92 protein-coding genes, 1 tRNA gene and 12 pseudogenes (1 of these 105 running past the window's edge) are annotated in these 115343 nt (G+C 58.9%); 46 read left to right on the top strand and 59 right to left on the bottom strand.

Translation table 11 applies throughout. The annotated features are described in order from the left end of the window. The 5 genes in view from AC25BC_RS34930 to AC25BC_RS34910 are tightly spaced (at most 9 nt apart) and all read left to right on the top strand, a layout consistent with a single transcriptional unit that may run on beyond the window. Window positions 1-461 carry the 3' portion of an NAD-dependent epimerase/dehydratase family protein gene (locus AC25BC_RS34930; RefSeq protein WP_128438980.1) on the top strand. 481 nt of this gene lie to the left of the window's left edge, so the window shows 461 of its 942 coding nt (coding positions 482-942); its start codon lies off the left edge, out of view; its stop codon occupies window positions 459-461. After that, on the top strand, window positions 451-2400 hold the full coding sequence (locus AC25BC_RS34925) for an HAD-IIIA family hydrolase (RefSeq protein ID WP_003555639.1): 1950 nt from the start codon (window positions 451-453) through the stop codon (window positions 2398-2400). Before AC25BC_RS34930 ends, AC25BC_RS34925 begins: the two co-directional genes overlap by 11 nt. Beyond that, the gene (locus tag AC25BC_RS34920; RefSeq protein WP_128407741.1) at window positions 2397-3377 is read left to right on the top strand and encodes a GHMP family kinase ATP-binding protein; all 981 of its coding nucleotides are present in this window, start codon (window positions 2397-2399) and stop codon (window positions 3375-3377) included. The genes AC25BC_RS34925 and AC25BC_RS34920 overlap by 4 nt, the downstream gene beginning before the upstream one ends. 9 nt (window positions 3378-3386) lie before the next feature. Next, window positions 3387-4604: an NAD-dependent epimerase/dehydratase family protein gene (locus AC25BC_RS34915; RefSeq protein ID WP_128438981.1), complete on the top strand. Its 1218-nt coding sequence runs from the start codon at window positions 3387-3389 to the stop codon at window positions 4602-4604. Continuing rightward, window positions 4601-6130 (top strand): FAD-dependent oxidoreductase, encoded by a 1530-nt coding sequence (locus AC25BC_RS34910; protein ID WP_128438982.1) that lies wholly within the window; start codon window positions 4601-4603, stop codon window positions 6128-6130. The genes AC25BC_RS34915 and AC25BC_RS34910 overlap by 4 nt, the downstream gene beginning before the upstream one ends. Before the next feature lie 15 nt (window positions 6131-6145). On the opposite strand, the gene AC25BC_RS34905 is transcribed toward AC25BC_RS34910, so the two are convergent. The 22 genes from AC25BC_RS34905 to AC25BC_RS34800 form a co-directional block, all read right to left on the bottom strand. Then, complete coding sequence (locus AC25BC_RS34905; protein WP_128438983.1) at window positions 6146-6946, bottom strand: phosphate/phosphite/phosphonate ABC transporter substrate-binding protein; 801 nt, start codon at window positions 6944-6946, stop codon at window positions 6146-6148. 21 nt (window positions 6947-6967) lie between these two features. After that, on the bottom strand, window positions 6968-8443 hold the full coding sequence (locus tag AC25BC_RS34900; protein ID WP_003555645.1) for an HAL/PAL/TAL family ammonia-lyase: 1476 nt from the start codon (window positions 8441-8443) through the stop codon (window positions 6968-6970). Beyond that, a complete protein-coding gene (locus AC25BC_RS34895; protein WP_128438984.1) occupies window positions 8440-9441 on the bottom strand; it encodes an ornithine cyclodeaminase family protein in 1002 nt (333 codons plus the stop codon). Before AC25BC_RS34895 ends, AC25BC_RS34900 begins: the two co-directional genes overlap by 4 nt. Before the next feature lie 12 nt (window positions 9442-9453). After that, entirely contained in the window at window positions 9454-10773 is a 1320-nt protein-coding gene (locus tag AC25BC_RS34890) for an LLM class flavin-dependent oxidoreductase (RefSeq protein WP_003555647.1), read from the bottom strand. Next, window positions 10770-11849, bottom strand: coding sequence for an LLM class flavin-dependent oxidoreductase (locus AC25BC_RS34885; protein ID WP_128438985.1), 1080 nt, complete (start codon window positions 11847-11849; stop codon window positions 10770-10772). The genes AC25BC_RS34890 and AC25BC_RS34885 overlap by 4 nt, the downstream gene beginning before the upstream one ends. Window positions 11850-11863: 14 nt before the next feature. Beyond that, window positions 11864-12796, bottom strand: a complete 933-nt coding sequence (locus tag AC25BC_RS34880; RefSeq protein WP_003555649.1) for an ABC transporter ATP-binding protein — start codon at window positions 12794-12796, stop codon at window positions 11864-11866. After that, the gene (locus tag AC25BC_RS34875) at window positions 12793-13434 is read right to left on the bottom strand and encodes an ABC transporter permease (RefSeq protein WP_128438986.1); all 642 of its coding nucleotides are present in this window, start codon (window positions 13432-13434) and stop codon (window positions 12793-12795) included. Before AC25BC_RS34875 ends, AC25BC_RS34880 begins: the two co-directional genes overlap by 4 nt. A 10-nt stretch (window positions 13435-13444) precedes the next feature. Continuing rightward, complete coding sequence (locus tag AC25BC_RS34870; RefSeq protein ID WP_003555652.1) at window positions 13445-14062, bottom strand: ABC transporter permease; 618 nt, start codon at window positions 14060-14062, stop codon at window positions 13445-13447. A 100-nt stretch (window positions 14063-14162) separates the two neighbouring features. Continuing rightward, complete coding sequence (locus AC25BC_RS34865) at window positions 14163-15044, bottom strand: glycine betaine ABC transporter substrate-binding protein (RefSeq protein WP_128438987.1); 882 nt, start codon at window positions 15042-15044, stop codon at window positions 14163-14165. A gap of 216 nt (window positions 15045-15260) precedes the next feature. Further along, window positions 15261-16715 (bottom strand): NAD-dependent succinate-semialdehyde dehydrogenase, encoded by a 1455-nt coding sequence (locus AC25BC_RS34860; RefSeq protein ID WP_128407482.1) that lies wholly within the window; start codon window positions 16713-16715, stop codon window positions 15261-15263. Window positions 16716-16725: 10 nt separating this feature from the next. After that, window positions 16726-17805, bottom strand: a complete 1080-nt coding sequence (locus AC25BC_RS34855) for an ABC transporter ATP-binding protein (RefSeq protein ID WP_128438988.1) — start codon at window positions 17803-17805, stop codon at window positions 16726-16728. Further along, window positions 17802-18602, bottom strand: coding sequence for an ABC transporter permease (locus AC25BC_RS34850; RefSeq protein WP_003555656.1), 801 nt, complete (start codon window positions 18600-18602; stop codon window positions 17802-17804). Before AC25BC_RS34850 ends, AC25BC_RS34855 begins: the two co-directional genes overlap by 4 nt. A gap of 1 nt (window position 18603) precedes the next feature. Further along, entirely contained in the window at window positions 18604-19476 is an 873-nt protein-coding gene (locus AC25BC_RS34845; RefSeq protein ID WP_017997692.1) for an ABC transporter permease, read from the bottom strand. A gap of 112 nt (window positions 19477-19588) precedes the next feature. Further along, window positions 19589-20599: an ABC transporter substrate-binding protein gene (locus AC25BC_RS34840; RefSeq protein ID WP_003555659.1), complete on the bottom strand. Its 1011-nt coding sequence runs from the start codon at window positions 20597-20599 to the stop codon at window positions 19589-19591. Between the two features lie 48 nt (window positions 20600-20647). Then, a complete protein-coding gene (locus AC25BC_RS34835) occupies window positions 20648-20971 on the bottom strand; it encodes an NIPSNAP family protein (protein WP_128438989.1) in 324 nt (107 codons plus the stop codon). A gap of 5 nt (window positions 20972-20976) precedes the next feature. Beyond that, complete coding sequence (locus tag AC25BC_RS34830; RefSeq protein WP_128438990.1) at window positions 20977-22440, bottom strand: aldehyde dehydrogenase; 1464 nt, start codon at window positions 22438-22440, stop codon at window positions 20977-20979. A 4-nt stretch (window positions 22441-22444) separates the two neighbouring features. Next, a complete protein-coding gene (locus AC25BC_RS34825; RefSeq protein WP_012760774.1) occupies window positions 22445-23485 on the bottom strand; it encodes an LLM class flavin-dependent oxidoreductase in 1041 nt (346 codons plus the stop codon). Continuing rightward, complete coding sequence (locus AC25BC_RS34820) at window positions 23482-24417, bottom strand: flavin reductase family protein (protein ID WP_128438991.1); 936 nt, start codon at window positions 24415-24417, stop codon at window positions 23482-23484. The genes AC25BC_RS34825 and AC25BC_RS34820 overlap by 4 nt, the downstream gene beginning before the upstream one ends. Next, entirely contained in the window at window positions 24414-25259 is an 846-nt protein-coding gene (locus AC25BC_RS34815) for an alpha/beta fold hydrolase (RefSeq protein WP_128438992.1), read from the bottom strand. Before AC25BC_RS34815 ends, AC25BC_RS34820 begins: the two co-directional genes overlap by 4 nt. A gap of 14 nt (window positions 25260-25273) precedes the next feature. Then, entirely contained in the window at window positions 25274-25876 is a 603-nt protein-coding gene (locus AC25BC_RS34810; RefSeq protein WP_128438993.1) for an amino acid synthesis family protein, read from the bottom strand. A 410-nt stretch (window positions 25877-26286) separates the two neighbouring features. Continuing rightward, a complete protein-coding gene (locus AC25BC_RS34805; protein ID WP_128438994.1) occupies window positions 26287-26979 on the bottom strand; it encodes a GntR family transcriptional regulator in 693 nt (230 codons plus the stop codon). Between the two features lie 202 nt (window positions 26980-27181). Continuing rightward, window positions 27182-28543, bottom strand: a complete 1362-nt coding sequence (locus tag AC25BC_RS34800) for an FAD/NAD(P)-binding protein (protein ID WP_128438995.1) — start codon at window positions 28541-28543, stop codon at window positions 27182-27184. A 216-nt stretch (window positions 28544-28759) separates the two neighbouring features. Here AC25BC_RS34800 and tauA point away from each other — a divergent pair, with 216 nt between their 5' ends. From tauA to AC25BC_RS34785, 3 genes are read left to right on the top strand one after another with little or no spacing between them, the layout of a single operon-like run. Beyond that, window positions 28760-29773, top strand: a complete 1014-nt coding sequence (gene tauA, locus AC25BC_RS34795; protein WP_003555667.1) for a taurine ABC transporter substrate-binding protein — start codon at window positions 28760-28762, stop codon at window positions 29771-29773. A 56-nt stretch (window positions 29774-29829) separates the two neighbouring features. Further along, complete coding sequence (locus tag AC25BC_RS34790; protein WP_003555669.1) at window positions 29830-30618, top strand: taurine ABC transporter ATP-binding protein; 789 nt, start codon at window positions 29830-29832, stop codon at window positions 30616-30618. Further along, window positions 30615-31469: an ABC transporter permease subunit gene (locus tag AC25BC_RS34785; protein ID WP_128438996.1), complete on the top strand. Its 855-nt coding sequence runs from the start codon at window positions 30615-30617 to the stop codon at window positions 31467-31469. Before AC25BC_RS34790 ends, AC25BC_RS34785 begins: the two co-directional genes overlap by 4 nt. A gap of 24 nt (window positions 31470-31493) precedes the next feature. Here AC25BC_RS34785 and AC25BC_RS34780 read toward each other — a convergent pair. The 7 genes and pseudogenes from AC25BC_RS34780 to msuE all read right to left on the bottom strand — a co-directional run bounded on the left by AC25BC_RS34780 (window position 31494) and on the right by msuE (window position 34478). Next, window positions 31494-32260: pseudogene (locus AC25BC_RS34780) on the bottom strand (gamma-glutamylcyclotransferase). 3 nt (window positions 32261-32263) lie between these two features. Continuing rightward, window positions 32264-32572, bottom strand: coding sequence for a hypothetical protein (locus AC25BC_RS34775; RefSeq protein WP_003555672.1), 309 nt, complete (start codon window positions 32570-32572; stop codon window positions 32264-32266). Between the two features lie 11 nt (window positions 32573-32583). Next, window positions 32584-33165, bottom strand: a complete 582-nt coding sequence (locus AC25BC_RS34770; RefSeq protein WP_128438998.1) for an RBBP9/YdeN family alpha/beta hydrolase — start codon at window positions 33163-33165, stop codon at window positions 32584-32586. A 70-nt stretch (window positions 33166-33235) separates the two neighbouring features. Beyond that, window positions 33236-33385: a hypothetical protein gene (locus tag AC25BC_RS34765; protein WP_017997703.1), complete on the bottom strand. Its 150-nt coding sequence runs from the start codon at window positions 33383-33385 to the stop codon at window positions 33236-33238. Between the two features lie 13 nt (window positions 33386-33398). After that, a complete protein-coding gene (locus tag AC25BC_RS34760; protein WP_017997704.1) occupies window positions 33399-33575 on the bottom strand; it encodes a hypothetical protein in 177 nt (58 codons plus the stop codon). Between the two features lie 134 nt (window positions 33576-33709). After that, the gene (locus tag AC25BC_RS34755) at window positions 33710-33907 is read right to left on the bottom strand and encodes a hypothetical protein (protein WP_128438999.1); all 198 of its coding nucleotides are present in this window, start codon (window positions 33905-33907) and stop codon (window positions 33710-33712) included. Between the two features lie 10 nt (window positions 33908-33917). Beyond that, window positions 33918-34478, bottom strand: a complete 561-nt coding sequence (msuE, locus tag AC25BC_RS34750; protein WP_128439000.1) for an FMN reductase — start codon at window positions 34476-34478, stop codon at window positions 33918-33920. 428 nt (window positions 34479-34906) lie between these two features. On the opposite strand from msuE, the gene AC25BC_RS34745 reads away from it, so the two are divergent. Genes AC25BC_RS34745 through AC25BC_RS34735 form a run of 3 tightly spaced genes read left to right on the top strand, consistent with a single transcriptional unit; the run spans window position 34907 to window position 36135 of the window. Beyond that, window positions 34907-35092 carry a hypothetical protein gene (locus tag AC25BC_RS34745; RefSeq protein WP_128439002.1) on the top strand — a complete coding sequence of 62 codons (186 nt, stop codon included), beginning with the start codon at window positions 34907-34909 and terminating at the stop codon, window positions 35090-35092. Next, on the top strand, window positions 35082-35702 hold the full coding sequence (locus AC25BC_RS34740; protein WP_128439003.1) for a helix-turn-helix domain-containing protein: 621 nt from the start codon (window positions 35082-35084) through the stop codon (window positions 35700-35702). Before AC25BC_RS34745 ends, AC25BC_RS34740 begins: the two co-directional genes overlap by 11 nt. Window positions 35703-35757: 55 nt before the next feature. Beyond that, window positions 35758-36135: a hypothetical protein gene (locus tag AC25BC_RS34735; protein WP_128439004.1), complete on the top strand. Its 378-nt coding sequence runs from the start codon at window positions 35758-35760 to the stop codon at window positions 36133-36135. Between the two features lie 292 nt (window positions 36136-36427). Here AC25BC_RS34735 and AC25BC_RS34730 read toward each other — a convergent pair whose 3' ends face one another. From AC25BC_RS34730 to AC25BC_RS34685, 10 genes are all read right to left on the bottom strand, one after another. Then, entirely contained in the window at window positions 36428-37342 is a 915-nt protein-coding gene (locus AC25BC_RS34730) for a fatty acid desaturase (RefSeq protein ID WP_128439005.1), read from the bottom strand. Between the two features lie 48 nt (window positions 37343-37390). Continuing rightward, on the bottom strand, window positions 37391-37987 hold the full coding sequence (locus tag AC25BC_RS34725) for a 2-hydroxychromene-2-carboxylate isomerase (protein WP_128439006.1): 597 nt from the start codon (window positions 37985-37987) through the stop codon (window positions 37391-37393). 55 nt (window positions 37988-38042) lie between these two features. Beyond that, window positions 38043-39080, bottom strand: coding sequence for an LLM class flavin-dependent oxidoreductase (locus AC25BC_RS34720; RefSeq protein ID WP_128439007.1), 1038 nt, complete (start codon window positions 39078-39080; stop codon window positions 38043-38045). Window positions 39081-39087: 7 nt separating this feature from the next. Beyond that, window positions 39088-40023 carry an ABC transporter substrate-binding protein gene (locus tag AC25BC_RS34715; protein WP_128439008.1) on the bottom strand — a complete coding sequence of 312 codons (936 nt, stop codon included), beginning with the start codon at window positions 40021-40023 and terminating at the stop codon, window positions 39088-39090. A gap of 68 nt (window positions 40024-40091) precedes the next feature. Then, window positions 40092-41036 (bottom strand): ABC transporter substrate-binding protein, encoded by a 945-nt coding sequence (locus AC25BC_RS34710; protein WP_128439009.1) that lies wholly within the window; start codon window positions 41034-41036, stop codon window positions 40092-40094. 92 nt (window positions 41037-41128) lie between these two features. Continuing rightward, complete coding sequence (locus tag AC25BC_RS34705; RefSeq protein ID WP_128439010.1) at window positions 41129-42904, bottom strand: amino acid ABC transporter permease/ATP-binding protein; 1776 nt, start codon at window positions 42902-42904, stop codon at window positions 41129-41131. Between the two features lie 37 nt (window positions 42905-42941). Continuing rightward, window positions 42942-43499 (bottom strand): GNAT family N-acetyltransferase, encoded by a 558-nt coding sequence (locus tag AC25BC_RS34700; protein ID WP_128439011.1) that lies wholly within the window; start codon window positions 43497-43499, stop codon window positions 42942-42944. After that, complete coding sequence (locus AC25BC_RS34695) at window positions 43496-44695, bottom strand: M20 aminoacylase family protein (protein ID WP_128439012.1); 1200 nt, start codon at window positions 44693-44695, stop codon at window positions 43496-43498. The genes AC25BC_RS34700 and AC25BC_RS34695 overlap by 4 nt, the downstream gene beginning before the upstream one ends. 17 nt (window positions 44696-44712) lie before the next feature. After that, entirely contained in the window at window positions 44713-46062 is a 1350-nt protein-coding gene (locus AC25BC_RS34690; protein ID WP_128439013.1) for an LLM class flavin-dependent oxidoreductase, read from the bottom strand. A gap of 24 nt (window positions 46063-46086) precedes the next feature. Next, a complete protein-coding gene (locus tag AC25BC_RS34685) occupies window positions 46087-47079 on the bottom strand; it encodes an LLM class flavin-dependent oxidoreductase (RefSeq protein WP_128439014.1) in 993 nt (330 codons plus the stop codon). A gap of 221 nt (window positions 47080-47300) precedes the next feature. On the opposite strand from AC25BC_RS34685, the gene AC25BC_RS34680 reads away from it, so the two are divergent. Next, complete coding sequence (locus AC25BC_RS34680) at window positions 47301-47582, top strand: type II toxin-antitoxin system Phd/YefM family antitoxin (protein ID WP_128439015.1); 282 nt, start codon at window positions 47301-47303, stop codon at window positions 47580-47582. Beyond that, window positions 47582-47878: pseudogene (locus tag AC25BC_RS34675) on the top strand (type II toxin-antitoxin system RelE/ParE family toxin). Before AC25BC_RS34680 ends, AC25BC_RS34675 begins: the two are co-directional and overlap by 1 nt. A gap of 223 nt (window positions 47879-48101) precedes the next feature. Here AC25BC_RS34675 and AC25BC_RS34670 read toward each other — a convergent pair. Then, window positions 48102-48722, bottom strand: a complete 621-nt coding sequence (locus AC25BC_RS34670) for a type IV toxin-antitoxin system AbiEi family antitoxin domain-containing protein (RefSeq protein ID WP_003555692.1) — start codon at window positions 48720-48722, stop codon at window positions 48102-48104. 61 nt (window positions 48723-48783) lie between these two features. Between AC25BC_RS34670 and AC25BC_RS34665 the strand changes: the two are divergent. Beyond that, a pseudogene (locus AC25BC_RS34665) lies at window positions 48784-49058 on the top strand (chromosome partitioning protein ParB); the annotation flags it as partial. A gap of 28 nt (window positions 49059-49086) precedes the next feature. On the opposite strand, the gene traA reads toward AC25BC_RS34665, so the two are convergent. After that, window positions 49087-52383, bottom strand: a complete 3297-nt coding sequence (gene traA, locus AC25BC_RS34660; RefSeq protein ID WP_487778603.1) for a Ti-type conjugative transfer relaxase TraA — start codon at window positions 52381-52383, stop codon at window positions 49087-49089. A gap of 278 nt (window positions 52384-52661) precedes the next feature. Here traA and AC25BC_RS34655 point away from each other — a divergent pair, with 278 nt between their 5' ends. The 3 genes from AC25BC_RS34655 (at window position 52662) to AC25BC_RS34645 (ending at window position 55032) form a co-directional block, all read left to right on the top strand. Continuing rightward, window positions 52662-52985 (top strand): mobilization protein, encoded by a 324-nt coding sequence (locus AC25BC_RS34655; protein ID WP_128439749.1) that lies wholly within the window; start codon window positions 52662-52664, stop codon window positions 52983-52985. Further along, window positions 52985-54667, top strand: a complete 1683-nt coding sequence (locus AC25BC_RS34650) for a type IV secretory system conjugative DNA transfer family protein (RefSeq protein WP_487778604.1) — start codon at window positions 52985-52987, stop codon at window positions 54665-54667. Before AC25BC_RS34655 ends, AC25BC_RS34650 begins: the two co-directional genes overlap by 1 nt. Window positions 54668-54786: 119 nt before the next feature. Further along, window positions 54787-55032 (top strand): WGR domain-containing protein, encoded by a 246-nt coding sequence (locus AC25BC_RS34645; protein WP_017996418.1) that lies wholly within the window; start codon window positions 54787-54789, stop codon window positions 55030-55032. Between the two features lie 62 nt (window positions 55033-55094). Here the strand turns inward: AC25BC_RS34645 and AC25BC_RS34640 are convergent, their stop codons facing one another. Further along, complete coding sequence (locus AC25BC_RS34640) at window positions 55095-56015, bottom strand: ArdC family protein (protein WP_128438864.1); 921 nt, start codon at window positions 56013-56015, stop codon at window positions 55095-55097. Window positions 56016-56299: 284 nt separating this feature from the next. Continuing rightward, entirely contained in the window at window positions 56300-57190 is an 891-nt protein-coding gene (locus AC25BC_RS34635; RefSeq protein WP_128438865.1) for a LysR family transcriptional regulator, read from the bottom strand. A gap of 123 nt (window positions 57191-57313) precedes the next feature. Between AC25BC_RS34635 and AC25BC_RS34630 the strand changes: the two genes are divergently transcribed. Then, entirely contained in the window at window positions 57314-57577 is a 264-nt protein-coding gene (locus AC25BC_RS34630) for a helix-turn-helix domain-containing protein (RefSeq protein ID WP_003562110.1), read from the top strand. Between the two features lie 449 nt (window positions 57578-58026). Here AC25BC_RS34630 and AC25BC_RS34625 read toward each other — a convergent pair whose 3' ends face one another. Continuing rightward, window positions 58027-59199 carry a glycosyltransferase gene (locus AC25BC_RS34625; RefSeq protein ID WP_128438866.1) on the bottom strand — a complete coding sequence of 391 codons (1173 nt, stop codon included), beginning with the start codon at window positions 59197-59199 and terminating at the stop codon, window positions 58027-58029. A gap of 950 nt (window positions 59200-60149) precedes the next feature. Between AC25BC_RS34625 and AC25BC_RS34620 the strand changes: the two genes are divergently transcribed. From AC25BC_RS34620 to AC25BC_RS34605, 4 genes are all read left to right on the top strand, one after another. Beyond that, window positions 60150-60830, top strand: coding sequence for a hypothetical protein (locus AC25BC_RS34620; RefSeq protein WP_128438867.1), 681 nt, complete (start codon window positions 60150-60152; stop codon window positions 60828-60830). Next, entirely contained in the window at window positions 60827-63454 is a 2628-nt protein-coding gene (locus AC25BC_RS34615) for a Tle-like phospholipase domain-containing protein (RefSeq protein ID WP_128438868.1), read from the top strand. Before AC25BC_RS34620 ends, AC25BC_RS34615 begins: the two co-directional genes overlap by 4 nt. Window positions 63455-63523: 69 nt before the next feature. Beyond that, window positions 63524-65701, top strand: a complete 2178-nt coding sequence (locus tag AC25BC_RS34610) for a peptidase domain-containing ABC transporter (RefSeq protein ID WP_128438869.1) — start codon at window positions 63524-63526, stop codon at window positions 65699-65701. After that, the gene (locus tag AC25BC_RS34605; protein WP_245459813.1) at window positions 65698-67155 is read left to right on the top strand and encodes an HlyD family type I secretion periplasmic adaptor subunit; all 1458 of its coding nucleotides are present in this window, start codon (window positions 65698-65700) and stop codon (window positions 67153-67155) included. The genes AC25BC_RS34610 and AC25BC_RS34605 overlap by 4 nt, the downstream gene beginning before the upstream one ends. On the opposite strand, the pseudogene AC25BC_RS34600 reads toward AC25BC_RS34605, so the two are convergent. Continuing rightward, a pseudogene (locus AC25BC_RS34600) lies at window positions 67155-67262 on the bottom strand (IS5/IS1182 family transposase); the annotation flags it as partial. The gene AC25BC_RS34605 and the pseudogene AC25BC_RS34600 overlap by 1 nt on opposite strands. On the opposite strand from AC25BC_RS34600, the pseudogene AC25BC_RS34595 reads away from it, so the two are divergent. After that, window positions 67241-67636: pseudogene (locus AC25BC_RS34595) on the top strand (Y-family DNA polymerase); the annotation flags it as partial. The pseudogenes AC25BC_RS34600 and AC25BC_RS34595 sit on opposite strands and share 22 nt — an antisense overlap. A 3-nt stretch (window positions 67637-67639) precedes the next feature. Here AC25BC_RS34595 and AC25BC_RS34590 read toward each other — a convergent pair. Both AC25BC_RS34590 and AC25BC_RS34585 read right to left on the bottom strand, forming a co-directional pair. Beyond that, the gene (locus AC25BC_RS34590; protein WP_128438870.1) at window positions 67640-68563 is read right to left on the bottom strand and encodes an SGNH/GDSL hydrolase family protein; all 924 of its coding nucleotides are present in this window, start codon (window positions 68561-68563) and stop codon (window positions 67640-67642) included. A gap of 135 nt (window positions 68564-68698) precedes the next feature. Beyond that, complete coding sequence (locus tag AC25BC_RS34585; RefSeq protein WP_128438871.1) at window positions 68699-69925, bottom strand: glycoside hydrolase domain-containing protein; 1227 nt, start codon at window positions 69923-69925, stop codon at window positions 68699-68701. Between the two features lie 735 nt (window positions 69926-70660). On the opposite strand from AC25BC_RS34585, the pseudogene AC25BC_RS34580 reads away from it, so the two are divergent. Continuing rightward, window positions 70661-71214, top strand: a pseudogene (locus tag AC25BC_RS34580) (DDE-type integrase/transposase/recombinase); the annotation flags it as partial. 1865 nt (window positions 71215-73079) lie between these two features. Here the strand turns inward: AC25BC_RS34580 and AC25BC_RS34575 are convergent. Together AC25BC_RS34575 and AC25BC_RS34570 are read right to left on the bottom strand one after the other, a co-directional pair. Further along, entirely contained in the window at window positions 73080-73925 is an 846-nt protein-coding gene (locus tag AC25BC_RS34575) for a L,D-transpeptidase (RefSeq protein ID WP_164902998.1), read from the bottom strand. A gap of 1289 nt (window positions 73926-75214) precedes the next feature. Continuing rightward, window positions 75215-76360, bottom strand: a complete 1146-nt coding sequence (locus AC25BC_RS34570) for a C1 family peptidase (RefSeq protein ID WP_128438873.1) — start codon at window positions 76358-76360, stop codon at window positions 75215-75217. A gap of 547 nt (window positions 76361-76907) precedes the next feature. Between AC25BC_RS34570 and AC25BC_RS34565 the strand changes: the two genes are divergently transcribed. Beyond that, window positions 76908-77336 carry a hypothetical protein gene (locus AC25BC_RS34565; RefSeq protein WP_128438874.1) on the top strand — a complete coding sequence of 143 codons (429 nt, stop codon included), beginning with the start codon at window positions 76908-76910 and terminating at the stop codon, window positions 77334-77336. Window positions 77337-77460: 124 nt separating this feature from the next. Here AC25BC_RS34565 and AC25BC_RS34560 read toward each other — a convergent pair whose 3' ends face one another. Both AC25BC_RS34560 and AC25BC_RS34555 read right to left on the bottom strand, forming a co-directional pair. Beyond that, window positions 77461-78774, bottom strand: a complete 1314-nt coding sequence (locus AC25BC_RS34560) for an SIR2 family protein (RefSeq protein WP_128438875.1) — start codon at window positions 78772-78774, stop codon at window positions 77461-77463. A gap of 20 nt (window positions 78775-78794) precedes the next feature. After that, window positions 78795-78867: transfer RNA gene (locus AC25BC_RS34555), tRNA-Val, on the bottom strand. A 249-nt stretch (window positions 78868-79116) separates the two neighbouring features. On the opposite strand from AC25BC_RS34555, the gene AC25BC_RS34550 reads away from it, so the two are divergent. After that, window positions 79117-80121, top strand: a complete 1005-nt coding sequence (locus tag AC25BC_RS34550; protein WP_128438876.1) for a hypothetical protein — start codon at window positions 79117-79119, stop codon at window positions 80119-80121. A 2-nt stretch (window positions 80122-80123) separates the two neighbouring features. Further along, window positions 80124-81143, top strand: a complete 1020-nt coding sequence (locus tag AC25BC_RS34545) for a hypothetical protein (RefSeq protein WP_128438877.1) — start codon at window positions 80124-80126, stop codon at window positions 81141-81143. Here AC25BC_RS34545 and AC25BC_RS34540 read toward each other — a convergent pair. Then, the gene (locus AC25BC_RS34540; protein WP_128438878.1) at window positions 81140-83176 is read right to left on the bottom strand and encodes a S1 family peptidase; all 2037 of its coding nucleotides are present in this window, start codon (window positions 83174-83176) and stop codon (window positions 81140-81142) included. The two genes, AC25BC_RS34545 and AC25BC_RS34540, sit on opposite strands and share 4 nt — an antisense overlap. A gap of 164 nt (window positions 83177-83340) precedes the next feature. Between AC25BC_RS34540 and AC25BC_RS34535 the strand changes: the two are divergent. The 3 genes and pseudogenes from AC25BC_RS34535 to AC25BC_RS34525 form a co-directional block, all read left to right on the top strand. Further along, a pseudogene (locus tag AC25BC_RS34535) lies at window positions 83341-83673 on the top strand (DDE-type integrase/transposase/recombinase); the annotation flags it as partial. Between the two features lie 158 nt (window positions 83674-83831). After that, entirely contained in the window at window positions 83832-84110 is a 279-nt protein-coding gene (locus tag AC25BC_RS34530) for a 3-hydroxyacyl-CoA dehydrogenase NAD-binding domain-containing protein (RefSeq protein ID WP_128438879.1), read from the top strand. Window positions 84111-84568: 458 nt separating this feature from the next. Further along, a pseudogene (locus AC25BC_RS34525) lies at window positions 84569-84727 on the top strand (tyrosine-type recombinase/integrase); the annotation flags it as partial. Between the two features lie 11 nt (window positions 84728-84738). Here AC25BC_RS34525 and AC25BC_RS34520 read toward each other — a convergent pair. Continuing rightward, window positions 84739-86952, bottom strand: coding sequence for a KAP family P-loop NTPase fold protein (locus AC25BC_RS34520; protein WP_128438880.1), 2214 nt, complete (start codon window positions 86950-86952; stop codon window positions 84739-84741). A gap of 324 nt (window positions 86953-87276) precedes the next feature. Here AC25BC_RS34520 and AC25BC_RS34515 point away from each other — a divergent pair, with 324 nt between their 5' ends. The 8 genes and pseudogenes from AC25BC_RS34515 to AC25BC_RS34480 all read left to right on the top strand — a co-directional run bounded on the left by AC25BC_RS34515 (window position 87277) and on the right by AC25BC_RS34480 (window position 98080). Then, window positions 87277-88908, top strand: a complete 1632-nt coding sequence (locus tag AC25BC_RS34515) for an ATP-dependent nuclease (RefSeq protein ID WP_128438881.1) — start codon at window positions 87277-87279, stop codon at window positions 88906-88908. Beyond that, window positions 88833-90044, top strand: a complete 1212-nt coding sequence (locus AC25BC_RS34510; RefSeq protein ID WP_245459814.1) for a UvrD-helicase domain-containing protein — start codon at window positions 88833-88835, stop codon at window positions 90042-90044. The genes AC25BC_RS34515 and AC25BC_RS34510 overlap by 76 nt, the downstream gene beginning before the upstream one ends. Window positions 90045-90184: 140 nt before the next feature. After that, window positions 90185-90772, top strand: a complete 588-nt coding sequence (locus tag AC25BC_RS34505; protein WP_128438882.1) for a DUF6088 family protein — start codon at window positions 90185-90187, stop codon at window positions 90770-90772. Then, window positions 90762-91706, top strand: coding sequence for a nucleotidyl transferase AbiEii/AbiGii toxin family protein (locus AC25BC_RS34500; RefSeq protein WP_128438883.1), 945 nt, complete (start codon window positions 90762-90764; stop codon window positions 91704-91706). Before AC25BC_RS34505 ends, AC25BC_RS34500 begins: the two co-directional genes overlap by 11 nt. A 392-nt stretch (window positions 91707-92098) precedes the next feature. Beyond that, window positions 92099-92443: pseudogene (locus AC25BC_RS34495) on the top strand (phage integrase N-terminal SAM-like domain-containing protein); the annotation flags it as partial. A gap of 2 nt (window positions 92444-92445) precedes the next feature. After that, window positions 92446-92838 (top strand): annotated as a pseudogene (locus AC25BC_RS34490) (IS91 family transposase); the annotation flags it as partial. Beyond that, on the top strand, window positions 92760-92954 hold the full coding sequence (locus AC25BC_RS34485; RefSeq protein WP_432431576.1) for a transposase: 195 nt from the start codon (window positions 92760-92762) through the stop codon (window positions 92952-92954). The pseudogene AC25BC_RS34490 and the gene AC25BC_RS34485, both read left to right, overlap by 79 nt. Window positions 92955-93541: 587 nt before the next feature. Then, window positions 93542-98080 carry an NACHT domain-containing protein gene (locus AC25BC_RS34480; protein WP_128438884.1) on the top strand — a complete coding sequence of 1513 codons (4539 nt, stop codon included), beginning with the start codon at window positions 93542-93544 and terminating at the stop codon, window positions 98078-98080. A 322-nt stretch (window positions 98081-98402) separates the two neighbouring features. Here the strand turns inward: AC25BC_RS34480 and AC25BC_RS34475 are convergent, their stop codons facing one another. Further along, window positions 98403-102500, bottom strand: a complete 4098-nt coding sequence (locus AC25BC_RS34475; protein ID WP_128438885.1) for a HigA family addiction module antitoxin — start codon at window positions 102498-102500, stop codon at window positions 98403-98405. Between the two features lie 546 nt (window positions 102501-103046). Between AC25BC_RS34475 and AC25BC_RS34470 the strand changes: the two genes are divergently transcribed. Beyond that, complete coding sequence (locus AC25BC_RS34470) at window positions 103047-105884, top strand: type I restriction enzyme HsdR N-terminal domain-containing protein (protein WP_128438886.1); 2838 nt, start codon at window positions 103047-103049, stop codon at window positions 105882-105884. Between the two features lie 312 nt (window positions 105885-106196). Here AC25BC_RS34470 and AC25BC_RS34465 read toward each other — a convergent pair whose 3' ends face one another. Both AC25BC_RS34465 and AC25BC_RS34460 read right to left on the bottom strand, forming a co-directional pair. Beyond that, window positions 106197-106607 (bottom strand): hypothetical protein, encoded by a 411-nt coding sequence (locus AC25BC_RS34465; protein ID WP_128438887.1) that lies wholly within the window; start codon window positions 106605-106607, stop codon window positions 106197-106199. 153 nt (window positions 106608-106760) lie between these two features. Further along, window positions 106761-107888: an RHE_PE00001 family protein gene (locus AC25BC_RS34460; protein ID WP_164902999.1), complete on the bottom strand. Its 1128-nt coding sequence runs from the start codon at window positions 107886-107888 to the stop codon at window positions 106761-106763. Between the two features lie 180 nt (window positions 107889-108068). Here AC25BC_RS34460 and AC25BC_RS34455 point away from each other — a divergent pair, with 180 nt between their 5' ends. The 7 genes and pseudogenes from AC25BC_RS34455 to AC25BC_RS34425 all read left to right on the top strand — a co-directional run. Next, window positions 108069-108359, top strand: coding sequence for a type II toxin-antitoxin system Phd/YefM family antitoxin (locus AC25BC_RS34455; RefSeq protein ID WP_128438889.1), 291 nt, complete (start codon window positions 108069-108071; stop codon window positions 108357-108359). After that, window positions 108356-108733 (top strand): type II toxin-antitoxin system VapC family toxin, encoded by a 378-nt coding sequence (locus AC25BC_RS34450; protein WP_003555245.1) that lies wholly within the window; start codon window positions 108356-108358, stop codon window positions 108731-108733. The genes AC25BC_RS34455 and AC25BC_RS34450 overlap by 4 nt, the downstream gene beginning before the upstream one ends. An 11-nt stretch (window positions 108734-108744) precedes the next feature. Continuing rightward, window positions 108745-109074 carry a type II toxin-antitoxin system Phd/YefM family antitoxin gene (locus AC25BC_RS34445; RefSeq protein WP_128438890.1) on the top strand — a complete coding sequence of 110 codons (330 nt, stop codon included), beginning with the start codon at window positions 108745-108747 and terminating at the stop codon, window positions 109072-109074. Continuing rightward, window positions 109071-110212 (top strand): annotated as a pseudogene (locus AC25BC_RS34440) (site-specific integrase). The gene AC25BC_RS34445 and the pseudogene AC25BC_RS34440 overlap by 4 nt, the downstream one beginning before the upstream one ends. Window positions 110213-110330: 118 nt before the next feature. Continuing rightward, complete coding sequence (locus AC25BC_RS34435) at window positions 110331-110579, top strand: type II toxin-antitoxin system VapB family antitoxin (RefSeq protein ID WP_003555240.1); 249 nt, start codon at window positions 110331-110333, stop codon at window positions 110577-110579. Continuing rightward, window positions 110576-110962, top strand: a complete 387-nt coding sequence (locus AC25BC_RS34430; RefSeq protein WP_128406754.1) for a type II toxin-antitoxin system VapC family toxin — start codon at window positions 110576-110578, stop codon at window positions 110960-110962. Before AC25BC_RS34435 ends, AC25BC_RS34430 begins: the two co-directional genes overlap by 4 nt. Window positions 110963-111150: 188 nt before the next feature. Further along, window positions 111151-111565, top strand: a pseudogene (locus AC25BC_RS34425) (transposase); the annotation flags it as partial. A gap of 67 nt (window positions 111566-111632) precedes the next feature. On the opposite strand, the gene repC reads toward AC25BC_RS34425, so the two are convergent. The 3 genes from repC to repA all read right to left on the bottom strand — a co-directional run bounded on the left by repC (window position 111633) and on the right by repA (window position 115343). Next, window positions 111633-112940, bottom strand: a complete 1308-nt coding sequence (gene repC / locus AC25BC_RS34420; RefSeq protein WP_128438891.1) for a plasmid replication protein RepC — start codon at window positions 112938-112940, stop codon at window positions 111633-111635. 199 nt (window positions 112941-113139) lie between these two features. Further along, entirely contained in the window at window positions 113140-114129 is a 990-nt protein-coding gene (repB, locus tag AC25BC_RS34415; RefSeq protein WP_003555234.1) for a plasmid partitioning protein RepB, read from the bottom strand. Next, entirely contained in the window at window positions 114126-115343 is a 1218-nt protein-coding gene (repA, locus tag AC25BC_RS34410) for a plasmid partitioning protein RepA (protein WP_003555232.1), read from the bottom strand. The genes repB and repA overlap by 4 nt, the downstream gene beginning before the upstream one ends.

The following is a 115343-nucleotide window of genomic DNA, read 5'->3' as shown; positions in this document are numbered from 1 at the left end:
CGCTGTCATTCGGCATCAAGACACTGGTGCTGCGTTTTCCGAATGTAGTTGGGGAGCGCTCGACGCATGGAGCGATCTACGACTTCATCAACAGGTTGAAGGCTGATCCGACGAGACTCCAGGTGCTCGGCAACGGAATGCAGACAAAGCCATATCTCTATGTCGGCGATCTGGTGGATGCGATTCTCCTCGCATGGGACAAGGCACCCGGCGCTTATGAAGTATTTCATGCCAGCGGCATCGGCGAAACCTCCGTCCGCGATATCGCCGAGATCGTGGTCTCGAAGGTCGCAGCCGGAGCCGCTATCGAATACGGAAGCGAGGATCGCGGCTGGCTGGGCGACGTGCCGCGCTTCAGCTACGACATAAGCCGGCTCGTCGCGCTGGGCTGGTCACCGAAGCGAAAGTCCACCGACGCCGTTGAACTTGCCGTGGAGCGGATCCTGGCAAATGGGTTCTGAAAACGCTATCCGCCAGGCGATCATTATTGCCGGGGGTCTTGGAACGCGTGCTCGCAGCATGACAGGCGATGCCATTCCGAAGGCCCTGTTGCCGCTTGGCGGTGTCCCGATCATCCTCCGGCAGATTCGTGTGCTGGCCCGCGAAGGTGTTCAGCATGTGCGCGTGCTTGGTGGTCACCTCGGCAGCCAGCTGGAACCTGCTCTTGTCCCGGAAGCTGAAAAGCTCGGCATTACGATCGACGTCTTCGTAGAGACGTTCCCGCTCGGCACGGCAGGCTGCCTGACGACTTTGGATACAATCGCCGGTGACGTTCTGATCGTCTACGGCGACATGCTTTTCGACCTCGATCTGGCGGCACTGGCGCGTCACCGTCATCAATTTCCGGCGGCGCTGACCATCATCGCTCACCCCAACGATCATCCCCGCACATCCGATCTCGTCGTCCAGAAGAGCGGCTATCTCCAACGCCTGTTGCCCCGCAAAACGCCCCGGGATGCGGATTGGCGCAATCTCGTGCCGGCCGGTTTGTACGTAGCCTCAGACCAATTTTTTGAGGCGCTGGTGCCGGGCCTTACGGCCGACATGATTCACGACGTTATTCCCGATCTCCTCGAGCGTTCCATCCCGGTCGCAATCTATGACACGCCGGAATACATCAGGGATACCGGCTCGCCCAACCGCCATGCTGCCGCGGAGGAGGACCTCCGGCAGGACCGGGTTCATGCGGTCCATCTATCCGTTAGAAGACCCGCGGTCTTTTTCGATTGCGACGGCGTCCTCAACGAAGATGTGGGCGGCCATGGCGTCATACATCCCGACCAGTTGAAACTGATCGGACGAGCCGGCGAAGCGGTGCGGCTCGCCCGTGAGGCGGGCTTCCTGACGATTGCCGTCACCAACAGGCCGCAGGTCGCCAAAGGCCTGCTCGATGAACCCGGCCTGGATCATGTTCTTGGTCGCCTGGAGGCCGAGCTTGCCGAAGATGGCGGCGTCCTCGACCGTATCTATTTTTGTCCGCACCATCCGGACAAGGGATTTCCCAATGAGGTCCCGGAACTCAAGATTGATTGTGCATGCCGCAAACCGGGCGATCTGATGATCCGCCAGGCAATGACGGAATTGCCTGTCGAAAAATCGAAATCCATCATCATCGGAGACAGCCTGCGCGACATAGGTGCGGCCCGCAAGGCGGGCATCTGGGCCTATGGGGTCCGGACGGGTTATGGCCTGCGAGACGAGAAGAGCTATCCTGCTGCCGAAACAGATATTCCCCGTGCCGATCTTGTCTTCGACACGGTCTATGACGCCGTTCGCTTTCAATGCGGTTATCAAGATATCGGGCAAGGGCTGTCCGGAGCAATTCATCAACGTCTTCCAAGGAAGGCAGCTCCGCTGCTCGTCGGCATCTGTGGCCGTTCCCGCTCCGGGAAAAGCACGTTTGCGCATGCGGTCGAGCGTATGCTCTCGGAATCAGGGTGCCGTGTGCTGAGGCTGGAATTCGATCGCTGGATACTGCCGCTCAATTTTCGCCGCCCTGATATGACCGCGGAAGAACGCAACAGGGTCGAAGTCTATCCTGAGATCGTCAGCACACTGCGCCGATCCGGACAGGTCGAGGCGCCCAGCTACGAATCGGCAAGCCGTGGTCAGCGCAAGGGTACGACCACCTATGATGCGCGTGATGCCGACGTCATTCTGCTGGACGGCATCTTTGCTGGCCACAGGTCGATCCGCGAAGATGTCGATATGGCTGTGTTTGTCGAAGCGTCACAACAGACCTTGCTCAGCCGCTTTCACAATTTTTACGCCTGGAAAGGCCTCACAACAGCAGCGACAGACGTGCTTTGGACGTCGCGAATTCAAGACGAGTGGCCGAAAATCGATCTGCAGCGGGCAGCGGCCGATATCGTCATCAATCTTGAGGAGGCAATCCTTTGATCGTTTCATCCGCACCTTTTCGGGTCAGCTTCGCCGGAGGCGGCTCTGACATAGCGTCCTACTACCGCCGTCAAGCCGGCGCGGTATTGTCCTGCGCGATCGCCAAGTACAGCTTCGTGATCGTGCATAGCTATTTCAACGAAAATAAGTACCATCTAAAATATACGCGCACGGAGCTCGCAGATACGCTTGACGAGATCGCGCATCCGCTGCTGCGCGAGGCCCTGCGAATGCACCGGGTCGAGCCTGGCATCGAAGTTGCTTCGGTCGCCGACATTCCTTCGGGAACCGGGTTAGGATCATCCAGCTCCTTTTCCGTGGCGCTGATCAATGCGCTCTACGCCCACAGGTCGCGCTTTGCTTCCAAGGATCAGCTGGCGGAAGAAGCCTGCAAGCTCGAAATCGACATCCTGAAGGAGCCGATCGGCAAACAGGACCAATATGCGGCCGCCCATGGCGGACTGAACTTCATCGAATTCAATTCCAACGGCAGCGTCAACGTCCAGCCCGTCGTTCTCAGCTCGGAAAAGATGGCTGAACTCGAGAGCAACATCCTGTTGTTTTTCACCGGAAGCCAGCGCGATACGCGCTCGGTACTGTCGACGCAGGTGCAAGCCATGGAGGCGGACGAAGAAAAATTCCGGACCGTCGAGCGCATGGTCCAGTTGAGCTACGAAATGCGCGACATCCTGATGGCTGGAGATCTCAGTGCGTTCGGCGAAGCGCTGCACCGCGGATGGATGATGAAAAGATCGCTAACGTCCAAGATTACCAACAGTTCGATCGACGAATTTTACGAGGCAGCCCGTGCTGCCGGTGCTATCGGCGGTAAGCTTGCGGGTGCAGGCGGAGGGGGCTTCCTCGTCCTTTATTGCCCGAAAGACCGTCAGCAAAACGTGCGGCGAGCGCTGTCGCAGCTCAAGGAAATCGAGTTTCGTTTTGACTGGAGCGGCGCGCGCATCGCCTTTGCGCAGTAGAGAGGGTGAATGGCACCACGTCTCATCATCACCGGATCAACCGGCTATATCGGCGCAAGACTTGTCGCAATAGCGCGTGAGCGCGGCTTCGACGTGGTTGAGCTCGGTCGGCGGCCCGGCGCGGCGTGGCGCATTGGCGACGAGCCTGCCGCGTCCGATTTGGAGGGGGCGGTTGGGCTCGTCCATCTCGCGCATTCCTGGGCTGCCCCGTCGGAGGCGGCCGAAGAAGAAAACGTCAATATATCAGGCACCTTGAAGCTGGCGGAAGCGGCAAAGGCAGCCGGCGTGCCGCGCTTCGTTTTTGCCTCGTCCACCTCGTCCAGAAAAGAAGCGCTCAACGTCTACGGCCGGACTAAGTTCAGGATCGAAGAGCATTTGGCTGCCAGCAAGGCGGCACCAATCGTCCGAATTGCGCGAATAGGCCTCGTTTATGGCGGCCCGCGCACTGCGATGTACGGCCTGATGACGAAATTGGCGGCGCTCAGTCCAATCTTGCCGATGATAGGGCTCAGCCGAAAAGTTCAGCCCATTCATCTCGACGAAGTCGCCGCAGGCCTGCTGGCGCTGGCGATCGGAGAGAACCAACCGCTGCAGACATTTGTGCTGGCGCAGGAAAAGCCCATGAGCTTTGCCGCCTGGCTCAGAATTCTCCGCCGAGCCCAAGATAAGGGCAACCTTCTTTTCATTCCGGTGCCCCTGACTGCCGCACTCCTCGCCTGCCGCATGACGAAGCTTCTGCCGTTGATTCCTACAGTCGATCCGGAGCGTGTCCTGGGGCTTGCAGGCGCCGCACCGATGGAGAGCAGCGAGAGCCTCAGGCTCTTGAAGTTGAACCTGTCTGACCCGGCGACTGCGCTTACCGGGGAATTCGGCCAGACACACGAGGAGCAATCGCGACGTGAGGCACAGGCCCTGCTGCGATATCTAGGCATCGCGCCCACCGAAATACCGCTGCAGCGACTCTGCGAAGGGCTGCGGCGTGAGGGATTGTCGCCGCTCGGCCTTACCCCGGCGATGATCCGGCATCCTGCCCTGCTGGCCCTCTTTGAACCGCCGGCCAATCGAACACGGCATCGCCTCGCGCAGGCCCTTTATTTGGCCGACCTCGCGAGCGAACCAGAAAGGCACCCCGGCAAAAAAGCCGGATTTTTCGGCGCTATACTGGCGATTTCCAGCGATGTTCTGCTCTTTCCGCTCCGCGCGCTTTTAGCCGGGAGATATCGATGAATGGGGCGGACGCCGACTTCATCATCATCGGCAGCGGGCCTGCAGGTGTCTCCGCTGCATTTCCCCTGATAGCGGCCGGACGCCGCGTTCTGATGCTGGATGGCGGGCATGATAACGGATCGCAGGAGGAAAGCCGCAGCGTCCGCGTCCTCGGAAGCAATCTGGAATCGCTGCGAACGGACGACGGAAGTTCGCCGAAATTGCAGACCCCTGCTGCACGCGGGATTCTTGAACCTTTTCGACGGCAATCCGGCATAACCGGCGACGGTTTCATCCCAATCGGCAGCCTTGCCCGCGGCGGTCTCTCCAACATCTGGGGAGCGCAAATCAGCTATCTCGATGCCGACGACATCGCGGATTGGCCAATCGACATCGCCTCTCTGCAGAGATCCTACGAGAATGTCGCCAATCGCATCGGCATCAGCAGGAATACGGATGTTACGACAGACGCTGGCGGCGAGCTCGTCTTGCCGCTTGGAGCGACAGCTGCCCATGTTCTTCATCGGCACCAAGCCGCGAAGCCGGCTGATGGGTCGTTCCGGCTTTTTCGCGCCGTCAATGCCATACTTTCGGAGGCAAGGTTCGGGCGCGCAGCATGCGATCTGCGCGGCGACTGTCTCTATGGCTGCCCGAGCGGCGCGATCTATAACAGCAGGCAGGATCTGCTTCTCTTGCGAAAGTCTCCGCATTTTCGTTTGCTCGATAGCATGCCGGCCGTCTCGTTGACACGAGGCTCAGGCTGGACAGTCAGAACGGCAGACGGATCGTCATTTTCCGCACCGCGGATCATTCTGGCCGCAGGGGTCCTTGGAACGGCCGCCCTGCTGGCCGATCTCCTGCCGTTTGACGAGCAAGGACTGCGTCTGTTCAACAGTCCGACGCTGGCCGTCCCTCTGCTCTGCCTCCCACGTTTGTTGCGTTCTCCGACGCCGACGCACAGTCTTGCGCAGCTTGGCTTATCTCTGCGCTACGGCAGCGGCGCATCCGATTACGTGACGGGAGCGATCTATGAGGTTGGTGCTCTGCCGGCGCAGAGCTTCGTCAACAGGATGCCGCTTGGTCGAAAAGCCGGGCGCGCGGCGTTCGAGCTTATCGGCGACAGTCTCCTCGTCGCAACGATCTATTATCCCGGCGATCAAAGCCACAGCTACATCCGTCGCGATGCAACGGCAAGAAAGGGTCTGACCGTCCGCGGCGGCTTCGCAGAGGGATTTAGCCTTCGCGCCGAGACTTTGAAAAAAATGCTGCGCCGTGAATGGAAACGGTTGGGACTGATACAGCTCCCGGGCACATCGCTGGCGGAGCCTGGCATCGATGCACATTTCGCCGGCACTCTGCCTATGGGCGCAGCCGGCCCGTTCGGTACTTCTTCGGATGGCGAAATGAATCTCCATCCCGGTCTTTACGTCGTCGATGGTTCAATTCTTCCCGATCTTTCCTCGAAATACGTCACGATGACGATCATGGCCAATGCCGATCGCATCGCTCACCGTCTCGCCGAGACGGAAGCAAACTCGGCGCTCTGAAGTCCGTTGCCTCTTTCAAGCCCTTAATTGGGGCAATGCTTCGCCGGCCAATGATAAAAGCGGCTGATAATCTCTTTCTGAAAGCACTGAAAAATCAACAAGGCCGAGCGTGGCGCGCATGGCGGAGAGCGACGGCTCCTTGATCGCGGCGCCAAGCGCATTTCGCAGGAGAAGGACTCTATCGTCCGACGCATCGCCTGAGGTGATAAAAGGCAGACCCGGACCTTTGGGCGTTTCGGCGATGATGCGGACCGCTTGGATATGGCCGGGATCGAAGCGCCGAATATTTGCATAGGTCACGCAATCGATGGCCGCACTGTCGGCCCTGCCTTCGACAACGGCGGCGATGCTGCCGCCGTGGCTGCCGGTTTCGATAATTCGGCCGAAAAAGTGGCCGTCGCGGGCAAGCGGAGCGACCGCTGCGCGAAAGAAATTGCTGCCGGAATTGCTGTCAGGGCCGTTGATCGCAGCCGTGGTGCCGCGCAAGTCCTCCAGCGAATGAAGGGCAGAATCCTTGGCGACGATGATGAAGCTACGCATCAGCGGGCCGTCGCAGCCGGGATGGTGATATATCGGCGTCGCCACCAGGCGGACCCTGCCCCGCAGACTCTTTGCAAAGGGATAGCCGCATGCCTGCGAGAGAAGAAGATCCGGCCTCAGCCAAGCTTCATCATAGCGAACCGCCTGATCGAGCTTTTCAGGCAGGTCCTTGAGGCCGGCTTCCAAAAGATAGTGCCGCAGGAACGACCATAACTCAGCGGTCGCCTCCGCGAGCGGCTGGGATGTGACATACATGGCGATGCTGACGAGATGCATTCTTGTCTTCCGTGCCTTGAGCTACTCGTCGCGCCGGAGGTAAGATGCAAGCGCCGACGCATCCTCCCCGAGCGGGCGATCGTCCACCATCGCCGGCGCGATCTGGCGGACAAGATCGAAGGTTTCCCGGGTGCCTTGCCCGCAATGATGCTGCGGACGCTGGTCCACCGCCTGGGCGGCGGCCAGCATTTCGCAGGCGATCACCTGGCGCCAGAGCTCGAGCATTTCGGCCAATTTCTGGACGACAAGCGATGACTGCGTTGCATGGTCCTCGACGCCTTCCGAGACTGCGAGGAAATCGAGCATAACCGGGTTCGCCTTGTGTCGGATCGCTGCCGTCAGCGCCGCGACCACCTTCTGCATGGGCACGAAGCCGGCCGAAGCGCCGCCGACCGGCGACAGGTAGCGCGGCAGCCCGTTCCGGCCCGAGCCGGTCAACTGGACAAACCGCGCAGCGCTTGCCGATGCCACTTGGGCGATGGCAAGCCCCAGCGTCTCGAACGCGAGTGACAGCGACGGCGTGTGAAAATTGCCGGTCGAGAGCACCCGCTCCTCGTCGGGGATGACAAGCGGATTGTCCGCCGCCGCATTGAGTTCGATTTCGATGGTTTGCTCGGCCCGGCGCAGAGCCTCGGCCAGGACGCCATGGATCGGTGCGACGCACCTTAGGCTCAGCGGATCCTGAATGGCGGCTTTGGTTTTGAAGAGGGTCGAGCCGGTGAGCGCTTCGAGAAGCCTGGCTGCTTCTTCCGCCTGGCCGATGGACGGTCTTGCCTTTTGAATAGCCGGCGAGAGAATGAGCGGGTTGCCGCCAAGGCCTTCGAAACTAAGGGCTGCCGCCTGCCGCTGCCGACCGAGGAGTTGCCTTGCATCATGCAGGGCGAGAGCGCCCTGACCGACGGAAACGGCAGAGGCATTCAGCAGCGAAATGCCGTCCTTCGGCCGCAAGGTCACCGGTGTCAGGCCGGCAAGCCTCAGTGCTTCATGCGCGGGATGGATCGCGCCCGCATATTCGGCTTCACCCTCCCCGATGAGACACCGGGCGATGGAGGAGAGAAGTACGAGATCGCCAGCACCGATCGAGCCGATGGATGGAATGAGCGGATGGACGCCGGCATTGAGCAATGCGAGAAGCGCCTCGAAGACCGGCGGCGAGATGCCGGAACCACCGACCGCAAGCATGGCGAGGCGCGCCGCCATGACCGCACGCGTCACGTCGCGCGGCAAGGCTGGCCCAACGCCCATGGCGCGGCCGCGCACGAGCTGCAGCTGGAATGCCTCGAAATCGGCGGTCACCTCAGTCCCCAGATTGGCGCCGAGGCCGGTATTCATCCCATAGATCTGCTGGCCCGATGCCGCCGCAGTTTCCAGGATGTGCCGCGCGCGCGCCAGCCGCGGCGCGACATCTGCGCCTTGTTCGACAACGACGTTACGCCGGGCGATCGCAACAATGTCGGCGATCATAATGCCGGAGCCTGTCAAGAGGAGCGGCGTCATGCGAAACGCAGCCTCTGGCCGATATTGACGGCGTGCGCCTTGGTCAGCAGCGCATGGCCGAGCGCGATGTCGCTCAGCGACAATCCTCGGTGCCAGAGCAGGATCGTCTCGTCATCGCTCTGTCGTCCCGGCTTTAGACCGGCAACGATCTGGCCGAGTTCGGCATGCAGGGTTTCTGCGGACAGCTTGCCGGCGTCGACATGCGCCCGCAGCGAGCCGAACTTGCCGCCTTTGCATTGGCCCCAATCGTCGACGACGAGCTTGTCCATGATGTCGGTCAGCGACAGTTCGACAGCACTCATCGTGCCGTAGGGAACGACGAAGGCACCCTTCTTGATCCACTCGGTCCGAAGCATCGGCTCGGGCTCGGAAAGGCGCGAGGCCTCGACGATGATATCGGCGCCTTCGACGCAGTCGCGCCAATTGTCGGTCACAGTAATCTTCTTGCCGAGATCCTGCTCCAGCTTGGCGCCGAAGGCATCGCGGCTTTCGGGACGGCGGGAGTGGACGCGGATTTCGTCGAAGTCGAACAGGTGATTGAGCAGCCGGACATTCCAATAGGCCGTGCCGCGGGCACCGATATGGCCGAGCACTTTTGAGCGCTTGCGGGCCAGATGTTTGGCGCCGAGCGCGGTGACGGCGCCGGTGCGCATATCGGTGATGACGGTGGCGTCGAGGATGGCTTTCGGGACGCCGGTGCGCGGATCGAAGAGGTTGAGCACGCCGAATTCCGAGGGGTAGCCGAGCTTATAATTATCGACGAAATCGCCAACGATCTTGACGCCGGCAAGGTTCAGCGGTGCCACATAGCCGCGCAAGACGTTGAAATGGCCGTGGAAGCTTGGATCGGGCTCGAGATGGACGCGCGGTTCGATCACCGTCTCGCCCTTGCCCTGGGCGCCAAGCGAGGTCTCGATCGCGGCGAGGATCTCGTCATTGCTAAGATTGAGTGCCTCGATATCGAAGGCGTTGAGATAGTCGATATAGATCGGGTTCATGGTCGTCTCACATTATCGTTTGGCCGGCGCGCCGACACCGAGATTTTGGCGCAGGGTCCGGCCTTCATAGTCTTCACGGAAAAGTCCGCGACGGCGAAGCTCCGGCACCACAAGCGTGACGAAATCATCGAGCCCCGAGGGGAAGATAGGCGCCATAACGTTGAAGCCGTCAGCAGCACCCTGGCTGAACCGTTCTTCCATCGCATCGGCGATCTGGGCAGGCGTACCGGCGACCTGCCAGTGGCCGCGCGCGCCGGCGAAATGGCGGGCAAGCTCGCGGATCGAGAGATTGTCGCGCCTGCCGAGATCAATGATCAGTTGCTGGCGGCTCTGGATGAGATTGGTCTCCGGCATGTCAGGCAGTGGTCCGTCGAGCGGATAGGCGGAAAGGTCCTGGATGCTCAGATAACTTGCGAGCAGCGCCACGCCGACAGCATCCGGGATCAGCTCCTGCAGCGCGCGAAATTTTGCCTTGGCTTCCGCTTCGGTGGCGCCGACGATCGGCGAGATGCCTGGCATAATCTTGACGTCGCCGCTCCGGCGACCGTACTTAGCAAGCCGCGATTTCACATCCACATAGTATGCCTGGGCCTCGCCGATCGTCTGTGAAGCGGCAAAGACGACATCGGCGGTGCGAGCGGCAAGCTCCTTGCCGACGTCGGAAGCGCCGGCCTGCACCATGATCGGCCGTCCCTGCGGCGAGCGCGGGCTTTCGAGCAGGCCCTCGACAAAAAAATGCTTGCCGTGATGATTCAGCGGATGGAGCTTGGCGCGATCGGCGAATTTCGTGCCGCCCTGTGGCAGATAGGCTCCGTCTTCCACGCCGTCCCAGATCGCAAGAGCCGCATCGGCAAACTCCTCGGCGCGCTCGTAACGCTCCGAATGCGGGCGAAGGCCGCTGCTGGCGAAATTCTCCGCTTCGAGTTCGCTTGCCGAGGTGACGAGGTTCCACCCTGCCCTGCCGCCGCTCAGCTGGTCGAGCGAGGCGAAGGTGCGGGCAAGGCCGTAGGGTTCGTTGTAGGTTGTCGACGCCGTGGCGACGAGACCGATATGGGAGGTGTTGACCGCAAGGGCCGCGAGCAGGCTCAAGGGCTCGAAGGCGGTCGAGCGGGCAGCCTGGCTTGCCATATCAGGGTTGCGCTCGCGTATCGCGGCGGCGTCCTCGACGAAGATCATGTCGAACTTGCCGCGCTCGGCGATCCGAGCAAGCGCGATGAAATGGTCGATGTCGACGCCGGCCTCAGCATGCGCGAGCGGGTGACGCCACGCTGCGATATGATGGCCGCCGGCCATCAGGAAGGCGCCCAGTCTCATCTTGCGATCGCCGCTCATGATGCACGCTCCACTGCATTAGGATGGGCGGGACGCGGCAGGCCGAGATATTCGCGTAGCGTCGAACCAGCTTTAATTTTGCCGGTCAAGCTGCGCCGCTGCAATTCGGGAGCGACTTCGGCAAGGAAGAGATCGGCCGTTCCCAATGTCGGCAGCAGGATAGTGAAACCGTCCAGGTTGCCGGTTTCGAACCACCGCTGAAGCGTATCGGCAATCTCGGCTGGCGTGCCGACCAGACGTGACGCGGAAAGTGGTTGGCTCGCCCGCTCCGCCTCCCCAAATCGAAGCGCATCGCTTGCCGCGTGCGCCGCTTCAGACGTCTCGGCAATGATCGGCACTATATTTGCCAGTATCCGGACGTCCCGCCGCTGTCGCCCAGTCGCTTCGAGCACGCGCACGAAGTCGGCCGCCGTGTCGTTTGCACTTTCCAATGTCCTATCTTGAAGCAGGACGATTTCAGCGCTGTGCGCGGCCAGCGTTTTGCTTCCTCCGCTCAAGAACTGAGCGATAACCGGTTTGCCCTGCGGTGAGCGGTTGACGTTGAGCGGTCCGCGCACCGTGAAATGCTTGCCCCTGTGATTGAGCACATGCATTTTACTTGGCTCGAAGAAGCGGCCCTGCTGCTTGTCGTAGATGAAGGCGTCGTCTTCCCAACTGTCCCACAGCGCGCCGACAAGCCTTAGATATTCCTGGTCGCGCTCGAAATCGCCTGACGCGGGAAGTGCGACCCAGCCCGTTCGCCCGCCGCTGATCTGGTCGAGCGTGGCAAAGCGCCGGGCGAGATTATAGGGCTCGTGCTGACTGGTTGCGGCAGCTGCCAGGAAGCCTATCCGGCGCGCCTTCGTCGCAAGAGCCGCTACCAGCGTCGTCGGCTCGAAGGGTGTGGCAATCGGCGAGAGATCATCGACCGGTCGAGCACCAAGTCGGTCGGAGAGCAGGACAAAATCGAAACCCGCCTCCTCGGCCTTTGCAATCTGGCAAAGCAGCGAGTCGAAACCGAGATGCCCAGGCGTTCCGGCGTTGCGCCAGGCTGCCGGATGATGACCGAAGGGTGTGAGGGAAAAGCCGAGATGCATCGTGTTTCCTGCCTTCAGATCGAGAAGATGGTGTCACGCGTCAGATGCCCGGTGACCGTACCATTGCCATCGACGACGGCGAGCACGTCGCTGTTGGCAGCGACCATCAGCGACAGCGCATCGCGCAGATTGACATTTGCCGCCACCGTGGCAGCCGGAGCCGACGGCGCTCCTGTCAGGGCCGCGTCGGCGACCGAAAACAGGCTGAGCCTCTTGATCGCACGGTCGATTCCAACGAAATTCGCGACGAATTCATCGACCGGACCGGAGAGGATCGCGTCCGGCGTATCATATTGCACGATCTTGCCGGCGCGCATGATGGCAATGCGGTCGCCGAGCCGGATCGCCTCGTCGAGATCGTGGGTGACCAGAACCACGGTCTTTCTGACACGCTTCAGGATCTGCCTGAACTCGTCCTGCAGGCGCGCTCTGGCGATCGGGTCGATGGCGCCGAAAGGCTCGTCCATCAAAAGCACGGCAGGGTCTGCCGCAAGCGCACGGGCAACGCCGATGCGCTGGCGCTGACCGCCAGAAAGCTGGCGCGGATAGCGCTTCAGCATCTCCTGCGGATCGAGACCGACGAGGTCGAGCAGCTCCTTGGTGCGCGCCGCGATCCGTTTCTGCTCCCAGCCGAGCAGGTTCGGCACGGCGGCGATATTCTCGGCGATCGTCATATGCGGGAAGAGGCCGACATTCTGGATCACATAGCCGATGTGGCGGCGAAGCTGCACGGGATCGGCCTTGGTGACGTCCTCGCCGTTGACGAGGATGCGGCCTTCAGTCGGCTCGATCAGCCGGTTGATCATGCGCATCGTCGTCGTCTTGCCGCAGCCGGATGGGCCGATCAGCGCCACCGTCGAGCCCTCTGGCACATCGAGCGTCAGCCTGTCGACCGAGGGCGCCGCACCTTCGCCGTAACGCTTGGTGACATTTTCCATCCGGATCATGCGGCGGCTCTTTCTGCAAACAGGATTTTCTCGGCACGGCCGAGAATGAATTCGGTGGCGAGCGCCAGGATCGCGATCGGCACGGCGCCGACCAGCAGCCGCGACATGTCCATCATGCCGATACCGGTCGCGATGAAATCGCCGAGCCCGCCGCCGCCGATGAAGGGCGCAAGTGTTGCCCCGGCAAGGACCTGCACGGCGGCGGTGCGCGTGCCGGCAAACATGGCCGGTGCGGCAAGCGGGATACGGATCTTGCGCAGCACCTGGCCACGATCCATTCCCATACCGATTGCCGCTTCCACCGCATCGGGATCAACGTCGCGAAGGCCGACATAGGCATTGAGCAAGATCGGCGGCAAGGCAAGCACAGTCAGCGCCACGATCGAGGGCATGATGCCGATCCCAAGTAGCGGCATCATGATGGCGAGGATCGCAAGACTCGGAACGGTTCTCAGACCATTGATCGTATTGATGACGCCGAAGGCGAAACGGCCGTGATTGACGATGAGGATTGCCAGCGGCAGCGCGATGAGAAGCGCGATCGCCAGCGACACGCCCGACATCAACAGGTGCTGGCCGAGCGCACGATAGAATTCGTTTTGATGATCGACGATCCAGAAGAAGGCGGTGCTCAGCATCGAATGGTCCTCATTGCCAGCGCACCAGGGCCTTTTCGGCCTGGGTCAAGATGAGATCGAAGATCACCGCGAGAAGCGCTGTCAGGATGCCGCCGACCAGGATCTTCTCGGCATATTCCTGATCGATGCCGATCAGGATGATGGTGCCGAGCCCGCCGCCATCAATGAAGGCGGCAACGGTTGCGATGCCGATGACGGTGACGAGCGCAATTCGCGCACCCGAGACGATCAGCGGCAAGGCGAGCGGCAGTTCGATGCGGAAAAGCCGCTGCCATGGGCCGTAACCCATGCCGTCGGCGGCATCGAGCACATCTGCGGGAACGCCGCGGATACCGGTGACGATATTGCGCAACAGGATCAGCAGGCAATAGGACGAAAGACCGATCAGCGCCGGCTCCATGCCGAGACCGACAAAGGGGATCAACAGCGCAAAGAGCGCCAGGCTCGGAATCACGAAAATGACGTTCGTCACGGTCAGCGCGAAGGCATAGAGCCGCGGACGGCGCGCACAGATGATCCCGAGCACGAGCGCGATGACAAGGCCGATCAGCACAGAGGAAACCGACAGCACGAGATGCTGCCAGACCGCGAGCGCAATTTCCGGAATATGCTTGGGAGCCCAGTTCAAGACGATAAATTCCTGTCGGCACGATCATGACAATGCGGCGAAGCCTCAAGCTTCGCCGCATTTCGCGCTCAGGAAAAGCGAAACTTGTCGCTTCCTGAGATCAGATGCCCTGCGCCTTCAGGAATTCCGCGGCGACATCGGCCGGCTCTTCCTTGTCGCGGTCGACCTTGGCGTTCAGGCCACGCATGTTCTCGTTGTTGAGCAGCGGGCTGATCTTGTTCAGCACCTCGGCGATCTTCGGGTTCTTCGCAAGCGTGTCCTGGCGCACGACGGGCACGAGATAGTAGGGAGGGAAGAGATGCTTGTCGTCGTCGAGCACGACGAGCTTGTTATCCGAGATCTGCCAATCCGTAGCAAAACCATATGAAACGTCGAGATCCTTGCTGGTCAACGCGCTATAGCGGATGCCGAGCTTGGCGAAGATCTTGAACTCCTTGAACTGGATGCCATAGACCTGCTTCAGACCGGGCAGACCGTCCTTGCGTTCGCCGAAACCGCCTTCGGCACCGAAGGTGAGGTCCTTGGAAGCGGGGCCGAGATCGGAAAGTGTCTTCAGCTTGTATTTCTCGGCGGTCTCGGGAAGCGTGATGATCGCATAGCCGTTATTGATCTCAGTCGGCTGCAGCAGCGTCAGCTTCAGGTTCTTCTCGTAGTAATCCTTGACGTCGGAATAGATCTTGTCGGCCGAGCCGGAAAGATCACCCTTGACGACGGCGGCAAGCGCCGTGCCGGTATATTCGGGATAGAGATCGATATCGCCGTTCGTCAATGCGGTATGGGCAACGAGGGTCGCACCGAGATTGAGATGGCGCTCGACTTCGACACCGGCCTTCTCAAGCGCCTGGGCATAGATTTCGGCGACGATGAATTGTTCGGTGAAGTTTTTGCTGCCTATCTTCACTGCATCGGCCTGGGCGGGACTGACGGCAAGCACAGTCAACACGGCCCCGACGAATACGCCGGCTAAAGACTTCAAAAGCATCGTATTCCCCTAATTTGCGGTCTGAATTCGTTTCAGTTGCTTCTAGCGGTTTCGATCGCGATGAGGGCGGGATTGCATACTAATTTTGTCGATTTCTTGGAAAAATCTCGCTTCCCGGACGGTTGGGCCGTCCGATCACGAAGCTACAGTTTATCAGCAAGCCCGAACTCCTTTGAGCGCCGGCAGTTTGCGGCAAGACGCAAGGGTCGGTCAAGGTCAGGCAATACCGCCAAGGCAGACATATTTAAGCTCGGTATATTCGTCCAATCCGTGCCGCGACCCTTCGCGGCCAAGACCTGACATCTTCACACCGCCGAACGGAGCCTCAGCCGTCGAGACGAGACCGGTATTGACGCCGACCATCCCATATTCGAGCGCTTCGGCCACACGAAATACCCGCGACAGATCGCGAGCGTAAAAATACGAAGCAAGCCCGAACTCGGTGTCGTTTGCCTGTTCGATGACGTCCTCTTCGTCGCGGAAGCGAAACAGCGGTGCAAGCGGCCCGAAGGTTTCCTCGCGCGCGACCTGCATGCCGGCAGCGACATCGCGCAGGATTGTCGGCTCGAAGAAGTGGCCGCCGAGCGCGTGACGTTTGCCGCCTATGACGATCCCGGCACCTTTTGAAACGGCGTCGCTGATATGGCTTTCGACTTTGGCGACGGCATTGTCGTCGATCAGCGGGCCAAGCACGACGTCACGGTCGAGACCGTTGCCGACCTTCAGGCCCGAAACCGCCGCGGCGAGTTTGGCGGCAAACGCCTCATAGACGCCGTCCTGAACATAAAGCCGATTGGCGCAGACGCAGGTCTGACCGTTGTTGCGGAACTTGGCGATGAGCGCGCCTTCGACGGCAGCGTCGAGATCGGCGTCGTCGAACACGATGAAGGGTGCATTGCCGCCAAGCTCGAGGCCGAGCTTTTTGATCGTCGGCGCGCATTGCCGGTAAAGCAGTTCGCCCGTCCGGGTGGAGCCCGTGAATGTCAAAACCCGAACGTCACGGCTTGCCGTCAGCACTCCGCCAATTGCCGCTGCGTCACCCGTGACGATGTTGAGAAGCCCCGGCGGCAGGCCGGCACGCTCACCGAGAACGGCGATGGCAATGGCAGAGAATGGCGTCTGCAGCGCCGGCTTGAGAACCACGGCACAGCCGGCGGCAAGCGCAGGGCCAATCTTGCGGGTGATCATCGCATTCGGAAAGTTCCAGGGCGTGATTGCCGCCACTACGCCTGCGGGCTGGCGCAGGACGAGGATCCGCTTGTCCGGCTGATGTCCCGGTACGACCTCGCCGTTGATGCGCCTCGCCTCTTCGGCGAACCATTCGATGAAGCTCGCACCATAGGTGATCTCCCCTTTGGCCTCGGCCAGCGGTTTTCCCTGCTCCAGCGTCAGGATCATCGCCAGATCGTCGCGGTTTTCGATCATCAGCCGATGCCAAGCCTTCAGAACGGCGGCGCGCTCTCCGGCAGTCTTCTTCGCCCAAAGCTTCTGGGCGATGACCGCGGCGCGGATGGCATCTTCCGTTTCCGCCGCACCGAGATCGGGGACCACCCCCAGCGGCTCGCCTGTGGCTGGATTGCGGACCGTCGCCGCCTTGCGGCCTTCCGCTTCGATCCAGCGATCAGCGATGGGGCACGCCTGACGGAACAGCGAGGGATCATTGAGCTTCATATGACAACTTTCAACAGAATACGTGAGCGGCACCGGGATCGAAATTCAGATGGACTATATCGCCACGGCTGAGCCCGACGATAGCCTCATGACCAAACGGCAGACGAACCGCCAGCGCCTCACCCGTCGCCGTCTCGGTCGAGACGTGAATATTATTGCCGAGGAAGGTAATGTCGCTGACCGTTGCGGCAAGACCCGCTCCCGCCGCCTGGTTTCGCGACAACCGAATGCGCTCAGGCCTCAGCATCAGGGCTGCCCTTGTCCCGGAGCTTCCTTTTCCATGCACCGGAATGTCATTGAAGACGCTTCCGCCGCCAAGCGAAATGGTGGCCTGCCCATCGGAGGATGACAGCAGGTCGCATGAAATGAAGTCGCTGTCGCCGATGAATTCAGCCACGAAGCGGGTCCGCGGATTGGCATAGAGTTCCGGCCCCGTGCCGATCTGGTCGATGACCCCCTTGGAAAAGACGGCGATCCGGTCGGAGAGCCGCAGCGCCTCCTCCTGGTCGTGCGTGACATAGAGGATCGTCACTTCGGTCTGCTGGTGGATCCGGCGTATCTCATGCTGGATTTCCTCGCGCAGCTTCTTGTCGAGCGCCGACAGCGGCTCGTCCATCAGAAGCACCGGCGGATCATAGGCAAGGGCCCTGGCAAGGGCGACACGCTGCTGCTGGCCGCCGGACATTTGCGCAGGCTTGCGATCCTCGAAGCCTTCGAGCCTGACGAGACGCAGCATCTCCTTGACCTTGCTGTCGACCTCGGCCTTGGACTTCCGCCTCACCTTCAGCGGGAAGGCGATGTTTTCGCCCACCGTCAGATGCGGAAACAGGGTGTAGCGCTGGAACACCATGCCGATGTTGCGCTTGTGCGAAGGCGTGTCGAGCAAGGTCTTGCCCTCCAGCGTGATGTCGCCTTTCGTTGGAGTTTCAAAACCGGCCAGGATGTAGAGCGTGGTGCTTTTGCCGGATCCGGACGGTCCGAGAAAGGTCAGGAACTCCCCGCGCCGGACGTCGAGATTGACGTCGTGGACGGCGACGACCGGGCCGTATTCCTTGCGTATTCCGCGGATCTGAAGGAACGGTTCTTTCATTGTTTCAGTACCTTACGCACGACGGCAACCAGCGCCATCAAGAGGATCGTCAAAAGGATGAGAAGGGTCGACGCCGCAGCGACAACGGGCGTCAGGTCCTGCCGCAGCGTTGCCCATACTTTGACGGGCAGCGTCTGCAGGGTCGGGCTGGACATGAAGATTGCCACCACCACCTCGTCCCAGGAAGTCAGGAACGAGAAGACGGCCGCCGAAAACAGCCCATGGCTGATCGCCGGCAGGGTGACCCTGATCTTTGCTTCCAGAGGCGAGGCGCCGCACAGAACCGCCGCGTCCTCGATCGACTTGTCGAAGCCCTCCAGCGCACTTGAGATCGAGAGGATCGAGAAGGGCAGCGCGAGAACGAGGTGCGAAATGACGAAGCCTACCAACGTGCCGCCAAGGCCGATCCTCAGAAAGAAGGCATAAAGGGCGACCGCAAGAACCACGACGGGCAGGATCATCGGCGTCAGGAACAGTGCTTTCAGCGCATCGCGGAACAGGAACGAACCGCGCACCAGCCCGAAGGAGGTCACGAGCCCGAGCAGCACCGACAGAACAGTCACGATGACCGCGATCTTGAAGCTCGTCCAGGCCGATTCCAGCCAGCGCGGATCGGCAAAGAGCTCGCTGTACCATTGAAGCGTCCAGCCGGGCGGCGGAAAGATCAGCCACTGCGAGGAGCCGAAGGAGAGCGCCGCGATAAAGACGATCGGCATCAGCAGGAAGGCCGCAGTCAGAAGCGTTATCGCCAGCAGGATGTATTTCCACCAGCCGAGACGGTCGAAATTGAGCAACATGTCAACGCCCTCCCGGATTCTGGTTGCCGACGAAGCGCAGCTGCACGGCATAAAGCAACAGGGTCACCACGAGGAGAACCAGCGCCGCAGCACCTCCCATGCCCCAGTTGACCAGCGACTGCACGAATTGCGCGATCAGCTCTGCGAGCATCATGTTGGCGGTGCCGCCGAGAAGCGACGGCGTGACGAAATAACCAAGCGACATGACGAAGACCATGAGTGCACCAGCCGCCATGCCGGGCATTGCCAAGGGCAGCAGAACACGGGTCAGGCACTGCCACCGGTTGGCGCCGCAAAGTGCCGCCGCCTGCAGGGTAGACGGGTCGATCTTCCTGATCACGCCGTAGAGCGGCAGGATGATGAAGGGCAGCATGATATAGGTCATGCCGATGGTCACCCCGGTCAGGTTGTTGACGAGTGCCAGGGGCTTGTCGATCAGCCCCATTCCGATCAGCATCTTGTTGATGAGCCCCGTGCGCTGCAAAAGAACCATCCAGGCATAGGTGCGGGCAAGCAGGTTGGTCCACATCGATAGGAGCAGGATCGCAAAGATCACCGAGGTTAGGCGCCCGGGCATGATTGCCAGCGCCCAGGCAACGGGAAATCCGATCAGCAGCGAAATCACCGTGACGAGACCTGAGACGATGAAGGTGTTGGCGAAGATCTTCAGATAGGTCGCGGACCCGATCAGCTGCGCATAGTTTCCAAAACCCGGCACGGGTTCCAGCACGCTGCGCAACAGGAGCACTGCCACCGGCGCGATGAAAAAGATCGTCACGAAGGCGAGAGCCGGAAGCACCCCGCCGAAACCTGTTGCCCTGCGCACCTTTGGAAGGGGCGCAATTGCAGCGGAGGCATCGCTATATGTCGACATGACAGTCCTTCCCACCCGTCAATTTCCGCAGGCGCCGAGGTCCGACAAGCGGGCACCGACACTGCGGGGGCACGGCGAACATTCGCCGTACCCGTTCATCTCAAGTTTCAGGCTATTTCGCCTGCCAGGCGTACCACTTCTCGCCGATGGCATCGCGATTATCAGCCCAGTAGTTCATATCGGCATTCACCTGGCTGGCCGTCTGCTGATCCGGCAGGGTCTTGGCCGTCTCCGGATCCATCAGCTTGGCCGAGTCAACGTTGATTGGTGCATATCCGGTGGCTTTTGCAAGGGCGGCCTGCGGTTCGGCAGAAGTCGCCATTGCAATGAACTTCATCGCGGCTTCCACGTTCGGCGAACCCTTCGGCACGACGAGCGAATCCGCAGCGGTGATGTTCTGTTCCCATGAGGTCTCGGTCTTGATACCGCTCGCCGCAAGCGCGGTCATGCGGCCATTCCAGACACTGCCGAAGGGAGCCTCGGCGGATGCCAGAAGCTGCTGCGACTGTGCGCCGCCCGACCACCAGACGATATCCGATTTGATCGTATCGAGCTTCTTGAAGGCGCGGTCGAGATCAAGTGGATAGAGCTTGTCGGCGGCCACACCGTCGGCAAGCAGCGCCGCTTCGATCACGCCGGGAGCCGACCACTTGTAGAATGTGCGCTTTCCCGGAAACTTTGCCGTGTCGAACAGATCCGCCCATGTCTTCGGGCAGGCGGTGACGGCATCGGCATTGCAGCCGATGACGAAGGAATAATAGAAGCTGCCGACCGAGTAATCAGTCACGAAGCGCGGATCGAGCTTGGATTTGTCGATGACCGAGAAATCGAGTTTCTCGAGCTGGCCATTCTTGCCGGCCTGGGCGGCATAGTCGCCTTCGACGTCGACGACGTCCCAGGTGACCTGGCCAGCCTCGACCATCGCCTTGAGCTTGCCGTAATCCGTCGGCCCGTCCTGCACGACGGTGATACCGGTCTTCTCCGTGAACGGGCTGGCCCATGCGGCCTTCTGCGCGTCCTGGGTCGTTCCTCCCCAGCTCGAGAAGACCATGTTGTCGGCGTGCGCCGGTACGGACACAGCCACGAATGCGGCAACCGCCGCGACAGCAAATGTTGTTTTCATGTTCCCTTATCCTTGTTCTGGTTTGTCCTACGGGTATGCCTTATGCCGTCAGTGCGCCTCGCTCCTGGGAGAAAAGTTGGCTGGCTTCATAATCTTGTTTTCCGCCACTTCGATCAGATCGCGGATCTTGGGCAGGAAGCCCTGCCACCGGGGATCGGCCAGAAGCCTCTGGCGCCTCGCCTCCCGGTCGTCCAGGCTCGCAAAGGCCCAGATGTGAACGATCTCGTTGATCGTTCCGATTTCCGAAAAGAAGTAACCGACGAGCGTGCCGAGATGGCTCTTCTGGATTTCGATCCCCTCTTCCTCGACGACCTTGAGATATTGCGGGATGGTGCCGTTCTTCAGCCGATAGGTGCGGATTTCGTAAAACATCGGCGCTACCTCATCACGAAGGGATCGGGGATCGGATCGTCCGATGTCCTGAGCCAGATCGTCTTGGTGCGGGTATAGTCGAGTGCTGCGGCCATGCCGCCTTCCCTGCCATGGCCCGACAGGCCGAAACCGCCGAACGGCGCGATCGGTGATACCACGCGGTAGGTGTTGACCCAGACGATCCCGGCTCGCAGCCCCTTCATCAGCCGGTGCGCCCGGGTCAGGTTCTGGGTGAAGACGCCGGAAGCCAGGCCATAACGGGTATCGTTGGCGAGCCGCAGCGCCTCGGTCTCCGTCTCGAATGACACGACGGACAAGACCGGCCCGAAGAATTCCTCGATGAGCGAGGGCGAGGCGACATCGTCGCAGTCGAGAATCGTCGGTGGGAAATAGTAGCCGTCGCCGTCGATCTTCCGCCCTCCCGTGACGAGCCGGGCGCCGCTTTCAATCGACTTGGCGACGAGGGCGCCGATATTGTCCTGCTGGCGCTTGGTGGCAAGCGGGCCGACTTCGGTCGCCATATCGAGCGGAGCACCGATCCGGATTGCCTCCGCCTTCTTACGCAGCAGGGCGACGAATTTGTCCTTGACGCTGCGTTCGACGATGAGGCGCGATCCGGCAACGCAGCTCTGCCCTGTCGCGGCGAAGATCCCCGCGACCTGGGCATTGGCAGCGCTCTCGAGATCTGCATCGGCAAAGACGATGAATGGCGACTTGCCGCCAAGTTCAAGCGAGGTGGAGGCGAGGTTTTCGGCCGAGTTGCGAACGACGTGCCGGGCGGTTTCAGGGCCGCCGGTAAAGGCGACATGCGCAACCTTCGGGTGCCGTCCGAGGGCGACGCCACACGACGCGCCGAAACCGGTGATGATGTTGACTACGCCGGCGGGAAAGCCTGCCTCGTGCACGAGCCGTGCAAATTCGAGAAGCGGCGCCGGCCCGTCTTCCGAGGCCTTGACCACCATCGTGCAGCCGGCCGCCAGCGCCGGTCCGATCTTCACCGCAGACAGGAAGAGCTGGCTGTTCCACGGCACGACCATCGCAACGACGCCGATCGGCTCGCGGCGAAGCCAGACATCCATGTCCGGCTTGTCGATCGGCAGGTAGGCGCCTTCGATCTTGTCGGCGATGCCGGCATAGTAGCGATAGTATTCGGCGACATAAGCGATCTGAGCCGATGTTTCGCGGATGATCTTTCCGGTGTCGCGCGTCTCCAGTTCTGCGAGGATCTGCGAGTTAGCGGCAACCAGATCGGCCAGCTTGTAAAGCAGCTTGCCGCGTTGGGTGGCCGTCAGTTTCGGCCATGGGCCGTCGTAAAGCGCCCTGTCGGCCGCGTTGACAGCCCGGTCGACATCGGCCTCGCGCGCTTCGGGCATATCAGCCCAGACCGCGCCGGAGGCCGGATCAATGCTCGGATAGCTGGCCTCGCCATCTGAAAATTCGCCGTCGATATAGTGCTGGAAACGCCGCATGGTGTTACTCCTGAAATGCCGGCATGACCTCGGTGATGAAGCGTTCGAGCGACGCCTTCTTGCGCTCGAAGCTCATGCCGGTGTCGATCCAGAAGGAATATTCGTCATAACCGAGTGCTTCATACGCCTTGAGCCGGTCGATGACGGTCTCAGCATCGCCAACGACGTTGTTGGTGCGCATGACCTGGTCCGACAGCATGGCGTTTGCTCTGATCTGGTCGTCCGGGATCCGTTCGATCAGACCCTGGGTAACCGGCTTCTCATTCTTGAACCAGGCGAAGAAATAATTGTAGTAGACGCTGAGTTCATGGGCGGCCTGAGCGACATCGTCCGCCGACGAGCCGACATAGGTATGGCGCAGCAACATGATCTTGGGCCGCTCGATCTCGGGATGCTTGGCGCAGGCGTCGTTGAAGCGCTCCATCAACGACTGAACCTCGTCATCGCCTTGCCAGAGGGGCGTCACCTGAACGTTGCAGCCGTTGGCGACGGCAAATTCGTGCGAGTTCGGATCGCGCGCTGCCACCCAGATGGGCGGGTTCGGCTGCTGCAGCGGTTTCGGCGCCGACGTGGTCGACGGAAACTTGAAGAATTCCCCGTCATGGGCGTAGTCGCCGGCCCATATGCCCTTGACCGCCGGGATGAGCTCACGCATGCGCTGACCGGCACCCCAGGCATCGAGACCGGGCAACAGACGCTCGTATTCGAAAGAATAGGCCCCGCGCGCGATACCGATATCCAGCCTTCCGTCGCAGATGATATCGGCCATGGCCGCCTCACCGGCAAGCTTGATCGGATGCCAGAAGGGGGCAATCACCGTCCCCGTTCCAAGCCGTGCCCGCGATGTGCGGCGTGCCAGATCGGCAATGGTCACGAACGGGTTGGGCGCAATGGTGAAATCCATGCCATGGTGCTCACCGGTCCAGATCGCGTGCATGCCGCCTTTGTCGGCGATCTCGCAAAGCGCGACGAATTCCTCGTAGAGGCTCTTATGGCTTTGATTGGCGTCGAGCCGCTCCATATGGACGAAGAGGGAGAACTTCATTCTTTTGCGTCCTTGGCTGGAATTGGGTGAACAGTGCCGCCGGTCTCGTCGCCGAAATAGACGCCGAAATTGCCGATCGAGCTTTCCATCGCAAAACGGTTGACGATATCGGCAGTCGAACTGGTCTTGAACTTTGCCGCAACCAATGCGTCAGGGTTCAGGAACCTGCCGCCGGCAGGCTCGCCCTCTCCGGCAACGGCGTGATAGACGATGTGCTGCTTGCCGTCGCTCTTGCCCTCATAAACCGAATAGAGAAAGCCGATGCTGACCTTCAACCCGGTGAGCGTTTCCAGGTATTTTTGCAGCGTCTCGGTCGGACTGCCGTCATGGGCATCGACACCTGGCAGGGAGAGCACATCTTCGCCGAGCAGCAGAACCTCGCCGCGGCGTTCGACAACGGCTGCAAGTTCCATATTGCCTTCGCTTGCCGCCGACACCGCCTTGCTTGCGAGCGTCGGCGTGAAATAACCGCCACGCGCATAGCCGAGACCGTTGCGGCCGCTATTGTCGAAAGCTTCGATGCGCCCCATCAAGATGACGTGGTCGCCAGCCTCGATGACCTCTTCCATGGCGCATTCGAACCAGGCCGCAACGCTTGAGAATATCGGGCAGCCTGCTGATCCTTTCGCCCATTCGACCGCCGCAAACCTGTCCTCGACCGGGCGAGCAAAGGTGTTCGACACGTCTTTCTGCGTTTCCGAAAGCACGTTGATCGCAAAGTGCTGTGCTCCGGTCATGGTGGCGAAATTGCGCGACGACTTGGCAAGGCAGACGAGCAGCAAAGGCGGATTAAGCGAGACTGAGGTGAAGGAGTTCGCTGTGAAGCCGATCGGATTTCCATCCCCGTCACAGGCGGTGACGACAGTCACCCCGGTCGGAAAGGCCCCGAATGCATCTCGCAGTGCTCTTGGGTCGACAGTCTGGATTGTCATCGTTCATCCTCCCCGAACGACAGCCACTCAGCGAGCAGCGAATTGACGATATCAGGCGCGGTCAGGTTCACCATATGACGATGGCCTTCGACGATGCGAGCGTAGCCCTGCGGCGCAAGCTCTGCCATTTGCGTCGCCATCAAGGGCGTCGAGTTCGGATCATCGGACCCCGTCAGAAACAGGGCCGGACCAGCCACGTCTTTCCAGCCGTCAGCATAGGTCTCGTCTCCTCCCGCAAAGGCGGAGTAAGCGACGGCATAGCCCTGGGGATCAACGAGGTTCAGCCATTTTCGCGTCAATTCACGCGCAGTGACGCTGTCTGCATCATCGCCGAACCAGCGGGCCAGAGGGCCTTCCTTGTCGACGCCCGATACCGGAATGGCCGCGGCGCGCGCAAGCACGGCGGCCTTTGCTTCAGGATCACGCCTGTAGACGCCGTTGAGGTAGGCGACGCGGCTGATCCGCTCGCCAAGGGTCACGGCCGCCCCTCCTGAAACCAGTGCGCCCATCGAGTGTCCGGCAACATTTGCCGTGTCGATTGCCATCTCGTCGAGAAAGCGTCCGAACCAGTCGACGAACTCCTCGAGCCGACTGCCCGCCGGCAACTTTGCGCTCTCGCCATGTCCCGGCATATCGACGGCGATGACGCGATGGCCCGCAGACAGGAATGCGATCTGCGGAGCCCAGGCCTCCAGCCGCATGCCGACGCCATGAATGAGAACCAACGGCTCACCGCTGCCGGCCTCGTGATAGGCCGTTCCACTTGCCGTCTTTTTTCGGGGCAAGGCACCGGCGGCGTTTGTTGCTGCAGCGGTGCGTGTGGTCGATCCGGCCGTCAGCATCTCAGAGCGCTCCTTCAAACGCCCGCAGGATTGGCAACGTCCTGCCCCAGGTCTTTCAGATCCTGGTAGCGGTCGCCGATGCGGTGATGCGGGCGCCCGCCTATCGAAGCACCGAGAGCAACGACGATCTCGTCGGCAGCAGGCGCGTCGGGGATCGACGTCTGGATGGTCAGGTAGTGCGAACGGCGGCCTTCATCGTTCTTGTCCATCAGCGGGATCATGATCGGCGCATTGGCGGGACCACGTGTGTTGCAGAAGGCGAGATAGGACTTGGCGCCGACGGCCTGGCGATAGAAATTGCCGAAACGCAGCGTGTGGATAAGCGCGGACCCGTGTTCGATTTCGCCGTCCAGGCCGACGACAGCGGACTTTCCATATCCTTCGACAGCTTCGCCGGACCCGACCGCATCGATGATCATCTTGGTCAGCAACTCGCCGAGCACCGGAGCGCCTGCGTGAATTTCGGGCCTGAGGTCGTCGACGAAGCCGCGACCGGCCCAGGGATTCTTCACGACCGCGAAGGCGGTAAACAGCTTCAGCGGAACCGCCGCGGCCTTGCCGCCTTCGATCAGCGTCGTTTCGATCTGCAGTCCCGTCTTGCGAATTTGAATGGCCATCGAGCACCTCATTTCTCAATTTCGTATTATGGTATACCATAATATATGAGTGTCAAGTTGGTTCCCTCGAGGAGCAGTTTAGGCCAAGGCGAGTTTTTCGATTTGCCGCGCGTGCGCCCTTCGACCCACCGGGCAGCGCTTTCTTCCCGTCAGCGCGTTGTCAGCTGACAAACGACATGGCGGCGCCCGTGGAGGCAGGCCGAGTGCAGAAGTCACGGTCATCCCAGTCCATGCTACCGCCTTACATATTACTTAATATGGCATACCATCACATTGGACAAAGTTGGGTGTCAAGCGCGGAGTATGGGTTCCGCTAAATTGTGCGGAACATCATCGCGAATGGAGTGATATCGACAGCTGAGATGAGCGCTTTGCCAGGCCTGCGGGGAAGCGGCACGGGCCGCTCGTGCCTAGTCGGCAAGCTTCTTCCCCGACAGCACCGCTTCGGCAATCGCGCTCGCGGCGGCGACGTGATCCATCGCCGCCCGGTAAGCCCCCTCGCCGTCGCCGCGGCGGATGGCGTCGACGATCTTCGACATCTGCAGCGGGCCTTCGATGCCGCGCCTCTCCGTCTTGATCGTCATCGAGCGCAGGTGGTTGATGCGCACGGTGAGAAGATTGACGACACCCCAGGCAACGTTCCTGTCAACCATCGTGAACAGCGTATGATAGAAGGAAGAGGTGTTCGTCAGCACAGCCGCCATATCGTTATCGCGGTAACTGTTGCGGATCCCGGCCAGAGATTCCTCCAGCGCAGCGACGATCTCGGGGCTGCGGCGCTCCGCGCACAGCCGCGCCGCCATGCCTTCCAGCGCGCCACGGATCTCATAGATCTGCTTGGCTTCCCCGATGTCGAGCTGCGCGACGATCGGCCCCTTGTTCGGCAGATTGGCGACAAGCCCTTCCGATTCCAGATGCCTCAGAACCTCGCGCACGACTGTTCGGCTGACGCCGAGCTGGGCGCAGAGGTCACGCTCGACAAGGCGATCTCCGGGACGGAAATATCCGTTGACGATGGCTTCGCGGACCTTGTCGAGCGCCAATTCCCGCAAGGTCTTTGCAGGACGCTCGACTCTAATTGCGTCCTTTAGAGCGCCGCTCATTCTGTACCTCAGTGTTGGACTTTGCACGCTCAACTTCCGCCGCGGCAGCCGAATGCAAGAATCGTATTATGGCGTACCAGATACTGTAGCTGTCGGCGCCCGGCAATTCAACAAGCGCTGTGCCGACCTATAGCGCCGCTCGCCTTTTCAGACGCGCAAAGGACGTTGCAGCACCTTTGATCTGCTGCCGACACGTCGGGAGCTAGCCTCTTGAAACGATCTCTTCGACCACGGCCTTGGCCTGCACCCGGATATCCGGAACGGCGGTAATCTCCCAGAATTGCCCCGCCGTCAGGGCACCGACCGCAAATAGTCGGGCCGGCGATATCCGGGACGGGGCTATCACCTCGGAAGCGGCATCCACCTGGATCCCGAGGCCAAGAGGATCGGGGGCAATCAACTCGAAGCGGCTCATTTCCTTCAAAAGCGGTGAATGACTGATCCCGGCCCGCTCCATTCCCGTGCAATTGACGAGCCAGTTCGCCCGGATCTCGGCGATCTCGCGCGCCGCTCTGACCCTGTAGCCGGCAACAAGCCGGCCCTCCTCGGCCCCGAGCGATTTCATGAAGCCTGCGTGGAAACGAACAGTTCCGTCTAAGACCAGCTTCTCAAACCTGTCGAACACGTCAGGCGCGACCCGGTGACGGTGGATGTTCCACCAGGGAAGCGCATGCCTGAGGAATCGTGCACGTTCCTCGCCCGAAAGCCGTTGCCAGAGAGCTTGCGTTGCAGGCCTCAGACCGTCCATCACGGCTCGCCAGTCGGCAACCGTCCTGCTCTTTCCCCGCAGGGTCTTCAATATGCCGCTGATCGTATCCGGAAGCTTCTCGACGTCGATCGGCAGAGGCACTGGCGGCTTCCAAGCGTGCCCGAGGGGTGCGAGCCCGCGCCGCGAAAGCACATCGATCCTGCCGCGGTGGCCATGGGCGCGAAGCGCCAGCACCTGATCGATCATCGTCAGGCCGGATCCGAGGATACACACCGCATCGGATGGTGCGACGCGCCTCAGCCACGAAAGCCGCCACGGGTTCTCGATGATCCGAGATCGCAGCGATGGCGGAATTCCGTCCGGAGCGACCGGAAGGGTCGCGTTCCCGACGCCGAGGCAGAGCACCACGGTCTTCCCGGCAATCTCGTCACCGTTGCCGAGATGGAAGGCCAGCGTGCTGCTGTAACGTTCCACGCATCCCGCTGCCTTAGCCTTGATGAAATCGACCCGGCAACGGCCGTCCCGCTTTCGAAGCAACCGTGCAAGCGTATCGCGGACATAAAGACCATAATCGCTGCGCGAGGCGAAATCGCCGGCCTGCAACGGACGGCCATGGCTTTTAAGCCAGTCGACAAAGTCGTCGGGTTGATGCGGCAAAAGGCTCATGCGGCCGGCCGGAACATTGAGGCGATGGAGATAGAGCTCCGTCCGGTAAGCCGTCCCGCGGCCGAAACCAGGATCGTCGCCGACGACGGCGACCTTCGCCGAAGCGGGAAGCTGCTCGATGAGATTGCAGGTAACCGCTATCGCTGAAAAACCGGAACCGACCACGATAACATCATATGCCAAATACATTCTCCCTGAAGCTCAGAGCGTCATCGAGATATTTCGTCATTCAAGGCCAATGTCGCTCGCCGGTCCCTGTTGATCGCACAAGCGGCAGAATCACGAAACAATTATCTCTATTGTCTATAAATATAGTTTGTTATTTCTCCCGCTAGCCCCTCCCCAACCATTACGCTTTTGAGGGTGAGATCAAGGGCCGTCCGGCCCTGAACAAAGGGGCTCAAGATGAATTTCAGGAATTTGGTTGCCGCGATCGCCGTCGGCGTCGGCACTTTTGCAACGGCTGTTGTCGCCGAAGCGGCGGACAAGAAGGTCGTTGTCGCCTATCAGACCGACGCCTTGCCGTCTTCCGTGGCGATCGCCAATGGCGAATTCGCCAAGGAGACGGGATACGACATCGACTTCCGCAGGTTCAATTCGGGCGCCGAAATCTTTGCGGCCATTGCCTCCGGTGACGTCCAGATCGGCTATGTCGGCTCCAGCCCGTTTGCGGCTGCGGTATCACGCGGGCTCGAGGTCAAGGCCTTTTACCTCGCCTCCATCTCGGGCATCGACGAGGCTCTGGTCGTCCGCAACGGTTCCGGCATCGAAAGCCTGAATGATCTGAAGGGCAAGAAGCTTGCTGCTGCACCGGTATCCACGGACCACTATCAGCTGCTGGCGCTGATCAAATCGCTGGGCCTGACCGAAAAAGACGTTCAGGTCTTCGCAATCCCTCAGCCTGAGATCGTCGCCAGCTATAACCGCGGAGATATCGATGGCGGCTTCGTCTGGGATCCGGCGCTCACCGAACTGAAGAAGAACGGGAAGGTTCTCGTCACCTCCAAGGACGTGGCAGACAAGGGTGCGCCGACATTCTCGGCCTGGGTCGCGACCTCGAAATTTGCCGCCGACAACCCGGACTTTCTGAAGGGCTTCGCTTCGGTCATCAACAAATACTACGCCTCCTTCGCATCGGACAAATCCGCCTGGGGTCCCGACAGCGACAACGCCAAATCACTTGCCAAGCTTCTCGGCGGAACAGCTGAGCAGCAGGCATCGGCCCTGAAGAACCTCACGCTTCTGACACCTGAGGTCCAGGCATCGGACGCCTGGCTCGGCGGCGGCGAAAAGGCAGGTGCCGGCAAGATTCTCAAGGACACGGCATCGTTCCTGAAGGAACAGGGCAAGGTTTCCGATGTACAGGCGAATTACGGCGCCTTCGTCACCGCAGATGCCCTCACCGGCGTCAGCAACTGATCCTCCCCAGCGCCGGCGCGGCTTACCGCGCCGGCATCGAACTTGCGAGCGGCAACATGCTTAAAGTCGATCACGCCAGCGTTTTCTTCGCAGCCCGCGACGGGCGGACCGTTCACGCGCTCGATCGCGTTTCCTTCGATATTCCCGAACGGGGTTTCGTCGTCGCACTCGGGGCGTCAGGATGCGGCAAATCAACCCTTCTCAACGCGATTGCCGGCTTCCTTCCGCTTTCGGATGGCCGGATCACGCTCGATGGCCGCGCGGTCGAACAACCCGGCGCAGATCGCGGCGTCGTTTTTCAGAAAGACTCGCTGCTGCCTTGGAAATCGGTGATCGACAATGTCGCGCTCGGTTTGAAATTCGCCGGGGTCAAGCGCAGGGAGCGCCAAGCGCGCGCCCTGGAGCTGCTCCGGCTCGTCGGTCTCGACGAATTCGCCGGCGCTTTTCCCTACGAGCTGTCGGGCGGCATGCGCCAGCGTGTCGGCATCGCACGGGCTCTGGCAACAAATCCCGACATCCTGCTGATGGACGAGCCGTTCGGCGCACTCGACAGCCTGACGCGCGAGCAGATGCAGGAACTGCTGGTTTCCATCTGGGATAAGACGGCAAAGAAGGTCTTCTTCATCACGCACTCGATCGAAGAGGCCTTGTTCCTGGGCACGCAGGTCCTGGTCATGTCACCTCGACCGGGGCGCGTCGTGGCACGCTTCGATCTGGATTTCGTTCGCCGCTTCGCCGAAACCGGCGACGCCCGATCAATCAAGGCGTCACCGCAATTTGCCGAGCTGCGCGAGGAGATCCGCGCCATTCTCCACAGCACCGAAGACCTCAGGAGCGCCGCATGAGCGATATAGTGCAGGCACCGCCGATTGCGGCGGGTAGAGAGGACCATCAGGTCAAGCTGGTGAAAATGGCGGGCTTTGGAGCCGGCGAGAAATCGACTGTGGCCATCAGCATTGCGACAGCGCTGGCCATACTGCTGCTGTGGTGGATCGTCTCTGCGCTCGGTGTCGTTCCACACCTGTTTCTGCCGCGTCCTGACGAGGTGCTGACACAGATCGGCGCCATCTATCGCGACGGTTACGCAGGTGCGTCGCTGTCCGAGCATGTTTTTGCAAGCCTGTTCCGCATCGTCGTCGCCGCCCTGATCGCCGTCTCCGCCGGCATCCCACTCGGATTGCTCATGGGCCTGAACCGATGGGCAAAAGGGGTGCTCGACGCGCCGATCGAATTCTACTGGCCGCTTCCGCCGCTCTCCTACCTGCCGCTGATGATCATCTGGCTCGGCATTGGCGAGACGTCGAAGATCACGCTGCTGGTGCTTGCGATGTTCGCACCGATCTGCCTCTCGGCCCAGGCCGGCGTCCGTGCGCTGCCGATCGAGCGCGTCAATGCCGCGCGTTCGCTGGGCGCTAGCCGGCTGCAGCTCTTCCTGGACATCGTGCTGCCGTCGGCCCTGCCGGAGATTCTCACCGGCATTCGAATTGCGCTCGGTGTCGGCTGGGGTACGCTGGTTGCAGCTGAATTGATCGCCTCCACGCGCGGGATTGGTTTCATGATCATGTCGGCTTCACAGTTCCTGGCGACCGACGTCGTCTTCGTCGGTATCGGCATCATCGCGATCTGCGCGTTCACCTTCTCGGCCGCAATCCGGTTTCTGGAGGCGTACCTCGTGCCCTGGAAGGGCAAGCTCTGACCGGAGGGCGGCAGGGAGCGATATTCAATGGTTTCCCGCCGCCGCATTCAGCCCGTGTATGGCGACGAGCTCGGCTGCGACCAGCTTCTGAAGCCGCCATAAATTGCGGTCCCGGATGCCACGTTCTTCCAGATGTTTCACCGTCAGATACAGATACTCGGCACAGGAGCCCATGTGCCCGCAGGCTCTCGCAAGTACCTGCGCCACCGTCTCCAGCGGCAATTTGCGGGAAACACGCTCGCCTTTCGGACCAGCCCAAAAGACCAGCGCACGCACCAGCCCATGCGCGGTTGCGACCGGGATCCAGCGCACCGTCGCTGCGTCTTCGATCGTGCCGACCTCACGGCGGATCAACCGCCGAATCTGGCCAAGGCGGTCATCATCGGCAAGCCTGAAGACGACGCCGTTGCATCGTCCACCGCGATCAAGTGCCATCATCAGGCCCGGCTGGGACCGCGTTCCCCGCCAGCGGGTCATCTGCAGGCAGAAGGAGCGATGCCACCCTCTTGTCGCGCCATGCTGCGATTCGACGGCATCGAAGTCCGGCTTCCATATCAATGATCCATAGGCGAAGATCCAAAGCGGCGCGCCGGTAACTCCTGGAGAAGCCGGTTGGCGAGCATCTCCACCTCCGCTTCGGTCAGTGGTTTTCGGTGTGGCTCCGGGCCGACATCGATCGCGGGGCGAAGGCTCAGCGATACGAGCTCGTCCGTCAGAGCCATTGTTGATCCGGTCAGCAAAAGTTTGCTTCCCCGGACCGTCACCAGCTTATGCTCCCGGATATCCGTCATGCGTCAGTGCACCGTAAATCTGGCCGCGTCGGCCTGGCGCCGCTGCAGGCTGCGTATCAGCATCGCGGCCTCCCTGACGATTGCCGAAAACGTCGCATCATCGGCCTCTGCAATCCTTCCCGTCATCTCGCGGATGATCGTCGTCAAATGAATGATGGAATGGCGGTGCTGCGGATCTTCTGATCCCATTTCGGTATCTGCCATGGCGAGCAGCGTCTGCACCAGCCGCTCCATGGTTTGGCGGCGCTTGGTCCTCGGGTCGGCATTCGGATCTTCGCTTAGGCGCAGCAGATCGGCGACAATGTCGGACATGGCGATTCCACTCACATAGCAAAAGCCGGCGGCATGGAAACGACATGCCTTCGACCGCGCGTTTGCGTCTTCAAGCCCTCCAGCAATCGGTAGCCGTTGCGCCAGCGGCCAAAGCCGCTGGCGACATTGATGTGCCCGGCAAGGCCGATATTCCTGGTCTCGGCGTTCCACAAACGACCGAACAGGGTCAACCGATCGACCGTCATGTAGGCATCGTTCATGCTGCCGACGACGATGCTCGGAAAAGGCAAAGGCGCCGTCGGCATGGCGCCAAACGAGATATGCCCGGGATGCAGGTTTTCCGTGGCCGGCAGATCGCATGGAGCAACGAGCAATGCTCCCTTGACGCGCCGCGCTGCACTTCGCCCGGCCAAGCGGGCGGCAAGCAGGCATCCGAGACTATGGGCAACCAGATAGGCCTCGCCGGCCTCTTCAAGCGCGCCTTCCAATCGCAGCAGCCAGTTGTCAAGGTTCGGATGGTCCCAGTCGTCCTGAGCGACTAGACGACTGCCCGGCTGATCCTGCAGCCAATGCTGTTGCCAATGCCCTTCTCCCGAGCCGAAAAGCCCGGGAAGAATAAGTACGTCGATCATCTGACGGCTTCCTCTTTGAAGCTGCGCGTCGGCCTTTTTCCCGATTGGGGCAAACATCGGACATCACTCATCAGATCCACCCGATCACCAGGGCGAACAGGAATGTGAAGGAGCTGACGATCGTGCAGATTCCGGCCGCATGCCTGAAATGCGACATGACGCTGCCTTCCGCTCTTCTCGCACCGCCCCGACGCAGGTCGGTCTCAACGACAATCGCCATCGCGCCGTTCTCCTCAATACCAAAGGCCGGGCATGGTGCCCCAATAATGGAGTTCGTATTCGCGCGCGGACCGGTCGCGCTCGTCGTCCCGCGCGAACAATCCGTTTACCGGCTCCCGTGCAGCGGGCGGCTTCAGGCCGAGGAACCGGCCGATCGAGAGCTTCAGCCAGAACTGAAAATCAAGCTTCATGCGAACCTCCTGTCAGGAACCGGTATTCTTCGGTTAGAGCATTTCCGTTTTTCTTCGAATTGCGGAAGTGCTCATCTCTTTGTTTTCATGCAATTCCGGACGCAAAACCGCTGTACACTTTTGTTGGAATTGCTCTACGAAATCAGCGAGTGACGTTGCGCATTGGCGAGAAGAACGTGAAGCGATGCCGTCGGTCCGAAAAGCATCAACAGGCGGTTCTCCTCGCGTTTGGCGAGACGATATCGTCGGGCGAATTCGAAGACGCTCCACAATTGCTCGCTTGGCCCCGGCCGTTCCGCATCGGTGATCGTTGCTTCCTGAGATCGAGCCATCGCGGCACTCCTACTCGGCTGCCGCCAACGCGGGGTTTGCGCGGGGAAAGAAGGCCGCCAACTCGCCGATCACGTCGTTGATCCGGGCCAACAGCGGGTCGGATGAGACCGCATAGTCTGTGAAATCGCGATCGGACGCATAAACGGCGGTCGGCAAGGTGTGGGCCATGAAAAACCCGAACAGCGGCCGAAGCTGATGCTCGACCATCAACGCATGCCGGTCACCGCCGCCGGTCGCCGTGATGATAATCGGCTTGCCCCGAAGTTCGTGGGGGTCGATCAGGTCGATCAGGTGCTTGAAATGGCCGGGATATGAGCCCTTGTAGGTTGGCGAGCCGATGATCAGGGCATCGGCCTGCACGATCTCGTCGACGACATGCCTGGCCTGCGCGTCGAGATCCTTGCGCCACAAGGCGCTGCCGAGCGACGGACCAACATCATTGAGATCATAGGTCTTGCTGGTAAATCCGTAGCGAATGCTCGCACGTTCGGCGACATGCCGAACGAGTGCCAATGTCTTCGATGGACGGTTGAAGCTGCCAGCAATGCCGACGAGTTTGAAAGCTGACATGGTTTTTCCTCTCTTTGTGTTGCCTCAACTATTGTCTACAAAATTGATAGATTAAAGAAACATGCGTCTCTCCTTCTTCGCCTGGTTGAAAAAAACGTTCGCCGCCGCTCGGGCACGCATAAGCTGTATGGCGATCGTCACAAGCGATCGACGATCTGGCGGCCGCTTCGGCATCTGCGATCGCGCGTGCGGGAAGAAAGGCAGGGAGGCGACTTGTTCGGCTGCTTCTGGAGACGCTGATGCGGGCGGCATCGTGATGTCTCGAGCCCGGCGAGAGCTCTTGCAAACTGCCCGCCATAAATGGCTTTGCCGCAAGGTCGAATATAATTGGTATAAGATTTCCGGTTCAGCGGAATGATTGGATGACAAGCCCTGCCTTTTCCCTGCGGAAAATATACGCTTCTTATAGATTTTAGCAGGAGCTTTTCATGCCAGTGCAGACTGCTGATGTCATCGATTTCCAGGCATACCGGCAATCGCGCAGCAAAGATGCGCCCGATGCCTTTAAGGGGGCCGCACCCGTATCCTTTACGATGCAGCCGGTTCTGATGTGGGTGCCCTATTGGGGTTTTGTCCCGGTCATGGCAATGGGCATTGCGGGATATGGCGTCTGATCAAGCGCTTCTTCCCGACGGCGAAGCCAGAGACACCGCCGAGGAGATCACGGTTCAGACAGGACAGAATCTGCGGCGCATTCGCACCCGCCGCGGCTACTCCCTGGACCGGCTGGCAAAGATCGCCGGTGTCAGCCGTGCCATGCTCGGGCAAATCGAAACGGGTAAAAGCAGCCCGACGTTAAGCATTCTCTCGAAGATCGCACTTGCTCTTGGTATTCCGTGCGCCGCACTGATCGCCGAACGCGGCGAAACCTCGATCATTGCCGTACCGCGAGCAAGATCGAAGATCCTCGCCTCTTCCGAAGGGCGCTTCCGGACACGGGCTCTTTTCCCCTTCGAAGGCGAAAGGAAGGTGGAATTCTACGAGCTCAGGATCGCTCCGCACCATACAGAAAGTGCCGATGCCCATCAGCATGGAACAGTCGAAAATCTGGTCGTTACCCAAGGAACCGTCGAAATCATTGCCGGCAAGCAGGCACCGCATATCCTGGGTGAAGGCGACGCCATCATCTTCGATGCAGACGTGCCCCATATCTACCGAAACATGACGGGAACGGAAGCAATCCTCTACCTGGTTACGACCTATCTCGAAGACGTTCGCGTCTAACGCAAAAAAGAGCCCCCGTCTTCCGGAGGCTCCTGGTCGTTTCCTTGAGAGGCGGATGGCTCAGGCGGCCATCGTGCAGCACATCATCATGCCGCCGCAATTCATCATCATGGGCATGCCGCTGGACATCATGCGCTTGCAGCATTCCATGAACATGTCCTTGTCCATGCCTTCCATCGGCTTCATTTCGCAGACCATGCCCTCGGCGGTCATGGTGCATTTCATGGAGCCCATCATCATCATCATCGGCATGGAGGCCATCATCGGCATCATCGCGCCGTTCATCATGGGCATGCCGCCCATCATCGGCATCATTCCACCCATCATCGGGTTCATCATGGCAGGCATCATGTTGTTCATTATCGGCATCATGTTCATGGCGGGGTTCATTATGTCTCTCCGATCAATACAGCGGCGTTTCGCGTTTCAATGAACCGGGAGATAAAAGAACTAATTGCAGCAAACAATGTAAAAAAATCTTCCCATATCTTTTCCTCCAATAGAATGGAACGGTTTCGATGGGATTGTGCAATCTTGCCAAGATAACGGAATTCCGTCCGCTATCATCGCTCGGCTGAGCGACGCTCGCTTCGCCAGACAGCGCCTGATGCTTCGCGCGACGCACCTCAGCAAAGGCAAGTGGCCTCACGCCCGCAAAGCTGAGACGTGGCGATGGCACTGGCGGCCCAACCCGGTGACCATCGGGTACGATGGCGCCGTACCTGTTATGAATGATGAGGATGCGTCGGATCGTCGTGCGGCTTCAGAAAAAACCGCCGCGCGATGTCCCAATAGCCATCATAGACAAGCCCGCCATTTGAACGGACGAGTGTATCGCGGTTTTTGCGATACACCGTCGGAAGGCGATACCAGGAAATGCCCGGCCGGCGATGATGGAGAACGTGCAGGTTGTTGTAGAGAAACAGCAAGCCGAAGAGATAGCTGTTTTCGACGATGGCGGTGCGTTCCTCATGGTTTTCGGCATATCTGTGCTCAGCATAGGATCTGAGCCGCGTCATCGCAGCACCCGTGTAGACGAAAGCGAGATACAGCAAAATCGGCATGCCGCCGACGACGGTCGCCCAGAAAAGAACGGCGGCGACACCGATGCCGTGCACACCCCATATCCGCCGTCGTCCCGGTTCGTTCGCCCGTACCAGCTGCCCTTCCTGTCCAAGGAAACTCAACAGCATCACGGCAGGGCCGATGGTCAAACGGCCGAACAGGGTGGTGTTCCACCGCGCCAGCAACCTGCCGGTGGCGCCGAGCTGCTCCCAGGTGGCTTTGGTAAAATAGGAAGATTCCGGATCTTCGATCGGATCGGTCAGATATTCGTCGCGATGATGCTCCAGATGGCTTTCCTTATAGATTGGATAAGGCAGCCACAGTGACAGTGGTATCGAGCCGATCGCGTCGTTTATCCCTTGGTTTCCCGTCGGATGACCGTGAATGACTTCGTGCTGAAGTGATCCGTGCCAGGCAATCAACCAGCCTCCGGCGATCACGGCCACGATCAGCGGCAACGATTGCCACCACCAGGTGAGCGCCAGAAATCCGCCATGGATGACGAGTGCGAGAATGACGGTTGGCCATTCTGTTGAACGCGACGGAATAAAGGCCCGTGAAGTCCTGTTGAGCATGCCTGTGATTCCCCGTCATCTCAATCCGATCGGATTGCTCGCTCGAGCCTAAGGCTTGTCACCGTGAAGGTGGCGTTCGAGGAAGGGCAAATTGTCCTGTCCCCAATAGATCTCGCCATCAAAGACATAGGTGGGAAAGCCGAAGACGCCGCTGTCGCGGGCATGCGCGCGGTCCGACGACCACTTGTTCTGGACATCGTCGTCGGCTTGTCGCCTGAGGAGCACCGCGCCATCGAAACCTGCTGACGCCACGATCGCCTCGCGCACATCGGGCTTGCCGATATCCTTCGCCTCGCTCCAGAAGGCATGTTGCAGGGCGCGGGCAACGCCGATCCAGTCCTGTCCATCGAGGTAGGCCGCAATCACGAAGAGGGACGCTGGCGTCGGGTCGCTCAAATCCGGGCGATTTTCGAGCCGCAGTTCCTTGCCGCGCAAGCGCGCCCAGCGCTTGAGGTCCCGCGTCCAGTAGGCGCGCCGGATCTCCGGGCGATTTCGCGAAAAGATACCACCGTTTTCCTCGACCACCGTCGTCAGATAGGGCGTGATGACGACCTCGTTCTTCGCTGCAAGTTCGGCGAAGGCGTCGAAGCCGATGTAGGACCAGGGTGAGCCGATCGAAAAGAAGTATTCTACTGATTTGGTCACTGATGCATGTTCCCTGCGAGGTGATTGTTCCGGCGTCGAATGATCGACGGCATTTTCAGGAAGCGGATCGAATTTCGGATTGCGCTTTCCATCCGAGCTCCGGTGCGATCAGCGTCACGAAGTCGTGGAGAATCTGGTGATATTCCTCGTGCTCGAACTCGTAAGGAAGCTCCAGCCTCAACTCGCTGACCTCGGGTAGGATCGGATCGGCAAAAAGCCGCGCCAATATCTCGTCCGATGTGCCGACGACATCGCGGGCAAACAAGGTGCGCCGCTCGCCCTGCGGTGAAAGGGTTCGCTCATGGCGGCCATCGGCATAGTCTCGATATCGGCGGCGCGTCGCCGCATCGGCGCTATCGAAAGGCACGATGACGCGGCCCAGCGCGACCCGGCGCTGCGTGCCAGCGGCGCGATAGGTTTCGATCAATCGCGATTGCGCGGTGAAGAAATCATCGGTCCCCTCGCCCGTTATCACATTGCCGGTCAACAGGTTGAAGCCATTGTGGCCGGCCCATTCGGCCGAGCGCTGCGAACCGCCGCCATACCAGATCCGGTCGATCAGGCCCCTGGCATAAGGATGCAGCCGCGGCCGCTGCGGGCCGAAGGGCGTCTTGATCAAGGTCTGCTCGTCGCCGAGATAAGTGCCACGCAGATTGTCGGCAAAGCGCAGCACGCGATCATGCGAGAAATCGTAACCCGTCCAATCGCCGTCGAAGACGAGCGGGGCGATCAGCTCGGCGTGTAGCGGCCGGCCAGCGCTGACGCCGACATTCAGCCGTCCGCGGGACAGAACATCGACGGTGGCAAGATCTTCGGCCAGCCGGTAAGGGCTCTCGTAACCGATCGGGATGACCGCGGTTCCAAGCTCGATCCGGCTGGTTCGCTGCGTCGCCGCCGCCAGGAAGGCGCTGGCCGAAGAGATTCCAGGCTCCAGGTGCCGCTGCCGGACCCAGGCACTGTCGAAGCCCAGATCTTCGCCATATTGCAGCTGCTCAAGCGTCTGCTCCAATCCCGACAACGGATCTGCGTCGGGATAGTTGCCGGGGGTGAGGAAGCCGATGTGGCTGATGGATATGTTGCCCACTCGTGCCATCCGATGATCAATACTTCGGCAGGCCGGGCGGGTTGGTCTCGGATGCCGGCAAGGCTTCCTCGGAAAGATGCCAGTGGTCGAGGATTTTTGCGTAGGTGCCATCCTTGATCAGGCCGTTGGTGGCGGCAGTCAGCGCGTCGGCCAGTCCGCTTCCCTTGCGGGTGGTGATCGCGACATCCGAGCGATCCGGCCAGCCGGCACTCAGCGTGCCGACGCGCTTGATGTTCTTGTCGCGCGCGGCGATGAAGACAAGCTGTGCATGCGGCTGGACGATGACATCGGCCCGGCCGGAACGCAGTGCGAGAAGGCTTGCCGCCTCGTCGTCGTAATATTGCAGCTCGATCGGTTTCAGGCCCGCGGCAACATCTTCCTCGCTCCACTTAACCAGGATGCGCTCCTGGTTGGTGCCGGCCCCGACAATGATCCTGAGGCCTGCCGCATCCTTGGGCTCCTTGATCGAGGTGACCGGGCTGTCGGATTTCACGAAGAAACCATGCAGGCCCTGGCGGTAGGTGGAGAAATCGAACTTTTCCTTGCGCTGCTCGGTGACCCCGACATTGGAGATGACCGCATCATACTTGCCCGAGGCGAGGCCGAGCGGCCAGTCGATCCAAGCGACCGGCACGATCTCCAGCGTCAGGCCGAGGCTATCGGCGATGGCATAGGCATAATCGGGATCTGCCCCGACCACAGTCTTGGCGTCGGTGGCATAAGTAGCAAGCGGCGGGCCGCCGGGGCTGACCGCGATGGTAAACTTGCCTGGTGTGACGAACTTGAAATTCTTGGGGATTGCGGCAATCGCCGCATCGTTCCTGGCGGCGTGAAGCCGGCCCGGCTGCTCTGGGCTGAGGTCGAAATCCTCGGCTGCATGGGTTGCGCCGAAGGAAAGGGCCGACGCCATGGCGGCGATCAGCAGGGTCCGGAATGCCGGAAAGGCAATCATCGTCTTCAATCTCCAAATTGTCAGGCAGGAATGGCCGGCAGCATTGCCGCCGGCCCAATAGGGGTCGATCAGGAACCGCTCTTCGGCAGGCCGGGCGGGTTGGTCTGGGCCTTGTCGATCGCTTCGGGACCGAGGTTCCAGGTATCGAGGATCTTCCGATAGGCGCCGCTGGCGATCAGGTCATTGACGACATCGGTCAAGGGCGCTGCCAGGCCGCTGCCCTTGCGTGTGGTGACGGCAATTTCGGCCGTGATCGGCCAACCGCCGCTGACGGTGCCGACGAGCTTGGTCTTGCCGTTTATCCCCGCCGAATAGGCCTGCGTCGCGTTCACGCTGAAGACGGTGTCCGCTCTGCCGGACTGGACGGCGAGATCCTTGACCGCGTCGTCGTCATAATATTGCACCTCGATCGGCTTCAGGCCGGCGGCGACGTTCTCACGATCCCATTCCAGCAGGATTTTCTCCTGGTTGGTGCCGGCATCGGTAATCACCTTCAGGCCGGCAATATCCTTCGGCTGCTTGATCGCCGCGATCGGGCTATCGGCCTTGACGTAGAAGCCAAGCTCATCCTTGCGGTAGGTCGAGAAATCGAACTTCTCCTTGCGTTCTTCCGTGACCGTCACGTTAGAGATCACCGCGTCGAACTTTCCGGAGGTCAGCCCCAGCGGCCAATCGGCCCAGGCGACCGAAACCAACTCGAGCTTCAGGCCCAGGCTGTCGGCAATGGCCTGCGCCAGATCGACGTCATAACCGATGACGGTTTTGGAATCGGAGGCATAATCATGCAGCGGCAGATTGCCGCTCGAGCTGATGCCGACGGTGAAGACGCCGTTTTCGACGAACTTGAAGTCCTTGATTTCGGCAATGCGTTTCTCGTTCTTTTCAACCCGCAGCCGGTTCGGCTGCTCGGGGCTGAGATCGAACTTCTGCTGCGCCTGCGCGGAACCGAAACCGATTGCGGCCATGGTGACGGCTCCCGCTATCAGAAGCCTTGCCCTATCTCTAAATGTCATGCCCCTTCTCCATTTCATCTTTAGGTTGTGGTTATTGTTATTCGGCCGGAGCAGCCCGTCGCGGCCCGGCGTTTCGCCAGCGCTGTTTCGCGCTAGAGAACCTTGGCGAGGAATTCCCGGGTGCGGGGATGTTCCGCTTGTGCGAAGATGCGGGCCGGCGGCCCGGCCTCCAGGATGCGGCCGCTGTCCATGAAGACGACCGTATCGGCAACTTCGCGGGCAAAGCCCACCTCGTGGGTGACGATGACGAGCGTCGTGCCGGTGCGGGCAAGCTCCTTGATGACGTCGAGCACTTCGCCGACGAGCTCCGGATCGAGCGCCGATGTCGGCTCGTCGAAGAGCAGCACCTTCGGGCGGAGCGCCAGTGCGCGGGCGATCGCCACACGCTGCTGCTGGCCGCCGGAGAGCTGGCGCGGATAGGCGTTGATCTTGTCGCTGAGGCCAATGCGTGCCAGCAGCTCCTGCGCCAATTGCACGGCGTCCTCGCGGCCGACACCGCGAACCTGGATCGGTGCCTCGATGAGGTTTTCGAGCACGGTCAGATGCGGGAAGAGATTGAAGCTCTGGAAGACCATGCCGATATCGGCGCGGCGTTTGAGGATATCCTTCTCCTTGAGCTCGTAGAGCGTGTCGTCCTTCCTGTTGTAACCGACGAAATCGCCGTCGACCGAAATGAAGCCCTCATCGACACGCTCCAGATGGTTGATGGCGCGCAGAAGCGTCGACTTGCCCGAGCCGGATGGACCGAGGATGGCGGTCACGCTGCCGGCGGGAAGGCTGAGTTCGACGTCATCGAGCACTTTCAGCGAACCGAAGCTCTTCGAGATACCGTGGATGCGCACCGCGCCGCCTGCAGCCCGCAGCGTCGCCGCATCCTGGAAACCGATCTTGCGCACGGTGTCGGTCGCCGTCTCGAGGACAGGCAGCGGACGGCGGAAACGCTCGAAAAATGCCTGGAAGGGCAACGGCGTCGGGTTGCGCACGGCGCCTTTGGAAAAGTAGCGTTCGATATAGCGCTGAGCGATCGACAGCACCGTCATGATGATCAGGTACCAGACGGTCGCGACCATCAGCAACGGAATGACTTCGAGATTGCGGCGGTAGATCACCTGGACCGTATAGAAGAGCTCCGGCAGCGCCAGCACGTAGACCATCGAGGTGCTCTTCGCCAGTCCGATGAGTTCGTTGAAGCCGGTCGGAAGGATCGAGCGCATGGCCTGCGGCAGCACGATGCGGAAGGCCTGGCGGCGGCGCGGCAGACCGAGTGCGGCGGCCGCCTCCAGCTGACCATGATCCACCGAGAGAATACCGCCGCGCACGATCTCGGCGAAGAAGGCAGACTGGTTGAGCGTGAGGCCGAGGAAGGCGGCGGCAAAGGGCGTCAGCAATTGCACTGTCGGATAGTCGAGAAAGACGGTATCGCTGAAGGGAATGCCAATCTTGATCGTCTCGTAGAGGTAGCCGAGATTGTTCAGGATCAGCAGCAGCACGATGACCGGGATCGAGCGCAGCAACCAGATATAGCCCCAGGAAAGACCTGAGAGCAGCGGCGACCTGGAAACGCGGGCGAGCGCCAGAGCGGTTCCGAGGATGGATCCGGATATGGCGGCAAGCACGGTCAAAAGCAGCGTCCTGCCGAGACCGACGAGCACTGGTTCGGCAAAGAACCATTCAGCAAAGACGCCCCAGCCCCAGCGCGGATTGGTGAAGATGGAATAGAGCACGGCGATGATGACGACGGCGGCAAAGATCGTGCCTGCCAGGCGGCCCGGATGACGCGCCGGCACGATGCGGTAACGGGAGTAATCCTTCGATCCTGCCGTCCTGCTGCCGGGGTCGATGCCGGCGAAATCCGTTGTCAGCGCCATTGTGCTTCCCTTTAATGATTGTCGGTCTTTGCCGTTTTCAGAAATTTGCGCCGGCCACCCGCAGGCGCGGTTCGGCATCTTCGTGAGCAGGCTCAGCGAGATGGGTGATGTCCTTCTCGAAGGGCAGGCTCTTGTAGATCTCGGGATCAACGGAGGTGTCGAAGAGAGCGGTGTAGCCGTAGTTCAGATAGAGGCCGACGGCTTCGGGCTGGCGAAAGCCGGTCGTCAGGTAGATGCGGGAATAACCTTGGCGGGCGGCCTGGGCCTCCAATTCCACCAGCACCTTGCGGGCAAGGCCCTGACGGCGCAGATCGGAGCGCGTCCAGATGCGTTTGAACTCGGCCGTGCGTTCGTCATAGTTCTTGAAAGCGCCGCCGCCGATGGTTTCGCCACCACGGATCAACAGGAGAAAATTGCCGTCAGGCGGCGCAAAGGCTTCGGGAGGATAGCGGTTCAGCTCGGCTGCGGCCCCTTCGGCATTGAAATAGTTGCCGTAGCGGCTGTCATATTCGTGGATCAATTCATCGATCAGCGGCTTGGCGCGCGGGTCGAGAGGGCTGGTATAGAGAAACGTATCGCTCATATCGTTCATCACCCGTTGTCATCAGTGAGGAAGGTTTCGGCGAGCCGGACCCAGTAGCGGGCGGCGGGCGCAATGATCGCGTCGTTGAAATTGTAGTGGGCATTGTGGAGAGGAGCGCTGTCGCCATTCCCGACGAAGAGGTAGCTGCCGGGATTTGCCTGCAGCATGAAGGCAAAATCCTCGCTCGCGGTTCTCGGCCGGAAATCCTTCTCGACCGCCGCCGGGCCGAGTGCGTCATAGGCGACGTCGCGGGCAAAGGCCGTCTCGGCTGTGTGATTGACCAGCGCCGGAAAGCCGAGGCGGTAGTTCACATCCGCCTCGGCGCCGAAGCTTTCGGCCTGGGCGCGGGCAACGGCGGGAATGCGCTCTCGCAACAGCTGGCGGACCGTCTCGCTGAAGGCCCGCATGGTGAGCTTCATCTCGACGCTCTCAGGGATGACGTTCGAGGCGGAGCCGGCATGGATCGAGCCGACGGTGGCGACCGCCATGTCCTGCGGGTCGACATTGCGAGAAACGACGCTCTGCAAGGCGGTGATGAAGGAGGCCGAGGCAAGCACCGGATCGACGGCGCGGTGCGGCTCGGCGCCATGGCCGCCCTTGCCGATGATCTTGATTACCGCCTGATCGACCGAAGCCATGGCGGGGCCGCTAACGAAGCCGAATTGACCCGCGGGAACACCCGGCCAGTTGTGGAGCCCGAAGACCGCGTCGACAGGAAAACGTTCGAACAGGCCTTCCGAGATCATCTTGCGGGCGCCAGCGCCGATTTCCTCGGCGGGCTGGAAGATCAGCTGCAGCGTGCCGCTGAAATTGCCGCTTTCGGCGAGATAACGGGCGGCGGCGAGCAGGATCGACGTATGTCCGTCATGGCCGCAGGCATGCATGACACCAGGATTGCTGCTGGCATAGGCAAGACCGGTCGCCTCCTCGATCGGCAGCGCGTCCATGTCGGCGCGGATGCCGATCCGCTTTTTGCCATCGCCGCGCTTGAGGGTGGCGACGATGCCGGTTCCGGCAATGCCCGTCGCCACCTCATAGCCCCAGGAGGAAAGGTGGGATGCCACAAGCTTGCTGGTTCTGAGCTCCTGAAACGCGAGCTCCGGATATTGGTGCAGGTCGTGGCGAAGCGCGATGATCTCGTCGAGATAGGCGGCGATACCTTTCTCGACTGGATCGTTGCTGTGCGAGTTCTGAGCGATGATGTTCATTGCGGTTCGTCAGCGCCTCAGGCGCCAACAGCCTTTCCGCGCTCGACCTGGTCCGCGCCCGCCGCATAGCGGCTTTCGCGGAAGGGCAAGCCGAGATGGTCGCGCAGCGTCTCGCCCTTCAGGACCGGATCGAAATAGCCGCGTTCCGTGAGGATCGGCAGAACGTATCTGGAGAAGTCGTCGAAACCCTCGGCGATGACAGGGAAACCGAGGATGAAGCCGTCGGCGCCGCCATGATCCACCCAACGGATGATCTCGTCGGCGATGTGTTCCGCCGTGCCGATGAAGGCGGTGCGCGGCGTTGCGGAATCAAGCGCGACCTGGCGGAGCGTCAGGTCCTTCTCCCGCGCCGTCTTCTTGATGCGGTCGGTGGTGGCGCGGAAATTGTTCCTGCCGATATCGCCGAGCTCGGGGAACGGCGCGTCGAGCGGATAGACGCTGAAATCATGATGATCGAAGAAGCGACCGAGATAGAGCAGCGCCTCCTCGATGGTGACGAGGTTGCGGATCGCCTGATACTTGGCGTCCGCCTCTTCCTGCGTCGCTCCGACGATCGGTCCGATACCGGGATAGATTCCGACTTCCGCGGCACTGCGGCCATGGGCAATAACGCTGTCCTTGAGCTGGCGGTAGAAGGCCTGCGCCTCCTCGAACGGCCCGCCATTGGTGAAGACCGCGTCGGCATGCTTGCCGGCAAGCCTGATGCCCGAGTCCGAGGCGCCTGCCTGGAAAACGACGGGTTGGCCCTGCTTGGAGCGGCCGATATTGAGCGGCCCCTCGACGCGGAAGAAGCGGCCCTTGTGGTTGAGGCGATGCATCTTCGTCTTGTCGACAAAGACGCCGGTCTCGCGGTTGCGGACGAAGGCGTCGTCGTCCCAGGAATCCCACAGGCCCTTGATCGCATCGATATAGTCCTCGGCGATCTCGTAGCGCAGTTCGTGTTCGGGATGTTCGCGGCTGTAGTTGCGCCCGGAACCCTCGAGCGGCGAGGTCACCGCATTCCACCCTGCCCGGCCGCCGCTGATGAGATCGATCGAGGCGAACTGGCGGGCGATGGTGAAGGGATCGCTGTAGGAGGTCGAGACCGTGCCGACGAGGCCGATTTTCGAGGTCGAGGCGGCGAGCGCCGAGAGAATGGCGATCGGCTCGAACCGGTTGAGGAAATGCGGAATGGACTGCTCGTTGATGTAGAGCCCGTCGGCAACGAAGGCAAAAGCGATGCCGGCCGCCTCCGCCTTGCGCGCCGTCTTGACGAAGAAATCGAAATTGACGCTGGCATCGGCCGGCCCGCTTGGATGCTTCCAGGCATTCATGTGACCGCCGGGGCCCTGCAGCATGATGCCGAACGTGACGTGTCTTTGAGCCATGGGATCAATCCTCCTTGGAAATGGTCAGGCGACGAGGGAAAGCCGCTCTTTGGCGAGCAGCTCGATGGAGGCCAGGCGCTCGGCGACCGAAAGCGCCGGCGTGTCTAGTACGAACTCCTTGACCCCATAGCGGCGGTGAAGTTCGTCCAGCTCCTTGCGGATCTGCTCCGCCGTGCCATGCAGCACGCTCGGCACCTTTTCCTCGATGCGGTAATCGGTGACGCCGGCCTGGCGGGCAAATTCGGCCGCCTGCTCCTCGCTGCCGACATTGACGGTCTGGCCGTTCGGCAGGAACACCTTGACGATGCGCAGCTTGCCGACGCGCTCGCGGGCATAGTCCTCGCTTTCGGCGGCGAAGGCGGCGAGCGCCAGGATCGGGCGCTTGCCGCCGGATGCCCGCTCATAGGCCTCGAAGGTTCTGCGCAAATTGTCGGGATCGCCGTTCAGGTGACCGGCGAAAACGAGTTCCCAACCCTTCTCGGCAGCGAGCTCGGCGCTTTCGACGCTGGCGCCGAGCAGGAAACGTTCGGGAGCAGTCGGCGGGAAAGGCGTTGCCTGCGCCCCCTCGTAATTCGGGTCGGCAGCGAGATATGTGTTGAGATCGGAGAGCTGGCTCGCGAAATCGGGCTTCCTGGCCGGATCGACGGCAAGCTGCAGGGCGCGCGTCGAGAGCGGAAAGCCGCCCGGCGCCTTGCCGACACCGAGATCGACGCGTCCGGGCGCAAGCGATGCCAGAAGATTGAAGGTCTCGGCAACCTTATACGCGCTGTAATGCTGCAGCATGACGCCGCCGGAGCCGATGCGGATCCTCGATGTCCTGGCAAGGAGATAGGCGATCAGCGCCTCCGGCGCCGAGCTCGCCAGATTGGACATGGCATGATGCTCGGCGACCCAGAAACGGTGATAACCGAGTTCCTCGGCCCGGGCGGCAATCTTGACCGTCGCCCGAAGCGCGTCCGCCGCGGTGAGACCCTGTTCGATCGGGCTTTTGTCGAGAAGACTGAGGAGATAGGTCATGACGCCACGATCCGATCCTTGGTTGCAAAGTTTAGTCTATAAAATCAGTAGACAAACTTCATTATAAGAAATGGCATTCTCTTTCGAACCCGATGTGTGAAAAAAAGCGGCCGCATCTAAGATGGGAAAATCGCCTGCCGGGACTTTGTCTCACTGGCAGCGTGAGGCTTCTTTCAATCGCCACTTGATGGTCTATATTTGGGTCGAAACGGAGTAACCGCATGAAGCTGTCAGAACAGGTCAAGCCGGTCATCTATCTCAAGGCGCATGCGCCGGAGGTCATCCGAAAGCTGAAGGGTAATCCGCAGCCGGTCGTCATTACGCTTCACGGAGAGGCGAAAGCCATCCTTCAGGATATCGGCCAATACGAAGAAACACAGGAGACGCTGGCGCTTCTGAAGGTGCTGGCGCTGACCAACCGGCAGGTCGAGGAGGGCAAACTGCGCCCCGCTGCGGAATCCTTCGCGCGCATCCGAAATCGTCTGGCTGACAGCCAACCCTGATGCCATCTCGTGTTCTTTTCGCCGAGGACACGGAACGCGAGATCGAGGATCGCTATCGCTTCATCGCCAGCTACGGCACCGAGACGCCAGGGCACTGACGGAAATCGAGAGCGCATGCGCCGGCGGAAATATTCCGAAGGAAGTTGGCGGGGATCGGAATTTCCGAATATCGGGAACTACACCATAAGCCGTAGCGCATGATCTATCGCATTATGGGCACCGATGTCGTCGGCTACTGCGTCGTAGACGGACGGCGCGAGATGCAAAGCTTTCTTAAGCGCAGGCTCATCCGCTGACGTCCGGCATATCGTACTTCAGCGCTTTGGATATCCAAGCTGCTTTACTTGAGCTGAATCCAGCCCTCATGAGGCTTCCAGCGCCATTCCCCTTCCACAGGCTGCGTCAGCGGCAATAGGAAGCGTCCGAGATCAGTGACCACCGTGCCCAAGGCGGGTGGTGCGGCCGCCATCCGTTCGCGACCAAGGAACGCCCGCCGATGCCCCTACGTTTTTCTTGAGTTCACGCGCCATCGGCCACCGTCGCTTCGACATAGGGTCGCATGATCGACCAGATCCTCGCCTCTTTCGCATATGTCCAGAGGTCGTCGCTGGTGGTCTTGCGCCGACGGAGCCCCTCGCGCAGCCCCTCCATCGCAACGTCGAGGCCGACTTTCGCCCGATAGCGGAAGCAATCGACGATCGAACGCGCCGGATTTGTGATCGGCACCTCGACGCCCTCGATGCGATGCCGTTCGACGCCCTCGGTGAGAGCGGACCCCTTGAAGCGTACGAACTTGATAGGCGGATAATCGATCTTGGGGCGCCAGGCAGTGCGGTCGATCGCCATCCACACAGCCGAGGGCATCTGCAGCGTCAGTTCGTGGTATTGGAGGGCCGAGGTCAAGCAGACCACGCCCTTTGGAACCAGAACAGCCGCTTCAGCGAGTGCATGGGCCGCCTCAGCCTGAGTGTCCGGGAGTTGATACAGGCCTCGTGCCGGACGGACGACTGCCTCCTCCCGAACGAGACGGGCGAGCGTCTCCGGTCCAATGCCTTCGGCAACGAAATCCTTCAGCCGGAGCATCCCCCGCGCTTTCAGGAGGTCGAGCGCTCGAAGTCTCTGGGCGGTAGTGAATGTCATCGCCCGTGACGATTCCTCTATTCATCGAATATATAGCAGAGGTTTTATCACAAAGCCGCTTGCTCGGAAATCCCCCATTTCGACACCCCCTACAGCGAGCTGTGGGGCGAAGGCGGCGAGCATTCACGCAAAGGCTTATTCTGCAAGGTCTGGTGCTGGGGCCAGAGCTTGACGCGGAGGCGCGGAAATCGGCTTCTATTTCGTCACCGTCACCGTCACCGTCACCGTCGGCGAAGGCCGGAGGCTGGCCCAGATGTGCGCGTGAAACGCAAGCAGATCAATAAGACCGAGCCGATCCGCCGCATCATCGACACGCAGAACGATCCGGCCCAAATCAAAAAGACCACCGGTCGGAGATGGAACTCTACATCCCCAATCCCAAACTCTTCGTGCGCGAAAGCGACCGCTTCAACTCCATCTGTTGCGTGAGCTCCGCACGATGACTACGATCGGCAAGGCGAGCAACCTGGCGGATCCGCTCGACGTCACCAGCCTGATCGGGCCCCACTCGCTTCAGCTGATCCGCGAGATCTGAGGGATCGGCGCGACCGAAGCGCGTTTCGATCGCAGTAGCGATGTCCTTCGCCTCGGCAAGCGCTTGACGGCCCTCCGGTGTCGCCGCCAGTCGTTCGACGAACTTTGCCTTGTCGCTATAGGGGAGATCGTCGAGCTGGCGCAGCAGCGCCTCACTCCGGCGGCTCGGCCCCAGAACCTCGACCCCGTCCTGCTTTTCCCGCTTCCAGCGTTCGGAGCCGCATTCAGCCGCAAGGCGACGCTGCCAGGTGTTGGCGGATTGGCGAACATGCGAAACCAGCGCATCGATCCGCAAAAGCGCGTGCTTGCGTTCAGCGTTGTCTCCGAACAGGCCGGTCTTGCCGGCGAGCGCGCCGATCGTTTCGGGCGAAGCGCTGAGTTGGTTGGCGAGCGCGACCGGATCTGCGTTCTCATCCAGGATGCGGCCGCGCAACACGTCCATGGCCGCTGGCGCGTCGTTGAACACCTGCGGCGCAAGCTGCTTTGCCGCGTCCCAATCTCGTTCGAATGCCGGCATTGCCTTTGACCGCCCAACCGCTTCGACGCTCATCGCATAGGTCTTCACGGCCGCAACGAGCACGCGGCGTTCATCGCCACGTTCATCGACATTGGGATCCTGGTGCGAAGAGCCGCCATCGGCGATGCTGCGCACTGCGAGCGGTTTAGGCGGCCGCGGCTCTTGCATTGGCTTGGGAACCGCCGTGTCCGGGATGGGCTGTATCCCCTTGCTGATTCCATGAGATGCGACCTCACCTTCGCCCTGCCCCCGGCGATCCTCCATGCCGCGCCGATTGGCGAAGTCATGGGTATAGTCGAGCGTCGTCTCCTTGACGCCTGAGCGGCTCAGTGCCTCTGTCAGGGATCGCTCCGTCTTGAACGCATCCAGCCCCGCATAGAGCTGTACCGCCTCGCGATGACGGGTCATCGCCACGTAGGTCAGATGCCGGTCCATCGTCGTCGACGCGAGAACAAAACTCCGGTCGACGGTAGCGCCTTGCGTCTTGTGGATCGTCGTGGCGTAGCCGTGATCAAAGGCTTGGTAACGATTGACCGGTACGGTCACCTGGCGTTGCCCATCTTGCGTCTGCGCCTTGCCGTCAAGCCGAACCTGTATTGCGTCCGGTTGGACGGCGATCACCTCGCCCAGCATGCCATTCTTGACGCCGAGATCACGATCGTTCTCCAGGAAGACGATGCGGTCGCCGCGCGCAAAGGATCGCTTCCCATTGCTGGTCTGGTAGGTGAGTTCCTCACCTTTATCACCAGGCGGGTGGCTACCCTTTGCCAGCTCACCGCGCTCCTGCAACCGAGCACGAATGCCGGCATTGATGGCACGGACGTCGTCACGCCGATGGGCCATGGCAATGCGCGTGTCGTTGGGATTGGCCGATCGGTCAGCGACGTAATCGGCAATGATCGCCTTCAGCACGTCGTCGCGGTTTGCTTTCAGCTGGATGTTGCCATGTGCTTGGTAGGCAGCAAGCCCGTCGGCAGTCCGATGCGAGGCGAAGTCGATCGAGGCCTGCTTTTGCCAATCGGCTTTTTGCCGGCGCACTTCCGACAGTTGCGCGTGACCGACGGCTTCGGCAATCGCCCGGAACGGCGCGCCCGCTCCGATCGCCTGAAGCTGTTCATGATCGCCGACCAGGACGAGCTTGGCGCCGGCCCGTTTGACCTCGTCGACGAAGCGGGCGAGCTGCCGGCTGCCGACCATGCCGCCCTCGTCGATGACGAACACGTCACGAGCATTCAGCCGACCGCGATCGGCCTGCCAGCTGTATTCCCAGGACGCCAATGTGCGGCTCGATATGCCGGACGATTGCTCCAGGCCTTCCGCGGCCTTGCCGGCCAACGCCGCGCCATGAACGCGATAACCTTGCGCTTCCCAGGCCTGGCGGGCAGCCGCCAGCATCGTGCTCTTGCCGGCACCGGCAAAGCCGATCACCACGGCGATCTGACCGGGACCCGTGACATGCTCGATCGCCTGGCGCTGTTCCGCCGACAGCCCCTGCCCCGGTGAAGGATTTCCCGCCTGGATCGATCTGTCCTGATCGGCGATGGCCGCATCGACATTGCGCTTGAAGACACCATGGTTTTGGCGCGCCTTCATCGCAACAGCGGATGTTGCTATCGCACCCTCGATCGCCACCATCTCGACCGTCGAATAACGTGCCTCGCCATCACGGCCCCGGACACCTGAACTGTCGGGTCTGAGCTCGACGAGGGCTTTCGACGCCATGACCGATGCAAAGGCGTTCTGGAAGGTCTGCGCATCGTCGTTGATAGTGCGATGCAAAGCCCTGGCAATGTCATAACGGTTGAAGACGCTTTTCTCGTTGGTGATGAGCTTCAATATCTCTTCAGGGCGCCGGCGAATGATCTCGGCATTGCGCTCGGCCGATTGCGGTGAGATGCGGACGCGCGAGACTGCCCCACCCTGGCGATTAATCTCAGTGGCATGCACACCGACATGTTCGCTCGGCTCGATCGTGATCCCGACTTCCAGATGCGAGCGGTTGTCGATGCGGATATCGTGGCCTGCCATCGCCAGATGCTCGTTGGCAAGATGCTCCCACGCCTGTCTGAGATCCTTCAGCTGCAGTTGCGATGGCGGCAGGTGATTGGCGAGAAGCCATCTGTTTTCCCGCTCGAGCAGCGTCTTGTCGCCAAGACCGGTTTCCCTCACCTCACGCGTCGTCATCATCAGATGCGCGTGGCTGTTTCTGATATCGCTTGCCCCGCCTGGCCGATGGATCGCGAAGTCGACGGCAGCGCCATAGCGGTTGGCGAGATCTTCGGCAAACGCACGCGTCAGCGCTAGGCGTTGATCCGGCGTCAGTTCGTGTGGCAGGGCGATTTCGAATTCCCGGGCAATCCGGGCGTCACTTCGCTTCTCGGCACGCTCGGCGGCATTCCACAAGGCCGATCGCTTCATCGCCCAATAGGCAGAAGAGCGAACCGGCAAGACGATCTCGGCATGCTCGACACCTTTCCTGTTGCTAAAATCATGGGTTAGCCCATCACGCTCGTTGGTCAGCCGCTCAGCCGCACGATAGGCGGCGGACGCGACAGCGCTACGGCCAGCGCTGCGGGCGATCGGCTTCATGCTGAGATGATAGATCGCCATCGCCATCCCTTTGTTAGCGGGCTGCCGGCCCGCGCTTTGAGTTGCCCAGCAACTCGTAAGTGCGCCCTTGTGCCTTCGTCGCTTCGCGCCTTCGGGCACTGGTGGGAGCACGCGGCAATCGCCCGATGACCTCGTAAGCCGTTCAGCCGGTCGCTTCCACGCGCAGATTTGCGGGTAGCCGACATGCCACCCATCGTCGCAGCATCCGCGCATGCGATCGTGTGCGGTCATTGTCCTGATGCCGTTCGGCCGATCGCTGATTGTGGAACAGGGAGACAATGACAGTGGCACGCAAAACCATCGGCGAACGGCTGGCGCAGCTGGAAGCCCAGCGAAAGACATTGCAGATCCGTCTCGGCAAGCAGGAGCGCGCCATCGATACGCGCCGCAAGGTGTTGATCGGCGCACTTGTGCTGCATCGGCTGGAGAGTGATCGCGATGTGCAGATCGGCGGCGGACTGGCAGCCTGGCTCAGATCGGAACTGCCAAAGTTTCTCACCCGCGATGGCGACCGGGACCTGTTCGACGATCTGCTGAAGCCGCGGGCAAATGAGCCGACTGTCGGCAATATCGGCAGTGTCGGCAGCGGGAGTGCAGTATGATGATCCATGCCAACCAGATCAAGATTGCCTTCGCAAACATGATGCGCATGGCGGCCCGCGATCCGCTCTGGGCGATCGTCGCGTTCATCACCTTTCCGCTGCGATATGCCAAGTCGTTTGTCATGGGTGCATTTGGCTATTTGCTTGTCGTGTTCACCGTCTACTTCGGGATCGACTACCTCAGACGCGTGATGCTCGGCGGCCACAGGGGTGACGTCATCTGGCATGTCGGCGATTGGGTGGTGATGGCCTTTGCCATCGTGCTGCTCATTCGGCTGTTGTCGGTACCGTTGATCACGCATTTTGGATCGGCGGCGGACGACACGCACGGCACGGCTCGGTTCGCAGGTACACGAGAGATCGCGCCGCTGACAAAGGCGGAAGGCGGTTTGCTGATCGGCCGTGCGAACAATTCTGGCCGGCTTCTTCGCTACAGCGGACCGGCTCATCTGCTCACCATGGCGCCGACGCGCAGCGGCAAGGGTGTCGGCACCATCATCCCGAACCTTTTGACCGCCGACCGCTCGATCATCTGCATCGATCCGAAGGGCGAGAACGCGAAGATCGCCGGTGATGCACGGCAGAAGTTCGGGCCGGTTCATATCCTCGATCCGTTCGGCATCACCGGCAAACCAACGGCAGCCTTCAATCCGATGGACGGCGTTGATCCAAACAACGTCGATGTCGCCGAGGATGCAACGACACTTGCCGACGCACTGGTGTTCGACGAACCAGGCTTGTCAGGTGATGCGCATTGGAACGAGGAAGCAAAGGCACTGATCGCTGGATTGCTGCTTCACGTGATCGCCAGCCAGCCAGGCGACAGGCGCACGCTGACCACGCTCAGGCATTTGCTGACGTTGGCACCGGAAGCCTTCCGTGTCGTGCTGGGCGAGATGCAGAGAAGCGACGCGGTGAACGGACTGATCGCGCGGGCCGCCAATCGCCATCTCGGCAAGTCGGATCGCGAAGCCAGCGGCGTATTGTCGGCTGCGCAGCGACACACGCATTTCCTCGACAGTCCGCGCATGACCGGGGTGCTGTCACGATCGGATTTTCGGTTCGGTGACCTCAAGGCAAACAAGGCGACCGTGTTCCTGGTCTTGCCGCCAGACAGGCTTGCGGCCTATTCGCGTTGGCTGCGTTTGCTGGTGGCCCAGAGCCTGACCGAGATGGCGCGAACCGCACCCTCGCCGCTTCCATCCGCGCCGCCGGTTCTCTATCTGCTCGACGAGTTCGCCGCCCTTGGTCATCTGGCGCCCATCGAGCGGGCCATGGGATTGATGGCAGGTTACGGTGTGCAACTCTGGCCGATCATCCAGGACATTCATCAGCTGCGCGCCACCTATGGCCAGCGTGCCGGCACGTTTTTATCCAACGCCGGCGTGCTGCAGGTGTTCGGCGTCAACGATCACGACAGCGCCCGTCTGGTCTCCGATCTGCTTGGCCAGGAGACGGTCGTCTTCAACACGGCGGCACGCGCGCTCGATTCGGAAAAGACCGGCCTCTCCTTTGCCGAGCAGCATGTCGGCCGGCCTCTCCTGACGCCCGACGAAGTCCGCAACCTGCATGCCAAAACCGAGCTGTTGTTCATCGCCGGCCAGCGGCCCATCGTTGCGACAAAGTTGCGCTATTATTCCGATCCGGAATTCGTCGGGTTGTTTGTCAACCAGGAGAGATGAACCAGGAGAGATAAGGCCGGAGCGACATGCGGTTCACATCACCCCGATAAATCGATCGGGCCCAACCGATTCACAAATGTCGTTGGACGCCGCCGCCTGGTCTTTGCGATTCTGCCGGCATGACAGTTCAGCCCTATCGTCTCTACATCGAACGCATCGATCCATCGAAGAACATGGCCCGCTTTTATGCGCTGTCGATCGAGCCGAACCTCTTCGGCGAGACCTCGCTGGTGCGCAGCTGGGGACGCATCGGCAGCCGCGGGCAGCAGAAGATCCATGTCTTCGACAGCGAGGCAAAAGCCGTCGATCTCCTGCTCAGCCTTTTGCGCAGGAAGCGATCGCGGGGCTATCGGGTCCTGCAGTGATCGGCATCCGCGTCTCGCATGCCTGATTGAAGGAAGAGACAGTTGAGTGAAGAAGAGACGGCCTACGCCGCCTCCTCCTCGTCGAGCCCCGGCTGCAAGGAATGCAGATAGTCGACGGCGCGCTGCGCATGGGCTGCCGCCGAGAAGATGGCACGCTTGTCGTTGGCCAGAACCTTCAGCCAGCTATCGAGATAGCGTGCGTGGTCGGGGCGTGGTTCGAGCTCGGGAACGATGCCGAGATCGGCGCAGAGAAACGCGCTGCCGAGTTCGGCAATGAGCTCTTCGCGGGCGCGTTCGCTCCGGTCTTTCGCGTAGCGGCTAAGATCGCGATCCAGCCGTCGCGGTGCGGCGGTCCAGTGCGTCATCTCGTGACTGAGGATGGCGACATAGGCGGCATCGTCCCTAAAGGCATCCAGGCATGGCATCTGGATGTAATCACGCTGAGCGGCATAATAGGCAGCCGATCCTCCGTGGCGGATCAGCGCGCCGGTATTGGCAAAGAAGCGGCCGGCATCGCCGATGCGGCTCATCGGATCCTGGTGAGGTGCAGTGTCGTCAAAGCGACCCTCGAGACCGGCGATCTGATCGGTGTTGAACACCGTGTAGGCCTTGAGGAATGGAACATCCTGTTCGATCTCGCTGCCCGTGTCTGTCGTCTCGGTGCGGACGAACGAACTGGCAAAGACCACGGTCGTGCCGGTTTCGCCCTTGCGAACGGCGCCACCGAGTTCGATGGCCTGGCGAAACGTCATCCAGCGTGATGAGGCAAAGCCGCGGGCGATGGCTTGCGACCAGAGCAGCAGGACGTTGATCCCGGAATAGGGTTGGCCGTTGTGGCGCAGTGGCCGGCTGACCTCAGCTGTCGCATGTCCCGTCGTCCAGGGTTTGGTCCATGGCCGCACGCCCCGTTCGAGATCGGCGATGATCGTGTTGGTGATGCGGCTGTGGATATCGGATCGTTGATTGGATTGTTGCCTGCTCATGTTGGAACCTCCGTTTCGAGGTCGCGGCCATCGCGACCTGCTACGGCGGTCCGAAAGCCGGGCTGCAAGCGCTGCCTGCACCCCGCGGGGCCGCAACGCAGTGGAGGACGGCAAAGCCGTTGCCGGCGGCGCGAGCCTGGCAGGACCAAAAGCCGGGGCAGGACGCGATGGTCGAAGTCTAGGTGGGGGGGTTAGACGCAGGCATACGTGGCAGATCCGCGAGGGGATCACATCGCTCGCGTCACAGCTGAGCTGCGGCGAAGATCAGCTGCGGCGAAGATCGTTTACCTGGCCGGCCGTGCCAACGACCTCGCGATATCGACGATGTCATCGCGCGAGGCGGTTGGGTCCTCCTTGTTCCAGGCGACACCGAGCCCGATCCGGAAATCGATGCCTCTGACCGCCTTCAGCTCGAAGGCCCGGTTCGGCAGGCCCTCGGTCCATTCCGGCGCAAAGCCGATGCCAAGGCCGGCCGAGACCAGCGACACCAGTGAATAGGTGTCGTCGCAGCTGTAAGCGATGTTGCGGGTCAGATCGTATTCCTCGAACTTCTCGTTGAAGTACCGCTCTGTATAGGAGAGGTTCTTGCGGTTGAAGGCGATGATCTTCTCCCCGCGCAGATCGTCGATGGCAATCTCGGCCTGCCCGGCCAGTGGGTTCGTCCTCGCCACCGCCAAGAGATAGCGCTCATGGGCGATCGAGGAGAAGCGCAAGGAGCCGATGTTTTCCACCGGCCTGATGAAGCCGAGATTGATCTGGCCGTTTTCCAGGCCGCGGATGATGTCGCCAGTGTTGCCGCTTGATATATGGATGCGGATATCCGGGTACTTGCGAGCGATCTTTGCCAGAAACGCCGGCAGCACGCCGGTGGTCGCCGGATAGACGGTGCCGATCCTGATCTGCCGGATCGTCTTGCCGGCCACCGCCCTGGTGATCTCGGCACTCAGATCGACCTCGCTCAGGATCCCGACGCAGCGCTCGTGGAAGATCTCCCCTGCCCGCGTCAGCTCCACCCGTCTGGTCGAGCGGATGAACAGCGCGCAGCCGAGCTCCCGTTCAAGCGCCTGCACATGATTGGAAAGTGCCGGCTGGGCGATGCGCACCTTGGCGGCCGCCCGGCCGAAATGCAGTTCTTCGGCCACCGCGACGAAGTAGGAGAGCTGGCGTAGTTCCATGGGAGCGTCTCCTCTTGAAGCCCTCCCCTTCACCGCATCATTCGATGATCAACCAGGACAACAATGGTAATATGTAGGATATATCCCATGGATTAACGCAATGCAAGATGGTGGCCATGAGATATGGACACTCGCGCTCGCATAGCTTGGAACCTGCGAAATCTCAGGGTCTCGCGGAAAGTCACACAGGAGAACCTCGCTGTGGACGCGCAGGTGGACCGAACCGTTATCAGCGATTTGGAGAGAGGCAAGCACAATGCCTCCATTGATCTTATGGATCGCCTTGCAATCGCGCTCTCGATTGACATTTCGGAGTTTTTCTCTGAACCGTTACCGTCCGAGAGCAAGCCAGAACCAATGAAGGCGGGGCGAAAGCCAAAGGCTTGATCATCCGTGCAGGAAACGCCTTGGCTCCGATCTGATCTGAGGAATTGTCACAATGTCAGGCGGCAGGTTCTTTCGCGCTCCAATCGCTATCGGAAATCGCAGTGCAAATGAGCACTCTGATTGGTCTGTGCTGTCCGCTAAGGTGTTTAAGCTCGACCCTGCTGGGAATAGAACCAAACAGTAAGCTCAGTCTCAGCGGCGTAAGCAGATTTATGGAACTCATTCGTGGGTGCGGTTTCGATCACGTTCGCGGACAAGACCCAGTTCTTTTTCCGCCTCCCATCGTCTTTCGGTTGCGAGCGCAGCTTCCCAGCCCCCTATGCCGGCGCTTCCTTTGGTTCAGGTCCGGCTGCAATTCTCATCCAGGGAGGCCGATTTGACTACCTTCGTCTGGGCGTTCCGTGTTCCTCGCTTCGAAAATGCCTGTCAAATGGCCCTGCCACTCGCGCTCAAAGCCTACTTTCCACTTCATCAACGGTTTTTTGTACCGTCGCTGCCATAGAGTATGTGGCGTATTTCTCGGAGAATGCCTGCGCAGCGTCAGAGAAACTCATTTCGGACAGCAGGATTGAGACGGTTTCTGAAATTGCGGCCGGCGACGCGTCGACAGGAAGCATTAAACCAGCCCCTAGCCGCACGACCTGCAAGCTCATCAAATATTGCTCTGCATTTTGCGGGCACAACAGCAATGGGCGGCCGGCGAGCAGTGCGTCATGAACGGTACCGGTGCCATATGTCACGACGAGGTCACAAAGGGGTAGAATAGACCAAATATCCACCGTCTCTCGTTGCAATAGCAGATTCGGGGTTTGTCGTTCTGTAATGTCGGCGGGAGCAAGATCCGGCATCACGCAAAACACCTCGGCCGGGGTGGCTGCCAGTCCTGACAGAATAGCCGCGATGTTTGGAACAGTGTTACGCAGATAGGCAAAAACTCGTTTGCGAACTCCCGTTGGCCACTCCCGCCGGCGACCGGGCAGCCGCGCAATCGGACCGATGTAGTTAAGGCCGGGGCGCGGGCCATAGTGATCCAGTTCCGGAAAGGTTGTCATGAGAACGGAAGCCGACGAAAACAGTTCGGCGACGCTTTCAACTGGACCGCGGCCCCGCTTCTCGAGCGTTTGGCTGATCATTTGACTGGCACACTGCTCTGCCGCCGCTGCCCGACCCTCGGGCGGAGGATCCCATGTTCGGAAAACCTGTGGACTTGCTGGGGGCATTTCAAACCCGATGCAAGTAGCAACCGTCGGAATGTCGGCGCACCGCATCGCTAGCACAGCGGTGGGGGCGTGATTGCAGACAACGACATCTGTTTTGAGGTCCCTCGCCATTCGCTGCCATGCAGCCACTAATGCATTGAGTGAACCGGTTTCGTTGTAGCCGTTTGCAAGGAGAATTTCCGCATAGGTACTGGGAATGATGGTTTGCCGTTGCTGCAGCAGCCGTGGCGCCTGAAAGCACGCAAAGCCTTCGGGCATCAAAATCGCCTGAGCCTGATGGAGATTTCGTGATGCAAAATAGACTTGGTGGCCCCGCGCGCGGAGTGCCAAGGCAACAGGAAGGTCTCGGGCAATGTGGCCGAGGTTGCGGCCAAGCTCCCAGGCAAAGAGAATATTGCTCATACGTCGACCAACCGGTTTAAAATGAAGGAAATTTCCGCAATCTGCAGTGTTATAAACGTAAAACCAGTCGTTGCCCGAGCCGTGATGAAGGGATTGATCAGCAGCTAGACCTATTGAACAACGCGATCGATGTATTTGATGCTCCCCAGCAAACCAATTCCAGGTCTGAGCCTGCGACATGATAGCACAGATGCATGAGAACATCCGGTTACGGTAAGTAGTTAAAATCTAAGATGATTATCCGTTTTCTATTCGGCACTATATTATGAGATTGCGGTTGGCGACCCACTTAAAGCGATCAGCATCGCCACCACGCAAGTCTTGTGTCATGAGCTCCGATTGACACAAGGTAATGTTGCATCGTAGCGTTAGGCAGTCGCAACAGGGTAGCAAAGACAGACACCAGTTGCGGTTGATTTTTATGTTCCGTCGCCTCAAGCGCGGCGAAAGCTCGTAGTACATTTCCGCAAAGCATCACTCGGGCAAATGACTTGTCCGACGGGGTAATCTAATGCGTAATTGTTCCCCTCCCCGGAACAGAGCCTGCAAGGACATAGACAGACATTCCGACCCAATGTCGAGTATGTCGCTTAACGACCCAGATAGTTCGCATCTCAAAACTTCCGCTGTCGCGCAGCGATCATCCAACCAGTATCAATCTTAGGGCGCACCTACGTGAGTATAGTCATGCCGGGAGGGCTGTTTGCGCTTTATCCGCTCAGTGTATTGCGCGGTTTCGTCCATGCGTTTTTAGTTCCAAATGGGCGCCTCAAACGCGGAAAGTTGGTCGTGCCTCAGGCACTTTTGTCGTTGCCAACGGCGCACGCGTCCATTCGTGGAGTGTTCTGCACCTCGTTCAGATGCCCCAGTCCACGAGTCGTTATGGGATCTGCTCTTCCGGCGACGCCCGATAGTTTTGCGTTGCCTAACTGGCAAAGAGGCGGACGCTGATGCGAAGGCTTGTCGTTGCGTTCGTCTTGGTGCTGCTTATCGCCGTTTCCTCTCTCTTTGCCTTTATCTGGGCGAGAGACGTCTTTTACGTCGTGGACGCCTACCGTTATCGGCTCACCGTCAACTATGTGGTCGATGGTAAGCCCTTGTCGGCCAGCGGCGTCGTGCAGGAGACTATCCACAAGCCGCCATGCATTTTGTTGGAACAGACATGTGGGCGCGTGTCGATAAAGGGCGACGCCATTCCCGTGCTGTTTACGAACGGGAAAATGGCATTTGTGCTTTTGCAGGTCGTTGACGGGCACAGAATTACGACCGGAGAGTATCCCAGCCGCGCTCTGCCCACCGAGTCCTCGACCGGTAAAATGAGCGCACCAATGCACCAGGAATTCAAGGTTAGCGCCGCCTCACTCCCCAACATCGTCTATTTTCCGAACACCAATGACCCTTATTCAATGACAATCGTCGATCCTGAAAGAATCGACGAGGTCGGCGGCCAAGGGGCGAAGTACGTGGATGCTACCATTGCGGTGACCGACGAGCCCGTCACAAGGGTCATCACCAATTATCTTCCCTGGCTTTCCACTTTCAAGTCCCGTCTCGATCCCGCCAAAACGGACTTTTTTCGATACGTGCAAATGCAAAACCTAGTCAGTTATCTAAGGAGAGATGACCTATGACTGATGAGCTGATGAATGCAATTCTTGCGATGAACGCATACGACTTCGGAGCGAATAAAGCTCTGGACGGTACTCAACATACGCACATTGGCGACTGGACGATCACAACCGTCGCCTCGCCTAACGACCACAATTTCAGCGCTGTGGCCTATGTAAATGGCTCGGACTACGAGATATCGTACAGAGGCACGACCGATGTCCTTGGAACTGATGTTTTCAACGGGGACTTCTGGAATGGGTGGACAATTGGTGCCGGCTCTGATGAAGCGGCCGACGTCCAATCGGCGATCTCCTTCTACCAATCCGTATTGCAAACAGTCACCACAAACGGGGGTACAAGTGCGGATATCACCCTTACCGGGCACTCTCTCGGCGGCGGACTCACGGGACTCGTGGGAACGATTTATGGCGTCAAAGGCTATCTTTTCGATAACATGCCATTTGAACTTGCTGCGGAGGCCGCTTACAACGAGACTACTCCAGGGAGCCTGTACAACCCTCAACTCGCGGCCGAGATCTGGGGCACTTCGACGCCGACACCGAATGATGAGTCCAAATTGTCAGCCTACGCCACGGTCGGCGAGGCGCTGACTTTCCTGCGCAATAACGGCGGACAATCCTTGCCGGTAACAGGACTGGATTCAGGGGCCACGGACGAATTGAGCTCCGTGCAACTTCACAGCATGGCGCTGGCGGCGATGCTGGTTTACGCCTCCGACAACAACCTGACGGATTGGTCGATAATCGCGCCCTATTTCATCCCGCAGCTTTGGGATGATGATGTGGCAACCGCGGCCGGTGTCGGAGCATACAAAACAGTCACTGGCGCTGCCTCGACTGCGTTGCAAGAGATGATCGCCTATTCTGCGATCGACGAAGGAACGATGCTCTATGGGGACGTCGCCATCAAAAGCATGTTCGATGATGCTGGAAACCTGTCCGATCTAGTTCCGGCAAACATTGCGGAACTCTCCGCCGACAACAATACCAACGGTTTGATCTATCAGGATCTCTCTCAAATCGCGGTCCAATACGCTGGCCAGCTCGCGGCGGAGAAGTCCACGGACGCAGCACTGGGCCTTGGCGTAATCCATTCGGATTCCAACGTCATCAGCGTCGATCTAACGCCCGGAGAATGGTCGAACGGCCAAACACAAACTCCTGCTGCCCCGGAGATCGTGGGTGCCAGAAACGCTGTCATCGACGCGATCATGAGCGTTGTGGGGACACCTACCCCTCTGGAGTCCAACCAGGACGGTTTCGCCAGCCTGTTCGGCGCCGCTGGAACCGATTTGGTCTCTGGCATAACCGAGATCAAGGCAAGTGCGATGAGCGGCGTGACACTCGATGCTACGGGCTCTGCGCTCACTTACTCCGGCACGGCAGGCGGCGCCCTGCTCATTGGCTCTCCCAATGGAAATACGACGTTTATCGGCGGGGGCGGCACCAATATCATGGTCGGCCAAGCCTCAGACACATTCGATCTTGGCGTCGGTAATAACATAGTCTTGGAAGAGAATGCCGGCACCGCCACTCTCGATTTCTCCGCCGTGTCCGACACCGCCACCTCCCCCAACTGGAATATGGTCGAAGGAACGCTCGACGGTGCAGAGACCTTCGTGTTCAACTCGGCTGATCTCGCCCCGCTGACGATCGTCTACGGAGCGGACGGCAGTGACACCTTCGACTTCGAAGCAGGTGCCGACGACAATATCGGCGTCTATATCTTGCAAATCGACAACATCAACCAAGCGAACTTTCTGGCGTTGGATCCGAGCAAGATCGGCGACTATATCGAGCAAAACTTCGGCTCGAACGAAGATGACGGCTACGGCGGCGGCTTCGATGACAAGATCGTTCTGATCAATCCAACTGCGACCGATATCCTGAAATATAACGGGCAGATCATTTCAGACCCGACACGGTATCTTCAATACACAGATAGCGCACTGGGCGGCGAGTCGACGTTGAACCCCAATATGCAGGGCGGTTCGTACGGAATGGGTGAAAGGAGCGTTGATTCTACCAATAACCTTAAGCTCGTTGGTGATGCCAATACCGCCGGCGGTATCGAGGCATATTACACCGACGCTTGGACTGCGTACTCGAATACGAGCAACAACTATGCGCTCAAATCAGGCAATGTCGGCGTGACGCGCGACTATGCCTATTCCAACGACTATGAAACGCTCGGACCGCAAAACAAGCTCGTGCTCACCGGGTTAACCGCTGACCAGTCGTCATTCAGCTATACCCGTCAAAACTGGGACGGATCGGAAACGGACACCGAAACGAGCTACTACGACTCCGACTCCGGAAGCCTCTCCCTGGTCGGTTTTAATACCGGCGATTTCGGGATCAACTTCGCTAACAATGGTGCCGGGTCGGACTTCCAGGAGAGCGATGAGACCTACGCGGTTTCGGAATGGGCACAGGCGAACGTCGACTCTTTCAACGGCCTTCCGGAAATTACCGGCATCCAGCCGGCGTCGCTCGGATCGAGTCTTGGAACGTCTTCGATCCCGCTGACATCATCGGAGTGGAATGTCGTCGGTGATGATGCCTACACCTCCGAGTACAACCGGCCGTCCCTGACAGCGAATGATTTTATGCGGGCGGCGTAGACGCATCGCAGCGACTAATAACGGCGCTTTGCCAGCGCCGTTTCCCTTCCTCTGGGGCGTGCATTCAGAATGAACGATATTCCATCTGTGCCCCCGACGGCGGTGGGCCCGATTGACAGCGGCTTGGTGGCCCTGTGCGCCGTTGCTGGCTACTACCGCATTGTTGCCGATCCGATCCAACTGGCAAGGGAACTTGTCCTTGAGAATCGTGCGACGGCGAACGCCGACTTGTTGAGAGCCGCCAGACGGGCCGGCATGAAGGCAAGATTGACTGAGGTGAAAAGCGAAAAACGGTTGCGGGCCATCCCGGCGCCGGCAATCGTTAAACTCAAAGACGGCAGGTACGTCCTCTATGGCGGGGTCACGCCGGCCGGCGAGTTTAGGCTAGTGGACCCGGTCACTCGCATTGCCCGCGAAGCACCGTGGGCAGCAGTGGTCGTGGACATCGAGCCTGGCGTCCTCCTTGTGCAGCGTCAGTTTCGCGGTGAAGGCATTGATCCGAAAACCTTCGGCTTCAGCTGGTTTCTGCCGTCGATCTGGCGTTACCGCAAACCTCTGGCGAATGTCCTGCTGGCATCCCTGTTTGTGCAACTGTTCGCGCTGGTTACGCCGCTCTTCTTTCAGGCCATAGTGGACAAAGTGGTCGTTCACAAAGGCTATTCGACCCTCGCAGTGCTCGTCGGCGGCCTGGCCGTACTGGGCATTTTTGACGTCAGCCTCCAATATCTGCGCAGCTACGCGCTGTCGCACACCACAAACCGGATTGACGTTGAACTTGGCCGCCGATTGTTTGCCCATCTCCTGAGGCTGCCCCTTGGCTATTTCGAGACGCGGTCAGCAGGTCAGATGGTCGCCCGTGTCCGTGAGCTTGAAACCATTCGCTCGTTCCTCACCGGCCAGGCATTGTTTTCGGCCATCGACCTTTTCTTTGCGCTTATCTTCATCGCGGTTCTCGTCGCCTATTCATGGCAATTGACGCTGATCGTCATAGGCTCCATCCCGCTTTACCTCCTGATCACGGTTCTGATCCGCCCGGCTTTGCGCAACAAGATCAAGGAAAAATTCAACAGAGGCGCTGAAAGCCAGCAGTTTCTCGTAGAATCGATCGTCGGCGTCCAGACGTTGAAGGCCGCCGCCGTCGAGCCAGCGATGCAGGCGCAATGGGAGGAGAAGCTGGCCGCTTATGTCAAAACCTCGTTCGACGCGACAATGTTTTCTGCCGGGGGGCAAAACGCGATTCAGTATGTGAACAAGCTTGTGACCGCTGGCATTTTGTTCTTTGGCGCCAGATCGGTGATGGATGGCAGCCTTACGGTGGGAGGTCTGATCGCATTCAACATGATTTCGGGACAGGTCATGCAGCCGGTTCTGCGACTATCTCAGCTCTGGCAGGACTTTCAGCAGGTGCAAGTTTCGGTCGAGCGGCTCGGAGACATTCTGAACACAGCCACCGAGCGAGCGCCTTCGGCATCTATCGGAAGTCTTCCACCTCCCAAAGGCGCGATCGAATTCCGGAACGTTCACTTCCGTTATCGACCGGGGGCAGCTGAGGTTCTGAAATCGATCTCACTCTCGATCCGGCCCGGAGAGGTCATTGGCATTGTCGGACCGTCGGGATCAGGCAAGTCGACTCTCACCAAGCTGATCCAACGTCTTTACTTGCCAGAGGAAGGCCAAATTCTCGTCGACCGCGCCGACATAGCCCAGGTCGATCCTGCATGGCTCCGCCGGAACATCGGCGTCGTTCTACAGGAAAACCTGCTGTTTAACCGCAGCATCCACGAGAACATCGCTTTAGCCAATCCCACGACCTCTCGCGCCGTGGTGATGCAGGTCGCGCACCTTGCCGGCGCCGACGAGTTCATCGACAAACTGCCCAATGGGTACGATACGATTATTGAAGAACGTGGTGCCAACCTCTCCGGCGGGCAGCGCCAGCGACTGGCGATCGCGCGTGCATTGGCAACAAACCCGCCGATCCTGATCTTCGACGAGGCGACCAGCGCGCTCGACTACGAGAGTGAACGCGTCATCCATCGCAATATGAAAAACATCGTCCAAGGCAGGACCGTGATTATCATCGCTCACCGGCTTGCCGCGGTGCGTCCGTGTAACCGGATCGTCAGCATGGCCGACGGGCGGATCGTCGAGATCGGTTCCCACGACGAACTCTTGCGTCAACCAGGGGGCCTATACGCCCATCTTTGGGCGCTTCAAACGGACCAATTGCGAGAGGAACGCGCGTGAACGAAAACGTTCCGCCCGCTATGGTCAAACGCGCCAGACGTCTGGCAGTTGAGCGCCGTCGCTCTGATAACGAGTTTCTTCCAGCAGCGCTGGAGATTGTTGAAACGCCCGCATCTCCAACGCAGATGGCGCTCATCATCATCATCTGCCTGCTGGCGACAGCCGTATTGGCATGGAGTTATATCGGGCGCATTGACATATTCGCGATTGCGACCGGAAAGATCCGACCGGCGAGCCAGGTCAAGGTTATTCAACCCCTTGAGACCGGACGGGTACGAGCGTTCAATGTTACGAACGGCACGCATGTCCACGCAGGCGACGTCCTGCTGGAACTAGATCCTACCGAGGCAACGGCTGATGCAAATGAACTCTCAACCGGCTTAATCTCTTATCGAGCGGAAACTCTCCGACGCAACGCGGTAATTGAAGTCGTTGAGCAACGTGTAGGTGGCAAGGCAGTTATCCGCTGGCCTGACGATATCCCGGGTGACATCCGCAGTCGCGAGAACAGAGTGCTGGAACACGATCTCGGCAATCTTGGCGCACAACTTCAAAGTCTTGATGCTCAAAGGGCTGAAAAGCTTGCTGAGCGAGAAAAGCTGGAGGACACCACCCGAGCCGAAGCCGAACTGATTGCGACGCTGCAGCAGCGGGTGGATCTCAGGAACACCCTCATTGCCAATAGTACCGGAACAAAATCGACTTTGATCGACGCACTTCAGAGTCTTCAGGATGAGCAGGCGACATTCGCATCGGATCATGGGCAAATGGAGCAGACCATCGCAGCCCTTGGTACTATCGAGGCCGATAAGCAACGAACGCGAGAGGCCTTTGTCAGTGATAACGCCCAGAAGCTTGCAGATGCCGAGCGGCAGGCAGACCAGTATGCACAGCGGCTTGTGAAGGCAAGGGCTGCAATGGAGCACATGACTCTTGTGAGCCCGATCGACGGTGTCGTGCAAGCTTTGTCGGTGACCACCATTGGGCAGGTCGTAACGACCGGCCAGCAGGTTATGCGTATCGTCCCTGACGACGCGAAACTCGAAATCGAGGCCTACGCGGAGAACAAGGATATCGGCTTTCTCAGTGAAGGCCAGGAAGCCATCATAAAGGTCGAGTCTTTTCCCTTCACACGTTACGGAACGCTGAGCGGAACCGTTAAACGCGTCGCCCGGGACTCTATCCCGAGCTCCGACGCACAGCTGACCGAAAACGATCCGACACAACTCGCGAAATCAAATACCAACATGACTTCAATGGGACAGACCCAAAATCTCGTCTATCCCGTCATTATCACGCCCTCGAAGGTCAGCATTGAGGCCGAGGGCCACGATGTTGCTTTATCTGCGGGAATGACAGTGACCGTTGAAATCAAAACCGGCTCCCGGAGGTTACTCGAATACGTCTTTGCGCCGCTTGTCGAAGTGGAATCCGAGGCCATGCGCGAGCGCTAACCGCGCGTTTTGCGACGTGGGGCTGCCCAGCCCGCCAACGCTTCCGGCGTTATCCAAAGAGTCAAACTGCCACGGCGGCGAAGGCCCGCTGCTGATCGAGCCGCTATCGCTCGACGAGGCCTATCTCGTTGTGACGGAAAACCTGAAGGGCATGGCAGTCGCCACCGAGATCGCCCTGGAGATCCGCGCAAAGATCAAGCAGGTCACCGACCTCAACGCCTCAGCGGGCATTTCCTACAACAAGTTCCTGGCGAAGATGGCCAGCGACCTGAACAAGCCCAATGGCCAGGCTGTCATCACGCCGAAAAATGGGCCAGGCTTTGTCGAAACTCTGCCCGTCAAGAAATTCCACGGCGTCGGGCCGGCGACGGCCGAGCGCATGCGCAAATACGGGATCGAAACCGGGCTCGACCTGAAATCGAAGTCGCTCGCCTTCCTCCAGGAGCATTTCGGAAAGTCCGGCCCGTATTTTTATGGCCTCGACCTACGAGACGACCGGGGCGTCTTCAAGACTAACGGGCCGCCGCCATGCCACGTCGAACTTCTTGGCCATTACCTTGAATCCGCTGGAAGTGGGATGGAGTTCATTTTTCCAATCCCGCGTGTAGTCGCGGTCCACAAGCGTTCCCTGTGTCTTCACCAATTGGAATTTGTTTTTTCGGTTGGACTCCAACTCCTCGAGCATCCGACGAAAGCGAATTAAAGCATCGACGACGATAGCTTTTCCATCGGCCGGATTCCACTTCTTCAAGTCGAGCGATGGCTTCAACCAAGGGCCAATCTTCAATCCGAAAAAATCGACCGGACGCCCGTCAGGCGTGGGGAAATCATAGGAGTGTCCAATCACTCTAACTCCCGGCGCATACATGTCCCGCAACTCGAACAACGTTTCATAATTCGCCTTCACGCGGACGAGCAATTCGTTGAACACCTCTAACTGCAGCCCTTCGCTCGCTGGTATTCCGCTGTTGTAATTCAAGTAGTCCCGGAACTGGTTGCCCGCCACGTCGTTCCCGCCAGCGGAGCAGAAAATCGCGTTCGGATGCCCGTTGAGCCAGAGGTTTTTATTCTTGAGCGCCTTTATCAGCCGTTCCTGTTTCTTCGGCGTCATCATGTCGGTGGTGGCATCGCCGTAATGCGCAAGGCGCAGGATCGGTTTTTTATGCTCATACATCAGATCAAGTTGTGCGATAACGTCCGTCTGACCGATACCCAAGTCGTTGGCGAAAGGATAATCGAACCACGAATCTCCTACCGCTACAGCCGATTTAGGCTCATCGGCGGCCGTCCGGGCAATTCGCGGATCGCTCGCCGCGCGAACGTCCTCCTCCTGCTTTTGCATTCGTGCTTCGATGTCGAAGTCGATCTGTTCGTCAGTCAAAGCAAGCGCTGTCAACCCGTCCTGCATAACTAGTTCTCCTGATAGTGGACGCATCCATTCGAATGGCCGACGATCCCCGTCGAGCGTCCGCGTTTTCACAATTTCGAACGCCGTCGGGATCGCACGCTAGTATGAAGACCATCGGCATTCCGCCGCGTCGAATCAATCTACTGCGCGGGGAGTGCCGTCATCCATAAACGGCTCAGGAAGTCCTTCCGTGGCTTCATCCGGCCAGATCCCTTCGTCCACCTCGACTTCGCCCGCCGTAGGCTGCAACCGTAATGTGGAACCAGAGGCACGTAGAAAATACTCGGTGGGTGTCTTGTTGCCCTTACCGCTGACGTATCGCGTATGGGTCGCACCCTGCACCTGATTGTCCGCGATAGTGAGTTCATCGTCTCCTTGACAGGAAATGACGAGATAGATGTGGTCCGCGCCTGGCACGTCGTCCGAATGACTGAAACACACTCCGACGTCACCAGGTTGCTGTCCGCCATTCGCGATGCGTGACCAGCGGCGGATGTTTCGCAGACGATCTGCCAGGTTCTGTGCGCCGGTCGTCACCGGAATGTCGATACCTGCTTCGCGCAGGAAGTGACTAAGTGTGGCCGCGCACGATTTTCTCGGGTAAACGTATCCGATGCCCGCCATCGTCTTTTTGGCGAGGCCTTGCACCTTCCTTATGCTTTCCGGGGCGCTACCGATCTTGATGAGCTCCGGAATTCTGGCCGCGTCGCCTCCGTTCCGATCAGCAGAAAGCGTCATACCCATCGCAGGATGTTCGGGAGTTACGCCGGTGCTGAACGCACCGATTTCGTTTTTGGCTTCATTGGTGTCGACACTGAGCCCATCCCAATCAAGATCCACCTTACGCTGTGCCACGGACCAGCGGTCCGATGCGTAAAAATCCTTCGTTCCGGGGAAGCTCGTCGAGGCACTTAGCCAGGTGAATTCGGCAAGATGGCGGTCGAGGAGTGCGGCGCAAATTACCCCGTCGCTATAGACTCCGACCTTGTAATGACCATTCAGCACGGACCGCAGCCCGGCTACATAGCGGACAACGCCCTCAATGTGACTTGCATTGTACCCATGCGGAAGATGTTCCAGCGCGAAGTAGATCGCAGAACCTTTAGGTTGGCCGACCTGTTGTGCCTGGGCCAAGGCCATTTGGGCGTGATGTACGCCCTGGTCCTCCGTGAGTTCAGGATCTCCGTCATCTTCGAAGACCGTGAACAGCTTCAGGCCATTCTCAGATACGAGTTTGGCCTCGTATTTTGTCAAACGCTTCCAGCTTCTCGAAGAATAATAGCGGCCCAGGATCGTCACGCCTCGGCTCTTCAAAATTCCAATTCCGTCTGAAACATTTGTGCTGACATCAACTACGGACATTCCTTGCCCTCCCAGGATGTTGCGACATGATCGTCAAGTTGGGTTCCATGCAGGTGAAGCACGCGAAAGGGCGGTGAGTTAGGCCCGCGCCAAAGCTTGAATGATAAGTGGCTTGAAAAATGCAGTAAAACAGCCGGCGCGCCGAACCTGACGTCACACCATTGGGAGCATGGCGGTCGTCACCGTGCGGATCGTCTGGAAGTAGTTGGGGCTCGCAATGAAGAATCGGAAGTTACCATGCCATTCTCCGGATAACTTCTTTCTATGAATTACTTGCAGTCAAGAACCAAGCAGACGTCTCGCTCTATATACTCACAACCGGGCGCTATTAATAACGCACAACCATTACAAGTTGTCAATATCTACAAAAGATTCTAAATATAATTGTGCGAGCTTGATATGTCAGTGTAAGTTTCGCCCCAGAAAACCCCCGATCCGTTGTTACTGTTGCGCAGTGATTTTCTCACCAGATTGGTGTTAGAGCTTACAAAGTACCCGAACCTCAAAGCGCGCGTGAGGACCTTCGGTGAGAGCGGGCAGCGACCTTCATTGACCAATACAAACTGCATGAGTTGCCCTAAAGGCTTTTGGTTCCCGCGCGGGCGCACGGGATGATGGCTTTTGATGAGCTCCTGATGCAGACGTTCCAGCTAGGCTTACCGCGGGGCCGTAAGCGAGCCGCAGGCGAAATCGACCGTCATGGTGTGCTGAGCATGATACCGATCAGGCCTTTCACTGGATCGTACGAACCGGCAGTTCGAAGCCCCTTCGCCGACAGGCTCTGGGTTTCGGACTTTACTTGCATCGCGACCTTGCAGAGCTTCGTCTAAGTGGCCTTCGTCATCGACGCTATCGCCCGTCGCATCGTGGGCTGGAGGGTGAGCCGGACAGCACATGCCGGTTTCGTCCTCGATGCCTTGAAGCAGGCATTCACGATCGACGTCCCGCTGACGGCGGCGGTCTCGTCAATCACAGTGTCGCGGTGGTCAATATGTCTCGACCAAGTATTCGGGTCGACTGGCCGAGGCCGGAATCGAGCCTTCCGTTGGCAGCGTCGGCGACAGCTACGTCAACGCGTCGCTGAAACGATTAACGGCCTGCACAAGGCCAAGGGCACTCATCGGCGCGGACCATCGCGGACCTTCGAAATGGCGAATTCGCCACCACGGAAGGGGTTGATTGGTTCAACCACGACAGCTTAGCTTCTGAAGCCCATCGGAAACATCCCGCCAGCCGAAACCGAGGAGGAGCATTCCGTAATGCTGGACGCATCAGCCATGGCCGCTTAACTTAAACAAAGCGGCCTCCGGCAAACCTGGGGCGGTTCGGTCGCGCGTGCGTACGGCGCTTACTACAACCGCTCTGCCTCAGACCTATCCAAACCATCGCGGTTCAATCCGCTCGCTGCTACTCGACCAGGAGACCGTAGGCTCTCCCCCAGAGATCCTGCTGGGCGATCTAGCTAGAGAGAATGTGCCTCTCGCCGCGAGGCGTTCGCGTAGGTTCGAACGCATATGCTAAACTTGACGCGCAGCTAAAATACGATAAAACTTATCCTGGTAAGCAGGAAACGTGCGACCTGTGTTCGACCGAGTTGCAATACGATGTCGCTAACAAGGTTGACAAATCTAGATTTCTGGCCCCGGTCCGCAGCTAAGAAACTGGCTGATCGGTGGATAGACACGGCAGTACAAGTTTTGTCCGTTGCAAGAACTAGCGATGGACTTGACTCGCTGGCCTTACAAGCGGGCCTGTCGAATGTGGATATGGCCAAGCTGATTGAGCTTACTAAGCTCTCGTTGTCATCTGACGACGAAGCGGCACTCCGCACAGACGTGGATGCAGTGGAGATGGGGCTTGGAGCGCAACGCCCCAAGGGAGGCGTTTCTCCCAAAAAGCGGGAGTAAAGCCAAAATATTGGGGAATTAATGACACAAGAAGTAGATACTGACCGGTCGAGTCGGTCGCCTTTTGGTGGTCACCCAGTTAACAAATTGGCGAAGGTAAGCAAAAAGGTCGTCGCCGCCTTGGAGTGAGTATATCTTGACGAAGCGGAACAAGTCCTCGCCGCGGCATCGATAGATTCGGTACGCCTCTCCTCAGAGGAAATCGTAGAGGGCGCTGGTCAGAAACTGGGGGCTTTGGTCGATCTACTATCCGCCGCCATCCCGCCAGCCGTCACGGCTTCCGTTCGGAGCCCGACGATGACAAGCTTCCATCTTGGCGCGCTGGAGCCTGACGCCGATGTCAACCATTGGCTGCGATGTTTTGCCATGTTTCCCTCTTCGAAACACGGCGGACATGGTCAATTCAATTTCCCGACCTGTCCACCCCAAGGGGCGCACTCCACTCATGGCTTTATTGTCACCCCGGTATATTTCCGGCGCTGTGATACAGGAAGCTAAAATAGCAGCCATGGCGACCATTGTCGCAATAGAATCGCCCGATGTCGGCGACGGCCGCCCGATCTGGGGAGGGCCAGCCTTTCCTTGACCGGCGTTAGCACTGATCAGTCAGTTGCGGCGATGGCAACGAAAGCGACCAAAAAAGTGCCGGGGCGCAAATCCTTCAGCGCTCACGACGGCGCGGCAACCGTCGAGTATGCCCACTATAAGTTCAGAACGCCTCAGCGGCAACGGGGTATCGGCTGTGTCTGCATCAGGGGTTGATTTTCGAGAACAGTTACGCGAATGCGTTCTGAGGAATTTCCTCTAGCGATCTGGCAGGCAATAGATATTGCATCAGACCACTCTACCGGCTGAGCCCGCTGCCGAAGGATCACCATAAGCGTTCCGGCGGCGACGGCGGAAAACTTCGTAGTCGTTTTCCATGCCTCAGAGCGTCCTGCCCCTATCGCGACAATTTTTTCCGGGTGTCCCACGTCAGAGCTACTTTGGGCCTGGTTGGCACGTGCTAGGCGAGCGCTGCAAGGTGAGCGTCAGCCGCCACTGGCTCTGCCTCCCGGGGGCATTATCGAGGCGACACCGTCGCCTCGATATGCCAATCATTCAGCGCATAGCCACCATCCGTTGGGATCGCCAAGCTAATCCGCTGAAATCACGCCGCTGCATGATGCGGAATGTCAGTCGGGATCGGTCGTACCTGCAGCGGCTTACAGTCACGGCGGAGGTGGTGACCTTCTTGCGGCCGATTGTCAAACGTCTACCTTTCCGTATGTAACCGAGAGCCAAAATGGACCGTTGGCCTTCAAGACATCATTGAGTTTTGAGGCGCATTCACGAAGCTTATCAGCGCCTTCGAAAACTCCGACGCATCCATGTGTGCCGGGCGGCGGTCCGTCAGGATGAATTCGAAACGCGCTGCGGTTACCCGTCGGATTTCGCTCATCCAAGTCAAATGAGAAACTGACACCTTCGCGTTTCATTCCAGGGGTGTTACCCCTATCGGGCCTATAGTTGCTGACTTTAAATAGACCCGGGGGAGTCGGTCCGTTTTTCCTTCTGAAGTCGGCAACGAACCCCCCGGTGTTGGCCTTGTAAATGCCAGTCACCTTTTTGTTTGCGTCAAAGACGGTCAATGTTCCCCTGTACAGTTTGACGTGACCCGCATCGACCGCTTCCATTGCCGAGAATGCCGCAAGGGTTTGCAAGCCTGCAGCTGCGATCGTTATTGGAAATGCCGCCGCCGTCGCCTTCGCCATGTCATCCATACTGAGGACTGGAGCCTTCAGGCTTTCAATGAAGTCGGCCGCGTTGGCAGCAGCATCGCCGGACAGCTTCGCCATTGCGCGCTCAAAATTGTCTTGAGCGGAGGTATATAGCGTTAGAGTGATATCCGATGGCCCCTCGATTGATAGGCTCGAGAGCACAGAATAGATCCGCAGCCATTGTTCAATTCGCGCCTGCGACGGGTCCTTCTCCACCTCCTCGCCAAATTGAAGCACATAGGGCTCAAGGGTATTTTCATAGGCACTAACTAGATTGCCGCTGCTCTTAGCATTTTCCAGCTCGTCGAGCGTTGCGTCAAACGATTTGGCCATTTTCTCCTCCTCGGCGTGATCGATAAATTGAGCAAGCCCAACTGACATTCCAAACGCTGCGCGGACTTGTCTCGGTAGTGTTTCGAAGCGTCTTCACACTGCTATTTCTTTAGTTTAAGCGAAAAATCGAAGTCCCTCGTATCCATCGCAATGCCAAGATGGCGAGGCACTTCGGTAACATCGGCTACAGACGAAAGGCTCTGGAGTGGCCCCCAGCTTTTCTCGTAGAAAGCATGCCATATAGAGGCCATCCGACCAGAATTTCATTTTTAGTCACAACATAGTATTGCCACGCGACCACGGCGCGCCAATCCTGAAGCAGCTGGTCTCCACTAACGTTTCCGCTTGCAGGTCTTGCAACATCCGGCACTTTCACCAGTGACACCGTCGAACAAGTGACTCGTTTTTAGCCTCGACGTTGTTCTGGCCGACACGGAACATTGTGTCGTCGATACCGCTGCTGCGCGCGGATATAACCGATGCGGTGCCTCCACGCGTATGAATGTCACGAGCGTGCGCATCGTCCACGCCCTGTTCAAGGACGCTTTTCACCCAATAACCGAGTTGACTGATTGCTACCGGACGGCGGCGGCATATCCGTTTCCATCCTTGCGTAAACCAATGGTCAGTGCTGTTGAATCTCTCGCCCACGGTCTTCGACCATGGGCGAAGGTTGTTGACGACGCACGGCCTGTCCGGGTTTGCCGCGCACAGGAGCCGATCCAGTCCTGCCGACAAGCCAGTAGCTCCGCGTTCGTCAACTTCCGTCTCGCGCTTGAATTGCTCCCATTGTTGATCTGCCAATGCATCGGCCCAAGAAGCCGCAATGTCTTGCCATAACTGGCTGTCGTTCCTTAGGCGATTGAAGAGCCGAGCCAATGCCCTTAGTCCAATGCCCCATTCCGACGGTTAAGTGCGGATCAGTTCGGTCGTAAAAGTGTACCTCCGAAAACACCCGGCGTGAGCTCTTCGAACGGTCGAATAGATGGTGCAAGAGCCACAGGTCGGGATTCTCTTCCAGCACATCCAACGGGTTATCTGGCAATTCATCGCCACTAGTGTCCATCAGAATTTCCTCATGTTCCAAAATGGTCTAGCGAATCGAGCAGTGCGACGCTTCACATCCTCTTCCGCCTTACGTCCCTAATCCGGACCAAGCTTGTGGTGCCGTTGCCCTAAATCGCTGCTTATGGCCGTCCATTATAGTCAACGCAAACCTGTTCCGACGGTGATTTAGGCAAGCCGACTCTGAGACGCACCCTGCGAGGATCTACATAGGTCGCAGCCTATTAGCCGCTCCGGCTTGGCGAAGCGCGTTTTCTTTCGCCCGTTGATGATTTCTGTGCTGCGACAGAGACCTGTTTTTTGATGGATGCGGTCGAGGTGACGGCCTCCCAACAATCCATCGAAATATACTGATATGGGATTGTGCCATTTCCGGCTCCGTAGGGGCACTTGAAGCCCCAACTAATATCCCAGCTATTGCGAAGGATAAAGAACCCGCCTCCGGGGGAGTTATTATCGTCCTGGTAACCTATCAGACACATCGCATGCCCGCCGACGGAGGGCTCGTTTCCGATGCGCATATTTATGCGTCCTGTTTGTGTAGTGTATGGTGACTTGAACCAACTATCGTAGACTGGAATTGAAAAGCCCACGACTGAACCGCCCGCCAACGCAGCTTTGATCCGAGTGACATCAGTCGGGGGCAAAACGATCGTACCGAGCTTGTACTTAGCGGCGTTGGCCCGCGCCGCTTTTGGCTCTTGGCCATTGTTGTTGCAAGGGCCGAGGGGATTGTAAGGCCAGACTTGCTCCTCGCACTCGCCGAGTTTAGAAAGGACGGTGGCTGCTTTCACTTGCCACGTTCCGCACACGTTTGGTGACCCGTCGATTTTTTTCGTTTCGTCATAGAGAAACTGTTCAGACAGATCCACAGGCTTCCCGGCCCTGCGACGGTAGAATTCATGGACCGCGGTCAGCGCATGGGCGACGCAAGTTCCTCGTCCCCCCTGGTTGCGGATTGGCGGCATAAGTTTGGCATAATTGACGTTTGTCGGTAGAGCCCCTGGTGGCGCCATCGCGGTCGTCGCAGCTCCCTTGTTAAGAGCTTCCACTTGCTTGTCTGGCTTCAGCGCACCGAGATGGAAGCTCGTCATTGTCGGGTTTTGCACTGACGCCGCCACAGCTGGCGGAATCGCTGCGGCGAGCCTTTCCAATACTTGGTCGAGCGTCTGGTCGCGGCCTTGAAAAAGCATTCCCAGTGCCGATCGGCCCGGTTCAAGCGATGCGACAGCGAGAATTTGCTCCGCTTCGTCGAGAGATGCTCCCTCCAGAGCCTCTAATATGCTGCCACTAATACCTTCTACCTGGCGAATGGGATGGCCGCCGAAGGGGGACCGACGAGATCGGTGGTTATTAGGTTCTCCAACCATTTTTCATCCCTCACGATGTTGCGATTGTGCTCACGTTTTAGGGGGCGAGCACCTTTCCGGGCGACGCGCCCCGAGACCCATGTCTTTTGTATTCACTTCTGCCCCGAGTACGACATTATCATCTGGCGACAGCGACAACTTTGTCTGCTCGATGAGCCTCAAAATCTCGGCGCGCGACAGCTCCGTCTGCGCACTCAGCGCGGCGAGACCTTCGTCCGTTTTAGCGACTGCGAGAACCTGGACTGCCGTATCGATCCAATGAGCAGCTATCTTCCGAACCGCAGTTCGGGGCCAAAAATCAAGTGTTGCCCGGCTTGTCAGAGACATTGCTCGGCCCTTTTATCGAGCAAAGCATGCTACGCATTTACCAGTATAGGTTTAGCGCAAATTAGCACCTCGTCAAGTAATCTATCGTGTTGTGAGGTAGTTTGTTAGGCTCGTTACGACTTAATAAGTAGCGTCACCCGCATCTATCGGATTTCTCTGACCATGCGAATCGTCATCTACACCCAATGAGGTAGAGCCCACGACATTCTAGCAAAGATCAATGATCGCGTTTCCCCTTTTGATAGTCGCCGACTTTAGGCAGGCGAGGTCGAGCAAACAGATCCGCGTTCTGAAGACCCGGCGCGGAACGGGATTCGAAGAGGGTAGGCACGAGAGTATATCCAACGATGAAGCCTGGGAAGGGATGGTCGCCGAGGCGAAAGCCATCGCCATTTTAGGGACGCGAACTTCTGATGTTGGCAAGCTCACAGAGTACTCCAACCAGCTTGACCTTCTGCGCCGCAAATACAACGTCCTTGCGAACCTGAGTCTAGCTGCCAGGCAGGCCCTCTATGCGCCAGACGCTGAGATAGCGGCAGCAGCGGCAAGCCTTAAAGCTACGGCAATAGAGGCCGGGGATTTGGCCGACAACTTGAACACCATAGCGAAGCTGATTGGCGCCATCACAAAGTTCGTAGGCGCCATTTGATCCGTTCGCCTTTAATTTTAGCGCGAACGCTCGATTGCGAGCTATCCATCGCGGAACTCACGTCGACCAATAGTCCTCTTAGTTTGTCCATCAATCTACTATTCGCCGATTGGCGCGATTGCATTTATGGCTGCACCCAGCCTGGAGGAGCGAGCTCATCAACCCGTTCGAAGGACGGCGCTTTGGCCTTCCATTCCGCTCTCTGCGAATTGAAGTTTACGATAGCGGCCAATATCGTCTGACGATCTATCTTGAGCACATCCTTCTTCTCGATCGAAAGCTCAATCGTCTTCGCCAAACTCCGGAGCGATTTTGCAGTCCTAAATTTGAGGTTACCTGAAATGAGGCGCAACAGCAGATCAAAAGATACCGCCCGACGGAAGGCAATTTCGAGTTGCGCATCTTCGGCTCTGGCTGCCATTTCAAAGAGCCTAAAGACGGTGTCCTGAGTGAACTTTCGAAGATCGTCTGGAATGACTTTGACGATAAGGCATTCGGTCAGCTCGAACGCCCAAGGCTGCCATTGCGCTGACTTCAGTCCGACATTTATGTCGTCGATTTCCTTCTTGCCGAGCTGCTTCTTTGGTCGCTTCTCTTCGATAAACTGGAGCGCGTCATCGATAAATTGATGGTTTTTCGATGGGTCCGCGGCATTGCGGTCAGGGATATATGGCAACAGGAGAATGCCAAAGGTCTCGAGCAAATTACCGAGCCTACTTGCCTCAGCATCGTCCTTAACCGCTCTGATGCAATAGTGACCGCCTGCCGGAATGCGACCGTTGTCCTTGAGGAAGCGCAAGATCTTGAAATAGGGCTCACTTCGTTCCATCGATGAGCCAATGAAGATGACATTGCGCGTCTGAAATAGATTGGCTAGATACCAATCCATATTATTATCATAATTTTTAATATAGCTTGAAATAGACGCAACGCAGGTTGTTCTATCTCGTATTGTACCGTGCAGTTTAACTATTTTTCTTGTGTTCGATATTAGATTTAACATCCCTGAGGATGGAAGTACTACATTGTACCAGAAAAATGTATCTTCAATTAGGCAGTCGTAATTGGTGGTTACGATGTCTTCCAGCCCCCAATTGCGCATGTATCCCGGCAGGCTCCCCGACGGCGCGGAAATGTATTTGTACAGTTGGTCGTAAAATTTGCCCTGAAGAAGATCTTCAAGGTATTCGGCGGCATAAGCCGTACGTCCATTGGAGATCAGCGTGGTGATCAAGGCATGGTCAGCGGTATTCAGGTGGGCGTTAGCGGTTATCGTTTCGAGCAGATGACCCCACGTGGGAATATTCCCGAAGCGAGCGCTTAACCCAGCCCCCACCCAGAGCGCAGAAGGTCGCTTCTCGGCCATGAGATCGGCAATTCCATGGAGACGAGGGGCCAGGAGATCGGAGTTGAGAATTTCAGCGATTGTTGTTGGCATCGTCGCCGCTTCCCTTGAAGAAGGAGAGGCCGGACTCGAACCAGCGACCTACGGCAGGTTATGCCATCGCTCTCACCGCTGAGCTACTCCCCCTGCTCTATGATTAGCATAGAGTATTTCTTCCGTATAGCGGCCCGGATCCTTATCCATACAGCTTTCACAAGAAACAAAATACTTCGCAATGCGTCAGCGATTGCACGTCCCTTTCACTCCATTGAATGAGACGCGAAGGGGAAATGTTTGTTCAACATGAAACCTTGCAACGAGTTCAGAAAACTAAGAACCGTTTTTTAAGCTCCGGGATATGTAGTTCCCAATATAAACGAGAATCGTTGATTATGGTTGACCTTTAAACATTGCCAATCTCCGGTACATACCGGAGATCAATGCCACGCCGAACCTAATGAATGGGTTTGCAACAAAACCTGCAACAACAGCAGCAAATTCATATTTCGCAGCCCTGCCAGGTTCGCAGAAATCGACCATGATCAGAAAACTCAACCTGCCTACACATCTTTAACCCGGATCTATGCCATGATAAATCATGGTGCAAATCCGGTGAATATTTTGCGACAGAACCTCGTCGTTCGGCATCGGGAATGGGGGATGCAATTGATGCGCATTTGGCTCGGTCTTTTTTTTCTGCCTATGTTGACAACGATCGCAGGCGCAGCGGAATGCGACCGGTCGATGCTCCCGATCCTGTCACCAGCCGATCTTGCCTATCAGGATCGCGGAGACCGCTGTGAAGGACTTTATCAGCAGACCGTCGCGACGACAGGCCTGCGTATCCTCGGTTTCCAACGCGGCGCCAGTCAGATTTCCGAAAACGATCCCGGCACCTACGTCTATGCCGAGGCCAAGGGTCGCAAGCAGCTTGTCGTCGAGTCGGCGAGACGCCGTCAATATTACCGAATGGATGCCACCTTCGATGGGAACCGCTTTTACTATCCCCTTGCACTGACACGCCGGCCGGAGCTGGCGATCAAAAGTGCCGAGCTTGCCGCCCGTGTCTGCGTGCGCGATTGCGACGGATTGCTTCCGGTTTTGGTCCCCGCACGCCTGGCTATGACGGATGCAGAGGCTGGAGAGCCCTTCCTCCTGTTGCAGGCGACGGAAGACTTGACCTATCTGCAGATCGAAGTCACAGGCCACGGTAAGGAGATTGCTAAGCGCGATCTGCTCGGATCCATGACCTGGGCATCCTGGCGCCCGATAGAAATACCCCTGGGCGAGTTTCTGCAAACGGGCAAAGACAGCGAACTCACGTTCAAGGCGACAGCCCGAGGGCGATCAATCAGCCAGCTCGACTCTGTGTCTGCCGTTCTCAGGGTCGAAGGCGAGTGAGGTTGGCGTCGTCATTGCGCACGTTGACTGCGAGCATCTCTGGCACACCCGTCGTAGGGATGTTGTTGCGCCGTCCTTTATTTGCGCTGCTCTTTTTGGTCGGGGTCAGCATCGTGGTTGCGTCGCTGGCGACGTTGATCAAGGGACCGTTGGTGACGTTCGGACTATCAGTCGAAACAAGCGGTTTCGAGCTAAAAGTCGGAACGTCAGCTATCTTTATCCAGGATCTCGAAGCGAAATCGGTGAGAATCGAGGAACAGGGCGGTGCAACGACACCCCCATCGAACAATCCATCGCATGCAGAGGCGAAGCCGCCCTTTGAGATCGGCACGAGCGAGGCACAGCTTGTCAAGCTGGACACTTTGGTTGTCCCAGCGGGCTCTCTTTTGCGGGCCCGTTTCTTCGTTAGTGACGACCTACTTATCCTCACCGTCGAGCCACCAGAAGGTTCGACTACCAAGAGCGAAGCTACTGCCACTTGGTACCGTCCCACACCACCAGGCTCCAAAGGCGACAAACCGCCTGAGATGCTGTCGAACACGATTCAAGCGGCCGGTTTTGTGATTCAGCTTGGTCAGCCCGCCAAAGGATCGAGCGGGACCACGCCCTTCGATATCCGAGGATTGCAGTTTTCGACGCAGGCGGCCAATCCGCGCGGCATCTATCCAATCAGCCTTCTCGTCTCTGGGCGATTGCAGTTCTTCGCCATGGGGACTCCCCTCGAAGCGGAGACAGTGGAAGATGGTGAGATCGTGAGACTGTCGTCGCTGGAAGCGGAGGTTGGCAGGTTGGGCATCGGCGAGAAGGGATTGAGCCTGCAGATTTTCGGCACTGCTGCAGATGTCGGAAAGGGCTTCGGTACAGCCGTTTCGTCGATTTACCCGAGCGCATACACGGTCTTCGAGGCGCAACCCGCCGTGCTTGCGGGTGTCACCCTCTCGATGGGCGTCATCATGGCATTGATCGGCGCCGTATCGTTTGGTGCGGAGGTGCGTGACGAGAGGTGGAAGCGTCGCGACTAATTCGGCTGGTAGCGGACGCTGTCGTAACCCCGGACGTGGTATTCGCCACCGGGCTGATCGCGGATCATCTTCTGTCTTTTCCAGCAGGTTTCATAGCTGTTCGGCTTCCAGTTGCTGACACCGCGCAGTTCTTCGCAGTGACCCATGCCAAAGGCGGAACCCATATATCGATACCATACGATGCTGTCGCCATTCTTGGCGATCTCCATCAGTCCGTATCCCGGATACGCCGTGCCGCCCCAGCCTGAATAGGTCAGGACGAACATGGTGTCGTTGACGACGGACAGCAGGGCGACCAGATCCGCCGATGTGAATTCAGCCAGCCAGCCATCCGAAAGACCCTTTAAATTGCCCGGTAGCGCGCTGGCATCCTTGCACCAGTCGTAATTGTCGATTTCGCTGAAACGCTTGCAAATTGTGTCGTTGGCGGGGTGACGAATACTGTTCTGGACCGGGATGACAATGCCGAAGCGAGTGGCAAAATTCGCCGCCTGCGATTTCAATCCATCCATCTGTTCGTTCGTATAGCCCGTCGCTGGGGGATCGATATCCGGCACCGTCAAACCGGCCTCTATCATCGCGCGCACAAGGGCGGCCTTTTCATCCTGCGTCGCGGATAATTCCTCAAGCCAGTTCAGCGGGAACATCAGCAAAGGCTGACTGTTTTCCTGACCCCAGAGCTCCTCATAAACGTAGGGGGACGCGCCCTTATTCAATAGTGTGATCGCCATGGGCACGTTGTTTGCCTGCAGCGCGAAATATAGGAGACTGCGTTGACGGCCGGAATCAAGCGAGGCAAGCCGATTTGGATCGAACCCGCTTTCGATCAGGCGTGAGAACCAAGCCATGGCTTCAGTGCTTCTGAATTTCTGGACAAAAGCAGAGAGGGTCTCATCCTGGTCAAGCAGATGATTGACGATTGATACCGCTCGCGCGTTTGGCGGAGCGACCCTCAGCGCGCTGGACTGCGCTGAACTGAGCGCCGCGCGCAGGCGCAGCTCGAGCTCCGCGTCAGAAGCCAGGTCCTTCTTGGGCCCCTGGATGATCGCGAAAACAAAACCGGCGCTGCGCAGTTGAGTTTCGATGACCGACAGCTTTAGAACGGAAATAACGTATTGATCATCGGACAACGCAATTCCAATGACCCTGTCACTGCTGTCCTTTGCTATGCCCCCCGACACGCCCGGTCCTGCCTCGAACGACTGGACTCGCACGGTGTCTCCTTGGTCAGCGGTGATCTTTTGCGCGTTCGTGGTCGTACTCCATTTTCCCGCTTCCGTTTGTCCGATCAGGCTCGCCGGCTCTTCGATCGCGAAGTCGTCTGTGAGGCGGCCGACAGGCAGCCCGTTCGCAAAATCCAGACCGGCGAGTTGTTCGGGAAGCGGGGCGACGATGACGGCGAGATCCAGGTCCGTGCCAAAATCAGCCTTCTCCAATTGCGCCGGCACCAGTTGCGCAGGCTTATCGAGATAGCGTACGGCAAGTCGGTTGGGCTGCTCAGGGGTGGAATAGATCACGTGGCGTGCGGTCACGATCAACGCCTGTCCGTCGGCGGTCACCCCGACGACCAGACCCGCGCCGGCGACGGGTTTGCCCACCGGAGAAGTCGCCTCGATCATCACCACCAACCGTTTGGGATCAACCGGGTCTTCCGCCGCAAGAAGCTCCCGCGCCGCCAACGCAAACATCACCAGTGAAACGACGAGGAGCGTGGGACAACTTTTGGAAAAACAAAAAACGAGGAGCGCGATCGGCTTGTGGAATATCTCCAGCGGTTTGATCGTCGGGTGCGCCCTCGTTTTGGTAATCCCGCCCCGACGTTTCAAAGGCCTGTTGCCGTTGAAACCTCGTCGCGGAAGGACGCTGGCCGATAGCAGCGCGAAGAAGGCCGTTGTCGTTTTGGCTACATTGTCAAGCAAACCTATGGCACGAGACACTGTGCCGGCTTCGCCTATATTCTTCGAATTAGCGCACATCGAGACCAACTGTGGCACGACGCAATATTCAAAAGTCGAAAACGTCCCTGTCAGCATTTCCTGTCCCTTTTGTGATTAAGCCGCAGTTTATCTAAGATAGAGCGTAACATTCTTTCGCCGAAAATGGCGTCATTACAAGTAATTATTACCCCAAAAGCATGACTAAAAACGGTGTTGTCACATAAGCGCGACGTCAGCGAATTTGGCATAGAGATGGTGGTATGAAGAGTTCTGCCGTCAGCTATGACAGCCACCGTTTCCCGCGCCAATCCTCTCGAATGCGGTCTGCCTTTATTACAGATCTCCGCTGAGCTACGCCTTGTCGAGGAAATGCCGCTGGAGCGCGGAATTGTCGTCTCTGAAGAAACGATCCGGTGATGGGGCCGGAAATTCGGACCGACCTACGCAAATCAACTTCGTCGCAGGCGACCCTCGCGCAAAGGTGTCTGGCATCTGGATGAGGTGGTGATTTCCATCGACGGCAGAAAGTACTGGCTTTGGCGTGCCGTTGATCACGATGCTATGTTCTCGACGAGATTGTTCAGAGCCGGCGCGCGAGGAGGAAAGACAGCGTTTCTCCGTCTGGCCGCGACCGACCAGCTTGCAGCACTTCGTTACGCATTTTTCTCTGAACGCACCGCCTGACTGAGCCTCACATCGATTGACAGCGCACCGGCAGATCTCCAGCGGATCGGCGTCGTCGGGGGGCACGATGGGTGCCGGCATTGCAACGGCGCTCCTTCTATCAGGATCCGAAGTCCGGCTTCTGGAGCGCGACACAAGCGCCGCGGAAATCGCCCACGCCCGCGTGGACGAAATGCTGGACGCAAGTGTTGCACGGGGCGCTGTTTCTCGGGAGGCAGCGGACCAGGCCATCGATCGGTTTGCCGCAAGCGCTGACGAGACCACCCTCATTTCCTGCGACCTTATCATCGAGGCTGTCTTCGAAGACATGGGTGCAAGCGCGATATCTTCTTTGACGCGATCATAGGACGCCACGACGCGTGCTGCAGACATCCGCCTCGACCCGACGATAGAAGAAATGGCTGCGCGCGCTTTATTGGAGGCCGATGGGGAATCGCCCATTCGATCGGCGGGCGCGTGGCTCTTGAAATGAGTCGCCAGGCACCGGATCGAATTCAGGCGATGGTGCTGGCGAATACGAACGCCGAGGGTCTCGGCGACCACCTTTCGGATACCGTAGCTGAAACGCACTAATCCAGCCAAATCCGTCCAAGATTCCAGTTCCCGCTCAGGTGTTGCGAGAAAGACTCGAAGCGATCGTTGTCAATCGGTACGACTCAGCCGAGGCTCCGCCCGTTTTGGTGCTCTTGAAGGGATATGAACCGACGGCCCGTCGTTCAGCGGATTTATTCGTATTAGATTTTTCCAACCCGGACAGCTACTTACCTGCTGATAGCCGTCAGCTCTTTTTGGACACAGCCATCCGCGATGCGCGGTACAGGCATCACGACCAACCTTAAGAATGGCAGAGCGCTGGAAAAGGCCGCACATATGGCGAACCATTCCTTGACTCGTACGACCCAACTCTACGATCGCCGGAGCGACGATGTCAGTCTGGATGAAGTGGCACGCATTCTGATCTGAACCTTGGGGCTTTAATCGCCTCGCTCCTTACCCTCTTCGATGGCCTGCCGGATCTCTGCAATATCGGTCGCCATTGCACCGCTGATCTCACCTGCCTCGATTTGCCCCAGCCGCTGCAGGGTCTGATCCCAATCGAGAAAGGTTGATATGTTCGCTTTGCGCAGCGGATAATAGACGCGATCGCTCATGCTCCAACTGCGCATCTGCAGGAGGAACTTCACGAAATTCGCGTCGTCTCGGGTGTAGTCCGCGACCCATTCTACGGGTGCGTCTTTTCCCGACATATCCAACCAACCAAATAAGAAATAAGGAAGGTGGGGGGTGTTTCTCAGTTCGAGCCGGGTTTGCGGATGTACCAAGCGGCTTTCGAGGACAGGTTTGGCGGCGTCAAGCTGCTCGCCGGTAAGAGCGTGAAGCTGGTCTGGTTGGGCGCGATCTCCGACACGACCGTGATATTGCAGCTCCTTGCGGTAGAATTCCCCAACCAGCCAGCCCAGTGAACGCGTGTCTCTCCAAAGCGTATGAAGCGTTGCGGTCATGATCGCTGGATCCAGATGACGTAGGCGTTTGAGGCCCTCGCGAACACTATCTTCCGCTTTCTGGCCAATGCCTAGCATCGAGGGCCGGTTGTGATCAGCGGTCATGAGCATTTCCTGCATGACGTCGCTCATACCGAGCACCATTCCTCTGATCTGTTTGGCGGTCAGACGTTGCCATTGGCTGTAGTCGAACTGATCGATAATGTACTCGAACCAGCTCTTGCCGAGCGGCCGCGGCTTGTGGATGTAATCGATAAGAGTAGCCTTTAACTGTCCAAGGTCGTCGCGCGCGGCGACATCGATCAGAAATTCGTACTCCGCGTCCGTGAGAACCGTCTTCGGGCCGGTTAGGGCAAAATAGAAGCGATAATGCTGGGGACTCGCCAGACGTTTCAGTTGGAACATGATCCGCTTTTCGTTCTCGCTCTCATTGTCAAAAACGGTGTCCTTGGGCTGATCTGCGGAACGTACGGTGGGTATAAAGCGCCGAAGGCCCCAGATCGAGCGGATAGACGTGGCGTCGCTGGAGGGCAGCAAGCTCTTGAGTTCTGTTCCCAACGTTACCCGTTCGTCTTCCTCGATCATTGCGTCCCCTGTGACGAGCACAGATCGAAGTGACAGATATTTCTCAAGCCACACATAGAGCGGCGGGTTAAGTATCTTGATAAGGTTGATGCGGCAGATGTCCGGAAAATACACCTGCTCGGCCAAGTTGGCATACGCGAACCGGATGCCATTGAGTACCAGTTTGACTTCGCGAGGCGTTCGAAGTCCCTGCCCTTCACGATCAATCGCCAGACGAAGCTCATCCAATTCTTCCGAGGATGGCGGACGCTTGTTGACTTCCGAATAAATCGCCAGCGCCTTCTCCCGTAGCGATAGCCGCAGATCGAATGGTTCCGGCAACGGGATGGCAAAGGTGAGCTGCACCACTTTCTGCAGGAATAAATCACCGTTCGTGACGTCGAGACCGATCTGTAGCGCATGAGCCAGAACGGCACGGTCGTAACACATGACATATGCTACTTTGGGGAAGTCAGCTACAGACCGGACAAGCCTGACAACTTCGACGGCCTGTGCAGGCTCAAGGCGATCGAGATCATCGATCAGAACCAGGAACCGAACGTCGAGCGACTTCAGGCGTTCTGATATAGCCTGCTTGAGATCGGCATCCGTCGGCGCTTTACCAAACTTGTCGAGAAAGCCGGCACCCATATCCAGGCCCTCTCCTGCTGCCGCAGCCAGTGGAACGAACAGGCCGGCCAACTTGACCAACGGCGCAACACCGCGACCGGTTTTTGCCGCATAGTTGCGAAGCAGGTTTCCGTACCTGATGGCAGTTTTCTTGTTCCTGCTCCAGCGCGAACTGGTTGCGTCGTCAAGGGTGTCCAATACATCGGCCATCGCCTCGATCAAGGTGCGAACGAGGCTGGAGCCATCACCGATGAGCCATGGCGCGATGCTGATGATATGCAAGTTCGGCGCGTTCAATGCAGGTAGCTCTTTGCGCAGAAGATTGAGCATCGTCGATTTGCCCGAGCCCCATGGCCCTTCAATCCCGATCACCATGCCGTCGCTTTCAGTGGCCGCGATCAAAGAGGGTGCGAGCTTGCGTGCAATGCCGGCGAAACCGAACTCATCCTGTTCACTGCTTTCGAGAGCACGGTCGGAATCTGGGCTAAGCATGTGTGAGGACCTGATTTTGAAATGGTCTACAGGAAGAAGTGAAATCTCTGGGTCGCAACATTGAAGTTTATCTTCACACTGGCAAGAGCATCGTAGCCGCACGTGAACCCATGTGTTGTCGGTCAGATATATGCTTACGGTGGAGGCACCGCTGATCGCTGACGGGGATTGATAGACAAACAAATCCCCACTGCTGCCGAGAAAATATCCGTCGAGCTGGCTTTGTGGCTCGTCGTAAGAAAAGGTTCTTATCGTTCCCAGCTTTCCCACTCGCCGCGTTTAGGCGAACAAGCTATGGTTGCTTCGAGAAAACTGGGGTAAACGATGTATATCGAGAAGGTCAAAATCAAGAACTTCAAGTGCTTCGAAGACTGGTTTGAGGTCGCTCTCAATGAGGGCGTCAACATCATCGTCGGCAACAACGAGGCCGGCAAATCGACCCTTCTCGAAGCCATCCATTTATGCCTGACCGGCGTGTTGAATGGGAAATATCTTCGCAACGAGCTTTCGCCGTACCTCTTTAATCGCAACATCGAGCGGGCGTACCTTGAAAGCATCGGGACGAAAAATCCGCTGCAGCCGCCGGATATCCAGATCGAGCTGTATCTTGCCGGCGATAAGGATGCGCTCGAGGAACTGCGTGGAAACAAGAATTCTGAAAAGAACGACAAGCTGTCCGGCCTTCTTTTCTCGATCGAATTCGATAAAAAATATGATGGTCCTTATACCGAACTGCTTAAGACCAAAGATATCAATTCGATCCCGCTGGAATTCTACCAGGTCCAGTGGTTCGAATTTTCCCGTCAGGCCGCTACCGCGCGGACCGTGCCCCTCAAGTCCGCACTGATCGATTCGACAAGCACCCGCGTGCAGAGCGGCTCAGACATGTATATCTCGCGCATCGTCAGGGAATTTCTCGACGAGAAGGAACGAGTTGCGGTCTCACAGGCGCACCGGAAGCTGAAGGACGCGTTCAAAAAAGACAGCCACGTGGACGCGATCAACAAACGGTTGGCGCAAGCGGCCAAGATCAGCCGCAAGAACGTTAGCATCTCGGTCGATATGTCGTCCCACAATGCCTGGGAAAACAGCCTCATGACCTACATTGAGGATGTCCCGTTCCACTATATCGGCAAAGGCGAACAATGCATCGTCAAGACCAGGCTCGCGCTAAGCAGCAAGAAGAACAGCGAAGCGACCGTTCTGTTGATCGAAGAGCCGGAAAACCATCTCTCGCACTCCAAGCTCAACCAACTCATCAGTGATATCAGCACCGATAATAGCGGCAAGCAGGTCATCATCACCACCCACAGCAGCTTTGTTGCGAACAAGCTGGGGCTGGACCACCTCATATTGCTGCGCGAAGCGCGGGTGACCCGTATCAAAGGGCTGAATGCCAGCGATTTCTTCCACAAGCTTCCCGGTTACGACACCCTGCGTCTAGTGTTGGCGAAGAAATCGATCCTTGTCGAAGGGGATTGCGACGAGTTGGTCATCCAGCGTGCCTACAAGGACGCGAACGGGGGGAAATTACCGATCGAGGACGAGATAGATGTAATTTCGGTGGGCACGGCATTCCTGCGTTTCCTTGAGCTGGCAAAGGCACTCAAGATCCCCGTCGTGGTCGCCACGGACAACGACGGCAATGTCGACAGGCTGAAGAAGAAGTACACTGATCATGAAGGCATCGACCACATCAAGATATGCTACGATGCCGAGATCGATACTGGCGACCTGGTTATTGGTGACAAGGCTTTCAATTATAATACGCTTGAGCCCAAGCTGCTGAAGGCGAACAGCCTTAAGCTGTTCAACACGCTGTTCGGCACGGACCACACGCTCGACAACCTTCATAAATACATGTTGGGCAGAAAGACCGAATGCGCGCTGACGATTTTTTCATCGGATACAAAGATCAACTACCCGCAATACATCCTGGACGCGATCGCCAAATGACAGGGCCTAACAAGCTGGTGATTGCTGGCGCCGGATCGGGGAAAACCACCTACCTCGTGAAACAGGCGCTCGCTGTTGCATCGAAACGCGTCCTCATCACCACCTACACGGAATCAAACGAAGAAGAGATCCGCGGGAAATTCTTCGAACTCCATGGTTCGGCCCCCGGCAATGTGCACATCCAGACATGGTTCAGCCTTCTGATCGAGCACGGCATCAAACCATTTCAGGGCGGGCTCTTCGAGTGGGATGTCGCCGGCATGCTGCTAGATTCCAAACGGTCGGGATTGCGCTACAAGAACGCACAAGGCTTCCCCGTCTACTGGGGAGAGGATAACTTTCAGCGCCACTATTTTGATCGCCGCAATCGTGTCTATTCCGACAAACTGGCGAAGCTTGTGATCCGGTGCAACAAAGAATCCGCCGGCGCGGTGTTCGAGCGGTTCTCACGGATCTACCCGTTCATCTTTGTGGACGAAGTGCAGGATCTTGCTGGCTACGATCTCGATATCCTGGTGGCCTTGTTCAAAACGCCTTCCCATGTCGTGCTCGTAGGTGATCCGAGGCAGGTGACCTACCTCACCCATCTGGAAGCACGCTACGAGAAATACAGGAACGGCGGAATCGAGAACTTCATTCGCGAGAAACTGCCTAAAAAGGTTTCCTGCGAGATCGATACGGCGAGCCTTGCCACATCGCACCGCAATAGCGCCGTTATTTGTGCATTGTCCTCCAAACTCTATCCTGCCATGGCAGCGACCGCTGCATGCGACTGCGACCATTGCCGCCAGCCAGTCCCTGATGATGCAGGACTTCATATCGTCAGGCGCAAGGACCTGCCCCGCTATCTAAAAACGGGTAAGCCGGTGCAGCTTCGGTGGAGTTCCAGCATCAAGGTCGCGGCGGCCGATCTACCGACGCTTACGTTCGGACGATCTAAAGGCCTCGGTTTTGACCGCGTCGTTATCTATTCCACGGAAAAAATGATGTCGTGGCTGGAAGACCCAAAGGACCAACTGGAAGGAGAGGCGCGTGCCAAGCTGTACGTCGCCTTGACGAGGGCACGTCATGTCGTCGCTATCGTCCATGACCTTCCGGAGGGCAAGTCAGTTCCGGGATTTTCGATATTCGAGTAGTGGAGGTTGCCGGAAAGTCCCCTTATATAATTCCATGATTTCAGTAAACTAGATGCTGAGTAACCGCCAAATTTGCATGAAATTTGGAAAAAATTGCATTCACGACCATATGTCGCTATAGTGAGTGCAGGAGCTAACCCATGACGAAGTTACAGGAATTGAAAAAGCATTTGCGGTCCGGCAAGGTCTACCGTCGGGAGGATCTCGCCCAATGGTCGTCGTCTGTCGATCGGCATCTTCGGCAGCTGCTGGCAGAAGGATACCTGACCAAGCTATCGACCGGCGTCTATCACCGGCCGAAGCAGACCGCGTTCGGCAAAGCCCCCGCCGAGGATGACGCGCTCGTCGAGGCTTTCCTGAAGGATGACCGTTACCTCGTCACCTCGCCCAATGCCTATAACAGCCTGGGTATCGGCGCGACGCAGCTCTATAACAAGACCGTCGTCTATAACCATAAGCGCCACGGCAACTTCATGCTGGGCGGCCGAGAGTTCGAATTCCGCAAAAAGCCGGCCTTCCCCAAAACCCTGACCAAAGAATTCCTACTGGTCGACCTGGTCAACAATCTCGACCAGCTGGCCGAGAACCGCGATCAGGTGCTGGCCCGCGTGAAGGAACGTGCCCTGCAAGGCAATCGCACCGCCCTCAGCCGTGCCGCCAAGGAATACGGCATGGTGCGCACGCGGAAATTCTTCAACACCCTCGCCGCGGATACGCATGCCAGCTGATTTCCTCCATAGACACAAGGATTTTGCTTCCCTTCTGCGCATCGTCGCTGACCAGATGAAGGTGCAGCCGGTGCTGGTCGAAAAAGACTACTGGATCATGCATTGCCTGTACGGCCTGCAGCAGTTGGAGATGGCGTTCGAGCTGAAGGGCGGCACCTCGCTCTCGAAAGGATATCGCATCATCAACCGCTTCTCGGAGGATATCGATATCCGTATCGAACCGCCGAAGGCGATGGAGGTAAAAACCGGCCCCAATCACGACAAGGCGGCGCATCGTGAAAGCCGGAAGGCCTTCTATGACTGGCTGGCCGAGACGATCACGATCGACGGTATCCAAAAGATCGAGCGCGATACCGAATTCGACAATGAGACGTATCGTAGCGGCGGCATCCGCCTCTACTACCCCGAGACGACCGGCACGAAATCGGATCTCAAGAGCGGCGTGTTGCTCGAAGCCGGCTTCGACACAGTGGCTCCCAATATCGACAAGGATATCAGCTCCTGGGCCTATGATTACGCTGCATCGCGCGTCGAGCTGATCGATAATCGCGCACTGGCCGTTCCCTGCTACGAGCCCGGCTACACGCTGGTCGAGAAGCTCCAGACCATCTCCACCAAATATCGCAAGCAGCAGGAAACCGGCCAGTTCCCCGCCAATTTCCTCCGGCATTATTACGACGTCTACTGCCTGCTAGACCAACCGGACGTGCAAGCTTTCCTCGGCTCGGACGCGTATGGTGCCCACAAGCAAAAGCGCTTCCCGAAGGCCGACAATCAGGACATCGGCACAAATCCCGCGTTCAGCCTATCCGACCCAGAGACGTTCGGACTTTACGAGCGCGCATACGAGCGGACGTCGGCGCTCTATTATCATGGCCGGCCCACCCTGAAAGAGATCCTGGCCCGCATCACCTCCTACGCAGATCGTATTTGACAACCCGTTCCATTTAGGCTGATCTTTAGCGGATCAATTGGTACACGCGCCAAAGGGACGGCTTGGCTGTCCGGTGCATGGTCGAGTTCATATCGCAAATCCACAGTTGAACACAGATCACAACTCAGATCGACGCTATTGCCAAGCGGCCTTTTGCCCGCTCTTGAAAGGACTCGAACCGTCCACCCCCTCGTTCAGTGGCAACATTTGGATTAAATTTTCCGATCCGGATAACTACTTGCTCTCCACATTAACCGGTATCGGCCGATGAACGAACCCGCTGCGCGGGAGGGCGCCTGCGGTTGAGGTAGAGAGCGCAAACGTCGCGCTCGCATTGAACGTCGTCCGGCAAGGGCAGAGTATGAGGAGCTTCTTCAACAAGGAGCTTGACCATGCAACACCCCCATCTCGACACACCCGTCAGCCCGCTGCGCCAGAGGCTGATCGACGACATGAACATGCGGCGTTTCTCACGCGAAACGCAACGCAACTATCTCCGCGACATTGGTCGCCTGGCAACCTTCCTCGGGCGTTCACCAGACACGGCGACCGCCGACGACCTGCGCCGGTTCAAGATCGAGCAGCAGGAGGATGGCGTTCCCGTTCCGACGATGAACAGCATCGTGTCGGCGCTACAATTCTTCTTCACCCAGACCCTCGACCGCCCGGACCTGGCGCGCAGGCTCGTCCGGCTGGCGCATCCTCGGAATCTGCCTGTGGTGCTGAGCCGCGACGAGCCAAGTGCCAGGGTGCCGCGGCGCGGACATGGCTTTCTGAGCGCGAGGCCGACCTGTTGCCGGTCGGCTATTTCCACGTCGTGTTCACGCTACCCGCCGATGTCGCCGACATCGCATTCCAGAACAAAGCGGCAGTTTACGACCTGCTGTTCAAGGCGGCGTCGGAGACGATGCTGACTATCGCGGCCGATCGCAAGCATCTCGGCGCGCGCATCGGCATCACCGCCGTGCTCCACACATGGGGATCGGCGATGACGCACTACCCCCATGTCCACATGATCGTTCCGGGCGGCGGCATCACACCAGACGGAAGCAGATGGGTATCGGCGCGCCCGGCCTTCTCTTCCGCTACAAGGACTACCGCCGTGACGGCGCGGACCGGCAGCAGATCATGACGCTCGCGATCGAGGAGTTCATCCGCCGCTTCCTGCTCCATGTCTTGCCGCGTGGCCCGCAAGACCAGCCTCGCGCTCGCTCGCGAACTGCTGGACGTCGCCCCACCAGTCGATGACGGCAAACCAGGCGAACCGGACGACTTCCGCCTACCATGCCCCTGCTGCGGCGGACGAATGATCGTCATCGAGATGTTCGAATGCTGGAAGCAGCCGCGCGGGCCGCCAGACCAAACCACACCGAACCGGGAGACCGCTTCATGATCCGGCATGGAGTGGGCAAGACCTCGGCCGCAGGCGTCGCGCCCACATGCGTCTGTGGTGATCATCGTCGCCGACAGGGGTGCCGCGAGAGGGCTGCCGGGCGGCAAAACCGCGCGGACGCGCAACGAAGCGGCCTGTCTGCATGCATCACCAAACTCCCTGGCTGCCGCCGCGCCCTCGCAGACATGAGCCGCAGATTGAAATCTCCATAGCCTCCGACTGTGGCCCGCGGGTTCCTTCCTCGGGGACTTTCGTACGCCTGCCGGCGCCCGAAACAATTCACGCTAGCCGACCGGCAGCTTTGCGGTGGGATCACGAGGAAAGCTGCCTATCTTCATCTGGTGTGGTGCGCGCGCTTCCACAATGGTTGGCGCTTGACATTTCTCTTTACCGGCCACCCTCGGTTGCGCTACCGAGTATTCAATTGGACAGGTTCTGACATATGCTAGACTTCACCAAAATCATCTCAGGTGTTGCTGGGCAACGCGACACTTTCGAGGAGCTGGTGTGTCAGATCGCGCGGCGCGTGCCGCCACCCGGACATGCTGAGTTTCGGCGGATCCACGGCGCCGGCGGGGATGGCGGAGTCGAGGCGGTATGGATCCTTACGAGCGGGGATGAACTCGGATATCAGGCAAAATTCTATACTAAATCGGGTGATGTAGATTGGAGCGCGATTGACAATTCGGTTGCTACTGCTCTCGCTACCCATCCCAGGCTGACCACGATGATCATAGCGATCGCCTGCGCGCTTACCGGCCGCACGCAGCGGGTAACCAAGAGGGGGCAGCCACAGGCAAATGGCTGGGACGCGTGGGATCAGCATAAAGCAAGATGGGAGGCATCGGCAAACGCGCTCGGACGGAACGTTGCCTTCATGCCTTGGACGGCGCCCGATCTGGAGGAGATGCTTACCCGTGTTGAGACGACCGGGCTGACAGCGTATTGGTTCGGCGGGATTGAGCTTTCGACAGAATGGCTTGCCCGGCAGTGCCAGCGTACCGTGGCTTCGCTCGAAGAACGCTATCATCCAGAGGACCACGTTGATGTTTCTACCGCGCAGGTATTCGACGGACTGCTCCGCAATGTCCCGTTCCGCACTATGCTTCGGCGCGCGCGCGAGGACGTGCTCGAGAACGGTCGGCTTGGCACTACGCCCGATAGCCTGCTCGATTCCGAAAAGCAGAAGCTAGCCACAATCGCTGAGAAAATCCGGAAATTTGATGAAGCGACGGCTATTCTGGAGCCAAATACCCATAGCGCCTTCGACTACACGAGCTGGAGGGACCGAACGGTCGATCTAAGTAAGCGCGTCTTTGAAGTGCTCCAAGTTGTTAACGAACTCGCTCACACCGCAAAACCCAAGCGGCAGTCAGCAAGCGGCCCGCACATGGTTAACGAGGGTCGAGAGTGGCCCAGCCTCGACTATTTTTTAGAGGCCCTGCGCAAGTTGCAATCGTCACTCGGACAATTTCTCGAGGCCGTCGATTCACCCAGCAGTCTAAGCGACCAGTGCCGCTTCGCGCTGCTCGATGGCCGCGCCGGTTCCGGAAAATCGCACCTTATTGCTTCCCAGGTAGAGCGCGCGCTTGCCGAAAACGCACCTGCTTTGTTCCTGCTCGGCACTGATTTCACCCTGCACGGCACGATCGAGAACCAGATGATCGCGCACTTCGAGGTTGGCGGGAGCAAATTCGATGATTTCCTCGGCGCGCTAAACGCGCGCGCCGAAGCTCTCGGGAAGCGTGCCCTGATCGCGATCGACGCCGTCAACGAAGGTGCCGGCGTTCAGTTGTGGCGCAGTGCGCTACAGGGTTTGGCGCAACGTATCCTCGCTTATCCCCGTCTTGCCCTGTGCGTTTCGTGCCGACGAGAATACGTCGACCATCTCGTGACACCAGCGGTCAATGCGATGGCGACACGCGCCGAAGCCACAGGCTTCGAGACGCCAGAGGAGATCGAGGCGGCAGCAAGGGTGTACATGGACAGGCGCGGAATAGTGCGTCCGGCTACGCCCTGGCTCAACCCCGAATTTTCAAACCCGCTGTTTCTCCGTACGGCGTGCCTCGCGATCGAACGAGATGGCCGCACTACCTTCCCACGTGGTATGCGGGGGACCAGCGAGGTCCTCAACTTTTTGCTCGATTCCACCGGGCGTCATCTCGGCACAAGCTATGACGGCGCCGATACGCTGGTCGGGCCAGTAAGACGTGCGCTGCTTGCCTTGGCCGGCGCAATGGCGTCGGACCAACGGGACTACATTACGCGCGGGCGAGCCCATACCCTAGTTGAAGCTGCCTTTCAGGGATACGCACCCCCGCCAAGCAAGACGTGGCTGGAGTTGCTGCGATTCCGTGGTCTGCTGCGATACGATCCCAATCCGGCGCACGATCCCGCAGATCCTCTGTCCGATCAGGACGATGTTCTGCGAATCTCATTCCAGCGCTTCCAGGATCATCTCGTCGCGAATGCACTTCTGCAGCATGTGGTTGATCCCGTGGGTCTGTTCGACGCGGATGGAAGCCTCTCATTCGTTCTGGGCAAGCATGGCGTGCAATGGGAGTGGCGAGGGCTATTCTATGCGCTGTTTCTGCATTTCGCCGATCGCTATCAAGTCGAACTAGTCGACCATCTACCCGGTGGCGCCGATGCATGGTGGGATCAATGGCCGGTCCAGGACGCCTATATTGACAGCGTACGCTGGCGCACCGTGGGAGCGTTCAGTGATCGGACGCTGGAGCTGCTCAATCGGCTCGATTGTCACGACGAGGACATCATCGCGTTGCTTATCGAGTTGGCAGTGGTCGAGAATCACCCATGGAATGCGGAGCTCCTTGACCGCAATCTTGCGCGCCGCAAGCTTCCTCACAGGGATGCTTTCTGGACTCGGCGGATCAATACCGCGCATAACGATGCCGGCCATCCGCTAACACGCCTGATTAACTGGTGCCTCAACCCTGGCATCAGTCGCGCCGAGGACGGAACTCTCGGCCTGGCATTGGTCTTGCTGGCTTGGGCCTGCACCTCAAGCAGTGCGAACGTGCGCGATACCGCAAGCAAGGCGATGATTCGAATCTTCCTTGATCGCCCGACGCTAATCGACCCGTTATTCGTTCGCTTCGCAACCTGCGACGATCCCTATGTTGTTGAGCGGTTGTTCGGCGCGTTCTACGGCGCAAGTTTGCGCACTGCCGACCCGGCGCGCCTTGCCGGATTTGCAATGACAGCTTGGCGTCATGCCTTTAGCTGCGGCCAACCCCCGGTGCATATCTTGACGCGCGACTATGCGCGCGGTGTCATCGAGCTGGCGGCCAGCGCCGGCGGCCTCGATCCATCCATCGATCTTGTTCTTTGCCGCCCCCCATATGGTGCCAAGGCACTGGCGTTCAATGTCACTGAGGCCAAGGTAGAGGCGCGCGCCAAACGCGTTGGAGCCGACTCGATCCTGCGGTCTTGTTATAAGGGGCTGGCCGATTTCGGCAGATATACGCTCCAGCACCGGGTCGAGCGCTTCGCGGCGGCTCCGCTAAAGGGGCCTCGCCCGTTGACATCCGCGGAGACTGGCCAAGCATTTCTTGACGATGTATCGCGGGACTGCCCCCATATTGCCCAGGCGTTTGAGGCGCTGCGCGATGCGCATCGCCTCAAACGTATCTCGTTCGACGCCGATACGTTCAAGGTGACTGTTCCCAAGTCGGACCGCAAACGCACAGAAGTCGCCGAGGGGGCATTTTTGGCGTTGCTCACGCCTACACAGGCACATCGTTTCACGTCCGATGCCAAAAGATGGGCGGCAAACGAAACGGACCATGTCTGGATCACACCCGGTAAGGGTGTGGGCAAGAAAATTGATGCACATCGCGCGAAGCTCTGGGTGGCCAATCGCGCTATCGCCCTGGGGTGGACAGAAGCACTTTTCCCGCGCGATCATACTAGTGGCGAGCGACAGGGTGATCGCGGGCGGATCGAGCGGATCGGCAAGAAGTATCAGCGCATTGCGATGATGGAGTTGCTCGCTCGGCTCGCAGACAATAACTGGCTGAAACCCGACTGGGGCTCGCCCGCCAAGGCCTACTCCGATCCACTTGACGTCGAGTTCATCCGTGACATCGAGCCATCTGTCCAGCCAAGTGACAACGAGATCAAGCCGGTGGCAGGCACGCCGCATGTTCCGCTATTGCGCTGTCCCGACCTTGCACCGGTCGAACGCGAGGCTTGGGTTCTCGACCCCGAGCTCGCGCCGCAACGGCTTGCGTTGGCATTGGGATCGGATCTAGGCAGCGGCGATTGGCTAACGCTCTATCGCTACGCCTCGCACGACATTGAAGCTCCGCGTCGCAAAGGATCTTGGGATCGGCCCTGGGAGCAAAGCGACTTTCACTTCGTCGCCATGTTGCTGATGCCGCCAAGTACACGGGAGCGGTTCGTTGAAGAGACCGAAGAGCACGGGGACGATTTTCATGAATGGCTGCCTGGCAACGCTACTGATGGCCCGTATATTGGCGAGCTTGGCCGGCGAGCCACGTGGCGAAGCGACCCTTGGTCGACACTTGATGCCCGAGGCCGTAACACAGATCGCAGCTACCGGGTGATCAAGCCGACTATCGGTTACCATTGGGAAAGCCATCTTGACGAAAGTCTAGGCAACGGCTTTTCCCGGCATGTGCCGATCCCCTGGCTAATCACGGCGCTGGGGTTACGTCCTGATATCGAAAATGTCGGTGTTTACGCGGATAGCCAAGGACTGCCGATCATCGTCAGCGGCAGAGATGACGGTCATGACTATATTATGGTGCGTCGCGACGCGTTGCTTGCTATGGCACGACGGAACGAGATCGAACCGGTCTGGACGGTAATTGGCGAAAGAGCTGCGCGTACGGACGGCACGAAGCGGACATCCGATGTTCGCGTGCGCTACAACGGGTCGCTTTGGCTGGACGCGGAAATCGCAGTTCTGCGGCACTGGTCTCGACCGGATTAGCTAACGTCTGCGCGGGAAATCCGACAACGAGGCATAGCGTTGAAGCGCGCAACGCCGACGAATGGGTTGGATGTTGGGCGCCGCTGCAGGTTATCTGCTTCTTTTGCAACACCGACTCCTCGTTCAGTGTACGTAAGATCACCTCGATCTCGTCTGGCCACCATTTACCGCGGGGAGAACGCGCATCTCTAGGTTCGAGGGGAGGCCGTCGCCAGACCGTCAGCTATTGGGCAAATCTAGTGAGAAGAAGAAGTGACCCGTTGCAGCCCTCAGGTCCACTCAGTTGAGGACGGTGTCTAACAGCGTCAACTGGTATAACAGGTCAGTGACGGAGGCGTCGACGGATACCCGCTTCATTGTCTTGCCGGTCGGCTTCGTGCTGATAAGTGTTCACCATCCCCATTAGCAATGTCGACGACACAAACGGATGGCTGAACTGGATTGCCTCGGCCCATTTATTGTACTTATCCGCCAGCTCGCGTTCTAGACCGCCACCTTCGCCGCGCCAGTGAGCACCGCGTGCGTTGTAAAGGCCGGTGTGCGCGCCACGAGAAATCTCCTCGGACTGCAGCTCTTCCATAACATCGCGAACAGGCTCGCACGGCCAGTTTCCGTCAGCATCGGCGGGGGCGCTTGAAAATAGCTTGCCAAGGCAAATGTCACAAACTGTCAATCGGTCTAGTTCAGCCGCAAGCTTGCGAACCTCGCTTACCCACCTTGCTAGGTTCTCCTTTTTTAGGAGGCCCATCTTGTCGTAACCCGGTAACCGCTCGATGCCTTCAAGGAGTCGATACCCACGCATCGCCAAGTCCTCTCGCCCCTTTGGAGTGCGGAATTTCTCCGGGTCTTTCTGACCGTCGTTCCGGCGGTACGCCCAGACCAGCGCCTGCACATACATCTCCGGGTGCGTTTCAATGTAACGCTCAAGGTTCGGGATATGCTGTGTTTCGTTACCAAAGGCGCGGGACAAGACGTCGATATACGCGAACTCCAGCCCTGCCTTTTCTTCGAGCGTGACGTCGGCATTGCGATCCAGTAGTGAGAACGCGGTCTTAATGTCGTATTCTTGCAACTGATACTCGCCCGACTTATCATTGCCGTCCTTGGCTATGCCAGAGAGCATCCGATACAGGAGAGTCGGGCTGATCGCCTCAAGCTTGAAGTGCACGGCGGCAAAAGCAGCGCGTGGCCTTTCCGCCTTCAGCATACGCTCAACGGCTTCATTGTTCTCCCCCTCAGGCTCGAAGATCCATTCCGGGTTTACGTCCTGCCAGTAGCCATGGCGTCCGACTTCGGAAAGCGCATCGACAATTGCCCACGTTCCCGAATTGAAAGGTGACAGCAGCAAGAGCGTTAGCATGTCACCCTCCGAAAGCAATGACCTGACCGTCGCGAAAAAGGCAGCCCGGTCTTCGACCGTCATGGCGCGCAACGCGCCGAAAATCAGGTTCTTCCTCTCGGCCGATAAGTCGTTTGATCCCGGCTGAAGCGCCTCCACGATCAACCCGGTCTTATCGTCGCTGCCGAGGACGCTGCGGATCAGATGCCACCCGATCTGACTTTGCGCCTTGCCCTGTTCCGCAAGCGCGAATATACCATCCATACCTTGCTTGGTGAAAACCTCCTTCAAGGCGGCTACACGCAGTTGTTCGACTCGCTCCTCGCGCTTGCGAAAATCCAGTTCATCATCATCCAGTTCATCGGCAGATTCCTCGACCCATGACTGGCGAAAAAGCCATTCATGTTTGTTGGCAAGGTCGGTCGGCTCCATCGCTGCATAGACAGCCTTTGCCGTCTTGGTCAGTGTCGCGAAATCCTCATCCTTGGCTCTCCTGCGACCACGGTGGGACAAGACGGTGACCCGGATTTTTTCGCGCACCTTCGCAATGTCCGGATCGGAAGCGCTCCCCTTCCATGCCTCAATGAGCTTCCAGACACGCTCCTGGTCCTTATCGGCAAGGCTATGCAGCCGATCGACGAGGTCGCACAGCATATCTGCCGTATAGTTCGGGCGGGTAAGCGACACCTCGACCATCTCGCGAACGAACGCGTGAATGGGTCTCATGAACTTGAACGGCTCACCAAAACCGTAGCCGTCAGGACGCCATTTTGGCTTGTGGCCGTAATCGCCTACGCTGTTGCCGTAATGGCCGAACTGGTCGACGCAAACCTTCCAACCAACCGACGGAAACTTCTCCAACAGTGACATTAGCGCTTTCAGGCGCTGATCGTGGTCGGCCGCGGTCTGGGGCATCCATGCGCGAAAGATTGTTTCCAGCGACGCGATCGGCTTATTGCCATGATTGTCGTTGATTTCAACGCAGGCCAGTCGGCCAAGGATCAAGACCGCGCGCGCCAATGTTGCGGGGTTCCAAGCCAACCCTTCCAATGCCCACAGAGGCCCAACGCGCGAGCTATGGAATCCGAACAATCCCGCCTCGATCGGCTTGAGGATCGATATCGACGCCGGCTGTTCCGTCTTCAGGTCACGCTCGAAAATCTTCAGGAACGTGTCAGGGGCAGCTTCCGCATATACGGGAAGGTCACGCTCGTTGGCTTCGATCTTCCGCGTCGAAAGCGGCTCGAGCAGCGCCGTCACAAGCCTTGATGCAGCAACTTCGCCGTCGAAGCCGAGGCGCATCTTGAACAGGTGATTGCCATGAACGGCCAGCAACACCAACGTCTCCGAAATACCCTCGCGCAGTGCCCCCGAAAACTCCCGCTGCTTTCCATGCGACGCCGCCGCCCAACGCTCTTTTTCAGGTAGATCGAGCGCCGGATCATCCTCACCCAATACCACCTTGGCCAAGTCGAGGTATCGCTTAAGGTCGGCGTGGGTGATCAACTTGGCGATCGCAAACAGCGCATCGATTTTTGAAATGACCCCGCGATAGCCTCCGATGGACCACACCGGCGCGTCGTTAAGTGCCAGCAGTTCCTGAATGCGACGTTCCAATTCTTCGTAAGGTACGTCCCCTGCCAGCAGGCTTAGGGCAATCTGGTCTGACTCGTTGTCGGCATTCCATGCACCGACGAGCATAAGCGGCACCAACGAAGACGCGATCTTATTGTCCGCAGCCCATTCCGGCGTTCGGACGGCTTCGACATTGGACAACTGACGCCGAAGGACCGTTAACGAACGGCCGGATGCATTTGCGTGTTTCGTAATGTCGTCGCGGTCATACCCCATCGCTTCCAGCCCCACGCGGAATGCCTCGTAGCCAAGCGGCTCAAGGATGATGTGCGGTTCTGAATTCGTGGCGTTGCGCGGATAAAGGACGATCGATCGAAGTGAATTGGAATACGGTCCCAGCTCGCGCTCTACGTCGCGCGAATGAATGACCGCGATGAAGTCCTTCGACCCCTGCGCTAGTTTAGGCAAAATACCGACCTGATCGAACACTAGCGCGCGATCCCGACCAACGGTCAGCTCGGGATCGGAAAACAACTGACTCAAAAAGGCCAGCGCCTCTTCCGTGGAGTCGCCGGCGATAACCATCGGCTCCGACGCAGGCCGGGCAAGGAATTCCTTGAATTTATCCCGCGCGATATTAATCGCAGTTTTAAACAGACTGCCATCCAGTGCAGGTTTCGCGACATTGGCCCAATCACTCCAACATTTGTCTATCGACCGGACACCTTGCGATGGGCGCTCAGTTTCGTTGGCAAACCATGCCTGACCAGCAAGCGACTGCTCAATCCATTGCTCAAGATCGCTTGCATCGTAGGCACGGACATCCTTCCACTGCTTTTTAGCCTTCATTTCCGCGATCCAATTCGCTTTGCCCGGCCACCTGCGGGGCGTAACGAAAACAAACGTGATCTGATCGCGGTCAGCTTTTCGCTTGTAGGTCTTCACGTTCTTGGCGAAGTCACCGTTGGCCTTGGCTCTCGGGTCCTCGTTGACACCGAACTCCCAACCCGTGGTTCCAGCCGGAATCCAAGGCGTTCCATCCTTCGCTTCCGTCCAACCGTCCCAGCCGGCGCGCTCCGCATCGTCGTTGCCGGGGAAGTCGACCTTTTCGAGCCCGACCCCTGTGGAATTCACCAACGTTCTCAGAAAGACCGATAGTCGCGCTCTTGCTGGAATGTTGTGATCGACCCAATCGATGACGTCGTTGGCCTTGAAGCTCAGGAACGGGGGCACATATGCCCTAGCGCTCGTTGGCGCCGACTTCGTTTTCGTCCCAAGCGCGTCAACGGCAGCTTGCATCTCTAGGAGCGTCGCGGCAGGCATTCCAAATGCCGTCTCGATCCGCGCCGCCATGTCGGGGGTGGTCGAAACCTTCCCGTTCAGGAAATTCGATACACCAGGACGGCTGATGCCGATCAGTTTCGCCGCGTCGGTAACGCTGATCTTGCGGGGAATCAAATAGGTCGTTCGAACATGTTGACCGGGATGGATGGGCTCATTGGCCATGGGTGCTGCCGTCGAAAGTTTCCGCCAAGCATAGCGGATTGTAAGATGTAAGGCAACGCCTTACAATATGCCGAAAAGGCAGCGCTTCAACAAAAGTTTTAAGCACGGTTTTGGGATCGTACGTGCCGCACGAACCAAAAGAACCGCCACACCCCATCACCGGCGCGTTGCGGGAGGGCCACCTCAGTTAGCGGCATCCAATGTGAGCGTTTCTATTTGCCCTATTCGTCTTGGGAATCGCTGATCGTCCTCTGCCCCGTCATCTCCCTCCAGCCCAGCTCCAAAGCAACCCGCCGCGGCGCCTGCGGCGTCATGTCGAGCGTCCGCGCGAAATCATCCCGGACACCTACCCAGGTCGACCTCCGGCAGAGCTTCGATTTCTGCTTGGGGAAATCGCCCGGCCGCTTTGAGATTGTCAGATTGACCGGCACAAACAGCTAGCGGCGAACATCGCAGAGTTGCAATTCTGCGCTGGATATCTAGTGTAATAGCGTCGGCCAGGATGGTAGAATGATGTCAATCCACTCGTGAATGTAGCTCTACCCGATGATTGCAGATTTCTGGAACAGCGATCACAACCTTCCCGACGCGCTTGAAGCCGATGTCGAAACGTGGTTCGTGCTACCCTTGCTCGAAGCTCTTGGGCACGACCGGGCCAACGTCGCTTCGAAGGTTCCGATCAGAACGAGGATCGGGCACAATCAGCGTCCCGGCCGCAAACCGGAGGCGGACTTCGTCATTTATGCGGAGGCGCCGTTCGGACCGTCAACGTCGCTTGCCGTCGTTGAAACCAAGCGAACAAGCGAGCCATTGGATGACGACGCCAGGGAACAGGCGGAATCCTATGCCCGTATCTTTCTTGCACCGGTCGCTCTTCTGACAAATGGACGACAGCTGCAGATCTGGCAGTTGCAGCCGACCGTAGAAAGCACATGCGTCTTTAGTTGCGACGTTCCATCGCTCACGCAGCACCGGGCAGAAGTCGAAGACCTGCTCTCAGTTGAAGCACTCAAACAAAACTGTTCTGCACTCCAGTCGAAGCGGTTTGATCTCGCGGCCCGCGACCTTGGTGAATATGAGCGCAACCTCTTCGACGAAAAGACGGAGATAGCCGCGTCTTCTGTTGCGCGTGCTCTCTTGCACGCCGCTAGCGACCGGTCCGTGCAATCGGGCGACCTCCTGCGCGACTTTCCACGCGGCGCCATCATTACCGGCCCTTCGGCCTATGGCAAGACACGGCTGGGAGCAATGCTCCTAGTAAACGCTGTCGAGGAGCGCTGGGCTGAGCGGACCGCGAAATTGCCTTTTGACGTTTTTCTGCCCGATCTCGCGATGAGTAATAAGCGTCTCGATGGCTTCCTGGCTGAACACGTATCAGCCGCAAAGCCGGGCTACAGCGTGGCGTCGCTCGAACGCGATGCGCGCGAGAGCGGGTTGATCATCGTCGCCGACGGCTTCGAACGCGTGCCGCTCGATGATCGCCGAAGAGTGGAAGCGATGTTGCGCGTGTTCCTCCAACGCTTCCCGAAAACCCAGCTGTTCCTACTCTCGCGGTTTGCACCAGCAAACCCAGCCGAAATGCCTCTGCTGAAACTCCATGGCTATGGGCCGGTGCAGCTCAACGCTTTAACGAAGCTTCGCGGCATCTCGTTGCCAGGGATTGGCCATGCATTCCAGCAGGCGCCCGATCACATCACGCGCATGGCCGAAGTGCCGCAGATCGCCGACATGATCCTGGAGCAGTATTCCGCGGATGGACGCTACACCAACAGTATTGCCGACCTTTACGAACGCTGGTTGGACCGTCTGCTCTCCGCACAGACACAGGTCGTTCGGGCCCTCGACCGACGCTATCTGGCTGGGCTTGCCGATGCGACACGCGCCGGCCCGATCGGCATCGATGCAGCGCTTGCTCTTGCACCCTCTCCGGCCGATGCCCATGCGGCGCTCGAGAGGCTGGCGGACAACGACGCATTTAATGTCCGAGGCAGCACCATCGAACTCACACACGAGGGGCTGGCGGACTATCTGCGCGCCCTCCACGTATGGGAAACTGATCGCGCTTCCGGATCGAGCGATGATGACTTGATTGCCGCAGCAGACCCCGCGTCGCTCTTTCCCGTTCTTCTGGTGGCAACCGCGAGCAGCGCGCATGCTCGGGGCCGTGCGTGGAGAGCCATCGCGCGAAAGGATCTGCGGGCAGCAATCCGCAGCCTGCGCCTTGCTGCCGGTGAACCGTTTGATGACGAGGCGGCATCGTTCGATGAAGCCCTTCAGTTCTTTGCGGATATGAAGGAGACGATGACCATCCTGACCGAGACACATTTTACGCCGATCGCGCAATTGCTTATGGCCGAGATCGCTGGTGCTCCTGTCAGCGAGCTCGCAATCCACGGCTCGATTGCGGGAGGATATGTCGGATACGGCTTTCTTGATGGGCGCGATGCTGTCATTCCGATCGAAATTAGCAATCGCGGTGGCCGAATGCTCCGCCGTGCCCACGGTCATTCCCTCAAGCATTTCGGTTATGGCACTGAGAGTGGCCGCGTGCTTGGCATGCGGCATGTTCGCGACGCATTATACAAGCTTATTGCCGACCGCATGTTGGCAGGTGGCCCAGTCTGGACGGAGGAACTGGTGTTCGGGCGGCTGCGGCACCTGCACCGGTCTCTGAACCTGCGAGTGTCAGGCAACAATCTTCAGCTCGCCTATGACGTACTGATGAACCACCGCCATCAGGTCGTATCAAGTGGCGGGTTCACAAACGCACAACCATTCGCGATCAGTGATCTCCTGCGCGATATTCGCGAGACACTTGATCGTGGCGTCAGCGCACTGGAACCTTGGTGGCCCGATGCCGGCAAACTTGACCTGACAGTCCGCGACGATCAGGCACCGCTCGCGACGGCGCTCGACACTTATTTTCGTCGGATCCAGCTCGCCTATGGGGAGGTGGTCGATCTGAATTTTTTGAATCTGAAGCCATTCTTGCCGAACGCTGCCGTCCTGCCTCTCCGCTTCGAAGTCGAGGCAACAACAAGCACGCGTGGAGGTTGGAGCCATATCGGTATTCAACATCGCCGTTGGCCCGTTGCCTCGGTTGAACAAGCCGGCGCCGATGTCAGCTTTCCCGCCACGGAAACCAACTTTAACCGTCGACAGGCGATAGATGACTATGCTGCAAGGACGAGTGCTCTCCTAGAAAAGCTCAAGCGACCTGGAACGGGCCGGGTAAGTTGGGAAAGCTCGGTCCTTCCCGACTTCGACGGCCATCTGCCAGACCATGGCGGGCTGCCCGACGAAAGCATCATCGTCGCCAAAGCCATGTCCTGGCTGAAAGATGATTTCGATGAGCTCTTCTCCGAAACGAATTTCGGCCTCTGAACGTTGTCGGCCGCACAAGTTTGCTTGGCCCCGTCCGATCAGGCAGTGGTCACATCGAACTCGTGATGAGGTGCCTGTTTGTTGATTTCGATTGAGGCGAATAGGCTAGCAATCAGCGGTGGCTTCCTGCCGTGCATCTTTTGGAAGTCGTAGTCCGCTTTTGGCGAGATTTCTTTCGAAAATACCTCCCTTCGCCGGACCTCCCCGTGAGCGTGTAGCGCGTCGATTGACGCCATGTCGCAACGCGACACTTCCATTTCTGATATGTGCAAGAAACTCAGCATCGAGTGCTGTGCTTGCAATCTGATCACATTAAGCTCTCGGGAGAGGAGTAAAAAGCTCCCGAATGATTGTTGTCACCATCTGAAACGTCGTCAGGAACATGGGTGGGTTTAACACGATATCACTGCCGTGCATGAACGTGTTGCGCATGTGGCTAAGGTAATCGATCTTTGACTGAATCAGACCCTGAGCTTTTGCCGTCTTCAGAAGCTCATTGAGCATCGCTGGCTTCGGCCTGCCGCGCTTATCGACACGCCCAGCGAACTGCGCGCCTATCCTTTCTCGCAGCGCCAGCTCTAAGCAAGGAAAGGTCTGCGCTGTCGCCATGGTCAAAAGGTCGTAGGAGAAGTAAGCGAAAATGTAGGCGTGCCGCACCGCGTCGTGTGCTCGGTGCACGCTCTGGGGCGCGGTCTCAGGGATCTCGCAGCCGACCATATCCAAATACAGCTATTCGAGGCTGCTTCCGACAAAGCCCGCGGTCCCGCCGAAATACGGGTCAGCCCTTGTCAGATCTTCGGCACGGTCTTTCTCTCCTTGGTACGGTCAATGTCATAGGGCACAATTGGAAAGCGACAAACCGATAGCGTGCGGGTGTCACAGCGTTCCCCACGCCCGAAACCTCCCCCTCCCAGTCATCTCCCTCAAGCCCAGCTCCAAAACCATCCGCCGCGCCGCCTGCGGCGTCACCTCGAGCGTCTTCGCCACCATCTTGGCCGACACCAATGGCCTCGCCATCATCAGTTCGACCAACTCCGGCAACTTTGAAGACGTTCGTCTTCCCGACAATTTTCGTTCCATCATCTGACGAGCCAATGCCAGCCGGTCGTGTTCCTTGAGCCCGATCTCGGCAGCCGCGATCAGTCCCTGCGCGATGGCAAGCAGCCGGGTCTCGCGGTCTCGATGCCGGCGCCGATCGACAGGAATGGTTTTCAGGCCGAGGTTGATGGCCGCGAGATGGGCGCCGGACGTGACGCCGGCCTGGCGCAGGATGGAGGCGGCAAATAGCCGGCCGAGCCAGGGCGCATGCTGCAGGACGGCCAGCTCGTTCCAGGCATCGAGGGCGACGATCGCCTGCAGCACCGCCGGCAAATTTTCCGCCTGTCGCAACACGCCACGCCATTCGTCGAGCCGCGCGTCCTCGTCCCAGTCGAGATCGTAGACCAGCGGATCGGCCGGAGCCCGGCCGGGATTGCTGGCTCGTTCGATCGCGGCGTCAGAGCGCGCGAGGATCGCATCGATGGCGGCATAGTCGACGCCGGATAGGTTCTCTGCGTCATCACCATCCCCCTCCCCTTCCGGATCGATGGCGACCGCGGGCCGAATGACGCCGCCTGGCTGCCCCGCCTCAGCGCCGACCGGATTGATGTCCGACGTCTGTCGCAAATTTCGGATACCCTCGGTCGATAACGCCCAATCCGGTGACTGGCCAGCAATGCGCCGGCGGGTCCGTAAAACGTCGCGAGCGATGGTGAGTTCGTGGGTGGGGGTGCGGATATCGCGGGTGGCGTCGTGGAGGACGAGGTCTTCGAGATGGACGAGTTCGCCGTCGATCCACAGCGAGGCGCAGGCGTCAGCGAAATGGGACCGTTCGATCCATCCCTGCCCGACCGGTGAGCGGGCGATGCGTTCGTCCAGACGCGCAAGCGCGATGCCGGCGTCGAAAGCCGGCTTCATCAGGGTTGTCATACTGATTTTCGCGAGATCGTAAGCCATTGAAATCATGGTAAACGATTTGCTAAAGGAACTCTATATCAATACTCTGGTTCCTCACATGGTACGATTGCTGGTTGACGCTATAACCATCGATAAGTAGCTCTTATCGGAAGTGATACGTACAGATGGATTGTACGCACGGGTTTACGGTGCTATCGTGCAGCTTGAGAGGCAAAATCGGAGCGCACGATGTCCCAGACCAGCTATAAGATCAGCGAAGCGCGGAAAAATTTCGCCGAGGTGCTCGAGCGCGCCAACCAGGGCGAAGAAATCATTATCATGCGGGGCAGTGAGATCTATGCCCGCATCGGCCCAGCCGATGGCGGCAAGCGCCCCTTCGGCTTGCTGCGCCAGCGCGGCCTGCCCGACGACCTGTTCGACGAGGTCGATGCCGAACAAGTGGCAATCGACGCCGGCGACTGGAACGATGATGTCGGCGTCTGGCAGGGTGGTCCATCCGACCGCCAGTCCCAGCCATGAAGATTCTGCTCGACAGCCACGCTGTCTACTGGTGGACAATCGGCAGCGAGCGGCTGTCCGGGATGGCCCGGTCGCTGATCGAGGACAAGGCCAACAGCGTCCTCGTCAGCGCCGTGTCCTTCTACGAGCTCGACAACAAGATGCGTTTGAAAAAGCTCGATCTTAGGCCGCAGGAACTGCGCGCTGCCGTCGCTGACAGTGGCCTACAGACACTTGCCATCACCGACCTGCACGCCGAACTGGCGGCAAGCTTCGACTGGGATCACCGCGATCCCTGGGACCGCATTCTCGCCGCCCAGACGCGGTTGGAACATTGTGCCTTCGTGTCGCTCGACACCGCCTTCGATGCGGTGCTGCACGAACGGGTATGGTAAGGAGGTTGGTGATGATGATATTCGCTGATGTCCAGGAAGCCGCGGAACGCTTGGAGGAGCTCATCGAATTGGCCCGTCAGGACGAGGTCTATGTGTGCCGGGACGGACGACCTGTTGCAAGGCTCACCGCGTTTTCTTCGAGCCCTGTTCTCGGATCTGACCAGCCCACGAAGAGCCTTGCCGACGGGGTAGCGGCCGCTTCAGCCAGCAGGATCGCCGAGGCCGGAAGACCTTCTTCGCTCGATGATGTCTGGGCTATTGCTGCGACAGGCAGGCCGAAAGACGTGGATCCGACGTCCGCGCACGATGACTTCTACGACGCAGACGGCGCGCCGCGATGAGTGTCACGCATTCTGCATCCGTCACCAGCCGCGCCGAGGCCCTGGACACCATCGCAGCCGTGCTGCCGATCGACCGCCGTGACAAGCTCGCCGAGCTCTTGACCGACCAGGATGTCGAGACGCTGCGGCATCTCGTCAATGCCGGTATGGGCGACAACACGCTGCGGGCACTGACCTCCGACCTCGCCTATCTCGAAGCCTGGTCGCTTGCGGCGACGGGTAGCGCCCTGCCCTGGCCAGCGGCGGAGGCGCTGCTGCTTAAATTTGTCGCCCACCATCTGTGGGATCCGCAACGGCGCGAAAACGACCCCGAGCATGGCATGCCGGCCGATGTCGAAGACGTCTTGCGCTTTCGCGGCTTCCTGAGGTCTCTGGGGCCACACGCACCCGACACGGTGCGGCGGCGCCTCGCCAATGGTCGACGCTGACCAAATGGCGCGGCCTCGACGGCGCCTTCACCTCCCCTGCCCTGAAGTCGGCGATCCGGCTGGCGGTGCGCGCCGTGCCGCGGCCACGCCGCCGCAAAAGCGCCAAGGCGGTCACCGGCGAGGTGCTGGCCAGGCTGCTCGCGACCTGCAGGAGTGACAGTTTGCGCGACGTTCGCGATCGGGCGATCCTAATGGTCGCCTTCGCCTCCGGCGGTCGTCGTCGCAGCGAAGTCGCGGGTCTGCGCCGGGAGCAACTGACGGTCGAGGCGCCGGTCACCGGTGAGGACGACATCCCCCTCCCCTCGCTCACCATCCATCTTGGCCGCACCAAGAATTCCGGTGCCAGCCAGGACGAGGTCGTCTATCTGACCGGCCGGCCGGTGGACGCGCTGAATGCCTGGTTGACGGCTGCAAAAGTCGACGGCGGCAGCGTGTTTCGAGCGATCGATCGCTGGGGCAATGTATCCCGACGGGCGCTCGACCCAAAAGCGGTCAACGATATCGTCAAGCGGCGGGTGGCAGAGGCTGGGCTGGAGCCTGGGGAGTTTTCGGCGCATGGACTTCGGTCGGGCTATCTGACGGAGGCTGCGAACCGCGGCATCCCGCTTCCCGAAGCCATGGAGCAATCGCGCCACCGCTCTGTGCAGCAGGCATCCAGCTACTATAACAACGCTACGCGGCGAAGCGGTCGCGCTGCTCAAATGCTCTAGGTGGCTCCATCTAAATGTCCGGTAATTTATCGGACATTATTCGACAGGCTTGAAAATGAAGAAGATTGCGCATAGAAATCTAGAAAGAACGCTATTTTTCTAGACGGAAATTATCGGAATGAGCCTCAGCATCAAGGATCCGGAAGCCCATCGCTTGGCGCAGGCGATCTCCCACGCCACGGGAGAGAGCATGACCCGCGTTGTCACCGAGGCGCTGCGCGAGCGGTTCGCGAAGATCGAACGGCGAAAGGGGCGTGCCAGCGTCGAGGAGCTCCTGGCGATCGCCGATCGCGCCGCAGCGCACGTCAAACGCCCCTATGTCGACCATGCCGAGTTCCTTTACGACGAGAACGGCCTGCCGAAATGATCATCGATACCTCGGCCCTGGTCGCAATCCTCTACCGTGAGCCCGAGGCGGCGAGTTTCGTTAAGATCATCCATGACGCGGAGCTCACGCGGATCAGCGTCGCCAATTACGTCGAGTTGTCGATGGTGGTCGAGGGTCAGCTCGGCCCCGACGGCATGCGCCAGGCCGAGGCCTTCTTCCGGCGCGCCGGCATCATCATCGAGCCTGTCACGCTCGAGCATGGCGAATTGGCAAGGCAGGCGTTTCTCGATTTCGGACAAGGTCGTCACAAGGCCGGTCTCAACTTTGGCGACTGCTTTGCCTATGCTCTGGCGAAAGCGTCCGGCGAGCCGCTGCTGTTCAAGGGCAACGATTTCGCTCAAACCGATGTCCGGGCGGCGTGATCATGGCGGAAGAGAGACTGCAGTCAGGAGTTGAGGCCCTACCGCCTGCGAATGAGCCCCTCCCCTGCCGCTGCCGCGATGGCTTTTCGCCCGTTGTTGCGTCCGGCGCAGCCGGCTTGGTGGATGGCACCCTCTTCGGCCTCTTCTTGGCACGAGAAGATTTTCCGCTGCCCCGATCGATGTCACGGGTGAAGGTATCCCACGATACGGTGTGGCAGTTCCTGCGGCGTGAGGGATTGCGGTTCAAAAAAACACTGTTCGCCCTTGACCGGGCGCGCGCTGACGTCGCGCAACGGCGACAGCGCTGGCGATCCTGGCAGTCTGGCCTCGATCCAAGACGGCTGGTCTTTATCGATGAAACCTGGATCAAGATCAACATGGCGGCGCTTCGAGGGTGGGGGCCGAAGGGCAAACGCCTGCGCAGCTTCGCCCCGCACGGACATTGGCGCACCCTGACTTTCCTCGGCGCGTTGCGCTGCGATCGGCTCACCGCACCCTGTGTCTTCGATGGACTCGATCAAGGGTGAGTGCTTTCGCGCCTATGTCGAGCAGCAACTCGTACCAGTGCTCAAACCCGGCGACATCGTCGTGATGGATAATCTCGTAGCAGCCTGCAGAGTTTTGCCCGAGCTTAGCTATCTATCGGCGCCGCCCGCACGGAGCCGAAGGCCTATCCAACTTTCCGCCCGGCCGGCGCATTTGCCCGCAGAAGCGCCATCAGCATTGGGCCGATCGCGAATTCGCCCTTTTCGCTTCGCCGCGTCAGGCCACGCAGATAGCCCCCGGCCGAATTGATGTGGCCACCTCGCTCCAGGATGCATGCCATCACGGTCGCGGCGTTTTCCGGACCCATCACATTGGCGGCCTCTTCGTAGGCCGATGGACTGACGCCCAGCATCGATCGAACGATGACGGCTGCGGCCATCAGATCGCGCCAGTTGCGGATTAAGCCATCTGGCCCATAGGCAAGGATTTCCGGGCAGGCTTGCAGAACCAGGCCGAGCGGGAAGGCTTTCAGTCCGCCACCATCATTGCGGACCCCCGGCCGTCGACTTTGCTCTTCCTCCGTCTGCGCGAAGGGATGGCCTGTCTCACCCCTTCCCTTCGCGGCCGTCACGGTCCCTCGGTCGTTGTCTGGCTCAGCTGTCGCGCCCTGCTTCGTTTCGAAGCCTGGTTCAACTTCAGAAATAGATTCGGGATTTGAATTCTGTATGTGACGCTCGATATAATCGGCATTGCCGCGCTGTTTTGTTGATTTAACCTGAATTTCCAGCTGGTTAAGGATATTTGTCCGCAGGCCCGTCAATTCATCCAGCAACAGTTCAAGCTGTGCTGTCGTCGGCGATCGCGGCAGGCCTTCGATCAGGTCCCGGAATTCGCGGTATAGGCCTTGCCAATCCCCAGGGATCTCTTCTTCAACGGCCGCTTCGATCAGTTTTGCAATGTCACGGCGGCAAAGGGTGATGCGTTCACGCAGACGCTGGACATGCAGCCGCTCAGCCATAACCTCGGCCGCGAGCTGTTCGATCTCGTCGGCACGGGCAAGCAGCGGCGCCAGCGAGAAGCCGAACGCCTCGTCGACCTCCCCTGCCCTGTCCCTGCGGACGTAACGCTTGCCGTTGGGGCTATCCTTGCGCAGCAGAAGACCTGCGTCGACGAGCGCGGCGAGATGACGCCGCACCGTCTGTTCGGCCATGCCATGCGTTCTGAGCGAAAGCTGGATATTCGACGGGAAGACGATCAAACCGTTTCCCTGGGCCAGTTCGTTCTTCGGATAAAAGCTCAAAAGCGCGTTGAGCACGGCAAGCGCCCGATCGCCAATGCCGAGCAGCGGCTTTGCTTCGCACAGCGCGCGAAACAATTTCCACTTATCGACAGACTGATCCGGTTTGATCTCCCCAGCCATGACCTGGCTTGCAAGCATGCCAAGCGTCATCGACCGCCGCCCGAAGGGCGTCGTTACACTTCCGGTTTCCATATCTTCCACCTCAACGAGGCAAAAGAAATCCGCTCACCAAAACGGCGCCAAAAACTCTTGACAGCGATTCTCGGAAGTGCGATTCTCGGAGGTGTTCAGGACTACGAGGAAAGCTTCCGCGACGGTGACGTTCGGGGGCTTTTTTCTTTTGCGCGTTATCTCCTATCCGAATTGTCAGCTGACAACCGGCCTAACTGCCTCATTTTCCCTCATTTTCCTCTTCGAACTCGGCGGCGAGGCCTACCAACCGCTGAGCCAGGAATTCCGAAAACGCCGCCGATTTGACGGTGATGCGAAAGGTTTTGCCGGACCGGGCCACCAAAGCAAGCGGAGCGCCGCCTTGGGTCCGGAGCGTCTGCTCGGCCCGCTGAGGTGCACTCTTCTCCTCTACCGCCTTCCAGATGACATCGAAGCGGCTGTTGGTCTCCAACGTCACGAAACCAGCAGCTCTGATGGCAGCCTGCGCCTTTTTCTGCCCGCCCGTCTCCCTGAATTTCTCGGCAAACGCCAACCAGCGCGGGCGTCCGACCTTGGGGGCCGGCCCGATGGCGAGAATGATCTCGGGATCGATCGTCTGAGCCACCTGCAGGAGCCTTGACGTTTCCGGCTTGTCTGTCGCCAGCGCCTTGGAAATCATGTCACGGCTGAAGCCATGCTCGTCCATGCGGCGTGCAAACAGTGCCCGCTCTATAAAACTCAAGTCGACACGCGGGCCATTCTCCTGACCCTGTGCGAGGATCAGCTCTTCATCGGTGAGCTTACGTACAACGGCCTTAACAGGAACCCCGATCTCTGCTGCCGCCCGCAGGCGCCGGTGGCCATAGGCGGCCTGGTAGTGCCCGGCCCTTGCCGGGTCCGGCCGCACCAGAATCGGAACCTGCTGTCCGCTTTCCTGGATAGACTGCTTCAATCGCTCGAACTCGGCATCCTTGTCGACCGGGATGCGGTCGCGGATGAAGGACATTTCGACCGCAGCCGGATCGATCTCCAGCACCTTGTCGCCGGAAGCCAGCGATTCCCGCAGTGCCTTAGCGGCGGCTGCTTCCTCTCCCAGCCGTCCAAGTGACAGGTTCATCGCCTTGACCGCTCCCGAAGGCCGATGCGGCTGTTGCACGCTTGGCACGTCCGGCCGTGTCGGTTCGACAGCGCCGACCATGCTCTTCAGGATGTCGCGTCCTTTTGGGCTCATGTCCTGCTCCATGCACTACGAATGAGTTGCTCGACCTCGGCATTGACGCTGTCGACGGATTCCACCCCGCGGTCATAGGTCTGGCGATGCATCGTGTCGCGTCCGGCCTCGTAGATCGTCTGTTTCGACAGGCCAGCATCCGAGACCGCTGTCGACTTGACCATCATCGAGGTCAGCACACGCTCGCCAAACAGGCTGCGCAGGAAGGCAACGATCTGCGCCTGCGGTCCATCATTGGACTCATAGCGGGTGACCAGATAGCGCATCCAGTCGTAATCAAGATTGCCGCCTGCCTGCTTGACCACGGCCAGAAGGTCGGAGGTCATCGTCAGGAACTGGTTCATCGACGCAACGTCGAGCATCTGCGGATGGACGGTGATAAGGACGGAGGTAGCGGCACAAAGAGCAGAGAGCGTCAGAAAGCCGAGGGTGGGGGGGCAATCGATGATGACGACATCGTAGCTCTGCTCCAGCGAATGCAGCGCATTGCCGACCCGCATGAAGAACATGTCCTTGTCGTCGCGGTTGGTGTCGGCGAGCGCCTTTGGCGTATCGTGTTCGAACTCGTGCAGTTCGAGATTGCCGGGAATGAGATCGAGCCCCGGAAAATAGGTCTGGCGAACGATGTCGGCTACGTCGCGGCGCGTTTCGTCATATTTGATGGCACCATAAAGCGTCTCGTTTTCGCCGACGTCAAATTCGGGTTGATATCCGAGCATCGCCGACATCGACGCCTGCGGATCGAGGTCGACGGCGAGCACGCGGTAGCCGCGAAGAGCCAGGAACTGCGCCAGGTGGATGGATGTCGTCGTCTTGCCGGAGCCACCTTTGAAATTGGTGACGGCGATCACCTGGAGATGGTCACCCGGCCGGCGCATCGGCAGATAGGACGGTTTGGTGCGCCCGAGATGGTGGCGCATCGCATGGATTTCCTCAAGCGAGAAGACCCGTCGACCGGCCGCCGTCTTTTCCGGATTGATGCTTTCCACCTGGGCGGCAAGGTGGCGAACATAGCTGTCCGTAACGCCGAGCAGTTTGGCAGTCTCGGTGCTGCTGAACCGCCGTAGCGATTTGCGGGCGTCGGGCGAAAACAACCGCTCGAACAGCACCTGCAATTGGCTGCTGAGCATCGTCGAGTCCTGCGCGATCGTCTCGTCGATCGAGACTCGACTCGCTCTCTTGGCTTTCTCAACAATCGCGGCCTTAGTCGGCAT

The organism is Rhizobium sp. WSM409, from assembly GCF_057653825.1.
Note: the sequence above shows the minus strand (reverse complement) of the source record. Positions and strands in the feature narration are given on the sequence as shown.

Bases quoted from the DNA above. Each gene is read 5' to 3' on its own strand.
- AC25BC_RS34925 (WP_003555639.1), top strand. From the start codon at position 451: ATGGGTTCTGAAAACGCTATCCGCCAGGCGATCATTATTGCCGGGGGT.
- AC25BC_RS34915 (WP_128438981.1), top strand. From the start codon at position 3,387: ATGGCACCACGTCTCATCATCACCGGATCAACCGGCTATATCGGCGCA.
- AC25BC_RS34910 (WP_128438982.1), top strand. From the start codon at position 4,601: ATGAATGGGGCGGACGCCGACTTCATCATCATCGGCAGCGGGCCTGCA.
- AC25BC_RS34905 (WP_128438983.1), bottom strand. From the start codon at position 6,946: ATGCATCTCGTCAGCATCGCCATGTATGTCACATCCCAGCCGCTCGCG.
- AC25BC_RS34900 (WP_003555645.1), bottom strand. From the start codon at position 8,443: ATGACGCCGCTCCTCTTGACAGGCTCCGGCATTATGATCGCCGACATT.
- AC25BC_RS34895 (WP_128438984.1), bottom strand. From the start codon at position 9,441: ATGAACCCGATCTATATCGACTATCTCAACGCCTTCGATATCGAGGCA.
- AC25BC_RS34890 (WP_003555647.1), bottom strand. From the start codon at position 10,773: ATGAGCGGCGATCGCAAGATGAGACTGGGCGCCTTCCTGATGGCCGGC.
- AC25BC_RS34885 (WP_128438985.1), bottom strand. From the start codon at position 11,849: ATGCATCTCGGCTTTTCCCTCACACCCTTCGGTCATCATCCGGCAGCC.
- AC25BC_RS34880 (WP_003555649.1), bottom strand. From the start codon at position 12,796: ATGATCCGGATGGAAAATGTCACCAAGCGTTACGGCGAAGGTGCGGCG.
- AC25BC_RS34875 (WP_128438986.1), bottom strand. From the start codon at position 13,434: ATGCTGAGCACCGCCTTCTTCTGGATCGTCGATCATCAAAACGAATTC.
- AC25BC_RS34865 (WP_128438987.1), bottom strand. From the start codon at position 15,044: ATGCTTTTGAAGTCTTTAGCCGGCGTATTCGTCGGGGCCGTGTTGACT.
- AC25BC_RS34860 (WP_128407482.1), bottom strand. From the start codon at position 16,715: ATGAAGCTCAATGATCCCTCGCTGTTCCGTCAGGCGTGCCCCATCGCT.
- AC25BC_RS34855 (WP_128438988.1), bottom strand. From the start codon at position 17,805: ATGAAAGAACCGTTCCTTCAGATCCGCGGAATACGCAAGGAATACGGC.
- AC25BC_RS34850 (WP_003555656.1), bottom strand. From the start codon at position 18,602: ATGTTGCTCAATTTCGACCGTCTCGGCTGGTGGAAATACATCCTGCTG.
- AC25BC_RS34845 (WP_017997692.1), bottom strand. From the start codon at position 19,476: ATGTCGACATATAGCGATGCCTCCGCTGCAATTGCGCCCCTTCCAAAG.
- AC25BC_RS34840 (WP_003555659.1), bottom strand. From the start codon at position 20,599: ATGAAAACAACATTTGCTGTCGCGGCGGTTGCCGCATTCGTGGCTGTG.
- AC25BC_RS34835 (WP_128438989.1), bottom strand. From the start codon at position 20,971: ATGTTTTACGAAATCCGCACCTATCGGCTGAAGAACGGCACCATCCCG.
- AC25BC_RS34830 (WP_128438990.1), bottom strand. From the start codon at position 22,440: ATGCGGCGTTTCCAGCACTATATCGACGGCGAATTTTCAGATGGCGAG.
- AC25BC_RS34825 (WP_012760774.1), bottom strand. From the start codon at position 23,485: ATGAAGTTCTCCCTCTTCGTCCATATGGAGCGGCTCGACGCCAATCAA.
- AC25BC_RS34820 (WP_128438991.1), bottom strand. From the start codon at position 24,417: ATGACAATCCAGACTGTCGACCCAAGAGCACTGCGAGATGCATTCGGG.
- AC25BC_RS34815 (WP_128438992.1), bottom strand. From the start codon at position 25,259: ATGCTGACGGCCGGATCGACCACACGCACCGCTGCAGCAACAAACGCC.
- AC25BC_RS34810 (WP_128438993.1), bottom strand. From the start codon at position 25,876: ATGGCCATTCAAATTCGCAAGACGGGACTGCAGATCGAAACGACGCTG.
- AC25BC_RS34805 (WP_128438994.1), bottom strand. From the start codon at position 26,979: ATGAGCGGCGCTCTAAAGGACGCAATTAGAGTCGAGCGTCCTGCAAAG.
- AC25BC_RS34800 (WP_128438995.1), bottom strand. From the start codon at position 28,543: ATGTATTTGGCATATGATGTTATCGTGGTCGGTTCCGGTTTTTCAGCG.
- tauA (WP_003555667.1), top strand. From the start codon at position 28,760: ATGAATTTCAGGAATTTGGTTGCCGCGATCGCCGTCGGCGTCGGCACT.
- AC25BC_RS34790 (WP_003555669.1), top strand. From the start codon at position 29,830: ATGCTTAAAGTCGATCACGCCAGCGTTTTCTTCGCAGCCCGCGACGGG.
- AC25BC_RS34785 (WP_128438996.1), top strand. From the start codon at position 30,615: ATGAGCGATATAGTGCAGGCACCGCCGATTGCGGCGGGTAGAGAGGAC.
- AC25BC_RS34775 (WP_003555672.1), bottom strand. From the start codon at position 32,572: ATGTCCGACATTGTCGCCGATCTGCTGCGCCTAAGCGAAGATCCGAAT.
- AC25BC_RS34770 (WP_128438998.1), bottom strand. From the start codon at position 33,165: ATGATCGACGTACTTATTCTTCCCGGGCTTTTCGGCTCGGGAGAAGGG.
- AC25BC_RS34765 (WP_017997703.1), bottom strand. From the start codon at position 33,385: ATGGCGATTGTCGTTGAGACCGACCTGCGTCGGGGCGGTGCGAGAAGA.
- AC25BC_RS34760 (WP_017997704.1), bottom strand. From the start codon at position 33,575: ATGAAGCTTGATTTTCAGTTCTGGCTGAAGCTCTCGATCGGCCGGTTC.
- AC25BC_RS34755 (WP_128438999.1), bottom strand. From the start codon at position 33,907: ATGGCTCGATCTCAGGAAGCAACGATCACCGATGCGGAACGGCCGGGG.
- msuE (WP_128439000.1), bottom strand. From the start codon at position 34,478: ATGTCAGCTTTCAAACTCGTCGGCATTGCTGGCAGCTTCAACCGTCCA.
- AC25BC_RS34745 (WP_128439002.1), top strand. From the start codon at position 34,907: ATGCCAGTGCAGACTGCTGATGTCATCGATTTCCAGGCATACCGGCAA.
- AC25BC_RS34740 (WP_128439003.1), top strand. From the start codon at position 35,082: ATGGCGTCTGATCAAGCGCTTCTTCCCGACGGCGAAGCCAGAGACACC.
- AC25BC_RS34735 (WP_128439004.1), top strand. From the start codon at position 35,758: ATGGCTCAGGCGGCCATCGTGCAGCACATCATCATGCCGCCGCAATTC.
- AC25BC_RS34730 (WP_128439005.1), bottom strand. From the start codon at position 37,342: ATGCTCAACAGGACTTCACGGGCCTTTATTCCGTCGCGTTCAACAGAA.
- AC25BC_RS34720 (WP_128439007.1), bottom strand. From the start codon at position 39,080: ATGGCACGAGTGGGCAACATATCCATCAGCCACATCGGCTTCCTCACC.
- AC25BC_RS34715 (WP_128439008.1), bottom strand. From the start codon at position 40,023: ATGATTGCCTTTCCGGCATTCCGGACCCTGCTGATCGCCGCCATGGCG.
- AC25BC_RS34710 (WP_128439009.1), bottom strand. From the start codon at position 41,036: ATGACATTTAGAGATAGGGCAAGGCTTCTGATAGCGGGAGCCGTCACC.
- AC25BC_RS34705 (WP_128439010.1), bottom strand. From the start codon at position 42,904: ATGGCGCTGACAACGGATTTCGCCGGCATCGACCCCGGCAGCAGGACG.
- AC25BC_RS34695 (WP_128439012.1), bottom strand. From the start codon at position 44,695: ATGAACATCATCGCTCAGAACTCGCACAGCAACGATCCAGTCGAGAAA.
- AC25BC_RS34690 (WP_128439013.1), bottom strand. From the start codon at position 46,062: ATGGCTCAAAGACACGTCACGTTCGGCATCATGCTGCAGGGCCCCGGC.
- AC25BC_RS34685 (WP_128439014.1), bottom strand. From the start codon at position 47,079: ATGACCTATCTCCTCAGTCTTCTCGACAAAAGCCCGATCGAACAGGGT.
- AC25BC_RS34680 (WP_128439015.1), top strand. From the start codon at position 47,301: ATGAAGCTGTCAGAACAGGTCAAGCCGGTCATCTATCTCAAGGCGCAT.
- AC25BC_RS34670 (WP_003555692.1), bottom strand. From the start codon at position 48,722: ATGACATTCACTACCGCCCAGAGACTTCGAGCGCTCGACCTCCTGAAA.
- traA (WP_487778603.1), bottom strand. From the start codon at position 52,383: ATGGCGATCTATCATCTCAGCATGAAGCCGATCGCCCGCAGCGCTGGC.
- AC25BC_RS34655 (WP_128439749.1), top strand. From the start codon at position 52,662: ATGACAGTGGCACGCAAAACCATCGGCGAACGGCTGGCGCAGCTGGAA.
- AC25BC_RS34650 (WP_487778604.1), top strand. From the start codon at position 52,985: ATGATCCATGCCAACCAGATCAAGATTGCCTTCGCAAACATGATGCGC.
- AC25BC_RS34645 (WP_017996418.1), top strand. From the start codon at position 54,787: ATGACAGTTCAGCCCTATCGTCTCTACATCGAACGCATCGATCCATCG.
- AC25BC_RS34640 (WP_128438864.1), bottom strand. From the start codon at position 56,015: ATGAGCAGGCAACAATCCAATCAACGATCCGATATCCACAGCCGCATC.
- AC25BC_RS34635 (WP_128438865.1), bottom strand. From the start codon at position 57,190: ATGGAACTACGCCAGCTCTCCTACTTCGTCGCGGTGGCCGAAGAACTG.
- AC25BC_RS34630 (WP_003562110.1), top strand. From the start codon at position 57,314: ATGGACACTCGCGCTCGCATAGCTTGGAACCTGCGAAATCTCAGGGTC.
- AC25BC_RS34625 (WP_128438866.1), bottom strand. From the start codon at position 59,199: ATGAGCAATATTCTCTTTGCCTGGGAGCTTGGCCGCAACCTCGGCCAC.
- AC25BC_RS34620 (WP_128438867.1), top strand. From the start codon at position 60,150: ATGCGAAGGCTTGTCGTTGCGTTCGTCTTGGTGCTGCTTATCGCCGTT.
- AC25BC_RS34615 (WP_128438868.1), top strand. From the start codon at position 60,827: ATGACTGATGAGCTGATGAATGCAATTCTTGCGATGAACGCATACGAC.
- AC25BC_RS34610 (WP_128438869.1), top strand. From the start codon at position 63,524: ATGAACGATATTCCATCTGTGCCCCCGACGGCGGTGGGCCCGATTGAC.
- AC25BC_RS34590 (WP_128438870.1), bottom strand. From the start codon at position 68,563: ATGCAGGACGGGTTGACAGCGCTTGCTTTGACTGACGAACAGATCGAC.
- AC25BC_RS34585 (WP_128438871.1), bottom strand. From the start codon at position 69,925: ATGTCCGTAGTTGATGTCAGCACAAATGTTTCAGACGGAATTGGAATT.
- AC25BC_RS34575 (WP_164902998.1), bottom strand. From the start codon at position 73,925: ATGGCCAAATCGTTTGACGCAACGCTCGACGAGCTGGAAAATGCTAAG.
- AC25BC_RS34570 (WP_128438873.1), bottom strand. From the start codon at position 76,360: ATGGTTGGAGAACCTAATAACCACCGATCTCGTCGGTCCCCCTTCGGC.
- AC25BC_RS34565 (WP_128438874.1), top strand. From the start codon at position 76,908: ATGATCGCGTTTCCCCTTTTGATAGTCGCCGACTTTAGGCAGGCGAGG.
- AC25BC_RS34560 (WP_128438875.1), bottom strand. From the start codon at position 78,774: ATGCCAACAACAATCGCTGAAATTCTCAACTCCGATCTCCTGGCCCCT.
- AC25BC_RS34540 (WP_128438878.1), bottom strand. From the start codon at position 83,176: ATGCTGACAGGGACGTTTTCGACTTTTGAATATTGCGTCGTGCCACAG.
- AC25BC_RS34530 (WP_128438879.1), top strand. From the start codon at position 83,832: ATGGGTGCCGGCATTGCAACGGCGCTCCTTCTATCAGGATCCGAAGTC.
- AC25BC_RS34520 (WP_128438880.1), bottom strand. From the start codon at position 86,952: ATGCTTAGCCCAGATTCCGACCGTGCTCTCGAAAGCAGTGAACAGGAT.
- AC25BC_RS34515 (WP_128438881.1), top strand. From the start codon at position 87,277: ATGTATATCGAGAAGGTCAAAATCAAGAACTTCAAGTGCTTCGAAGAC.
- AC25BC_RS34510 (WP_245459814.1), top strand. From the start codon at position 88,833: ATGCGCGCTGACGATTTTTTCATCGGATACAAAGATCAACTACCCGCA.
- AC25BC_RS34505 (WP_128438882.1), top strand. From the start codon at position 90,185: ATGACGAAGTTACAGGAATTGAAAAAGCATTTGCGGTCCGGCAAGGTC.
- AC25BC_RS34500 (WP_128438883.1), top strand. From the start codon at position 90,762: ATGCCAGCTGATTTCCTCCATAGACACAAGGATTTTGCTTCCCTTCTG.
- AC25BC_RS34485 (WP_432431576.1), top strand. From the start codon at position 92,760: ATGGGTATCGGCGCGCCCGGCCTTCTCTTCCGCTACAAGGACTACCGC.
- AC25BC_RS34480 (WP_128438884.1), top strand. From the start codon at position 93,542: ATGCTAGACTTCACCAAAATCATCTCAGGTGTTGCTGGGCAACGCGAC.
- AC25BC_RS34475 (WP_128438885.1), bottom strand. From the start codon at position 102,500: ATGGCCAATGAGCCCATCCATCCCGGTCAACATGTTCGAACGACCTAT.
- AC25BC_RS34470 (WP_128438886.1), top strand. From the start codon at position 103,047: ATGATTGCAGATTTCTGGAACAGCGATCACAACCTTCCCGACGCGCTT.
- AC25BC_RS34460 (WP_164902999.1), bottom strand. From the start codon at position 107,888: ATGATTTCAATGGCTTACGATCTCGCGAAAATCAGTATGACAACCCTG.
- AC25BC_RS34455 (WP_128438889.1), top strand. From the start codon at position 108,069: ATGTCCCAGACCAGCTATAAGATCAGCGAAGCGCGGAAAAATTTCGCC.
- AC25BC_RS34450 (WP_003555245.1), top strand. From the start codon at position 108,356: ATGAAGATTCTGCTCGACAGCCACGCTGTCTACTGGTGGACAATCGGC.
- AC25BC_RS34445 (WP_128438890.1), top strand. From the start codon at position 108,745: ATGATGATATTCGCTGATGTCCAGGAAGCCGCGGAACGCTTGGAGGAG.
- AC25BC_RS34435 (WP_003555240.1), top strand. From the start codon at position 110,331: ATGAGCCTCAGCATCAAGGATCCGGAAGCCCATCGCTTGGCGCAGGCG.
- AC25BC_RS34430 (WP_128406754.1), top strand. From the start codon at position 110,576: ATGATCATCGATACCTCGGCCCTGGTCGCAATCCTCTACCGTGAGCCC.
- repC (WP_128438891.1), bottom strand. From the start codon at position 112,940: ATGGAAACCGGAAGTGTAACGACGCCCTTCGGGCGGCGGTCGATGACG.
- repB (WP_003555234.1), bottom strand. From the start codon at position 114,129: ATGAGCCCAAAAGGACGCGACATCCTGAAGAGCATGGTCGGCGCTGTC.
- repA (WP_003555232.1), bottom strand. From the start codon at position 115,343: ATGCCGACTAAGGCCGCGATTGTTGAGAAAGCCAAGAGAGCGAGTCGA.